Below are 83,234 nucleotides of genomic sequence, written 5' to 3'. Positions count from 1 at the left end.
AAAACCGCGGGGGCCCCGCCCCCGGGGGCGCCCACACACCGGGATTGCCGGCGGGGGGGGCGCCCGGCCTATCCCCCCGCGCCCGCGACCTTGCGTTGGCTATTGGAGTTGACCCTGACGTCGGGTGAGGGCTCAGGGTGAGGGCATGCCTGATTACTTCTCTGCGTTCGAGATGAGTCCTGTTCCGGTGCCCGCGGTCGATGCGGTGGCACCCGAGATCTATCGCGGCATCTACGGGATGCCGATGTTCGTCACGGTGCCGACTGCGGACCTGGCGGTGTCTGCCGATTTCTGGATCCGGGGGCTGGGGTTCATCGATCTGTTCTCCGTGCCGGGACGGCTGACGCATCTTCGCCGGTGGGCCTTTCAGGATGTGTTGCTGGTGGCGGGGGAGCAGGCGGTCGAGGTGCCGGCGCCGAGTGTCAGTTTCGCGTGCGTGCTGAGTCAGGTCGACGAGATCGTGGCTGCCTGTGAAGAACTGTTGCCGGGATGCGTTGAGGGTCCGAAGCAGACGCCTTGGAACACCGTGGACGCGGAGGTTGTCACGCCCGAGAAAGTGCGCGTCGTCCTGACGGCCGCTCGGCCCTTCGATCACAGCAGCCCGGAAGCGAAAGGGCTTGCTGCCCTGGGGATCGAGGCTCCGCAGGCGTGAGAGAGGCGGCTGGCAGACTGGAGTTCATGGCGGGTGGCGATGGACTGACTGTCGGGGCGGCGTCGTCGCTGGTCGGCGTGACTGTTCGCACGCTGCACCACTGGGATTCGATCGGGCTTGTCTGCCCGTCCGACCGCACCTTCGGCGGCTACCGGGTCTACTCGGCCGGCGATATCGCCCGCATCCACCGAGTGCTCGTCTATCGCGAACTCGGCCTGCCACTCGAGAGCATCGGCGAACTCCTCGATGCCCCGGCCACCGAACCGCTGCTCCGGCAACGCGAACAACTCGTCGAACGCATCTCCCGGCTGCAGAAGATGGTCACGGCCGTCGACCGTCTGATCGAAGCCAAGAACGCGGGTCTGTTGCTCTCCGCGGAAGAGCAGGTCAAGATCTTCGGCACCAACTGGCAGCCGTCGTGGGTCGCCGAGGCCCGCGAACGCTGGGGCGACACAGATCAATGGGCCCAGTACGCCGAACGCTCGGCAACGCGCACAGCTGACGACTGGTCCCGGATCTCCGAGCAGGTCTCGGCCCTCAACGACGACCTGGCTACGGCGAAGCGCGCAGGAGTAGTTGCCGGTAGCCCCGAAGGCAACGCACTGGCCGAGCGCCACCGCGAGTCGATGGCCGCGTACTTCGAATGCAGCCATTCCATGCACGTCTGCCTGGGCCGCAAATACGCTGCCGACCCCGGCTTCACCACCCACTACGACACCCTGGAGCCGGGCCTGGCCGCATGGCTCCGGGACCTCATCAACGCCAACGCCCAAGCCCACGGCACCAACCCCGAAACCGCCACCTGGTCATGACGCCTCGAAAGCTACCCAGCCCAGAGCTCGGGATCACTAGATGGCGGCGCCGAAGAGAAGGATGGAGGTGGTGAGGCCGACCAGGCCGAGAACCAGGGCGACGGTCGCATCGGAGTTGTCCCGCAGTACGCCGTACGGGATGTGGTCCTGGTCGGAGATGGTGACTCTCTCTGCTCGGGCCCAAGGGTGAGCCCGAGCAGAGAGGGTTTCAGCTCAGCTCGATGATGTCGCCCATGTCCAGGTCGGTGAGCTGGGCGCGGACGTCCTTGGCTTCGCCTACGACGATGACGAGGAGGCCGTTGTTTCCGACGTAGCGGTTGTAGGCCTCGGTCGCGACCTCCGCGGTGGTGGCGGCGATCTGGGCGAGGTAGGTGTCGGCGAAGTCGAGCGGTACGCCGACGGCGATGTTGCTGCCGACCTGCTGGGCGATCGAGTCGGCCTGCTCGTAACGCAGCGGAGCGGTGCGGATCAGGCTGTCCTGCGCCTCCTGGACCTCGCGGTCGGTGAGGCCGTCGCGGGCCTCGCGGAGGATCCGGAGCGCGTCGGTGATCGCCGCGCCGGTCACCTCGGTCCGGACCGAGCCGCCGAGCGTGAACGTGCCGCCCTTGCTGGGCGCGTTGAAGCTGGTACGCGTGCCGTACGTGTACCCCTTCTCCTCACGCAGCACGGTGTCCACGCGCGAGGTGATGGTCCCGCCGACCACGTGGTTCGCGACGGCGGCAGCACCCCAGATGTCCTCGCGACGATCCGGACCGGGGCAGCCGATCAGCAACTGGCTCTGCACCGACCCAGGCCGGTTCACCAGTACGACGCGGTCGCCGAGCACGTACTGCGGCTCCGGGACCTCCAATGCCGGCCCCGCCGAAGAAGTCCAGTCCCCAAAGGCGTCGTCGACGATCGAAGCGACATCGACCCCGGTCGCGTCACCCGCGAACAGGATCTGCGCCCGGGCGGGACCGATGTTCTCCCGGTAGAAAGAAGCCACCTGAACGTTGGTCAGCGGCCGGATCGTGTCCGGCGTCCCCGCGGTCGGCCGCGAACGGCGTACGGAGGAATCGAAGAGCTGCGCCGCGAACGCCTCGCGCGCCCGGTAGCCCGCGTTCGCGCGTTCCTGGTTGATCTCGCCGAGCCGGATCGTCACGTGCCGGCCGACATCGGCGGCGTTGAAGGCCGGCCGGGTGATGGCTTCGGCGAGCAGCTTCACGGCCGGGGCCAGCTGCGAGGTCGGCACCGAGATCTCGACGTGCAGCGCGTCGGAGCTGACATCCACCCCGTACGCCGCGCCGTGCCGCTCCAGTGCGGCAGCGAACTCGTTCGCCGACCGCAGCTCGGTGCCCTCGTCGAGCGTGCGCGACATGATCGTCGCCACACCTTCCAGCTCACGCGGCTCGGCGAACAGCGGCAGCGCGATCGTGACCCGCACGGTCGCGACGTACTGACCGGGCCGGTCGAACACGTGCACCGGTGTCCCTGCGCGGGTCGTCGTGGTGGTCGACAGCGGGAACTTCCAAGGCCGCGGCGGCGCGACGGAGGGCGGTGTGGTCAGGGCCTGGCTCGTCATTCCTGCTCTCCCGTGGTGCTGCGGCGGTAGGTCACCTGGGCGCGGCCGGCGGCGCGGATCCACTGCGCGGCGACCTCCTGCACCTGCTCGGCGGTGACTGCGCGGATCTGGTCGATCCGGGTGTTGATGCGGTTCGGGTCGCCGAACAGCAAGGCGTGGTGCGAGATCTCGTCGGCGCGGCCGGAGCAGGTCGCGAGCTGCTCGAGCCAGTCGCGCTCGTTCTGCGCCTGGACGGTCGCCAGCTCTTCGGAGGTGACACCATCCGAGGCGAGCTTCTCGATCTCCTCGACCAGCGCGTCCTCGACCTTCTGCAGGTCGACGCCGTCCGAGGCGATCCCGGTCAGCGTGCCGAACGAGACCCCGCCGATCAGCGGCAGCGCGCCGCCCGAGACCGACTGGGCGATCTGCTCGTCGCGGACCAGCCGGCGGTTGAGCCGGCCGCTCTGCCCGGCGGCCAGGACGTCGAGCGCGAGCGCGGCGGCGTCCAGCTCGGGCGTCCCGTCGACCGGGAGCCGGAACATCATCGTGATCAGGTCGGAGGGGACGTCCTCGACGACGTCGTCCCGCAGGATCTCGGTCAGCGGGCCGATCGTGCCGTCCGGAGCCGGTGGCGGCGTCGGGATCGCCGGCAGGTGGCCGAAGTAGCGCTTGGCGGCGTCGAACGCGTCCGACTCGGAGACGTCGCCGACGATCGTCAGTACTGCGTTGTTGGGGCCGTAGTACTTGCGGAAGAACGCGTGGACGTCCTCGACGGATGCCGCGTCCAGGTCCTCCATCGAGCCGATCGTCATGTGCGCGTACGGGTGGCCGGCCGGGAACAGCAGACGGACGAGTCGCTCGTACGAGTCGCCGTACGGGCGGTTGTCGTAGCTCTGCCGCTTCTCTTCCTTCACGACGTCGCGCTGGTTGTCCAGGTTCTCCTGGTTGACTGCGTCGAGCAGGTAGCCCATCCGGTCGGCCTCGAGCCAGAGCGCCAGGTCGAGGCCGCCGCTGGGCAGCGACTCGAAGTAGTTGGTGCGGTCGAAGAAGGTGCTCGCGTTCAGGCTCGCGCCGGCGGTCTCCAGCAGGCTGAAGTGCTGGCCCGACTCGACGTTGCGCGAACCCTGGAACATCAGGTGCTCGAAGAGGTGCGCGAACCCGGTCAGGCCGGGTGGCTCGTGCCGCGACCCCACGTCGTACCAGAGGTTCACGGCGACGATCGGCACGGCCTTGTCGGAGCTGACGATCACGCGCAGACCGTTGTCCAGCGTCTGCTCGGCAAGGGGATAGTTCAGCGGCATGTCGCCACCCTACGTGCTGCCACGAGCCCACCCCATGCCCGTTCGCCGCGGGCTGAGCGTTTAGGTATTTGAACGCTCAAGAGCCCCGTTGTCCCTGGTCGGCGGAGCCGTTGTTACCTAGCGTTACCGCCATCGGATGCACGCGGAGGGGTGTGCATCAGAAGGGGGGCAGGACATGCAGGACAGGGCGCAGTTCGTGCCATGGCGGATGGCGGTAGCAGCCGCGGTCGCCATGGCCGGCGCACTCACCTTCGCCGGCATCGCGCACGCGCACGAGGTCGCCGACCCGTTCGACGGCACCGGTTCGGTCGCGATGGCGCCGGGAGCTCCCGGCTGCAGTCCTGACTGCCTGGGCCTGGCAGGTCACCAGGCCGGATCGTAGCTCTGCCGAACGGGGCGGGGGAGCTCTGCCGAACGGGGGGCGGTGCTACGGGGGAAACGACTGAACGTGAGGGCGGCGAACAGGGGGACCGCCCTCACGAACGGTCGTCACGCAGGAGATCGATCGCTGCCTGGCGATCCTTCACCCGGAGCTTGCGCAGCACCGACGAGATGTGCACCCGCACGGTGGTCGGTGACAGGAACAAGCGCTTCGCGACGTCGTCGGTGCTGAGGCCCTCGCCGAGCAGTTCCATCACTTCCCACTCGCGCGACGTCAACCGGGCGGCGATCTTCGTCTTCCGGCCGAGCCGCGACCGGCCCGGCGCCCGGAACTCGTCGAGGATGCGGGCGACCAACGTCCGCGGAATCGCCGCTTCCCCGGAAAGTACGCCGTGCAGGGCCGCCGGCAACCGCGCCGGATCCGTGTCCTTCAGCAGATAGCCCGATGCGCCGGCCTGCAGGGACGCGAACAGGTCCGCGTCCTCCCGCGACACGGTGAGCATCACCACCGCGATCTCCGGCAGCAGCCTGGTGATCTCACCGGCCGCACGGATCCCGCTGCCCGGCATGTGAATGTCGAGCAGAACGATGTCCGGTCGGTGTTCCTGCGCCAGCCGCACGGCCGCCGTACCGGTGGCGGCTTCGGCGCAGACCTCGAAACCGCCTGCCTCCAAGGCCTCCCGGATCCGCGCCCGGAGCTGGGGGTGGTCGTCGGCGATGACGATCCGGCTCACCATCTGACCGTCACCGTGGTTCCGTGGCCCGGCTGCGAGTCCAGGTCGAATGTGCCGGGCAACCCTTCGGCGCGTTCACGCATGCTGACCAGTCCGAAGCCGCGCCCGGGCGTCCGTAGTACGGGATCGAAGCCCTGGCCGTCGTCCGCCACCGTCAGGGAGTTCCGGCCGAGCTGCACCTTCACCCGTTCGGCCCGGCCGTGCTGTGCGCCGTTCAGGACAGCCTCCCGCGCTATCCGTACCAGCGCGTGGCTCTGGGCCGGACCGACGGCGACCGTGTCGTCCAGGTCGAGTTCCAGGATCACGTCGTGCCGTTCGGCGATCGGCTCGACGGCGCGGCGCAGTACCGACCCGAGCCGCTCGTCGCCCGGCCGGCTGAGGGTTTCGACCAACTCTCTCGCCTCGTCCATCGCCCGCTCGCTGGCGGCCTGGATCCGGTTCACCCGCAGCTCGTCGACCGTCGAGAAGGCCGCGGCCTCCGACCGGATGTAGGCCAGCTCCTGCAGTACGCCGTCGTGCAGCTCGCGCGCCATCCTGCGCCGATCCTCCGTCACGGCGGTCCGGGTCCGGGACGACCAGTACTTGCTGATCTCGCGCCCCGCTCCGATCAGCAGCAAGAAATAGCAGCCGGTTCTCAGGACGTCACCGGTGTACAACCAGTCGGGTTGTCTGGAGGGAAACAGCAGATAGTTCAAGCGGGCAAGGGCCCCGAGTGCAAAGGCAGGCCCGAGCCAGCGCAGCAGCACATCGTCGCGTCGACGAGCCTGTACTGCGAACGCCGCCGCCGCGAGGCTGAAGCAGGCCAGCGTCAGCAGCTGGGCGGCGAGCAGTCCGGGATGACCGTTAGTCGACGACGGCATCCCCTCGCCGGGGACCTCGAGCTCGCCCGGCCGGGGCAGGTGATCCGCCTGAGAATCCAGGCCGATCGTCAGCAGCGTCACTGCTGCGACGACGGGCGCGAAGGCCCACAGCTGCCAGCCGGCCCAGCCTGCCACGCGATCCGGTAGCAACGCCGCCGCGGCGAACACCACCGTTCCCAGCACTCGCAAGGCGGCCGGCAGCCAGATGTCCAGCACTCCGGACCTACCTCCCTGGATCAGGGACAGCAGGAGCAGGATGTTCGCGGTGCCGAGCAGCACGAGCCCCTGCAGCAACAGCAGGTCCTGCCAGCGACTCGCGCGCCGGAACCGGCCGTAGACGAGGTAGGCGAGCAGGAGCGCGATACAGGCGTCGACGGTCTCCAGCACCAGGTGCCAGGCCGCACTCTGATAGCCGAGAAGGTGCTCCGGGCCGACTACCAGGATGGTCGTGGCAACGGCCCCCAGCACAGCCACGGCCAGCGTGATCGTCCCTGGATCCAGCTTTCGGACCAGCACGACCGCACGTCCTCGCACAGCCAGCTCGCTCATAGTCACCGACCGTACGCCCAACGCGCCCGAGCCGGACAGGCCCGGTTCGAGAGCAGTTGTTTGATTGAGATTTCTGACAACGTCGGCGGCCTTCTGGCGGGTGCAAGCGAGGTTTAGCGTGTGCCGCGTCAGGCTCACTCCAGGGAGGGGATCCGCTCGTGAGAGACATCCGCAGATCGTTGTATGCGGCATCAGGTGCGCTGGCGCTCGTTGCCACCGCACTCGCCGTTCCGGTGCAGGCCGGGGCCGGTGCGACCACCGTGGCCGGGGGAAACACGGAGTACTTGGTACTGGTGAAGGCCGGCGCTGATCATGCGCAGGCGCTGGCCGCGGTACGGGCGGCCGGTGGCCAGGTGGTGAAGGAGAACCGCAACCTCGGCACGATGACCGTGCGGGCCGCGGGCACCGGGTTCAGTCTCCGGGTCTCGCAGGCCGCGTCCATCGAGGGCGCGGCGCGCAGCCAGGTGATCGGGAAGATCCCGCAGACCAAGCCGAACGTGGTCGAGCAGGAGCATCTCGGCGCAACTGCCGTCACCCCGAAGGCCGCCACGTCCGTTGCCACCGGCATGGATCCGCTCGACGCCCAGCTCTGGGGGCTGCGGATGGTGCGCTCCGATCTGGCCCGGACGGTGCAGCCGGGCAAGAAGGCGGTCAAGGTCGGGATCCTCGACTCCGGCGTCGACGCCCGCAACCCGGACATCGCGCCGAACTTCGACTGGAGCCTGTCGCGCAACTTCGCACCCGACCTGCCCGAGATCGACGGCGCGTGTGAGTTCCGCGGGTGTGTCGACCCGGTCGGCTGGGACGACAGCGGGCACGGGACGCACGTGGCCGGCACGATCGGCGCGGCCGCGAACGGGCTCGGTGTCTCCGGGGTCGCTCCGGGCGTCACGCTGGTCGAGATCCGGGGTGGGCAGGACAGCGGGTTCGTGTTCCTCGGCCCGGTGGCTGACGCGCTTACCTACGCGGGTGATGTCGGCCTGGACGTGGTGAACATGTCCTTCTACGTCGACCCGTGGCTCTACAACTGCACGAACAACCCGGCCGATACTCCGGAAGCGCAGCTGGAGCAGCGGACCACCATCGACACGATGCGTCGTGCCCTGAACTACGCGTACAGCAAGGGCGTCACCATGGTCGCTGCTCTCGGCAACAACCACGAGGACCTGGGCAAGCCGAGGCCGGACATCAGCAGTCCTGACTTCCCTGCCGGTACGGCGTACCCGCGGACGATCGACAACTCGAGCTGCCTGGACCTGCCGGTCGAGGGCCCGCACGTCATCGGCGTCTCCGCGCTCGGTCCGTCCGGCAAGAAGTCCGACTACTCCAACTACGGTCTCGAGCAGACCGAGGTGTCGGCACCGGGTGGCTACTTCCGCGACTACTTCGGTACGCCGCAGTTCCGGACCGTCCAGAACGAGATCCTCTCGACCTACCCGGTGAACGCCCTGCAGGTGCAGGGATTGGTGGACGCGGCTGGTGAGATCACACCGGCCGGCGTTGCGGGCGGCGTACAGAAGCAGTGTCCTGCCGGGGTGACCGACTACACCGGCTGTGGCTACTACAACTGGCTGCAGGGGACGTCGATGGCGTCACCGCACGCAACAGGTGTTGCTGCACTGATTGTCAGCGAGTACGGGAAGAAGGGGCCGCACGGCTCGTTCGGGTTGTCGCCTGACCGGGTGCAGCAGATCCTACTGGGTTCTGCGCAACACCGTGCTTGTCCTGTGCCGCCGCTGGTGAGCTACCTGAACGAGGGCAGGACAGCAGAATTCGACGCGCTCTGTGAAGGTAGCCGGAACTTCAACGGCTTCTACGGCCACGGCATAGTCGACGCCTGGGCCGCGGTCACGCGGTACTGATAGTCCGTACTACGTACGCGAGGCCCGGCGCTTGGTGCGCCGGGCCTCGCGCCGTCAGCGGGGTGCGAGGAAGCAGACGACGCCGCGGTCGCCGAGAGCCCAGCTCGACTCGATCGGGTGGAAGTAAAAGACGTCCGACGGAGTATCGGCCTGCTGTTGAGAGGCTACGAAGCGGTCTGTGCAGCCCTTCTCGGCAGCGGCCTGCACGGCGGGCAGGCCCGGCCACTTGCCTTTCGGCATCTCGTAGGTCGCGAACACCTTGCCGCCGTTCGGCCCGGTGCAAGGGACGATCTTGACGTTCTTGACCGAGCCTTCCTTCAGGCTGGAGACGCAGTCGCCGACCCGGAGCTCGTCCGGGCGGGTGGTCGCGGTGGTGGTCACCTGGCCCGAGGCGTCGCGCTTCGAATCGGTGGTGTCATCGCCTAGTGCGGCGAGCACTACGGCACCGGCCAGCCAGAGCCCGCAGATCACCAGGCCGGCGATCGCCAGGCCCTTGCCTTTCTGGTGGTTCTTCGGGATCTGGACCAGCGCGATGATCGACAGCGTGACGGAGACCGGGATGAGCAGGACCAGGCTGAAGATGAAGCCGAGGACGGCGAGCGTGCTCATCTTGCGCGGGCCGCTGGGCTCGTTGCTGTTGTAACCGCCGGGGTAGGGCTGATAGCCGCCCGGACCGGACGGATACGGCGGATAGCCGCCACTCTGCTGCGGGTATCCGCCCTGCGGGTGACCCTGGGCAGGCTGGTAGCCCGGGCCTGGCTGTGGCCCGGGCTGTCCGACCGGTCCGGTCGGTGGCTGTGTCGGCTCCATGCACGGAATGTAGACCCCGGCCGGGAGCTAAACCTTGATCTAGCCCGAGATGTAGTTGGAAAGTTGCTCGCGCTCGAACTCCAGCTCGCCGATCCGGGTCTTGACCACGTCGCCGATGCTGACGATGCCGGCCAGCGCACCGTCCACGACGACCGGGACGTGCCGGATCCGGCGGTCCGTCATCAGCCGCATCAGGTTGTCGATCAGGTCGTCCGGCGTACAGGTGTGCACCTCGGCCGTCATGATCGTGCTGACCCGGACGTCGCCGGCGTCCGGCGTGCGATTGAACAGCCGGACCACGTCCCGCTCGGAGACGATGCCCGAAACGGCCGACCCGTCGGCGCTCACCACGACCGCGCCGACGTTGTGCTCCGCCAGCAGAGCGAGTAGTTCGGTGACCGAGGCTTGCGGGGAGATGGTGACGACCTGGTTGCCCTTGCCACGCAGTACGTCGTTGATCTTCATGGAGCCTCCTGAGGATCGAACCAATACCCAAAGGTAGCGAAAACCGGGCCGCAGCGGCAGGTCTGGCAGAATGCGGATGGTGACCGCCGCTTGTCCCGCCCGCCGGAGCCGTGGCCTCAGCCCGTCACGCCCGGTCACCGGGTGAGCTGGCGCGCGGACCTCGCCGTACTGCGCCATCGCGACGTCCGCATCTTCCTCTCGGCCCGCTTCGTCTCGCTGCTCGGCTCCTCGATCGCACCGATCGCCCTGGTCTTCGCGGTCCTCGATGTCTCGGACAAGGCGAGCGCGGTCGGCCTCGTACTGGCCGCCCGGAGCATCCCGAACGTGATCTTCCTGCTGATCGGTGGGGTGATCTCAGACCGGCTGCCGCGGCACCTGGTGCTGGTGGTCGCGAACACGGTCAGCGGGCTGACCCAGGGGCTCGCGGCGGCGCTGGTGCTGTCGGGGCATGCGCGGTTGTGGCAGCTGGCGGTGATCGAGGCGGTGAACGGGGTCGCGGCGGCGTTCGTGATGCCCGCGATGACCGGGATCCTGCCGTCCATCCTCGACCGGGACGAGCTGCCGCAGGCGAACGCGGTCTCCGGGTTCGCGCGGTCGGTCGCGCTGATCGGCGGGGGAGCGGTGGCCGGCGTGATCGTCGGGTTCACCGGACCCGGGGTCGGGCTGGCGGTCGACGGGGTGACGTTCTGCCTGGCCGCTGCATTGCTCAGCCGGTTGCGGATTCCGCGGATCCCGCGGGATCGCACGTCGGTGCTGCACGATCTGCGGGTCGGCTGGACGGAGTTCGTCTCGCGGCAGTGGGTCTGGGTGATCGTGGTCGCGTTCGGGCTGCTGAACATGATCTTCAGCGCCTGCTACAACACGCTCGGGCCGGTGATCGCCAACGACACCTTCGGCCGGGCCGGCTGGGGTGTCGTCAGCGCCTGCTTCGGGGCCGGGCTGATCGCCGGCGGGATCGTGATGATCCGGGTGAAGCCGCGGTACCCGCTCCGGATCGGGATGCTCGGCGTCTTCCTGTCCGCGCCGGTCTTCCTCTGCCTGGCGCTGGCGCCGAACACGATCGCGGTGGCCGCGATGGCCTTCGTGGTCGGGATCGGCTTCGAGATGTTCGGGATCGGCTGGGAGACCGCGCTCGGTCAGCACATCCCGCTCGACAAGCTGTCCCGCGTATCGTCGTACGACATGCTCGGCTCGTTCATCGCGAGCCCGGCCGGCCAGCTCAGCGTCGGCTACGTCGCCGCGGTCGTCAGCATCAAAGCAGTCGAACTGTACGGCGCGGCGCTGCACATCCTCATCGTCTTCGCCACCCTCCTCGTCCCCTCCGTCTGGCGCCTCCAACGCACCACGGACACCTGACTTCAGGAGTGGCCGGAAGCTGCTATTGGTTCCCGGAAGCGGATGAGTCGGGTTTGATCGGGAGTATGGGGATTTTCTCGCGGAAGAAGCACGGGCAGGTGGCCAGGTCGGCGGACTTCGATCTCGGAGCGTTGAGGTTGCCGCGGAACGGAACGGGTGTGCCGGACATCAACGTGACGTCCGGGACGATGACCGTGGAGACCTACTACAGCTGCGACGACATGGCGCGGACGCTGGTGCCGATGACGCCTTTCCTGCTGTCGGTGCAGGGCGAGCCGACGATTCTGGTGAAGCTCGAGGGGACGTCGCCTGCGGAGGCGGTGGCGCTGGCCAGGGCGGTCGAGGCAGGCGAGTGCCTGGCGGTACCGGCGTACCGGTCCTATCCGCTGTACCCGGTGTTCATCGTGTCGTTGATGGTTTACGACGTACCTGGTGATCCGATGCGGTTCGAGGGATATCGCGATGTGGCGACTGCCGACGTACAGGACTTCGTGATGGCGCTCGGGCGCAGCGACGGGTCGGGACAGGTGCGCCTGTACGACGATGCGGCGGAACTGCTGGCGGTGGGGAGATTCGGTCTGCGGATTCCTCCGTTCCAGGCGCCAGGCTTCCCCTATCGCGCCAAGCCTGCGGAGCTGGGCCAACTGTGGGAGATCTTCGACCTGGCGGCGGGCTGGTACCACCAGGTGCCGCCGGAGCGTCGTGACTTCTCGGCAGCGGTTCGCCAGCACATCTCGACCGAACCGGTGCTCTAGGCGAGGCGGCTGAGGACTTCGTCGTGGAGGCGGCCGTTGGTGGCGACGGCGTTGGGGCCGTTGGGGCCCGGCGTACCTTCGACCGAGGTGAAGCGGCCGCCGGCCTCGTCGACGATGATCGACAGGGCCGCCATGTCGTAGAGGTTGAGCTCCGGCTCGGCGGCGATGTCGACCGCCCCTTCGGCGACGAGCATGTAGGACCAGAAGTCGCCGTACGCGCGAGTGCGCCAGCAGGAGTCCATCAGGTCGGCGAACTGCTCCTTCTTGCCGAGCTTGTCCCAGCCCTTGAGCGACGCGTAGGACAGTGACGCGTCCTCCAGGGAGGAGACGTCACTCACCCGGCACGGCTGGGCGGACATCAGAGCGCGACCGGTCCACGCGCCATCGCCGTACGAGGCCCACCAGCGCTTGCCGAGCGCGGGCGCCGAGACGACACCGACGACGACCTGGTCCTCGATCATCAGGCTGATCAGCGTGGCCCAGACCGGTACGCCGCGGATGTAGTTCTTGGTGCCGTCGATCGGGTCGACCACCCAGCGGCGCACACCCCAGCCGGTGGTGCCCTCCTCCTCGCCGACGAAGGCGTCCCGCGGCCGGGCCCGGGACAGCGTCTTGCGCATCACGTCCTCGACCTTGCGGTCGGACTCGCTCACCGGGGTGAGGTCCGGCTTGGTGGCGACGTGCAGGTCGAGCGCCTTGTAGCGGTCCATCGTGGTGGAGTCGGCGTCGTCGGCAAGAATGTGGGCGAGCCGCAAGTCGTCGGTGTGCGAGGGCATGGCGGAAGGCTAGCCTGACCACGGAGCGTGTGACCGAGGTGTCCGGCAACGTTGCGGGATGGTTGCGACGCGGATTGAACCTTCTGGGGTAGTTGAACGTGCAGTTAGTGTCAGGCTCAACCTAGCTGCAGGAGTCTTCATGTTCGAGCGCTTCGGGGACCTTCCACTCCACGTCCTGGTGATCCACGTGACCGTCCTGGTGCTGCCGGTCGGCGCCCTCACCGCGATCGTGTTCGCGCTGGTGCCGAAGTGGCGCTGGCTGCTCCGCTGGCCGACGCTGCTGCTCGGACTCGCTTCCCTGGTCTGCGCATTCGTCGCCAAGGAGAGCGGCGAGGCGTTCGTCAAGGCAGTGCCGCAGCTGGACCCGCTGGTCAAGGTGCACCAGGATCGCGGGGACCTGCTCTTCATCTTCTGCATCGTCTTCGCGGTGGTCGCCGTCGCTGCGTTCCTCCTACTCAGCGGCCCCACCGCCCTGGCAAGCGGCAAGGGCGCCAAAGAAACGAAGAGCCGCCCCCTCGAACTCCTGGTGAGCGCCGCTGTCATCGTGATCGGCGTCGCAGTCATCTACCAAACAATCCGCACCGGCGACGCCGGCGCCAAAGCAGTCTGGACCGGCCAACTCCCAGCAAAATAGCTCTTGAGGGGAAGAAGCAGAAAAACCAGAGAAAAGGCAAAAAGTTTAAAGTTATTCTAGAGAAAAGGCAGGGAAAAGAAGAAAGATAGAAGGGGAGCGGGGTGCCTGGCTGAGGCCGGCGTGCCGGTGGCGGTTGGCGCGCGAGGACAGGCATCGACCTACCACGGTAGAAGAATTGGGCGTTACACACTTCAAAGACTTCACACAGGTGGGTCGATGCGGTGTCGCTGTATCTGCGACAGAACGTCAGCGGACGCGGCCCGCAGACGCGTACGGCATCAGTCAGCCGACCGTGTCGCGGATCATGATGCAACACGGCGCTTGATGAGGGCGATCGCCTCGTCGCGGCTGTCGTCGCTGTTGGCGACCAACTGATGCGGCCAGTTGGTTCTGAAGAGCCAGTCATGGACATGGCGATCCACAAGGTGACGGTATCGGAGGTCGTGGTCGTGTGTGGTGGGCGCCGGCTCAGCTAGGTCGAGTTCGGTGGCAAGCAGGAGCTCGTAGCGCGGGGATTGACTCGCGACGAGCTGTTCGAGTCGCTGGATTGTTGTCGGCTCGCTGACCTCGCCGCGAAATTCAAGGGCCGCCGTGTAGTAGGCGAGAGCGTTGATCGGCGCGCTATCGGAGAGGATCACGTCAGAGTCAGCAATGTGGGCCAATTCCTCTGCGATACCCGTCGCAATGATCCACTCGGTCGAGGCGGCGGTATGGCGTTGCATTTTGGGGAGACCGATCGCTGCAGCGCGTTTGCCGAGTCCGTGAACGCGAGCTACCCGTAGCCCGATGGCGCGAAGTTCCATCTCGGCGCGGCGCATGAGTACCGTTTTGCCGGTGGAATGAGTTCCGGTCACTGCGATATGGACGGGCGTGGTCACCATAAGGTTTCCTCAGGTTCTGGTTCTGGCGCGCCCGGCAGGCCTGGTGGGATCGCGGCAGCGATCAGCGCTTCCCACGTCGGATAGTGCTCGGCGAGCGCGAGGAAGAGGTAGCTGGTGGCGTAGGCGTCGAAGGTGGCGCGGTGCCGTTGTGCGGGGGCCCGGGTGAGGTCGAGTTCGGCGTGGGCGATGAGCGTGTCGAGCTTGTACGACGGCAGGCCTTTCCAGGTCGCTCTGGCTAACCGCAGGGTGTCGATGACCCCTGCCGGGCGCCAGTTCGGCAGGTGCCGTGACAAGACGCCATAGTCGACGTGGGCGTTGTGGGCGCAGATCCACGATTCCCCGAGGTGCTTGGCAACGTCCGAGGCGACGGTGTCCCAGGTGGGCTCGTTGGCGAGCACGGCGTTGGTGAGGCCGTGGATCCGGGCCACGAATGGCGATACCCCGATCGGTGGACGTATGAGCCAGGCTCCGGCTGTGCTGGTATCGGGCCGGCCGTTCCGGATTGGCAGAGCGGCGACTTCGACGAGGTCGGGCGGGTTGGCTCCGTTGCCTTCCACGTCGATGACCAGCAGTTCGGGCCAGGTGCTCGTGTTCACTGTTCCTCTTTCGCCTTGCGCCAGCCGATGTCGGCTCGCCCATGGCGCCGATGATGATGAGGCTTTGCCACATCGTGGACCTGATAACCGTGGGTATGTTGGAGCCAGTACCGCGGTGGTTCGTTCAGTCCTTCGACGATGACGGCTCGGTCTGTGATGACCGGGTCGCTGGTCGCACCAAGCAGCCGGGCTTGTGAGGTCACGGTATCGAGGTCGGGCTTCTTCCAGGCATTCGCGCAGATGGCGAGTTGCGACATCGGGCAGATGTCGCAGAGTTCGCGGATGCCGTAGTGACCGTTGTAGTCGGCCTCCCCGTGGGCGTAAGTGACGGCGCAACTTGTCTTGCGGAACAGGGCTCCGTATGGCGCTTTGCTGTCGGTCGGGCGGTGAAAGCGGTCAAGGATTCGCTGTTCGGAGATCTCCGGCATGATCTTTCGCCGCGCAGTCTCGTCGTACGGCAGCGGGATGCCGTGGCCGGCGTAGTAGGCCGCGATCTCGTCGCGGAAGAACAGTCCGGTGAATACGGTGGCGTGTGCATGCTCGGACAGCTCCAGTGCGCGATCGATGTCGTCATCACTGTCGTTGAGGCCCGGAACGATCGGGCGCCAGTACAGGACAGTCCGGTACCGCTCGGCGTTGTCGTAAAGGGTGTGGAGACTGCTGGCAGCAATGCGGGAGTCGACCGGCTCGATCCGCGGGTCGCTGATTCCTGAATGTGTCACAAGTACGGTGAGCTTGATGTTGGTGAAGCTGTTCAGGATCGCGCAGTCGTCGGCGTCGACGCGCCATCGGGTGATGACAAGAACGTGGTTGGTGAGGCCGCGTTCGTCGAGCAGGCGCAGCACGTTGAACGTATGCGGCTTCACCACCGGCAGCATCGGGTCGGTGGCGCGATTGAAGATCTGGATCGGGGTGATGTGCGGCTGGAAGTAGGAGTGAGTGGTAAGCCGGTCGACCGCGGCCTGATCTGACATGAGAGCCCGTGGGGTCTTGAGTTCGAAGTTGTCGAACAGGTGCCGTACGCAGTAGCCACAGTCCAACGGGCAGCCGATGATGTGGTTCAGCGAGAGCCCGGACTTGCGATACTCAATGGTGTCCGCGAGTTCCTTTTTCAGGCCAGCGATTTGCTCAGTGGTGAGCAGCGGCAGAGTTCGCCGAGCGACGGTTGGCGTCACGATTCCTTACCTCCTAGGTCGAGCAGGGACCAGGCGTTCGCGCCGTACCAGGTGCCGAAGTCGCGGCATGCAGCCGCGGCGTCGTCAGATGCGTGGATCAGGTTGTCGATCAGTCGTCCCTGCGAACTGGCAAGGCGTAGCGAGTCCACGCCAAGATCAGCGCGGATCGTGCCTGGAACGGCCCGGCTCGGGTCGAAGTGACCGAGCAGCGAGCGCACCAGAGCGGGTGTGTCAGTGCCTTCTGGGCCATGGGCGAGCGCGACGACGACCTCTTGACCGACATAGTTGTTGCGTAGGCAGGTGACGATGTCGCGATCGGGGAACCAGTCCTTGTTCACCAACATGTCCCAGTAGTGAACAAAGATCTGCCAGTCCTCCACCGTGACCCAACGTCGGCTCAAGACCGGAACCTCATAATTGATCCGCTCCAGCACTGCATCGGTCAGGTCTCGGCGCACGCAGTCCGGCTTGACTAAGATGACGCTCCAGCGGGTCCAGTCCACGCCACCCAGCACGAACTCGCCTGGTCCAGGTGGCTGTTTCACGGCGCCGCCTCGAATGGTGCGATGCGGCGCGGCCATCGCCGCGCCATCAGCCAGCGCAATCCCGGATCGAGCGCGTTCATCAGCTCGTCGTCGACCATGTCGGCCGGGCAGTGGACGAGTTGGCGTTTCGCCTCGAACATCAGCAGGACTTGCTGCCAGTAGGGATCGAACCCCATCTCCACGATCTCGTCTGCCGGGTACTGCCGGACGTTGGTGCGCAGCGCAGCCTCGTGCCTGAGAATCTCCGCGATCGTGTCGGTCGTGGTGTCCTTCGGCATTGCCCGCACCTCAAACGCCGGACGCTGGGCACGTTCGCTGGCCTCGTGCAAGGTTCGCTGCGCGCGGGCGAAGTCGCGTTCTCCGATGTGTGCCGAGCCGATGTGGTGGGTGTAGGTGCCGACCTCCAGTCCCAGCTGTATCGCGGCGAATTCCTGGATCATGGTGAACGAGAAGACGTCGGCCACCAGCCCGCGGTCAACATCGTTGGCGCGCATGTAGCAGACCATGTGCAAGTGCCCTTCGCGCTCCAACAGGTGCAGCGCGACTACACACGAAACGTCGGAGTTGTCCTCGACCGCGAGCTCGTCACGGCCGAAGATCTGCAACACGCCACGCTTCGAGTTGGGTTCAGTCCGCAAGAGGTTGAGCACCCGGTCGAACGGACTCACTATGTCGCCGCCGAGCGGGTTGAAGATCCGCGATCCGTAGGCTGAACCGACGATCGAGACACCGTCGCGGGAATGACTCCGATTGCTGGGCGCGTAGTAGGCGATCATGTCGAGGTCATTGCGGCCGGCCAGGTACCACAGCGCTTCGGCGTAGTGGAATATCGGATTGACCCGCCTGGCCGCCAGATAGGCCAAACGGTCCCGCGGATCGGCGACCTGGAAACTCAGCCCTAGGCACTCGCGACTCTCGTTGCCCCGCGGTGCATTGCGGAACTCGAATTGATTGGTGACGTGATCAAGTACTGCCACATAGGCCTGCTCGAAGGCTGGAAAGACAACAGGACCAAGCACAACGGCCTCCTTGATAAGTGAGGATTGGGAGACGCCTCAGGCGTCCTAGGTGAGCCGGATGTGGCTTCGAGTACCAGCGCGGTTGTAGCACCGCGCCCGCGCTCCGGCCAGGCTGCCCTTTACGGGGCGCCGCACCCGCCTCACCGCTTCGGGAAACTGGCCCGCACCGCCCTCGTCCAGGCGCACCTGAAGACGACGAGAGCAGCGGAGCCGACCGAGAACCGCGCATCAGGGCCTCGGAGTGGAACGGCGAACGAGGAGCAGCCCAATCGCTGCGCGCCCGCTCGCCGGCTCTAGAGAGGAACCCGGTACGTCGCCAAGAACCGGTCAGCGACGTACCGGACCTCCGGGAAGGGACCGGCTCCGCGATGATTCTTCGCAGGTTGTCGATCGCGCCGGTCCTTGGTCAAAAGGCAAGGGGACAGTCACCAAGGTTCGGAGACTCGTGTTCAACGTGGGCTCCAATACTGAATCCACTGCAGCCGTCCTCCCTTGCCAAGTTGCCTGCGTTCGCTCTATCGAAGAGCGAAAGTGGGCGGCCGGGAAGTCCTAGCCCTTACCCAGCGTCGTCACTTGGGTACCAGGGGTCTCACTGGGGTCTCACTTGCGGCGCTAGGGTGCGGGCTGTGCAAGGGTGGGGAAGAATCAACTACCGTGGGCGATCTGTCGAACACGGAGCTGCGATCGAGATGACGAGCACGGGGAATACATCGCTTCGGTCTTTGTTGGATGACGCCGGCTTGAGCAATGCGGCCTTGAGCAGGGACGTAATCCGCCTGGGCGCCAAGGAGGGCGTCCATCTCGGGACGACGCCTACGTCTGTTCAGCGGATGTTGACTGGGGCTCAGCCGCGTTGGCCGGTTCCTCGACTAGTCGCCAAAGCCTTGACCCACCATCTTGGACGCGACGTCACAGTGAGCGAGTGCGGATTCGTCGATCAAGGCCCGATCGAGAGAGATCCATACGACGGGCTCCAGAGTGCTGATTCGATGCACGAGACAGTCCGTTCCGTTGTCTCGCTTTCGGATAGGGACATGAATCGTCGAAATTTCCTACTCGGCACCACTTTCAGTGCGGCAGCGTTCGCGGAACCAGCGCTATTCGCAATGACGGTGCCTCCTGCCCAGATCACTGAGCAGGCCCACGGTCGGCGAATCGGCCAATCCGACGTCGAGATTCTTCAAGAGCATTTCGATCATCTATGGCGCCTGGATCACCGCTATGGCTCCGGACGAGTCCGCGAGCAGGGAGTCCGGCTGCTCAACTCCGAAGCCACGAATCTTCTCAAGGGCTCCTACTCGGCAAAGGTCGGGAGTGCCCTACTGCGGGTGGTCGCCCAAACCTCATGGCTGGCCGGGTCGATGTCCGCCGACGTCGGGCGCCACGCTCTCGCACAGCGTTACTACATCCAGACTCTGAATCTCGCGCTCTCCGCGGGCGACACTCAGTACGCCGCCAACATCCTCGGATACATGAGCCGGATGACGATCCATATCGGCCACAGCGCGACAAGCGAGGTCGAGCGGATATCCAACGGTCGCCATGCAATAGCCCTGGCCCGCGCGGCACAATCTCTTGCCAACGATCGCCTAACACCCGTCCTCTCAGGACTCCTCTGTGCCATTGAGGCGCGAGGCCACGCATTGCTAGGCGACGCTCGTCAGACCCGGATGACCGTTCACAAGGCGGAGAAGGCCTTCGAGCGCTCAGTACCGGATAACGAGCCATCATGGCTCGCCTTCTACACCGAGGCAGAGTTGCTTGCTGATCTGGGCCGATGCCTGCGAGACACAGGCGAGAGCACGAACGCGGAGCGGTTGATCAACCACGCACTCGAAAGCTACGAGCCGTGGCGCGCTCGGAGCCGCTGCTTCGTCCAAACCGACCTTGCAACTACGCACCTCGTCGCCCATGACTACGATCGCGCGACCTCGATGGGATTAGACGCTGTTCGTACTGCGGCCCGGATCAGCTCCAGTCGCGCTGTCGACCGGATCCGAACGTTGCATCGCCAAGTGCAGCCGATCAAGATGAAGTCCATACATCTCGTTACTCTGGACGCCGAGATCACCGCCTACCTGGCGCACCAGCAACCAGGAAATGAGGACGCTCACGCATGACCTCCATCGATGTCGACCTCCAGAACGCAGTGGTCTACTCGATTCCCATGCGATCCAGATTCCGTGGGATCGCCGCACGCGAGGGTGTCCTTATCGAGGGATCACACGGCTGGGGAGAGTTCTGCCCGTTCGTCGAGTACGACGACATCGAGTCGATTCCCTGGCTCCAGGCAGCACTCGAACAAGCCAACACCGACTGGCCGGCTTCAGTGCGAAGCCGTATTCCAGTCAACTGCACCGTGCCAGCTGTCGAGGCTGAGAAGGCGCGGCAGATCGTCCTTGCGTCCGGATGCAACACGGCCAAAGTCAAGGTCGCCGATCATCCCGATTCGCTGAGCGAAGACATCGCTCGCGTCGAGGCAGTTCGAGATGCTCTCGGCTCCGGCGGAGCGATCCGGATTGATGCCAACTGTCTCTGGGACGTCGACACAGCAGTGCGGAACATCAAACAGATCGACGCCGCGGCCGGCGGTTTGGAGTACGTCGAGCAACCCTGCACAACTGTCGAGGAACTTGCGGCCGTTCGTCGCCAGGTCGACGTGATGATCGCCGCCGACGAGTCCATTCGGAGGGCAGACGACCCACTGAAGGTCGCACTAGCGGGCGCAGCAGACATTGCGATCATCAAGCCTGGACCCTTGGGCGGCGTGCGACGCTCCCTCGAGGTCGCTGAGGCGGCCGGCCTGCCATGCGTCGTCACGTCAACGCTCGGTACCAGCGTTGACGTGGCCGCCGGCGTGGCGCTTGCATCGTCCCTACCCGAAATGGACTACGCCTGTGGACTCCACACTCTCGCCCTGCTTACAGGCGACGTAGTCGAGGAGGCAACCTCCCTCCGTCCGTCGAATGGATTCATCGAGGTACCTACAACGAAGCCCGTTCCAGCCCCGCGCCTCCTGGAAGAGTTCCGGCAGAACGATTCTGCACGGACCAAATGGTGGCTGGATCGACTCCGTCGCGTCTCCGACGCGACGCGCGTCTGAATGGCCCGCAGCCAGCCGGCGCCCGCCAGGAACCCTTCTACTCTTTATTGGGGTTATTCAGAGCTTCTGAATAACCCTCGCTATTTCTTGTCTTTTCTGTTGTTCTATTCCCTTAGAGCTGTCCGTACTACGAAGTCTCGACGTCTCGGCCTTCTCGGCTGGCTAGGAGTCTTCGGAAGGAGGCGACGCGTTCGGGGTCTACCCGGGCTTCGGTGACGGCTTCGTCCAGGGCGCAGTTCGGTTCGGACTCGGAGTGGGTGCAGCCGCGGGGGCAGTCTCTGGTTTCGGCTGCGAGGTCGGGGAACGCGTTGATCAGCTGGTCCGGCTGGACGTGCGCCAGGCCGAAGGACCGGATGCCGGGGGTGTCGACGATCCAGCCGCCTTCGGGCAGCCGGAGGAGCAGGGCGCTGACCGAGGTGTGGCGGCCGCGGCCGGTGTTGTCGTTGACCACGCCGATCGCCCGGTTGGTTCCCGGCACGAGCCCGTTCACCAGCGTCGACTTGCCGACGCCGGAGTGTCCGACCAGCACACTCGTCCGGTCGAGGAGCTGTTCGCGGAGCTCGCTGTAGTCCCCGTCGCGCTGGGTGGCGACCGACTCGACGCCGAGCGGCCGGTAGATCGACAGCAGGTGATCCGGGTCCGCGAGATCGGTCTTCGTCAGGCAGAGCAGCGGTCGCATGCCGGCGTCGTAGGCCGCGACGAGGAACCGGTCGATCAGCCTGGTCCGCGGCTCCGGGTTCGCCACCGAGACCACGATCACCAGCTGATCCGCGTTCGCCACCAGCGGGCGCTCGACCGGGTCGTCGTCGTCCGCGCTGCGTCGCAGCAGGGTCTGGCGGGGGAGCACCTCGACGATCCGGGCCAGCGTGCCCTCGTCGCCGCTGGCGTCGCCGTCGAGCTTCACCAGGTCGCCGACGATCACGCCCTTGCGGCCGAGCTGGCGCGCCTTCATCGCCGTCACGACCCGGTCGCTCTCACCGACCCAGCAGGTGTACCGGCCCCGGTCGCGGGTGATCACGAAGCCGGTGACGGCGTCGTCGTACGCCGGGCGGTCCTTCGTCCTCGGCCTGGTCCGGCGCTTCGGCCGGTCGTACTTGGCTTCCTCGTCGTACCGCGACATCAGCTCACCAGCGCCGACCAGAGATCCGGGAACTCGGGCATCGTCTTGGCCGTGGTACCGATGTTCTCGATCGCCACGCCGTCGACGGCGAGCCCGACCACCGCGGCCGCATGCGCCATCCGATGATCGTGGTAAGTGCCGAAAAGCCCACCGTGCAAGGGTTTCGGCCGGATCTCCAGCCCGTCGGCGGTTTGGTTGACGTCGCCGCCGAGCGCGTTGAACTCGGTCTCCAGTGCCGCCAGCCGGTCCGTCTCGTGGTTGCGCAGGTGGGCGATCCCCCGCAGGTACGACGGTCCGTCGGCGAGCACCGCGATGGCCGCGAGCACCGGCGTGAGCTCGCCGACCTCGCTCAGGTCGAGGTCGACACCGGCGATCCGGCCGGTCCCGCGCACCGTCAGGCCGTCCGCGCCGAGCGACACCTCGGCACCGAAGCGGGAGAAGATCTCCGGCAGTTGCCCACCCGGTTGCGTGGTTGAGACAGGCCACCCGGTCACGGTCACCGATCCACCGGTGACGACGGCAGCGGCCAGGAACGGCGCCGCGTTCGACAGGTCCGGCTCGATCGCCGTGTCCAGTGCCCGAATGGGGCCGGGGGCAACGACCCAACGGTTCGGTTCGCTGTCGTCGACCTGGACGCCGCGTTCGCGCAGCATCGCGACCGACATGTCGAGGTGCGGCTGGGACGGGACGGGTTTGCCGTCGTGGCGCAGATCCACGCCCTCGTCGTACCGGGCGCCGGCGAGCAGCAACGCGGAGACGAACTGGCTGGAGCCGGAGGCATCCAGCGTCACCTTGCCGCCGCGCACCGAGCCCGACCCGTTGACGGCGTACGGCATCCGTCCGGTGCCTTGGTCGTCGATCTGTACGCCGAGGGTGCGCAATGCGCCGAGGATGACGTCCATCGGGCGCTCGCGGGCGTAGAGGTCACCGTCGAAGGAGACGACGCCGTCGGCCAGCGCGGCCACCGGTGGCACGAACCGCATCACGGTGCCGGCCAGGCCGCAGTCGACCGAGGCGGGCCCTTTCAGCGAGCCTGGTGTCACCGTGACGAGGCCATCGCGCTCGCTGATGCCGACGCCGAGGGCTACCAGGGCGGAGCGCATCAGCGAGGTGTCGCGGGCAGCCAGCAGTCCGGAGAGCGTCGACGGGCCGTCAGAGATCGCAGCGAGGATCAGAGCCCGATTGCTGATCGACTTCGACCCAGGCACGGTGACCTGTCCGTTGACCGCTCCGTGCGGGCGCGGCGCCGGCCACCCCTCGGTGTTCCCCATCTGACTCCTTAGGCTCAGGTATTAGCACCCTGAGCCTATCGTCAGTCAGCCGAAGGGGAGTTCGGCTTTGGCTGCGTGGGCGGCCAGGTTGGCCTCGCGACGGGCAGTGCGGGCGAACTGCTTGGTCTCGCGCTTGGCGAGCCTGCCCGCGCGCTTCGTCTCCCGCTTGGCCGCCTTCGCGCCGTGCGAGGCCCGCCAGGCGACGCCCGGCTTGCCCTCGGTGTCGACGGCGGCGAGCAGCAGCCCACCCATCAGCCCCAGGTTCTTCATGAACTGGATCTTCTGGGCACCCTTGGCGGTCTTGTCGGTCTCCTGCCAGAAGCTGTGCCCGGCGAGCGTCGTCGGCACCAGCGACGCGGCGAGCACCACGGCACCCAGCCGCCGGCCCCGGCCGGTCGCCAGCGCGAGGCCGCCCAGCACCTGGGCCGCACCGTTCAGCCGGATGAGGTTCTCCGTGCTGTCCGGGAGCCGGTCGCCGATCTGGGCCGGTGTGGCCCGCTTGATCAGCGGCACGAAGCGATCGGTCACCGGCTGCGCCTTCGCCACGAACGGCTCGGGAGAGCGGACCGACTTCGCGCCCTGCACGATGAAGATGGTCGACAGCAACGGCCTGGCCAGCGCACGCACGACAGTCATGGCTCCTTCTTACCTCGTCCGGCAACCTGAACGGCACACCAGGGTGTCCCGGTGTGTCTTGTACCCACTCTTAAATCGGGCAGCCGTCCGGTCCGCACGCCTCCGCGTCGGCCCCACCGGGAGCCGTGATCAGCGTCACCGGCTGCCGGTCCGCCCGGGCGCGCCGGAGCCCCTCGCGGAACACCTCGACCGGCTGTGCCCCGCTCACGCCGTACTTCTGGTCGATCACGAAGAACGGCACGCCGTTGGCGCCGTAGGCGAGCGCCTGGGCCTGATCGGCTTCAACATCATCCGCGTACGCCGTACCGGCAAGCACTTCGGACACCCGTACTCCGGGGAGGCCGACCTCGACGGCGAGGCGGGTCAGCGTCGCGTGGTCGCCCATCGGCAGCCCCTCGGTGAAGTAGCCGCGCAGGTACCGCTCCTTGAGCCGGCCCTGCGTGTCGGCCGGGACCTCGCCGGCCTCGGCCAGTTCGCGGGCCAGGTGCAGCACCCGGTGTGCGTCGACAGTGTTCACCGCCTTCGCCTGGTCCAGGTGGAACTCGATTCCGGCCTCGGCGGCGACGCCGGTCACGTGGGCGTTCGCCTTCAGCCCGAACTCCCGGCCACCGCCGTACTTGGCACCCAGCCGGGTCGGCAGATCACGCTCGTCGTCGTTACGCGACGACGGGTCGAGCTGGAAACTGTGCCAGACGATCTCCGCCTGCTCGCCGGACTCGGCCAGGGCCTCTTCGAGCCGCCGCTTCCCGATGTAGCACCACGGACAGACGACGTCGGACCACACATCAATACGCATGACCAATGCCAACTGGCCGCTCCGGGGAGGTATTCCCCGGAGCGGCCAGTTCCGCCCGACTTAGCGCGCTGCCTTCTCGATCAGCTTGGTGACGGTGCCCGGCTCGGAGAGCGCCACCAGGTGGGAGGCTCCCTTCACCTTGACGATGTGGGCTCCGGCACGCTCGGCCATGAACTGCTCGGCGGCCGGCGCGATCGCCTTGTCACCGGTCGGGATCAGCGCGTACTTCGGCAGGTCGGCCGGCGCCGACTTCAGGACCGTCTCACCGAAGACCGAGGCCGCGACCGGACGCTGCGAGGCACCCAGGACGGCGGACTGCCGGTTGGAGAGGTCCGCGTCGAAGACCGCGTGGAACGACTCCGGCTTGACCACCAGGTCGGCGCCACCGGCGTACGGGATGACGTTCGTGGTGTCCGGACCGAGCTCGCTGCCCGGGAACTGGGCGTTGAGAGCGCCGATCGTCTCACCGGCCTGCGGGATGAAGGCCGCGACGTACACGAGCGACTTCACCCCGGCCGTCCCGGCAAGTTCGGTGATGACCGCGCCGCCGTACGAGTGACCGACGAGCACCTTGGGACCGGGGATGCCGGCCAGGACGCCGGTCAGATATTCGGTGTCGCTGGCGACGCCGCGCAGCGGGTTGGCCGGTACGACGACCTTGTACCCGTCCCGCTGGAGCCGCTCGGTGACCTCGGCCCAGCTGGCGCCGTCGGCGAAGGCGCCGTGCACGAGCACGATGGTCGGCTTCGGGTCGTTGTCATGGGCAACGGCTGCGGTGGTGGCACCGGTGGCGAGCAAGGCCGCGCCGGCGGCGACGGCGAGGAGACGGCGGATCATGACTGAACTCCTTCTACTGCGGTGGCGATGAAGGCCGCGACGGCCTGGGGCTGGGAGACGGCGACGGCGTGCGAACCGTCGACCTCGATCGTGGTCGAGTTGCTGCGGGCGGCCATCTTGCGCTGGCCGTCGGGGTGGATCGCCTCGTCGCCGGTGGCGACCAGGGTGTAGGACGGCAGCCGCTTCCAGCTGGCCGGGCCGGCCTTCTCCTCGAACGCGGCAGCGGCGATCGGGCGCTGGGTGCGGGCACCGATCTCGTTGCCTTCGACATCGGCGGCGAACAGCTTCGGGTAGGCGTCGAGGGCGATGCTGAGCCACGGCTCCTCGCCACCGTCACCGGTCGGCAGCATGTGCGGGACCAGGCCGGAAGCGAAGTCGTTGGCCGGGAAGGAGCCGAGCAGGTCCTGCAGGCTCTCGCCCTCGTCCGGCGAGAAGGCGGCGACGAAGACCAGCCCGACCACGTTGTCGGCCTGGTTCGCGGCCGTGGTGATCACCGCGCCGCCGTAGGAGTGGCCGACCAGGACGACCGGGCCGTCGATCTCGCGGACCTGGGCGGCGATCCGGCTGCCGTCGAGCCCGGGGCCGCGCAGCTCGTTGGCCAGGGCGAGGGCCGAGATGCCCCGGCTCTTGAGTTCGCTGACCACGCCGGCCCAGCTGGTCGCATCGGCGAAGGCGCCGTGCACCAGGACGACGGTGGGGGTGTTCTCGGTCATTGTCTGTTCCTCGATCTCGTGTGCGGGGGTTTCTCGGTGGCATAAGAAAACCCCGGAACCAGGAGTCGGCGGATCGACCGAACAGCGGAACTCGTCAGGCGCCCTGGCGAGTCAGGGACCGGCAGGTGCACCCGAATCTCATGCGTTTGGGGGAGAGGCGAACCGTTCGAGCACCAAGCGGGTGAGCTGGACCCGCGAATTGACCCCCAGCTTGCCGAATGCGGACCGGAGATGAGTCCCGACCGTACTGGCCGACAGCACCAGCTCGTCAGCCGCCGACCGGTTGGTGTGCCCCTCTGCGACCAGCAGTGCGACCCGGCGCTCCATGGGGGTCAGCGCCTCCCACCCGGTATCAGGCCGGTGCTGTACCGCCGCCCAGCGCCGCCTGCGTACGCCGGCCGCCTGGAGCACCGCCTGGACCCTCGCAGCCGGACTAGTCGCTCCCTGTGCGGTGTATGAGTCCAGTGCCCGCTCCAGCGTCGCCACCCCGGTACTACGCTCGCCGTGCTCCAGCTCAGCCTTGCCGTAGAGCTCCTCGGCCCTTGCCAGCAGCAACGGCCTGTTGATCTCCCGCAAGACCTCGACCGCCTTCGTCAGCCCGTCCCGGTCGCCCTGGTTGTAGGCGGCAACCAGCTGAGCCGCGCCGCGGAAGCCCGCAGCCGGAGTCGCCTCGGCCTGTTCGGCGAGAAGCTCGTGGGCCGGCTCGGCACTGGCCGGATCTGTGACTGCCGCATGGACCAGTAGTTCCGTGCGCTCAGGAAAGTCCAGCGGTACTACGAGGAGCCGGGCAGCCGCGCTCGTATCGCCGTCCGCGATCGCCAGCAGCGCCCTGATCCCGTCGTCGGAGCCGCCCTGCTCACGGGCATCCGAGAGCTGGCCTCTGTACAGCGCTGCGAGTGCGAGAACCTGACGGGCAACCGCCTCGGCAGCACTGTCACGGAACTGGATGGCCCAACGGAGCGCGGTCATGGCCGCATCGGTGGCGTCGAGCAGGTGACCTGCGGCCAAGTGGAGCCGCGCTCGGAGTACGGATGCGCGTGGGGCGAGCCACGGTTCGCCATCGGTCAGTACTTCGTCCAGGCGCTTGAGTGCGCCGTCGAGATCGTCGAGCTGGGCCCGGCAGAACAGCTCGACCAGCTCGATGCGGAAGAACGGCGGGCTGCCGACCTCGGCAGTCTGCGTCACCCGCGCTTGGGCGTAGTGGTCGCGGGCGACGCCGTAGCGACCGTCGGCTTGTGCGTTCACGCCTGCGGCCAGCAGCTGTACTGCGCGAGCCACCGGATCCTCTGTCTGGAAGGGATGCTCCACACCAGCCAGGACTCGATACGCCGCCAGCCGCTCGGTCAGGTGAGTCGCAGCGCCTTCGATAGCGAGCTCCGCTGGGTCCAGCTGAGCAGTAGCCCACTGCTGAGGGGCTAGCCGCAGTCGGACCGAGGCCTTGAGATCAGGTGTCACCGGGCCGCGCAGGAGCACGCTCCCGCTCAGCAGGTCGTCCGCAAAAGCCTTGGCGTCGTCGTACCGGCCGCCTGCCAGCAGGACGGCGACAACGTCCTCACCGACCTCGCTGCGTAGCGGATGGTCGACAGGAGTGAGCTCGAACGTCTGCTGGATCACCTTGATCGCAGTGATCGACATGGTGGCCAGTAGCTCTTGCGCGGCAGCCCGAAGCGTTTGAATCGCCTCCACATCGCCAGGTGCTGCTGTGGCGAGCAGATGTGGTGCGGCTGCGGCCGCCCCTCGACCGGTGGCCAGTAGCAGGTTGGCGATTGCCCGATGCAGTGCCCGCTGAGCAGAAGGCGGCACATCAGCCAGTACTGCGGCCCGCAGCAACTCGTGCCGGAAGACGAGCGTGGCGCCGCCGTCGGTGAGCAGGCCAGCCCGGATCGCCTCGTCGAGAGCACCGGCCAGCTTGGCGATCGGCTCCTTCATCAGGTCGGCAACGTCCTCCAGCCGGAACTCACTGCCGAAGACAGCCGCAGTACGCAACAGGTCGCGGCACAACTCCGAAGTACTGGCTGTTCTGCGCCGGACGCCTTCGACAAGGCCGTCCGGAAGCGCGTCGTCGTACAGGCCGGCAATGAGCTGCTCGGCGAGGAACGGAACGCCCTGTACTCCGCTCAGGCGCACCGACAGGCTCGGGTCGACCGGGGCATTCAGCCGGTCGGCTGCTAGTTGCAGGACCGCTTCGGTGCTGAGCGGAGCGAGCTGGATGACATGCACGGGGAGCTGGTCGCGTACTGCGTCGACTAGCTGGTCAGTCATGCCACCTGGGGTGGGCCTGGTCGCCAGCAACCACATCACGTTGCACTCGGAGAGGCGGGCGATGACAACGCGCAGTACGAAACTGGTGAGAGGGTCGGCCCATTGGGCGTCGTCCAGGACTACTAGAGCGGTGACGCCGTCCAGGCGGCGGTTGATGAGGTCAGCTAGTCGCTCTGCCAGCCACAGGGGCTGGCCGTTGAGAGCAGCGAGCTCCAGGAAGTGCTCTGTGCTGATCAGCGGCTCTGGGCCGACACGCAACGCTGGGGCGAGGGATGCGAGCGGGCTGATGTCGTCTGTCTGGTGCGCGGCCGCAGTAGCGACCAGTACGCCTTGCCGCTCCGCCTGCTCGACCGCTGCCCGAAGCAGGGCTGACTTGCCGATGCCTGGCTCGCCTGTGACGACGGTGAGCGACGCCTTGCCGGTCTGGGCGGTCCGCAACGCATCGAGCAAACGCCCAAGCTCGGTCGAGCGCCCACGCAGCGGGTCCATGGGAGCTGTTCTATCAGGTCAGGCGCAACGCCGGAGAGCAAGCAGAGCGTAGGCGCGGGCGCAGTGCAGTACCTCGGCCAGCGGGACGTGTTCATCCACAGCGTGGGCAAAACGCACATCACCTGGGCCGTACTGCAGCGTCGGGATGCCTGCCGCGGCGTACTGCCTGAGGTCTGACCCGTAGGGACCGCCTATGACGTCTGGAGTCTGGGCTCCGGCATCGACGGCTGCCCGGAGGATGTCGTCCAGCAGCGGGTCGCCTTCAGGGAGCAGGCCGGAGGCGAAGATCCCACCCGGCCAGGTGACCTTGACCGGGTGATCGCGGAGCCACTCGTCCTTGCCGCACGCGTCCGCGACGGCTTGCTCGAAGGCTTCGCGCGCTTCGGCGACAGGCTCGCCCAGCCGTACGCCGTACCGGCCTTCCGCGGTGAGCAGGTCGGGCACCGTGCTGGCCCAGTCTCCGGCCTGGAGGGTGCCGACCGAGAGTGGGTTCGCCAGATCGAGGTGCTTGAGGAGTGGATGCGGGTCGAGGTTGCGCTCGGCCTCGAGCGCCTGCAGGGCGTGGTGGATCGGCTCGAACTTCTCGATCGCGCTGACGCCGCGGGTCCTCGTCGAGCCGTGCGTGGCGAGGCCGGTGAGTTCGAGCCGGAAGGTCAGCGAGCCTGCGTTCGCCGGGATCACGCCGCCGGCGGTCGGCTCGGCGATCAGGCAGGCCTCGCCGGTGTGACCGCGCCGCAGTGTCGCGAAGGCGCCGACGCCGCCGTCCTCCTCACCGACCACGGTGTGCACGGCCAGCGGTTTCCGCAGACTGACCCCGGCCGTGGCGATCGCGGCGACGGCGCCGATGATCGCTGCCAGGCCGGCCTTCATGTCGCAGGTCCCGCGGCCCCACATGATCCCGTCGGCGATCCGCGCCGAGAACGGATCGCCGTCCGGCCAGAGGTCCGGATCACCGGTCGGCACCACATCCGTGTGGCCGTTCAGGATCAGCCCAGGCGTCGCGTCACCGCCCAGCGTGGCCACACAGCCCCAGGCCTCGGTCCGCTCGACCTCCATGCCGGGAAAATCTGGCTCCGCAGTGATGGCAGGCAGATCGATCTCCCAGTGGTCGACGGTCAGCCCGAGACCGCGCAGCCGGTCCGCACACCAGGCCTGGACGTCGACCTCGGGTGCGGTCCCGTCCACGCTCGGAATCCGCACCAGTTCCTGCAGGTCGTCGAGGATCCGCTGGTCGTCGACCGCTGACAGGACGGCTTGCTCGAGCTCAGAGGGCACTGCTGAACCCTACTCGCGCCCTCCCCGCCTTCGGTACCACCGATCGCCCGTCAGGAGAACAACCCGATCGGCGGACAAATCCACCCGATCAGCCGACAGGCACGTGGCGTGATCACTGTCACTCTTCGTGAGGACGGTCCGGCCCGGACCGCAGATCGGATCCCCTCACGGGGAGAGGAGAACCACAATGCGTAACAAGAAGAAGATCATGGTGGCGGCTGCCGCAGTAGTAGTCATCGGCGCCGGCTCAGCCTTCGCCTACTGGAGCACCACGGGTTCCGGCTCCGGTACCGGTACCACGTCCGCCGGCGCTAGCAACCTGGCAATCGCGCAGACCACCGTGTTCGACGCCTTCTACCCGGGCGACTCCGCGCAGACCATCAGCGGCACCGTCACGAACAACGCAACCAACAGCGCGTACGTCAACAACGTCACGGTGAGCATCAGCAGCGTGACCGGCGGCGCCGGCTCCTGTGACGCGACCGACTACACGCTGGCCTCGCCGGTGATGGCCATTGGATCCGACATCGTCGCCGGTGGCAGCTCGACCTTCACCGGTGCGACGTTGAAGTTCAACAACAAGGCCAGCAACCAGGACGGCTGCAAGGGCGCGACGGTCCACCTCGCCTACGCCAGCAACTAGTTCGAATCGCCTGTTCCCGGGGCCGGGTGGGGGGAGCTCGCCCGGCCCGTGAACGCGGTTGTCCGTCGTCCGCCCACGTGTCATGTCAGCCGAAAGGAGTGAGGTGCAGATGTCGCCCTGGCGAGTGTTTCCCGCCCTTCGGTCTGCCAATACCGTCACGAAGCTCGTCCTCGCCGGGCTGCTGTTGCTGTTGACCGCCGCAGGCATCGCGTACGCCGCACAGCCTGCCAAGCCCGGCATCACCCTCGGGATCTCACCCGCCAGCCAGTCCATCACGCGCGGCCAAGCCGCCGCCTACACCGTGGCGATCACCTCGACCAGCGGCTTCACCGGCAAGGTCACGCTGACCGCTACCGGGTTGCCCAGCGGAGCTTCGGCAGCCTTCAGTCCGACGTCGGTCACGTTGACTTCCGGCAGTACCGGAACGTCGACCCTGACTATCAGCACGACATCGAGTACGCCGGTCGCCTCGAGCACGATCACGGTCAAGGGCGTCAGCGGCACCGTGAACGGCACGGTCACCGCCGGCCTCACGGTGAATCAGCCCCTGTCGAGCTCCTTGACGATGAGCGCGACACCGGCGTCGGTCACGATGGCACCAGGCGCCACCGCTGTGTTCACGGTCCAGTTGGCGCGCACGAACTTCCCCGGCTCGGTGACATTCGCAGTACTGGGCGGCCTGCCTTCTGGAGCGCGGGCCACGTTCGCACCGAATCCGACGACCGGGAATTCTTCGGCACTGCAGATCACCACACCCGCCACCGCGTCCGACGGCAGCTTCACCCTGTACCTGGTGAGCTCCGGCAAGGACCCGGGTGGCACCACGCGGTACGCCTATGCGAGCGTCGGTTTGGTCATCGCCAAGGCCGGCAACCCGTTCACCATCTCGGGCAACCTGCCTGGCGCCCTGGCGCCCGGACTGTCCCGCCCGCTGGATCTCACGCTCGCCAACCCGAACAAGAAGCCGCTGTCCGTCACCAACCTGACTGTGACGGTGAAGACGGTGACGCGGACGGCGTACGCGATCGCACACAACCAGCCGTGTACGACGGCGGACTACGCGGTCACGCAGTACAGCGGTCCTTATCCACTCACAGTGCCGGCCAACGGCAGTGCTTCGCTGTCCAGCCTTGGCGTCAGCACGTCCGCCCGCCCACAGGTGTCAATGCTCAATACAGCGCTGAACCAGGACGGCTGCAAGGGCGCCACCCTCGCTCTCGCCTACTCCGGCTCAGGTCAGGGGAGCTGAACCATGATCCGCAGACGCCTACTCCTCCTGCTCGCCACCACCGTTGTCCTGCTGACAGCGACCGGAGTAGCCCTAGCCTTCTGGACCACATCCGGCGCCGGCACAGGCAGCGCACTGACCGGCACGCTGGCAGCACCGACAAATGTCACAGCCGTGGCAACACCGGGCAGCGGAACGGTCTCCATCACCTGGACCGCTTCCACCCAAGCGACCGGGTACTACGTCAGTCGCGTCGGCACCAACTCAACTTCCGCGGCCTGCGGCACGTCGCCTGCCCAACCGGTGACTGCTACGTCCTGCAACGACCTCGCTGTAGCAGACGGGACCTACCACTACACAGTTACAGCAGTACGCGTCAGCTGGACTGCCACCAGCACCCCGAGCGGGAACGTCACCGTCAACAACACCAGGCCCGCAGTCACGGTCAACCAAGCAGCATCACAAGCCGACCCGACCAAGACCGCACCGATCAACTTCACCGCAGTCTTCAACGCCGCGGTCACGGACTTCACGAGCTCGGACGTGACCGTCACCCCCGGTACTGCGACAGCAGTCGTCACCGGCAGCGGTACGACGTACAACATTGCGGTCAGCGGCCTGACAGCCACCGGCACCGTGAGTGTGTCAATCGCGGCGAACACCGCACACGACGCAGCAGGCGCAGGCAACACCGCCTCCACCAGCACCGACAACACAGTCACGTACGACGTCACTGCACCAACCGCCGTCGCACCAGGCGCCACTGCGGCCACCACCTCCGGCACCAACCCCATCTTCGTCAACAACGGGGCAGTGACCCTCACCGACGCCGCAACCGACACCAACTCCGGCGTCGCCTCTGTCAGCTATTACTACTGCGCCGGCTCCACCGGCACCTGCACCAGCGCGAACGGAACCCTGATCGGATCATCCTCGGCCGCCAACTTCCCCGTCACCAGCAACGGACCACTCGCAGCAGACGGCCCGTACCGCGTGATCGCAGTCGCCACCGACGCGGCAGGCAACACCAGCACCCCCAGCGCCGCCACCCTGATCACCGTGGACACCACCCCACCGACAGTCACCCGGCCCACAGTGAACGGACACTCCTGATGAGATCCTCGAAGAACAAGGCGGTCTGGCTGATCGGCGCCATCCTCACGACGCTGATCGGTGTCACCCTCAGCATCATCGGCAGTTCGGTCGCGTCCGCGGCGACCAGCGGCGTCACCTTTGCCGGCACGCCGCAGACGGGCGGTGCCACGGCCAGCTGGCAGATCGGGTTCGCCACCGCCAACGGCAGCGCGGGCATTCTCGCCGGCGGCAACACCGTTACGGTGACCTTCGATCCGGCGTTCGCCGTACCGAGCACTCCGGCGGTGACGCTCAACACCGGGTTCGCGAACTGTTCGGCAACGGCCTCGGCGACCGGGAGCGTCGTCACTATCCTGCTGGCGGGCGGCACCTGTGACCATCCGAAGAACAGCGCGGCCACGCTCTCGATCGCAGGGATCACCAATGCGCCCGTGGGCTCGTACCCGGCGAGCAGTTTCAGTGTTGCGACCTCCAAGGACGCAGCTGCCGGCTCACCGTCGGCGCCCGTCATCCTGGCCGTCGGGGCGGCGGCCAAGCTGGCGTACATCACTGCTCCGCCGACGACCGGCACCGCCGGCTCCCCGCTGGCTCCTGCGATCAGCGTTCAGGTGCAGGATTCGAGCGGCAACGCTGTCTCCACTGCTGGAATCACCGTCACTCTGGCGGTGTCTGCGGGCGTGATCGACTCCGGTGCGTCGGCGACCACCAATAGCTCCGGGCGCGCCACCTTCAGCGGAGTCATCATCAACACAGCAGCCACTGGTCTCACGATGACCGCGTCGGCGAGTGGACTGACTGCGACGCCGGCTTCCGCGCCGTTCAACATCACTGTTGCCGTGAGCAACGGAGCTGCGCTGACGGACAGTGTGAACGACGGTGCTGGGTCTGGTGTGAAGTCAGTCTCGTACTACTACTGCGTGGGTTATAGCGGCGGGTGCACGAGCGCCAACTGGACGTTGATCGGCTCCTCGAGCACAGCTGCGGGAAGCTATCTCGTGACCTGGAACGGTCAACCTGCCAACGGGGCGTACCGACTGGTGGTTGTCGGGACCGACAAGGTCAACAACGTCAGTCAGGCGAGTGCGTCGATTCCGGTGACCGTTGCCAACTAGCTGTTCCTCCCTTTGCGAGGAGGAACAGCTAGTCAGTGCCTACGGTGTCAGGCGGTGGAGGTCTCGGGGGAAGAGGGTTACCTCGCGGACGTTTTCGGCGCCGGTTAGGCGGGCTACGAAGCGTTCTAGGCCGATGGCGAAGCCGCCGTGTGGGGGCATGCCGTGTTTGAACGCTTGTAGATATGAGCTGTACGCCGGTGCTTCGGGTGACTCGCCGCCTGCTTCTAGGGCGGCCGCGTAGTCGCTGTAGCGGTGGAGGCGTTGGCCGCCGGTGACCAGTTCGACGCCGCGGAACAGGAGATCGAACGAGTTGGACCAGCGCGGGTCGGATGGCTGCGGATGGGTGTAGAACGGCCGCTTCACCATCGGATAGCCCTCGACCGCGACGAACGCGCTGCCATGTTCCTTCCGCGCCCACTCGCCGATCGCGCGCTCGTCGGCCGGAGACAGGTCGGATTCGTCCGGGTCGGCTCCGGCGAGTTTGAGGGCCTCGGCGAAATGCAGGACCGGTACTTCGGTGGGGATCTCGGGCAGCTCGACGTCGAGTCGCTCGAGCGCGGCGGCGGCCCGGGTCCCGACCGAGGCGAGCATCTCGGCGATGACGTTGCGCAGTACGGAAAGCACGTCGCGGTGGTTCTCGATGAAGCCGAACTCGGCGTCGAGCGAGACGTACTCGGCCAGGTGCCGGACCGTGTCGTGCGGCTCGGCACGGAAGACCGGGCCGACCTCGTAGACGCGCTCGAAGACACCGACCATCGTCTGCTTGTAGAACTGCGGCGACTGGGCCAGGTACGCCGGGCCACCGAAGTAGTCCAGGGCGAAGACGTTCGCGCCCGACTCGGTCGCCGTACCGACGATCTTCGGGGTCTGGATCTCGGTGAACCCCTGCTTGTCGAGTGCACCGCGGAACCCGTGCAGCGCGGCGGCCGCGATCTCCCAGCCGGCCCGGATCGCCGGGTGCCGCAGTGCGACAGGGGCGTTGTCCAGTACGACGGGGAGTCCCGCGCCGACCGTTGGCCGCCACAGCTCGATCGGCGGCGTCTCGGCCGGTTCGGTCAGCGGCGTGATGGTCGGGTCGACGATCTCGGCACCACCCGGCGCCTGCGGGTTGGCGGCCACCGTACCGGTCACCTGGACGACGGTCTCCTCGCCGAGTTCGTCCAGCTGTGCCTGGGCTTCCGGACCCTTGACGACGATCTGGCTGAGGCCGGACCGGTCGCGCAGGATCAGGAACCCGACGGCTGCGAGCCGTCGTCTTCGGTGCACCCAGCCGGCCACCGTGACGGTCTGGCCTACTGCTGAGGGGATCTCGTGGTTGAGAATGCGCATCGCTGTTTCACCTCCGTTGGTCTACTCGAACCCCGGAGGTGTGGGCGAAGGGGAATCTCGCGGTGCCACCACACCTTCACCGCCCTGCGTTGATGCAGGCCGGCCTCTTGCGTCGCATTCGCTCAGGAGTGTCTTCAGACCGGCCCGTGCATCGCCTTCCCAGCTACCGGCGACTCTCTCTGGCACAGGTAAACGGCCCTACTCGGTTCCGTCACCACGAACAGGCTCCAGGGTAGGGCGCGGAATCTCGAACGGCAAAACAATTGACCGCGCCTTCGCTCGAGGCTCACCTTCCTGCCGGCTGGAACCGGTGAGACCTCGGGAGTCGAGGCGGTCTCGGTGCACGTTGCCGATGTCAGGCGGTTGTTGAGCGTTTGATGTACCGACGGACAGGTAGAGCACCTCGAGACGGTGTATACGCGTAGTCGTTTGACGCTCAGGTGCACTAGTTGCCCTCGGCTACCTCCTGTCCGTCGGCACACCCACCACACCGTCGGCACACCCACCACACCGTCGGCACACCCACCACACCGTCGGCACACCCACCACACCGTCGGCGAACCTCGCACAACTCGGCGGGGGTTCGGACACCATCTCGCGGGTGCGGACACCACGTCGGGAGTGGTGGACAAGTTATTGCGTGACCCCGCCCCCGAGTTGGTGTCCGAACCCCCGCCGACGTGACCGCGGTGCCGGGGGAGGTGCCTGAGGTCCCCGCATGGTGTCCGAGGCTCCGGAAGGTGTCTGGGCACTTGGGAGGTGTCCGCACTGCCGGGGTGTTCGCGGGGCCCAGGTGGTGGCTGAGGTGCCGGGGTGGTGGCTGAGGTGCCGGGGTGGTGGCTGAGGTGCCCGGTGGTGGCTGAGGTGCCCGGGTGGTGGCTGAGGTGCCCGGTGGTGGCTGAGCTGCCCGGGTGGTGGCTGAGGTGCCCCGGGTGGTGGCTGAGGTTCTGGCAGGGTGGGCGAGGGGTGGCAGCTAGCGCTTGCTTGAGGATGGGGGGATGGGGGCGGTGTCGGTGTCGTAGCGGCCGCCGGTGGTGGCGGTGACGGTGAGTTGGTTGGCGGGGCCGGAGCCTGGCCAGGCGGCCCATTCGGAGTTGAAGGGCTTGGTGTAGTGGTCGGTCCAGCAGGTCGCCCGGCGGATGTCGCTCGAGCGGGAGCAGGTCCAGCCGCGGTCCACGTTCGACAGGAAGCTGAGGTTGCGGCCCCAGGAGATCTCCAGCGTGACCCGGCCGGTGGTGCCCTGGATCTGCAGGAAGCGGTTGTAGACGAACGGGTTCGGGTCCTGGCGCGGATCGGTTGTGACGATCCGCAGCAGCGACTCGTCCAGCTTGATCGGTGCGAGCGTCTCCGAATCGGTGTCGGAGACCAGCCCGGCGGTCGCGCTCACCGTGTACGTCCGGGCGGCCGGCGAACTGTTCTCCGGCACGGCGAACGCGGCTGGTAGCGGAGCGGGTTTCGCGGGGTTGGTCGCAGTACAGGTCTTGGTGGCCTGGCTGCACTTCCAGCCGGCCGGGTTCGCCGCGATCGGCCAGGCCAGCGACGCGCCGTACGTGATCTTCAGCGTCACCTGGGAGCGATCGGTGCCGGGGGCAACGGTCAGGACGCGGAAGTGGGTGTCCGGGTCGGCCTTGCCGGCGGCGATCCGGAGCAGGTTCTCGTCGGTGCGCGGTGGTGCGACCAGGGTCTCGGAGTCGTCGTCGTAGAGCCGGCCGGACTTCGCCGAGATGGTGAAGGTTCGGTCGGCGGCCGATCCGCCCAGCGGGTTCGCGAAGCTGATCGGCAGCACCTGCGGGGCGCCTGGGTTGTTCGCCGTACAGGCTCCGCTCTTGCTGTCAGCGGCCTTCGTGCAGGTCCAGCCGGCCGGCTGGCCGCTGATCGGCCAGGCGAGCGACTTGCCGTAGTTGACCCCGATGGTCACCGGTTTGGTGTTCTTCGCCGGGACCTTGATGGTGATCAGCCACTGACTGCCTGCCGCGGCCTGATCCTCTACCGCCGCGGCGCGGGCGGCCGGTCCGTAGATGCTCGGCACGCCACCCCCGGAACGCGGTGCGCTGATGGTCAGCAGCCCCTCGTCGAAGATCGGCGTGGTCGGCTCCGGCGGAGTCGGCGTGACCGGGGGAGGTGAGGTCGTGGTCTGGGTCGGCTCCGGCTGGGTCGGCTTGACCTGCGGCGGCTTGACCGTGGGCGGCTTCACCGTCGGGGGTTTCACGGTCGGCGGCTTGACCGGCGGCTGCTGGGTCGGCTTGGCGGCGGGCGGCTTGCTGATCGCGGCCGGCGGGGTGTCGTTGCCGGTGAGGGCCATCGCCGCGAGGACGGCGGCCACGGCGACCACGACGACGGCGCCGCCGGTGACCGCCGTACGGGTGCTGTTCTCGGTGACCTTGCGCCAGCCGGTGACGAAGAAACCGACCAGGCCGACCTTGGCTCCGGTGCCGGCGGCGGCCAGGTAGCCGATGCCTGCGGTGCCCAGCAGGGCCGGGGCGAGCAGTGCCGGCAGCGCACTGTTGACCTCGACAAGCTCGAGGTAGACCGCGGTGCACTTGGCGCAGTCGTCCAGGTGCTCGCGGACGTTGTGGTTCTCCCGCTTGGTCAGGCCGCCGCGGACGTATGCGCCGAGCCGCTCGGTGGTCCAGCGGCAACGATCCCCGGCCACGTCGGCGAGGTGCTGCTGCAGATACGCCTGGCGAAGGCCTTCGCGGGCCCGGTAGGCGAGGGCGGAGACGCCGTTCGCGGTCAGGCCGAGCAGCGGAGCGATGGTGGCGGGTTTCTCGCCCTCCACCTCGGTGTGCCACAGGACGGCCTGCCAGCGCTCGGGCAGGCTTGCGAACGCCTTCGCGGCGGCGCCCGACTCGAACCCGGTGACCGTCGGATCCTCGAAACCTTGCGGATCCCGCTCGTACGCCGCGATGTCGTCGGTACTGGTGACCTTGCGGCCGGAGCGGATCCGGTCGACATGCACCCGGCGTACGGTCGTCAGCAGGTAGGCCCGGAAGGAGATGTCCGGGCCACCGCCGGCCCGGAGCGCGTCGAGCACCTTGGCGAAGGCATCGCTGGCCAGGTCGTCGGCATCGTTGGCCGGGACCAGCTGGCGCGCCATCCGGACCGCGGCGTGGTGATGGCGGCCGAACAGCTCGCCGTACGCGTCGAGATCGCCCGCGCGCACGCGGGCGATCAGCTCCGCATCGCTAGGCGCTTCGAGCGCATCCACGTCGGGTCCCCCTGGGTATGTCACGACATCGTCACCGTCTGTCACTTGGTTGCCGGACACAAGGCTCCCACGAGGGACGGGTCCGTGCATCTTTCATGACGACCGCGGCCCTTCGCAGGTTACGCGAAAAAAGTTCTCAGAATCCGCGTCATGAACTGATTGCGGCTCTGTCTCACTCCCAGAACGACGCCTCCGGCCGACCGGCCGGGAGACGAAGGGACCGAGGAGGGCCATGTCGCTGTTCGCGGATTTCCGCAGGCGGTTCGAGTTGCGCCCACCCCGGGACCTGAACCTGGCGGGGTCGCCCGCCCGGATCCGGCCGGAGGCGTCGTCGGTTGAGCAACCGTGCGGAAGGAGGGAGCCGCACGGCACAGCTGGCATCGACCGCAGCGCCTATCTCGCGATAGCCGAGGCGTTGCAGGACGGTGCCGACGTTGTGCCTGCCAGTGACGAGGTCGGCCGCCAGTTGGCGGCCGACGGAGTCTCGTTGCTGGAGGCACTGGATGGGCTGGGTGCGCTGTACCGCGCGATCGGCGGGGGCGAGCCCGCTTTCGAGGCGGTACGCGCACTCAGTTCCAGCTGGGCCGAAGCGTCACTCATCTATCTGCACTCGCTGTCCTGCGAGGACCCGCTGACCGGGCTGTCCAGCCTGGCGCACCTGCGGTCCCGGCTCGGCGAGATCTACCGGGAGGCCGATCTCCGTGGAACATCCGTCCCTGCGACCCACGCACTGGTCGTGGTCGAACCGCTCAACCCGCCCGGCCTCACGACGCTCGACCGCGAGCTCCGGCTCATCGACATCGCGGAATGCCTGCGGATCGTGTTCGCCGGCGGTGACGTACTCGGCCGCCTCGGCGCACGGCGCGCGGCGGCGCTCGTCGGTCGCGAGCCGAACCTGCCGGACCAGGTCGAGACGGCTCGAGCGCTGATCACCCAGTGGCGGATGGACACCGACGAACCTCAACTCGCCCGGCTCTGGATCGAGGGGCTGCCCGCCTCGGCATCGATGGGCGGCGCCTTGCTGGACGAGTTGGCAAGACCGTCATAGGACCTGCGTCCGGTCGCCTACAGGGGGGCGCCCGGGCGCATCGAACCGGCGGCGGATCGCCTATCACGGGGTAGGCGATCCGCCGTCGCCTGTCCTTTCTTATCTCTACTACGCACGCGGCCGCACCGGCTTTTGTCGGACGCCCTGGCTAGGCTGACTCTCATGTGTGGTCGTTATGCATCCAGTCGCGATCCGGCCGATCTGGTGGTCGAGTTCGAGATCGACGCGGGGAATGTCCGGGAGTCCGTGCAGGAGCTGCCGGACAACTACAACGTGGCCCCGACCGACCCGGTGATCGCCGTGGTCGAGCGGAAGAACCGCGAGCAGCCCGACGAGGTGGTCCGCAAGCTGACCACGGTGAAGTGGGGGCTGGTGCCGTCCTGGGCGAAGGACACCTCGATCGGCAGCCGGCTGATCAACGCCCGGATGGAGACGGTCACCGAGAAGCCCGCGTTCAAGAAGGCCTTCGCGACCCGGCGCTGCATCCTGCCCGCCGACGGGTACTACGAGTGGTACGAGACCGAGCAGAAGCTGAACGGCAAGCCGGTCAAACAGCCGTACTTCATCCGCCCGGCCGACGGTTCGGTGCTGGCGATGGCCGGGCTCTACGAGATCTGGCGGGACAAGTCCGTCGCGGACGCCGAGTCCGACGCGGCCTGGCTGTGGACCTGCACGGTGCTGACCACCACGGCCACCGACGACCTCGGCCGGATCCACGACCGGATGCCGCTCCTGGTCGAGAAGGAGCGGTACGACGCGTGGCTCGACCCATTGAGCTCCGACCCCGACGAGTTGCGCGAACTGCTGATCCCGGCCGCCCCCGGCCGGCTGGAGGCGTACGCCGTGTCGAAGGCGGTCAGTTCGGTGAAGAACAACGGGCCGCAGCTGGTGGTGCCGTTGCCACCCGACGGTGTCGACCCGATCGACAAGCCCGAGGAGCCGGAGGAGATCACCCTGTTCTGAACCAGTGTGGTGGTCCGGCGCGCGGCGGTCCGTAGTACGGGCCGGAAATGACAGGATGGGGCCGTGACCGACGAACGGATTGTGGCGACGCCGCACGGTGAGGCCCGGATCGTGGCGCACCGGGCCCGGCGACCGGTGGCGACCCTCGCCCTCGGTCACGGTGCCGGGGGTGGCATCGAGGCCGGTGACCTGGCCGCGCTGGCCGCGCGCCTGCCGAAACTCGACATGAACGTGTTCCTGATCGAACAGCCCTGGCGGCGGGCCGGCAAGAAGCTCGCGCCGGCCCCGAAGGTGCTCGACGAGGCCTGGATCGCGACCATCGGCCAGCTCCGGATCAGGACCCCACTGGTGATCGGCGGGCGCAGCGCGGGGGCGCGGGTGGCCTGCCGGACGGCGGCCGGTCTGGGAGCTTCCGGCGTACTGGCGTTGTCGTTCCCGCTGCATCCGCCGGGTAAGCCGGACAAGTCGCGGGTGGACGAGTTGCAGAGCTCGCGGCTGCCGACGCTGGTCGTGCAGGGGGAGAAGGACCCGTTCGGGACGCCGCAGGAGTTCCCGCCGATGACCGAGATGGCGGTGGTGCCGGACGGGGACCATTCGTTCAAGGTGCCGAAGCGGGCGGAGCTGACCCAGGCGGAGAGTTACGAGCTGCTGGTCGAAGCTGTGTTCGAATGGGTGACCCGGGAAGTCTCGGGCTGAAAAGTCTTCATTCGGGCGGGAATGGGCCGCTGGGCGGCGGCGTTGTGACGAACATGATGGCAACGAGCCTGGCTCCGGCGCGGAAGACTGGGAAGACACCGGTATTCTCGATCACGATGCCGACTCCCACGACCACCGAGACACCCGAGCAGCGGACCGAGCGCTTCGAGCGCGAGGCGCTGCCCTTCCTCGACCAGATGTACGCCGCGGCGATGCGGATGACGCGTAACCCGTCCGACGCCGAGGACCTGGTCCAGGACACCTTCGCCAAGGCGTACAGCTCGTTCCACCAGTTCACGCCCGGGACCAACCTGAAGGCGTGGCTGTACCGGATCCTGACGAATACCTTCATCAACGGCTACCGCAAGCGGCAGCGTCAACCGACGCAGTCGCCGACCGAGGAGATCGAGGACTGGCAGCTGACCGCCGCCGAGTCGCACACTCCCGGTGGGCTGAAGTCGGCCGAGGCGGTCGCACTGGAGCACCTGCCCGACTCCGATGTGAAGTCGGCGCTGCAGTCGATCCCGGAGGATTTCCGGCTGGCCGTGTATCTGGCCGATGTCGAGGGGTTTGCCTACAAGGAGATCGCCGACATCATGGGTACGCCGGTCGGCACCGTGATGTCACGACTGCACCGTGGCCGCCGCCAGCTGCGCGAGTTGCTGGCCGACTACGCCCGGGACCGGGGCCTGATCCCCGCTGAGAGTTCATCGGAGGAGGAGTCGTGAGCTGCGGCGAGCACCACGATGTGGACTGCAGCGAGATCCTGCAGCGGGTGTACGTCTTCATCGACAACGAGTTGGAAGACGCCAGCACCGACGAGATCCGCCAGCACCTGGAAGAGTGCGCACCCTGCCTCGACCAGTACGATCTGGAGCGGAGCGTGAAGAAGCTCGTCGGTCGCTGCTGCGGCGACGAACATGCACCCGAGGCCTTGCGCCAGCGGATCCTGCTCCGGCTCACGGAGCTCCGGGTGGAGATCACCACCACGGACTGAAAGCACCGGCCACGGTTGTGGCCGGTTCTTTTTTAGTCCCGGTTCTCGGTGAGCAGCTTGAGGGCGTCGGCCTGGTCGTTGGGGGAGATCGAGGCGAGCAGAGCTGCGGCTTGCTGCCAGAAGGTGCGGGCCTTGCTGAGTTCGTTGCGGGCGGCGTGGATCTTGCCGAGCTCGATCAGCAGCTGGCCTTCGCGCTGGCGGTTGGTGTAGGTGCGGGCCAGTCCCAGTCCGGCTTCGGCCTGGACGATGGCCTCCGGATAGTTGCCTGACTTCCGGTAGACCGTGGCCAGGCGCAGCAACGTCTCGGCCTGGGAGGTCGGGTCACCACCGCGTTCGAAAATCTCCAGGCTGGTCAGCAGCGGCTGGACGGCCCGCTCGTACTGGCCCACGGTCAGGTAGTTCTCGCCAGCGGTCTGGTAGCGCTTGCCGAGCGAGCGGAGGCTGCCGGACTTCCTGGCCAGGTCGATGCTGAGATCCCAGGAGCGCTGGGCCTCGTCGAGCTCACCTCGCAAGGCATATCCGCGCCCCAGGGCCAGGTGGCTGATGCCTTCCAGTGGCACGTCACCGATCTGCCGACTGAGGGCAAGTCCCTCCTGAGCCCAGTGCAGGGCCTCGTCCGCGTTCTCCAGCAGGGCGTAGACGAAGCTGAGCGACGTACAGACCCGGGCCTGTCCGGCCAGGTCGCCGAGTGTCTGGAACATCTCCAGACTCCGGAGCATGTGGATGCTTCCCTGCTCGAGCTCGCCTTGCTCGACGTCCGGGATCGCGAGGTCGTGTTCGAGCCAGGCCGCCAGCCGGTCGAAGCCGAACTCACCGGCCAGCTGACGGGCCACCGCGTCGCAGGTGCGCATTTCGGACCAGCGGTCGCGCGCCTCGTAGTACCCGAAAAGGGCTAGGCCGAGCTCGGGCACCAGGTGCCGGAGCGCGGGGGTCTGGCTGGCCTGGGTGAAGGCTTCGTCCAGGTTGAAGCGCTCGTGGTCAAGCCAGGCCAGGGCCGCCCGGGTGTCGGCGAGCTCAGGCAACTCTCGGGGGAGGGTGCTGGCCAGAGCCAATCGGTGGCTCGCCGGGTGAGTCAGTTGCTGGCAGCGCCAGGCCACGCCTGTGTACAGCTGGATGAGCCGGGTCATGGCGTCGGTGCGGGCGCCTTCGGACAGCACCTGGAGGCTGCGCTCGCGGGCGTAGGCGAGGATCAGGTCGTGGAAGCGGTAGTGGTGCGGGCCGATCGAGCCGAGCAGGTTCAGGTCGACGAGTCGCTCGAGCATCTGCTCGGTGTGCTCGACGGTGTCGCCTAGCAGGTGTGCGGCGGTGACCGTGATCAGCTCCGACGCGTTCGGTAAGCCGAGGATGTCGAGGGCGGCGGCGGCTTCCTGATCCAGCTTGTCGTTGCTGTTGGCAAGGAATTCGACAGAGCCGGCGATGTTGGCCCGGACGCCGGACTCGCCGGTGCCGAGTTCGTCGAGACGACGGTGTTCGTCCTCGAGTTGGTCGACGACGTACTCGACCGGCCAGGACGGCCTGGCCGCCAGCCGGGCTCCGATCAGCCGTACTGCGAGGGGCAGGTGGCCGGTCAGCTTGGCGATCGAGTGGGCGGCGGCACTGTCCGGGGAGACCTGCGAACCGGCCGCGATGCTGGACAGGAGCTGAACCGCGTCGGCCTCGTCCAGCGGGGTGAGGTTGATCTGCCGGAAGCCGGGCAGGGTGGTGAGTGCCCGGCGGCTGGTCACGATGACGGCCGAGCCCGGCGAGCCGGGCAGCAAGGCGGTCACGTGCCCCGCGCTGTTGGCGTTGTCGAGCAGGATCAGCATCCGGAGCTCGGCCAGCCGTGACCGATACAGGGCCGCGGCCTCGTTCACCCCTTCCGGAATCGTCCGGTCGTCGACTCCGAGCGATCGCAGCAGCTGACCGACGGCTTCGAGCGGAGTGATCACGTCGCCCGGGCCGTAGCCGCGCAGGTCGATATAGAGGTGCCCATCAGGAAAGTTGTCCGCAGCTAGATGCGCGGCGTGGATCGCCAGCGCGGTCTTGCCGACCCCACCCATCCCGGTCACCGCGGCCATCCGCACAGTCCCCGGCGCGCCGTCCGCCCGGGTGAGCGTCTGCAGCAGAATCTCCAGCTCAGCAGCCCGCCCCGTGAAGTCCGACAAGGCCGGCGGCAGTTGCCTGGGCACCTCGACGGCAGTCGGTGCCGGAGCGCTCGCGCCGCCGGCTCGCCGAGTACGCCGGGCAGCCAGCGCAAGCCGCTCGATCGACTCCTCGTCCAGCCCGAGCGCCGTCCCCAGCGCCCGGATCGTCTCGATCCTCGGCCGCCGCCGCGTCCCACGCTCCAGCAGGCTGACCCCCTGCTCGCTCAACCCGGCCTTCTCCGCCAGCGCAGCCTGAGTCAACCCAGCCGCCGTCCGATACTCCCGCAACAGCGAACTCAAATCCTCCTCACTCAGCCAACCCACCTCCCCACTAGCCCCGCATCAAACACCCGTTCGACCCCAACTCTAGGAGCTTCCACCCCCAACCGCCCCACCTGTCCACAGCACCAACGGACTAGCCCCAACGGACCAGCCTCAACTGTCGGCGGGCTCGTCACCCGGAGGTGGGTTCTCAGCGAGAAGCCGCAGCGCTACGGCCTCCTCCTGGGGAAGGATGGGATGGAGGAGGACAGCCGCCTGAGACCAGAGCGACCGGGCAGTGGTGAGGTCCTGCTGGGCGGCGTGCACCCGGCCCAGCTCGATGAGGACCTGACCTTCCCGTTGCTTGTCACCGAAGGCGCGAGCCAGCCGGAGGCCTGCCTGGGCCTGGGTCGCCGCCTCGGCAAGGCGCCCCTCCCTGAGATAGATGCTGGTCAGGAGCTGGTGACCTTCGGCCTGCGGGTTGCCGACGCCGATCTCGTCGAAGAGGGCCAGGCCGGTGAGGATTGCCGGTATCGCCAGGTCGTCACGGCCGGCCATCATGTACGACTGGCCGGCGGACAACTGCCGTTTGGCCTGGGACCGCAGATTTCCGGACTGTTCGGCCAGCGAGATGGCCAGATCGAAATGCTTCTTGGCAGGGCCGATCTCGCTCCGGAGCGCATGGAACCTGCCCAGTGCGAGGTGGCTGATCCCTTCCAGCAGATGGTCTCCGATCCGGCGGCTGTGGCCGAGCGACTGTTCGGCCCAGGTCAGTGCCTCGTCGAGCCGGCCCATCAGCGCATGAACGAAGCTGAGCGATGACAGGCAGCGGCCTTCTCCGGCAGAGTCCGCGCTCGCCCGGAACATCTCCAGGCTGTTCAGCATGTATGTGCGGGCCAGTTCGAAGTTGCCTCGCTCTAGCGCGGGAATGGCTTGGTCATGCTCCAGCCAGGCGGCGATGCGGTGGTAACCCAGCTCGCCGGCGATCTCGCGGCCGATGGCATCGACTGCACGCATCTCCGACCAGCGATACAGGGCCTCGAAGTAGCCGAACATGGCGAGGGCGAGTTCCGGAACAATGCTCCGGAGAGCAGCAGAGCTGTTCGCCTGGCGAATGAGTTCAACGAGGTTGGGCAATTCCCTGTCGATCCAGTTCAGGGCAGCCCGGGCATCCGGGAAGTCAGGCAACGAAGCTGGCGGCGGACTGGCGAGGGCAAGCCGGTGGCTGTCGGAATGCGTCAGCTGCTGGCATTTCCAGGCGATGGCGGTGTAGAGCTGGAGGAGGCGGGTGAGGGCATCGGTGCGGGCGCCTTCGGACAGGACCAGTTGGGCGCGTTCGCGGGCGTAGGCCAGGATCAGGTCGTGGAAGCGGTAGCGACCGGGGCCGGTGGATTCGAGGAGGTTCAGGTCGACGAGGCGTTCGAGCATCTGCTCGGTGTGCTCGACGGGCTCACCCAAGAGGTGTGCGGCCGTGACGGTGATCAGGTCTGAGGTGTTCGGGAGGCCGAGCAGGTCGAGGGCGGCGGCGGCCTGTTGGTCCAGCTTGTCGTTGCTGGTGGCAAGGAACTCGACGGAGCCGGCGATGTTGGCGCGGACGCCGGATTCGCCGGTGCCGAGTTCGTCGAGGCGGCGGTGCTCGTCCTCGAGTTGCTCCACGACGTACTCGACCGGCCAGGACGGCCTGGCCGCCAGCCGGGCCCCGATCAGCCGTACTGCGAGGGGTAGGTGACCCGTCAACCGAGCGATTGACTGGGCGGCTGCGGTGTCGGGTGCGACCTGAGGTCCGGCGATCCTGGACAGGAGCTGGACCGAGTCGGTCTCGGCCAGTGGGGTGAGGTTGATCTGCCGGAAGCCGGGCAGGGTGGTGAGCGCTCGTCGACTGGTAACGATGACAGCCGAGCCTGCTGCGCCGGGGAGCAGGGGAGTCACCTGTGCCGCGCTGTTGGCGTTGTCGAGCAGGACCAGTACTCGTAGGTCGGCCAACCAGGAGCGGTAGAGGCCCGCGGCTTCGCTCACACCAGCGGGGATCGTCCGGTCATCAACCCCGAGCGCCCGGAGCAGTTGGCCGAGCGCCTCCAGCGGATCGATAGCATCACCCGGGCCGTAGCCGCGCAGGTCGACGTACAGGTGACCGTCGGGGAAGTTGTCGGCCGCGAGGTGTGCGGCGTGGATGGCCAGGGCGGTCTTGCCGACGCCGCCCATGCCGGTGACGGCGGCCATCCGGACTGTCCCGGGCGGGCCGTCTGCCTTGGTGAGGGTCTGCAGGAGCAGGTCCAACTCGGTAGCGCGGCCGGTGAAGTCGGAGAGCGTCGGCGGTAGTTGCTTGGGCACTCTGGCTACGAGTTCATCCGGCGGGGCAACTGGCGCAGCCGGCGCGAGGCGGGGGACCCGAGCGGCCTGGGCGAGGACCTCGATCCCCGCATCGTCCAGGCCGAGTGCCGTGCCCAGTGCCTGGATCGTCTCGATCCTGGGGCGTCGGCGGGAGCCGCGCTCCAGCATGCTGACTGCTTGCTCGCTGAGTCCGGCCTTCCCGGCCAGGGCAGCCTGGGTCAGGCCGGCGGCGGCCCGGTACTTGCGCAGGAGGGTGCTCAGGTCCTCGCTCAGCTGACCCACCTCCCCGCTCGATCCCGGCGGACGAAACGCTCGTCCGGGGGCCAACTCTAGGAGCTTTCGCGCCGACCCGGGTTCGGTTGTCCACAGCCCCGATCGCGGAATGCCATCAGTTCAGCACTTTCCGCGGTCGCGGCACTTTGGTGACGGCGGCACTTCGGTGTCTTCTGACGCGGTTCAGTGACAAATGTTAAACCACTGTTTGAAAATAGCAGTGGGTATCCAATTGCAAACGCTCCGGATACGAAACCTCTGTGCCCAGTGGTCTTGTGGTGACATGTGACCAAATTGCAAAGGACCCCGGTTTCACCGGGGTCCTCGCTGTGCGTAGCCGCCTGGTTCAGGCGTTCGGGCGCTTACCGTGGTTAGCGCCCTTCTTCTTGCGTGCACGGCGCTTGCGGCCGGTCTTGCCCATAAGAAAGCCTCCTTGTAACAACTGCAAAGAGTCACAGTCTCTCATACCACGACGGTGTGCTCAGCACGGTGCGGCGGGTCACGGTCTGGCTTACAGTGTTTCGGCGCAGGTCGGATGAGCAAAATCTACTAAAGAGTCAGCGATGCGCTGTCTAGCCCCCCTGATCCCGCTACGGCGGGTTCAAGACTACGCCGCTGGTCGGAGGTGACTATCATGGCGAGCGACAGCTGGGACTGGTGAACTTTGCCGTAGCGGGAGACTGAGGTGACGCCCCGGTGAGAGCTTCGCTGCTTCGGGCAGCGGTCGCTGTTTGTGCCGTCGCCGCAGCGGCCGTGCTTGTGGTCTCACTGACCAAGATCACCTTTGGTCCTACAGTTCTTGCGCTCTGCGTGCTGATGCTTCTCGGCGGAGCGTTGCGGTTCAAGGTTCTTCCCAACCATCCGGCAGCTCTGGATTCTGTCGCCTTGGTTGCGGTCTTTGTCATCGCCGGTCCTTGGACCGCGATAGCCGTCGCGGTCTTCGGGTATCTGCCGCAGCTGAGACAGCCGTCGCCGATGGTGAAGCGGATTTTCAATCCTTCGTACCGGGTTCTCGCAGCGGCTGGTGGCGGCTTGGCCTATGCCGCGGCGGGGGGAGTGGTCGGCAGGGACGTCTTCGACCACATCCCGATGACCTTTGTCGCGGCGGTGGCCGGAACGATCGGTCACCAACTGACCAACGCGGTCCTGGTCAGCATCATCTTGTGGCTCGAAGGCCAGGTTGCTGTCGGTGCCTTCCTCCGCGAGGTCATCGCGCCGACCTTCATGCCGATGCTCGGATACAGCGCGCTGGGGGTCTTGCTGGCTGTCCTCTGGACAGGTGGGCTGGGCATCGTCGCGTGCCTGCTGGTGGTGGGGCCATTGATCGTCGTGCGATGGGCGCTGTCTCAGTATCAGGCTGAGAGAGCTGCCCAGGCCGCCACGATGAGGGCTTTCATTCAGATCATCGAGACCAAGGACCTCTACACCAGAGGCCATTCGGAGCGGGTCAGTGCTGGAGTCGGCATGCTCGGGCGTCATCTCCGGCTGACGGAGGATCGCCAGAACGCACTGGAGCATGCGGGACTGCTTCATGACGTCGGCAAGGTAGGGGTTCCCACCAGCATCATTCAGAAGCCGGGAAGGCTGGACGACTCCGAGATGGATGCGATCCGGCTGCATCCGGCACGGGGGGTCGAACTGATCGGCAACATCCCCTTTCTCGAAGAGGTCAAGTCGGCAGTGTTGCACCACCATGAGAAGTACGACGGGACCGGCTACCCGGCCGGCCTGAGTGGCGCGAGTATTCCCTACTTTGCCCGGATCATCGGAATCGTGGATGCCTTCGACTGCCTCACCTCGACGCGCTCCTACCGGCCGGCTCGCAGCGTCGACGAGACGCTGGGCATCCTGGTCCAGGATCGGTTCACCCACTTTGATCCGGCGCTGGTCGATGCGTTCGTCGATGTCATCAAGCACCGGGGCTGGACCGCCGCCGCGGTCGATCAGCCCCAGCCGGACGGCAATGTCCAGGTCAGCATCGACCACGACGATCTGAGCCTCGGTAGTGGTGGCGGAGCCTCCGGATCCGCGGCCGGGCCAGCATGATCCTGGCCGGTGAAACAGATGGTTTGGAGTCGCGGCGACTGAGTAGTGGCGTCGTGATTGCCTTCGCCGGTGGTGTGCTGGGACTCGTCTCCCTGATTCTCGTTAGTCGCCGAGGTCTGACCGAATGGCCGTTCGCGCTCGTGTTCGGACTCTTGATCGCGGTCGGCGAGATGGTGCAGTTCCGGGTGGACCGGAGTCGCAACAGGGCGCCGATCGCGACCAGCGCCGCGCTGGGATATCTGATGCTTCGCGGTCCGGCGGTCCACCTCCCTCCTGACCTGGCGCAGATCGTCGCGGTCACCGGCTTGGCAACGTTGGCGGGTATTCTGCCGAGGGCTGTCGCCGGCCTCGGATGGGATCTGGTGATCTCCAGTCGGCGTGTGCTGTCGGTGGCATTCGCCGCTGTTGTTTTCGATGCTGTGACTGCGGACAGGTTCTACTGGAACGGCTCCTGGACGCATGCAATGCTGCTGACCGGCACGATGCTGCTGGCGGTGTTGTCGGCCGGAACGATCGATGCGCTGGTCGGTGCTGGGCAGGCGACCGAAAGGTACAACCGCCCTTTTCCAGCGGCTCTTCGGGATGAGCTGGTGGTCATGGGCCGCATCGGAATGGCCATGGGGATCAGTGGGGTGCTCCTGGCGGCAGGTACGTCGCTGCTGGGCTTGTGGGCGCCGCCGTTGGTGGTTGTGCCGTTGTTGTTGACCCAGTTTGCGTTCAGGCGGTTCGCTTCGGCGCAGCGGACCTATCGGGCGACTGTGCGGTCGATGGCCCGGAGTACGGAGATCGCCGGATTCAGCAGTCCTGGTCAGAACGCCAGGACGGCGAGTCTGGCGGTGGCCATCGGGAATGATCTCGGGTTGACGCCGACGCGGATGGAGGCCTTGGAGTACGCCGCCTTGTTGTCCGGGGTGGGGCAGTTGGCGTTGGCCGATCCGAGTCCGGGTGGGGCGTCGCTGCTACGGACCAGGGAAGAGCGGCAGCGGGCAGCCGAGATCGGCGCTTCGGTGATCGAGCGGTCGGGCGTACTCGGCCATGTGGCGGAGATCGTGCGGCATTCGAATGATCCTTATCGGCAGGGGCGGGCCAGTAATTCGGATATTCCGTTGGAGAGCGGGATTGTGAATGTGGCGCTGGCTTATGAGCAGTTGGTGGGGGAGGGGACGGGGCAGAGTCCCGACAAGGCGATGGAGAGCATCGGGCTGGGGATCGGCGCGGAGTACGACCCGGTGGTGGTGGAGTCACTCCGGCGGGTGGTGGGGCGCGGCTTTCGGTTCTAGGTCGGCCCAGGAGGGGACCACAGCGGCTGGGACTCGGCCGGTGGCGCCCATGCCGGCGTACAGGAGGAGGCCTGCGCCTGCGGCGATGAGGACGTCGCCAGGGCTTACTGCTTGACCTAGGCCTGGAAGGGCGACTGGTACTACGTCGCCGAGCCAGGGGAGGGTCGTAGAAGGATCGGCGAGCTCGTGGCGTGGGTCCGCGACGAAGTGGTCGAGTCCGGCGCGTAGGAGAGCTGTGGCAGACACCGGCATCGCTCCGTTGAGGGCGACGACCAGGGCATTGCCGAAGAAGCCCAGGGCAAGCAGTGCTACGCCGGGGCGGAACAGGTTGAGCCGGAGGAACACGGCGATGCACGCGGCCGAGCCGATCAGGCCGACCGGGTAGGCGATGCCCCCGGTCAGGGCACCCAGGAGCTGGCCGATGCAGGCGGCCGCTAGCCAGTGCAGCCCGGCCAACGTGTTGTCGGCCAGGTTGCTGAAGCGGCCGCCTGTCAGCCGGGCCGCCCCCGCGGCGAGCACCATGACGAGCAGAACCAGTAACACCTTCGCGATTCTGCCCGCCATGGCTCGCTAATCCTGCTTAGCTCGCTTCCGTGCGTGTCGTGCTGATCACTATGCGTTGATGCGGATCACTGTCCGGGCGAAGGTCGAAGTACCGTCGCCGTAGGACAAGGTGCCCAGGTAGCGGGTCCCGGCAGTGAGCCCGGACCAGGACGCGGTCTGCGAGAACTCCTGTCCGACAGTGGTCACCTTGCTGGCCGGACTGGCCGTCAGGTTGCCCGCTGCGGTGCTCCCGAGCTGCCAGTCGAACTCACTGATCTCCTGCTGGGTAGAGCCCTTGGCCAGCGCGAACAGATCGACATACACGTCGTAGCTGCCCGCTGCCGGGTTGGTCAGGTCCACCTGCTCCTGAGCCGTGCCGCCCGTACTGGAGCCGACCAGACTCGCAGTACCGGCCGAGTAGACGAACATGTCGAGGTCGGTCCCCGCGGGCACGTCGGCGTCGAACGTGCCGAACCGAGCCAGCGTCGTACCGGCCGGCACTGTCACCGTGTACTTCGCGGTGTGCTCCGAGGCCGTCGGGCTCCCGGTCGGGAAGCCGGCACCACTGGGGTTCGTCAGGGTGCTGGTCCGCTTCGTCGCCGGAACCAGACCGGCTACGGACGTCGTCAGCGTTCCCGCGATGCCGGACTTCACCGGGATCTTCCTGGTTCCCGAGACGCCCGTTCCGGCGACCTCGAGCGGCGAGCGGACGCCGACCGGCCGGAGTACGAGCTGGCTGCGGACCGAGTGGGTGCCGTCGGACCAGATCAGGTTGCCGTTGACATAGGTCCCGTACGCCGCCGTCGTGCGGGCGAACGTGACCTTGTACGACGCCTTCTGGCCAGGCGACAACGTGAGCTTCTTGGGCGACACCGTCGCGGTCACGCCCTCGGGTGCGGTCACGGTGGCCTTGTACGTCGTACGCCGGGTGCCCACGTTCGTCACCGTCCGGGTCACCGTCTGGGTGCCGGCCAGGTCGCCGATCGCGATGTTCGGCTGGTTCAGGTCGCTCGGGTCCCGGCTGCCGAAGATCCGGCAGAAGTTGTTCGAGGCCGGCAGCTCACCGGTCCCGCAGAGGAACCTGGTCCAGTCGATCGGACCGGAGTCGTAGACCAGGCCCGGATCGGCGGCCGAGTTCGGCGTGACGTGACCGGAGCCGTAGTCGAACGGGCCGGCCGGTGCGCCGGTGTCACCGGTGATCGGGTTGCCCTTGTTGTCGAGCACCGAGGCACTCGTCATCAGGGCCGACTTGATCGCCATCGGGCTCCAGCGTGGGTGCAGCTGCTTGAGCAGGGCAGCGATCCCGGTGATGTGCGGCGCGGCCATCGACGTACCGGACTCGAAGTCGAAGCTGAGGCCGTTGTGGTTGACCGGGGAGACCGCGGCGAGCACGTCAACGCCGGGCGCCATGATGTCAGGCTTCAGGATGTCGCCCTGGCCGGCGATCGCCGGGCCGCGGGACGAGAAGGATGCTACCCGCGGTGCCTCCGCACCGGTCACCTTGTGGCCCGCGCCCAGGGACGCGGTCGCGCCGGGGTTGGCGCTGACGTACGCCTTGATGGCGGCCCCGTCGGTGTCGCTGACGTGCACGGTCGGCACGGTGTGCAGATCGGCGTTGAGGGAGTTCGGGCTGACGTTGGTCAGCACGACGCCGACGCCGCCGGCCTCCCGAACGGCCTGGCTCTTGTCGGTCCGGGCGTTGCTGCCCCGGTCGCAGACGACGATCTTGCCGGCCACCTTGGCCGGATCGAGGAAGCCTTCCGGATGCGCAGGATCGGCCACCTTGGAGAAGCAGAGCCGGGCGGAGGTCGCGTTCGCGCCCGGCAGCGCAGCGTCGGCCGCCAGGATGAGTGGACTGCTCGGTACGGCGGCGCCGAGGCCGGCGCCGGTGTAGGTGGCACCGTTGCCGAGGGTGACCGAGGCCTGGAAGGCGCGGTCATGGGTGCCGGCGGCAACCGACATCAGCCAGGGCGAGTTGTGCGCCACGGTGGCCGCGCCCGGCCCCGAGTTGCCGGCCGAGGTGGAGACGAAGATGCCGGCGGTCGCGGCGTACAGGAACTCGATCTCGACCGGGTCGACGTCGCTGGTCGAGCTGCCGGAGACCGAGTAGTTGATCACGTCGACGCCGTCGAGGATCGCGTCCTCGATCGCCTGGACCAGGTCGGCGGTGCTGCCGGACGCGCTGGCGCCGGTGTTCCACAACGCCTTGTAGACGGCGATCCTGGCGGCCGGGGCCATCCCGCTGCCCTTGCCGAGCGAGTTGCCGTTCACCACCATGTCGGTGTCGTAGTTGCCGCCCGCGGTCGACGCGGTGTGCGAACCGTGGCCGTTGATGTCACGCGGCGAGTTGACCTCGTTCACGTACGGCGCGGCGTGCACGGCCGCGTCGCCGCCGATGCCGGTGTTGTAGTACCGCGCGCTGACGATCTTGTTGCTGCAGTTCGCGGTCGTCCATTGCTCGGCGGCCAGGCAGCTACCCCGGAAACCGGTCAGCGGGCCGGGATTCGCCAGCGGCGCGAAGGACGGATTCTCCGGCCAGACCCCGCTGTCGATGTCACCGATGACGAGGTTCCTGCCGCCGCCGGCCTTGGCCGGTCCACCGAGCTGGTCCCAGAGACCGCCCGGCTTGTCGAGGCCGAGGAAGCCCGGCGTACTGACCGTGTCGGCCTGCCGGATCTCGTTCTTGCTCACGCTCAGCACGCCGGGCGTCCGGGCGAGCTGGGCCGCCTTCGAGGCGGTCATCTTCGCAGCGAAGCCGTTGAAGCCGATCGAGTAGTCGTACAGCTTGCTGACGCCGGCCTGCTTGGCGAGCGCGTCGTGCCGGCTGGTCAACAGGCCGCGGTACTTGGTGGCGTCCGCGGACCGGCCGTTGAGTTTCGCGCCGGCCGCGGGTTTGGTCGACTTGTAGCCGGCGATGGTGCCGGTGTAGCCGGCCAGTGGCAGGTCGGCCAGCTGGACGATGTACGTCGCGGTCGGGCCGGCCGCGGCCGGTGCGGCGGCGGCCGGATAGGCAGCGACCCCGGTGGCCAGAACGACAGTGGAGACGGTGGCGATGCTCACCGCCCGCCGTCGGGACGTGTTCAGGTAGCGCATGGGCGGAGTTCCCCCTACGGCTCAGGCGACGGCCCCGATGGCCGGCGCTGACTTCCCCAGGGGGAACTCTGCTCCTGCTATGCGCCTCTCAGCAAGCGGTCGGTGCCATTTAGTTGCCGGTGGCCCGTGCTGTGCCCTCGCCGTCCAGAACCTCGGGAAGGTCTTTCACACCAGGGTCTCCGGCGTCCGCGAGGTAGTCGGTCGGGTGCGTCGAGTCGACCCCTTCGGCCACCTTCAGAGCCCGGAAAATCGCCGTCAGGACAACAGCAATCACCAGGTTGATAACGAACGCCGTCAGGCCGATGTAGGCCTGCTTCTCGGTGAACGGGATGTTCGCCAGCGAGCCGCCGAAATGCTTCTTGGTGGCCGGATTGATCACCCGGTACGCCGAGATCGTGCCGAACACCATTGCGACCGCCCAGCCGGCCAGCAGCGCCCAGCGGTGCAGCCACCGGGTGAACAGACCGACCACGATGGCCGGGAACGTCTGCAGGATCCAGATCCCACCGAGCAGTTGCAGGTTCAGCGAGATGGTCTTGTCCATCCCGAGCACGAAGATCAGCGCCCCGAACTTCACCAGCAACGACGCCAGCTTCGAGACCTTCGCCTCCTGCGCCGGGGTGGCGTCCTTCTTGATGAAGTCGCGGTAGATGTTGCGGGTGAACAGGTTCGCCGCCGCGATCGACATAATGGCCGCCGGTACCAGCGCACCGACCGCGATCGCCGCGAAGGCGATGCCCGCGAACCAGGCCGGGAACTCCTGGTCGAACAGCCGCGGGATCGCCAGCTGCGGGTTCGCCAGGCCGTCCAGGCCCTTCACGTTGACCTGCGCCTTGGTGGCCATGAAGCCGAGCAACGCGAGCAGCCCGAGCAGCAGCGAATACGCGGGCAGGATCGCCGCGTTCCGGCGTACGACGTTGCGGTTCTTCGTCGACAGCACCGCGGTCACCGAGTGCGGATACATGAACAGCGCCATCGCCGAACCGAGCGCCAGTGTCCAGTACGCCGAGTAGCCGGTCATCCCGGGGATGAAGGCGCCGGCCGGTTTGCCGGTGGCCGGGTTCGTCGTCGCCAGCTTCGTCTTGGCCGCACCGAAGATCGCGTCCCAGCCGCCCAGGACGTGCGGCAGGTAGATGATCGCGACCCCGATCACCAGGTAGATCAGACCGTCCTTGACGAACGCGATCATCGCCGGGGCGCGCAGACCGGAGGAATACGTGTACGCCGCCAGGACGGCGAACGCGATCAGCAGCGGCAGGTCCTTGGCCAGCGTGTTGTTGCCGCCCAGGCCCATCGTCTCGAAGACCGCCTGCATACCGACCAGCTGCAGCGCGATGTACGGCATCGTGGCCAGGATGCCGGTGACCGCGACGGCCAGCGACAGCCCGCGGCTGCCGTACCGGCCACCGACGAAGTCCGCCGGAGTGACGTAACCGTTGCGGTGCGCGACCGACCACAGTCGCGACATGAAGATGAAGATGATCGGGTAGACCACGATCGTGTACGGGACGGCGAAGAACCCGCTGATCGCACCGGTGGCATACATCGCGGCCGGCACGGCCACGAACGTGTACGCCGTGTAGAGGTCGCCGCCGAGCAGGAACCAGGTGATGAAGGTGCCGAACCCGCGACCACCCAGACCCCACTCGTCCAGGCTCTCCAACGCACCGGTACGCCGCCAGCGCGCGGCCATGAACCCCATCACCGTCACCGCGGCGAAGATGATGATGACGATGGTCAGCTGGACCCAGTCGACCTTGGTGTTCATCGGTCGCCTTCCTTCCGGCTGGACCCGGCGTCGAGTCCTGCCGACGCTCGTCGTCTGCGTTCCTCGTGCATCACTAACCGGTAGGAGACGCTCACTGTGATCGCAGAGACGAACACCCAGGCCAGCTGGTACCAATAGAAGAAGGGGAATCCCCAGAGCCGGGGTTCCTCTTTGGCATAGGTGGAGACTAGAAGCGGTACTACTACTGACAACGCCAGCAAGACGCCGGCGATCCAGTAAGCGGGTCTGACCGCGGCCAGTTTGGACACAGCTACCTCCTCGGAACGACAGGCGCAACGCTGGACGCTACCGTTCGGCGCTACAGGGTGACTAGACCTTCAGGGTGGGCCATGGACACTGAAACGGGATGGAAGCTGCGGCGGGTCGTACTCTCTGTGCTGTTTCTGTTGTTCGTTGCCGTGCCGCTCTATCCCGAGCTGTACGGGCTGGAGGCGGTCAGCCCGTTCGCCCAGTTGGTCGCCTTCCGGCCGCAGGCGCTCGCGCTGGTGCTGCTGGCCGGTCTGCTGATGCTACTGCGCCGCGGCTGGCGGCTGGCCGCAGTACTGGTGACCGCGTTGTCGGTGGTCGGGATGGCGCTGGTCGCGCCGCGGGTGTTCTCCGGACCGACGCCACCGCCACCCGGGTCCAGGGCACTGACCATCATGGTGGCGAACGTGCTCGGCGGCGGGGCGGACGCCGGCGAGGTGGCCGACCTGATCCGGGAGCAGCGGCCCGATCTGGTGTCGTTGCCGGAGGCACGCGCCGACGTACGGCAGGAGATCCAGGACCACCTGCAGGGCCTGTCCTACCGCGGCTACACCCAGCAGGCCAACGCCGCGGTGGAGAGTGCGACGAGTGTGCTGGTGGCGTCGTCGCTGGGTGAGGTGCAGTTCGACTCCGAGAAGCTCTACACCGGCAAGATGAACTCGACCCAGCCGAAGCAGGCTCCGGGCGAGCCTGGTGCCGGCACGATCGGGCCGGTCCAGCAGACCACCACCCAGTTCGGCCACATCATCGTGACCGGTGGCTCACTGGGCAAGCTGCGGCTGATCGTCTACCACGGCTACCCGCCGCTGCCGTCCGAGGTGACCGCCTGGAAGCGGGATCTCGAGGTGGTGAAGGGCTGGTGCAGTCAGGACCAGCCGACGATCCTGGCCGGCGACTTCAACGCGACCAGCGATCACTACGACTTCCGGCAGGCGCTCGGCGACCACTGCCGCAGCGTCGCGCCGTCGGTCGGCGAGGGCCTGGTCGGGACCTGGCCGGCGGACCGGATCGGCCTGGCCCGGACGCAGATCGACCACGTCGTGATCACCGACGGGATCAAGCCGGGCAAGTTCACGACCTACAAGATCGCGGGCACGGATCATCGCGCGGTGATCGCGCACGTCGCCGTACCGAAGCCCTAGGAGTCCTAGGAGTCCTAGGCCTGGTTCGCCGCGGGCCGGTAGATGTAGGGCTGGGACGAGCGGACGGCTTCGGTGAGCATCAGCAGCATGTCGGCGCGGGCCTCGATCGACCGGCCGAACAGGTCGTCGTCACCGGGGATCGGGAAGCCCTTGACGCCGATCGCCAGCTGGCTGAGCAGCACGTGCAGCACGCCGCGGGCATTGAACACGTTCGGCGTCGGCCACTCCGGCAGCGTCTCGTGCATCAGCGGCTGCTGGGCCGCGGTCGCCGCGATCGGCTTCAGCCAGCGCTCGAGCTCGTCGGTGGTCAGCATGTTGCGGTGCAGGATCGTCATCACCGCGTGCGCGACCCGGTCGTGCTCCTCGTGGACCCAGCGGTACGGCGTGTCCTTCACGATCCGGTCGGCCAGCACGTCGAGGAGGGCCCGCAGTACGCCGGCGTCGCAGTGCCGCGACCTGGCCAGCGCACCGATCGCGTCCGCACCGTGTGCCACCGCGTGAGCCCAGCCGCAGTCGGTCACGTACCCGCGCAGGTCGCGCTCGCGCAGCAGCCAGGTGGCCAGCCGGTCGCCCCAGCGCATCACCACCTCGTCGTGCACCAGGAACTCGGCGTTGTCGCGGTGGATCACCTCCGCCAGCGTCAGCGCGGTGAACGAGCGCCGGAACACCGTGTCGGTGCCGTCCTCGCCGAGACCGTAGGCGAGCCCGGCGCACAGACCGTCACCGAAGCCGGGCAGCAGGTCGTCGTAGATCCCGCGCTCGAGCCAGGTGGCCAGCGTCGGGTACGCCAGCGCGTCCCGGATCTGCGGGTTGGTACTGGCCAGCCCGCGCACCAGCTCCTCGGTGAGGTCGGTCAGCGCCCGGTCGCGCGGTACCGCGTAGTCCGCGGCCATCACGTCCTGCCAGTACGTCGACTCCACCGAAGCATCCTTTCACTTGGATCCGAACAATCAACACCCATCCGCCGGATCTGTCGAGCCGGCGCCCGGCGGCCAGCGCCGCGACGTCTCGCCCGACCCGAGGCGCTAGGGTCAGGATCGTGCCGTCTTTGACCGATGTGGCGCGGAACCACACGACGCTGGACTCCGCCGACCTGGACCGGCTGCAGCTGCTGGTCTCCGACTGGCAGATGCTGGCCGACCTGTCCTTCGCCGACCTGGTGCTCTGGCTGCCGGACACCGAGGGGCTCGGGTTCTGGGCCGGTGCGCAGATGCGGCCGACCACCGGACCCACGGCGTACCTGGACGACATCGTCGGCAGCTTCATCCCGCGCGACCGCCGGCCGCTGCTCGACCAGGCCTACGACGGCGGCCGGATCTGCCGGGAGGGCGATCCGGAGTGGCGCGACGACGTCCCGGTCCGGGTGGAGACCATCCCGGTCCGCCGGGGCAGCCGGGTGATCGCGGTGATCGCGCGCAACACCAACCTGCTCGGCGTACGGACCCCGTCGCGGCTGGAGATCGCCTACCTGCAGAGCGCCACCGACCTGGCCCGGATGATCACCGACGGCATCTTCCCGTACGGCGGGGAGCGGCTGCTCTCGACCACCCCACGCGTCGGGGACGGCTGTATCCGGGTCGATCGGCACGGCATGGTGACGTTCGCCAGCCCCAATGCGTTGTCCGCCTACCGCCGGATGGGTCTGGTCACCGATCTGGTCGGCAGCCGGCTCAAGGACATCACCGCGGACCTGATCAACAGCGGCCGCAAGGTGGACGACGTCCTCGCGTCCGTCGTCACCGGCCGGGCCGCCCAGGAGATCGAGATCGAGAACCCGGAGGCGACGCTGTTCCTGCGGGCGATCCCGCTGCGCGCCGAGGGCGAGCACGTGGGCGCGCTGATCCTGCTCCGGGACGTGACGGAGCTGCGCAGCCGGGAGCGGGAGCTGGTCACCAAGGAGGCGACCATCCGGGAGATTCATCATCGCGTCAAGAACAACTTGCAGACCGTCGCCGCGTTACTCCGGATGCAGGCAAGGCGCATCACTGTGCCAGAGGCGCAAGCGGCCTTGTCCGAAGCGGTCCGCAGGGTGGGATCGATCGCGATCGTGCACGAGACCTTGTCCGAATCCTTCGACGAGCACGTGGACTTCGACGACGTGGCCGACCGGGTCGGCGCGATGGTGGCCGACGTGTCGACCGTGGCGACGCAGGTGACCACCCGGCGTACGGGCAGTTTCGGGGTGCTGGACTCCGAGGTGGCCACGCCGCTGGCGATGGTGCTGACCGAGCTGATGCAGAACTCCGTGGAGCACGCGTTCGGCGGCCGGGAAGGGGATGCGGCCGGGGAGATCCTGCTGGATGCCCGGCGATCGGTCGGCCGGCTGCGGGTGGTGGTGACCGACGACGGGCTGGGGCTGCCCGCCGGCTTCGATTCCGAGACGTCCGGAAATCTGGGCCTGTCGATCGTTCGCACACTGGTGATCGGGGAACTCGACGGAGTGCTGGAGTTCGGTCCGCGGCATGACGGGGGTCAGGGGACCACGGTCGTGCTGGACATCCCGGTCAAGGACTGAAAAACCCTGTGTTTACGGGAGAATAAGCGGTTTTGCCTGGAAGACACTGCGCCTGGAAATTTGAAAGGCCCCGCGGATCCCGCGGGGCCAGCCTCTTTGAAGAGGGCTCAGCGTGAAGCTCTGTCAGGCGGTGCGGATGCGAGCGCGGGCGTTGCGGCGCTTGAGTGCGCGTCGCTCGTCCTCACTCAGGCCACCCCAGACACCGTGATCCTGACCTGCTTCCAGCGCCCAGGCAAGGCACTGCTCACGCACGTCGCAGCGACGGCACACCTGCTTGGCCTCCTCGATCTGCATGATCGCGGGCCCGGTGTTACCGATGGGGAAGAACAGTTCCGGGTCCTCATCGAGGCAAACGGCCCGGTGGCGCCAATCCATGGCGGATCCCATCTCTCTCAGTAGTTTGTCTACGCTGACGGCTGGTCATGTGCCCGATCAGCGTGCCTGTAATCGCACGGGGGGTTGGTGCGAAGAGTTGTGAACGTTTTCACGAACGACTCCATGTTCCCAATCTCGCGTTAACGAAACAAGGGTTCTGGAGTTGTCGATCCGATCACAACACTTCCTTAACACTCCGAACCGGTGCACAGCGGTTCACCACGTCCGTATAGCGGACGAGGAAGCCTTCGTGCGATCACCCGTTCACTGCAAGTAACCGATCCGGACGCCCTGGGGTTACGCAAAACCTCGAAACCCTGTGGGGCTGAAGTTCTCCGGACACCGGTTGCCGGGGGAAAGAGGGTCATCATCCCGCTCGGCACTACGCTGGAACGCGTGCCGACCGAAACGACGCCGTCCACCGCACCACGTCCGCTCAAGCTAGCCGCGGCCGTGGTCGCAGCGGAAGGCCTTGTGGTCGCCGTCCTGGGAATTGCCGAAGTATTGACGATCGACCGCGACCGGCTGACCCTCGGCGTCACCACCGCAGCGTTCCTGCTCGTGTACGGCGTGGCACTGGTGCTCGTCGCTCGCGGGCTCTACCGGACCTCCACCTGGAGCCGCGGGCCGGCCGTGTTCGCCCAGCTGATCCAGCTCTGCATGGCGTGGAGCTTCTGGGGCGGGGCGACCTCGGCCGTGTCGGTGGTGCTCGCGCTCGCGGCGGTCGGCGTACTGGCCGGGCTGTTCCAGAAGGTGTCGATGGACGCCTTGGCCGACGACCCGACCAAGGACAATCCAGTCCTCTGACAGCGGGGCCGGCTTCCCCCACCCCGCTTTTGCCGCTTTTACTCCTTGAGCAAACCAGCGCGGAGTTCGGTGAGCGTCCGCGCCAGCAGGCGGGAGACGTGCATCTGGGAGATGCCGATCTCCTCGGCGATCTGGGACTGCGTCATCCCGCGGAAGAACCGCAGTGTCAGGATCCGCTTCTCCCGGGTCTCCAGCTGGGCCAGCAGCGGTTTGAGCGACTCGCGGTACTCGACGCTCTCCAGCGCCTCGTCCTCGCCGCCCAAGCCGTCCAGGACGGTGGTGGCATCCGCCTCGTTCTGGTCCGGGGCATCCAGCGAGAGGGTGTTGTAGGCGTTCGCCGACTCCAGCCCATCGATCACCAGGTCCGGTGCCAGCCCGAGCCGATCGGACAGCTCCGCGACGGTCGGGGCCCGGCCCAGCTCCTGGGTCAGCTCAGCGGTCGCCGCCGTCAGCGACAGCCGCAGCTCCTGGAGTCGCCGGGGGACCCGGATCGCCCAGCCCTTGTCCCGGAAGTACCGCTTGATCTCACCGAGGATGGTCGGCGTGGCATAGGTCGAGAACTCCACGCCGCGGTCGGAGTCGAACCGGTCGACCGCCTTGATCAGGCCGATGGTGGCGACCTGGACCAGGTCGTCGTACGGCTCGCCGCGGTTGCGGAACCGCCGGGCCAGGTGCTCGACCAGCGGCATGTGCAGGGCGACCAGGCCGTCCCGGGCCAGGATGTGCGCCGGATCGCCGCTCTTGGACGACCCCATCGCGGCGAACAGCTCGGCCGTCCGGGTACGTAGCTCGGTTGGCTCCCGGGCCTCGCCCGGGGTGCGTTCCTCGGTCACGCCTTCTCAGCCGCCGTCGCCGACGAGGTGACGGTGATCGTCAGCCGGCCGTCGACCGTCTCGGCCGCGACCGACTCGACCAGTGCGGTCAGCACGGTCCAGCCGAACGAGCCGGTGTCCGGCTTCCAGCCGTTCGGGACCGCGGCCGACGTACTGACCCGCATCAGCGGCGGGTCGATCTCGAAGACGCAGTCCAGTACGCCGTCGGAGGCCTGCGGGAGCAGCAGCGCACAGGCCTCGTCGACGGCGATCCGCAGATCGTCGATCTCGTCCACGGTGAAGTTGTTGCGGGCCGCCAGGTTGCCGACCACCGACCGCGGTACGGCGATGTAGGCGCCGTCGGCGGGGATGCTGAGGCGGACCTCGGCGGGTCGTCCGGTGCTGCTCACTGTCTTGTGCCTCCTGGCGGGAACTACGAGTTGTGCTGCTCCGACCGTAGCCTGGTCAGGAACGTCTTGGTGCGCTGGTGCTGCGGGTCGCCGATCACCTGTTCCGGCGGACCGGACTCGACCACCACACCGCCGTCCATGAAGACCACCGTGTCGGCGACCTCGCGGGCGAACGACATCTCGTGCGTCACCACGATCATCGTCATCCCCTCGCCGGCCAGTTCCTTCATCACGGCCAGCACCTCGCCGACCAGTTCGGGGTCGAGCGCGGACGTCGGCTCGTCGAACAGCATCAGCTTGGGCTGCATCGCCAGCGCCCGGGCGATCGCCACCCGCTGCTGCTGACCACCGGACAACTGCGCCGGGTACGCCGCGCCGCGGTCGCCCAGGCCGACCCGGTCGAGCAGCTGCTGTGCCCGGTCCCGCGCGGACTTCTTCGACTCACCCTTGACCTGCACCGGCGCCTCGGTGACGTTCTCCAGCGCGGTCATGTGCGGGAACAGGTTGAACCGCTGGAAGACCATCCCGATCTCGCGCCGCTGGGCCGCGATCTGCTTGTCGTTCAGCCGGTACAGCTTGCCGCCGCGTTCGGCGTACCCGGCCAGGTCGCCGTCGACCCAGATCCGGCCGCCGTCGATGTCCTCGAGCTGGTTGACACAGCGCAGGAAGGTGGTCTTGCCGGAACCGGACGGGCCGAGCAGGCAGACCACCTGGCCGGTGTCCACCTCCAGGTCGATGCCCTTCAGCACCTGGTTGTGATGGAACGACTTGGTCACGTTCACCGCGCGGACCAGCGGTCCGGCCACTACGTCTTGGCTCATCAGATCGTGTCCACTCCCGCCGGCTTCGGCGCCCGTCGTCCAGCCCCACCGAAGCCGCGACCGAAGCGGCGTTCGAGGAAGTACTGGCCCACCATCAGCACACTCGTCGCGGCCAGGTAGTACAAGGTCGCGGCGACCATGATCGGGAACGTCTTGTAGTACTGCGAACCGATCGACTGCAGCTGGTAGAAGAGCTCGGTGATCACCGGCAGCCCGATCAGCAGCGAGGTGTCCTTCAGCATCGCGATCGTCTCGTTGCCGGTCGGCGGCACGATCACCCGCATCGCCTGCGGCAGCACCACCCGGCGCATCACCTTGCCGCGGCCCATCCCGAGTGCCTGCGCGGCCTCGGCCTGGCCGGGATCCACGCTGAGGATGCCGGCCCGGGCGATCTCGGCCATGTAGGCCGCCTCGGACAGGCCGAGGCCGATCACGCCACCGACAATGCCGGAGAAGACCGTGTTCGCGTCGACGGTGGCGAACCGCAGGTCACCGTTGAGGCCGAGCCAGTCCATGATCTTCCAGTCGAACGGTACGCCGAACGACAGACCCTTCTGGAACAGGATTCCCAGCGCACCCATCGTGGTCAGCAGGACCAGCCGCGGCACGCTGCGGAAGAACCAGGTGAACAGCCAGGCGACCCCGGACAGCACCGGGTTGGGCGACAGCCGCATCACCGCGAACAGCACGCCGCCGCTGACGCCGACGATCATCGCCAGCGCGGTGACCAGCAGGGTGCCCTTCAGGAAACCGTTGATCACCGGCTGCTGGTTCATCGCCTCGAAGACGAAGTGCCACTCGAACGCCTTGTTCGTCACCAGCAGGTGGACGAACATCCCGGCGAGCACGACTACGACGGCGATCCCCAGCCAGCGACCCCGGTGCCGGACCGGCACAGCCTTGATCAGGCCGGGCCGGTCGTCTTCGGTTGCCATCTCAGGGATTGACCGCGAAGGTGCTGATCGCGCCGGACTCGTTGCCCCACTTGGCCAGCGCGGTCTTGTAGCCGCCCTCGGCGTTCAGCGCGGTCAGGGCCTTGGCGATCGCCTGCGCGAACGCGGTCTCGGCCTTCGGTACGACGTACCCGTACGGCGCGGCGTCGTAGATGTCACCCAGCGCCACGACCTTGCCCTGCGACTGCTTGGCGGCGTACAGGACGACCGGGGAGTCGGCCAGCATCGCGTCCGCCTTGCCGGTCGCGACGTCGGCGGTCGCCTGGTCCTGCTTCTCGCGGACCAGCAGGTTGATCTTCGGCTTGCCCGCGTCGGTGCACGCCTTCTGCTTGACCGGGATGTCGTCCTCGAGCTGGGTGGTGCCCTTCTGGACGGCGATGTTCTTGCCGCAGGCGTTGTTCGGGTCGACGCCCTTCGGGTTGCCGGCCGCGGTCGCCCACTGGGTGCCGGCGTTGAAGTAGCTGACCATGTTGACCTGCTGCTTGCGCTTGTCGTTGATCGTGAACGACGAGATCCCCATGTCGTACTTGCCACCCTGGACACCGGTGATGATCGAGTCGAAGGCGGACGGCTGCCAGTCGACCGTGACGCCGAACTTGGCGGCGACCGCGTTGAACACGTCGACGTCCATCCCGGCGACGGTCTTGCCGCCCTGGAGGAACTCGTTCGGCGGGTACGTCGCGTCCACGCCGACCACGATCTTCCCGGCGGTCTTGATCTTGGCCGGCAGTGCCGCGGCCAGCTCGGGGTCGATCGACGCCGAAGCGGTCGGCGTCGTGGCCGGAGCCGTGGTCGACGGCGAGCTGCCGGACAGGGTGTCCGAACCGCAGCCGGCGGCCGAGAGAGCCACAACGCCGCAGATCGCGAGCGCCGTACGAAGCGAATACATCTTGGTCCTCCAACTCAGGGGATCTCTGGTTCCGCATCTAAACACAGCCGTACCGGTCAGGTCGGCTCCACGTGAGTGGGATCGAGCACACGTTTCAGGAAGACGCGGGTGCGTTCCTGGGCCGGGTTGCCGATCACCTCGGCCGGTGGTCCCTGTTCGACGATCACGCCGCCGTCCATGAACACCACCCGGTCCGCCACCTCGCGGGCGAAGGCCATCTCGTGGGTCACCACGAGCATCGTCATCCCGTCCAGGGCAAGCTTGCGCATCACGGTCAGCACGTCGCCGACCAGTTCGGGGTCGAGCGCCGAGGTGGGTTCGTCGAACAGCATCACGGCCGGATCCATCGACAGCGCCCGGGCGATCGCCACCCGCTGTTGCTGGCCGCCGGACAGCTGGGCCGGGTACGCCGTGACCTTGTCGTTCAGGCCGACCCGGTCGAGGTTCGCCCGGGCGACCTGCTCGGCCTCGGCCGCACTGCGCCGCAGCACGGTCGTCTGGGCGATCGTGCAGTTCGCCAGCACGTTCAGGTGCGGAAACAGGTTGAACTGCTGGAAGACCATCCCGATGTGCTTGCGGGCGTCGTCCAGGTGGCAGTCGGGATCGGTGATGTCCTCGCCGCGGACGAACACCTGTCCTTCCTGCGGCTCGTCCAACAGGTTCACGCAGCGCAGCAAGGTGGATTTGCCCGAGCCCGACGGCCCGATCACGCAGACGACCTCGCCCTCGCTGACGGTGAAATCGATCCCGCGCAGGACGTGGTTGGAGCCGAACGACTTGTGCAGGTTCTTGATCTCGATGAGTTCGGTCATCAGCGTGCCCTCGCAGCCTTGGCCTCCAGCCGGCGGACCAGCAGGCCCAGCGGCAGCGTGATGATCAGGTAGCAGAAGCCCGCGGTCACCAGCGGGGTCAGGTTCGACTCGGTGTTGGCCAGGTCCCGGCCGAACCCGGTGAGCTCGAAATCGCCTGCCGACGTACCGATGATGAACACTAGCGACGAGTCCTTGACCAGCAGGATCAGGTCGTTGGCCAGCGGTGGCAGGACGATTCGGAACGCCTGCGGCAGCACGATCTTGCGGGTCGCGAGACCGAGCGGCATGCCGAGCGAGCGGGCCGCTTCGAGCTGGCCCTTGGGGACCGCCTGGATGCCGGCCCGGATCACTTCGGCCATGTACGCCGCGGAAACGATCCCGAGCGCGAGCCAGACCGTTCCGTACGGGTCGAACGGGATCACCAGGTTCTCGAACGCGATCGGCAGCAGGGTGAACGCGACGAACACCACGATCGCCGGCAGACCACGGAAGAACTCGATGTAGGCGGTGGCGAACCACCGGTACGGCCCGACCGAACTCAGCCGCATCAAGGCGAGCAGGGTGCCACCGAGCAGACCGATGACGAAGGCACCGATCGTGTACTCGATCGTCTTCAGGAAGGCGGTCGGCAGCCCGTGCTCGAACGCCGACTTGATCAGCGCCGGCTTGAAGAAGACGGTTGCGATCTGGCCCCAGTCCGCCGTGAAGGCGGCGACCAGCACGATCACGACCAGGATCGCGTACTGGATCGCCCGCGACCGCCGGGCCCGTTGCCGCGGGCTCAGCCGGGTGCGTGGTTCAACGTCGGTGCTGCTCACTTCTTCGGCTCAATCCCGAACCACTTCTTGTAGATCGTGTTGTAGGTCCCGTCGCTCTTGGCCTTCGCCAGCAGGTCGTTGAACTTGCTGACCAGCTTGTCGCCGCTCGGGTCACCCTTCTTCGCCGCGAAGCCGTACTTCTCGCCGGTGTCGAACTCGGTCGCCACCTCGGTGTCCGGGTTCGCGGTGACGAAGTTGTACAGCGCGCCGTTGTCGTTGATCGCGGCATCGACCTTGCCGGACTTCACGCTGTTCGTCTGCAGGGCCAGGTCGTTGAAGACGATGACCTCGAAGCCGTCCTTCTTGGCCGCCGCGTCGGCGTAGTCCTTGCCGGTGGTGTCGGCCTGGACGCCGATCTTCTTGCCCTTCAGGTCTTCCAGCGACTTGTACGGCGCGCCCTTCTTCACCAGCAGCACCTGGGAGGCATCCATGTAGGGCGAGGTGATGCCGATCGCGGCCTGCCGGGTCGGGGTGATCGTCATCGCACCCATGCCCATGTCGCACTTCTTGGCCTGGAACGCCGCGCCGGAGGTGATCTGCGCCCACTCGATGCTGATCACTTCCTGCTCCACGCCGAGGTCCTTGGCGAGCAGGTCCATCAGATCGACGTCGAAGCCGACGACCTTGCTGCCGTCCTTGTACTCGAACGGCTTGTACGACAGGTGCGTGCAGGTGGTCAGTTTGCCGGACTTCACCAGCTTGATGCCGTCGAGCTTGGCCGTGTCCCCGCCGGAGCCGGAGTCCTTCCCGCAGGCCGACACGCTGAGCGCAAGGAGCGCGACCGCGACGGTGGCGAGCTTGGCTCGGCTCGGGCGGACAGATTTTTGGCTGATCATGCTGGGCTCCTCGACAGTCGTTCCGGAACGCCGTCCCGATCAGTGCCGGGCCGGTTGCCCGCATCCTGACACAGCAGGCAGGCGCCTGTCGGCGACCTTTCCCGGAAGAGACTCGATCGTCACCCGGCCGACGGGGTGTGGGCACCCTCACAGATAGGACCAGTGAGTCCTGTGGTTTACTCGTAACGACGGGTGACCCCCTGGCAACGGCGCCGTTCGACGCACCCTGAATCGAACGCCCACTCCTTGTAAACGCTTGCTCACAGATGATGTGAAGGGTCCCCCCAATGGTCGCCGAACTGTTTCCGTCTGATCCCAACCCGTACGCCGGGGATCCTGTCTTCGAGCTGCACCGCGGCGGCAAGATCGAGGTGACGTCGTCGGTGCGCGTCGCGGATGCCGACGATCTGTCGATGGCGTACACCCCTGGTGTCGCCCGGGTCTGTACTGCGATCGCGGAGGACCCGTCGCTGGTCCGGCAATACACCTGGAAGTCGAACGTCGTCGCGGTGGTGACCGATGGCACCGCAGTGCTAGGGCTGGGGGACATCGGGCCGGATGCGTCGTTGCCGGTGATGGAGGGCAAAGCCCTGCTGTTCAAGGAGTTCGGCGGCGTCGACTCGGTGCCGATCGCGCTGGACTGCACCGACGTCGACGAGTTCGTGGAGACCGTCGTACGGATGGCGCCGTCGTTCGGTGGCATCAACCTGGAGGACATCTCCGCGCCGCGCTGCTTCGAGATCGAGCGCCGGCTGAAGGAGCGGCTGGACATCCCGGTCTTCCATGACGATCAGCACGGTACGGCGGTCGTCGTCCTCGCTGCTCTGCGCAACGCGTTGCGCGTCACCGGGAAGTCGATCTCGGACATCCGCGTGGTGATCTCGGGTGCCGGGGCTGCTGGGGTCGCCTGTGCGCGGATCCTGCTGCAGGCGGGCGTCGGCGACCTGACCGTGGTGGACAGCAAGGGCGTGTTGCACGAGGACCGCTCCGACCTGAACCCGGTCAAGCTGTCGCTGGCTCAGGACACCAACACCGGCGGCCTCTCCGGTCGCCTCGTCGACGCACTCGACGGCGCCGATGTCTTCCTCGGCGTCTCCGGCGGCACCGTCCCCGAGGACGCCGTCGCCCGGATGGCGCCGGGCGCGATGATCTTCGCCCTGGCGAATCCGAACCCCGAGGTCCACCCCGACATCGCCCACCGGTACGCCGCGGTGGTCGCCACCGGCCGCTCCGACTTCCCCAACCAGATCAACAACGTCCTGGCCTTCCCAGGCATCTTCCGCGGCGCCTTCGACGTCAACGCCTCCCGAATCACCGAAGCCATGAAACTAGCCGCCGCCCAAGCCCTCGCCGACCTCATCTCTCCCACCGACCTCCGCCCCGACTACGTGATCCCGTCCCCCTTCGACCCCCGCGTAGCTCCCGCCGTCGCCGCCGCAGTCTCCGCCGCCGCCCACACCGACGGCGTAGCCCGCCCCTGATTCACCTCCGCCGAACACTGTTTTTTCGTTCGCTGGCACGTTTATAGCCCGTCAGCGGAGGAAAGAACGGTGTTCGGCGTGACTTAGGGTGGGGACATGCTTGCTGCTTATGCTGCCAGGGCTCGTGCTGAGGATCCGCTGTCCGCGTTGGAGGTGGGGGATCGGCCGGAGCCGGTGGAGCAGGACGGGTGGGTGACGGTCGAGGTGAAGGCGTCGGCCTTGAACCATCACGATCTTTGGTCGCTCAAGGGTGTGGGGCTGGCGGAGAACCATCTGCCGATGATTCTGGGGTGTGACGCGGCCGGGATCGATCCAGATGGCAACGAGGTGGTGGTGCATGCGGTCATCTCGGACCCGTCGTGGCAGGGGGACGAGACGCTCGACCCGAAGCGTTCGTTGCTGAGCGAGCGGTACCAGGGCACGCTCGCCGAGAGAGTCTCGGTGCCGGCGCGCAACGTCGTACCGAAGCCGGCCGGGTTGAGTTTCGAGCAGGCGGCTTGTCTGCCGACGGCATGGCTCACGGCGTACCGGATGCTCTTCACGCAGTCCAACCTGAAGCCCGGCGACACCGTGCTCGTGCAAGGCGCCGGCGGTGGAGTCGCCTCGTCACTGATCACGCTGGCGCGCGCCGCCGGGATCCGGGTCTGGGCGACCAGCCGGGACGAGGGCAAGCGGGCGAAGGCGCTGGAGATCGGGGCGCACCACGTGTTCGAGTCCGGCGCGCGGCTGCCCGAACGCGTCGACGCGGTGATGGAGACCGTCGGCGAGGCCACCTGGTCGCATTCGCTGAAGGCGCTGAAGCCGGGAGGCACGGTGGTGATCTCGGGCGCGACCAGCGGCCAGGCGCCGAAGTCGGCCGAGCTCAACCGGATCTTCTTCCTGCAACTACGGGTCCAGGGCTCCACGATGGGCACCCGGACGGAGTTGGCCGAGCTGGTGCAGTTCATGGCGAACGCGGGGATCTCGCCGCACATCGACAGCACCTTCGCGCTGGCCGACGCCCGGCAGGGGTTCGCGAAGCTGCACGAGGGCGACGTCTTCGGCAAGATCGTCTTCACCGCCTGATGGAGCGGAACGGCGCGGCGGAGATCCTGCCGCTGATCCGCCGGGCGACGGTTGCCGATGCCGAGGCGGCCGCGCGGTGTCACGTGCTTTGCTGGCGCGAGGCGTACGCCGGGTTGGCCGACCCTGAGCTGTTGCTGGCGCGCACGAGCGACCTCGTACGGCGTACCGAACGGTGGGCCTCCCAGATCGAGGCCGGACTGGTGCGCTGGATCGCGGTGAATCCCGATCCGGCGGCCTCGATCGACGACCGGGTGATCGGGTTCGCGTCGCCCGGTGAAGCACGGGACGAGGACGCACCGGTCCCGCTGGAGCTGTATGCGATCTACGCCCGGCAGGCCTGGTGGGGGACCGGGCTCGCCGGGCGGTTGCTAGATGTTGCTATCGGCAAGGAACCGGCCAGCCTGTGGGTGTTCGAGGGGAATGCCCGGGCACTGGCTTTCTACGCCAAGCACGGCTTCGCGCCCGACGGCGCCCGCCTGTACGACGAAGCCTTCGGCCTCCACGAGATCCGCCTCGTCCGCGGGGAGCGCTGAGGCCGGCGGTTCGCGTGACGCCGTACGCCTTCGGCCTGGTCCGCCGGGATCTGTGTGACGCTGTTTGTTGATGACGTTTCATGGCTGAAACATTGCCGTCGCACCGGGGCAACGAGGCTGGCGCAGGCTGGGCTCACCGCGGGAAACCCCCGCGGGTTCGATCCGCCCGATCGATGATGCGAGCAGGAGTGCCCATGAGGCCGACCTTGACGGTGATCGCCGACCCCGCCGACCGCTGGATGACCAAGGCTGCGTGTGTCGGCCAGGCGCCGGCGTACGACGAGAGCGCGAGCCAGTGGGAGCAGCGCAAGGCCCAGGCGGTCTGCCTCACCGCGTGCCCGGTGCTCGAGGAGTGCCGTGAGTGGGCCCGCCGGACCAAGTTCACCGGCACCGCGGCCGGCGAGAAGTTCCTGTACGGCCGCCGCCGTGGACGTCCCGGTCCCGCCGAGCGCCGCCGTACGGTCGTCGTCGAGGAAGCCCAGCAGGCGAGCTAGACGCCGACCAGCTCGTCGATGCGTTCCTCGGCGGGCTTCTCGGTACGCCGGAAGGGGGCCGTGATGGTCGGGAGCAGCTCATGCCGGTTCCGGACCATCACGAAAATCGTCAGCGCCAGGTAGACGCCACTGATCACGTACCGACCGGACTGACCCGGTACTGCGAACTGCACGGCGAACAGGGCCAGCAGCGTCCAGGCAGCCCAGCGGGGGAAGCGCAGCGTCAACAGGATCGCGATGCCGAGCAGCGTCTGTGTCGCGGTCAGCAGGAACTCCTCTACCTGGCGACCGTCCAGGGCTAGAGCCGCACCTCCGCCACCGATGCCGTAGGCGATCGGGAGACTGCCGATGAGCAGCGTCCACTGGTTCACCTTGGCCGAGATCAGCAGGCCGAGTGCTGCACCGCCCTTTCCGCGCCAGGCGAACAGCAGCGCCACGATGAACTCCGGAGCCTCTGAAGCCAGCGGAGCCAACCACTGCACCAGCAGGAACTGGTCGATCCCCAGTGCCTGGCCGCCCTCGACCAGAGAGTTGGCGAACGGCTCTGCCGCCAGCAGGATCACTACGGCTGCCGTGGCGAACATGGCGATCACAGTGATCCGGCGTTGCGTGGTTGGCAAAGCACCGATGCGCTTGGCCGGCCCTACTAGGTCGGGTTCCTCGTCGTGGCCAGATGAGGCTGCCCTGTAGAGGTAGTAGGCGAAGAAGGCGAGTAGTGCGATGCCCAGCACCAGGTGGATCTCGCCGGTCACCGGGATGACGAAGGCGATCACACCGGCGACAGCGAGGAAGCCCAGCTCGCGCCGGTAACCCGAGTCGAGCACTAGGGCTTTGACAGAACGCCCGCTTCGGCGACTGGCGACGTACAGGCTGAGCAGGACGACGCTGGACCAGCCGAGGCCGAGCAGAAGCCGGTTGGAGCCGGTCATGTTGGCTGCCGCGTACTGCACGAACTCGGGCTTGCTGCCGGCCGTATGGGCGAAGTACAGATCGACCGCGTATTCAGGGAGGACGGCGATCACGGCCAGCAAGGCGATGGCCAGACCGCCGGAGATGTCCATCTCGGCGGCTTCGGCGGCCCAGGCCAGCACGAACGACGCCGCGACCACGCCGAGGCCGAACACCACGATCGCCAGCGGTGCCCACGGATGCACGCCGGTGACCCGGAGTGCGACCGCCGGAACCGCTGCGATCAGCAGGAGCAGCACGGGGCGAAGTGCTCTGAACATGCCTCCAGCCTGCCACCGTTTCGATACTTTCGCAATTGCGAAAGTGTGAGACCGTCCTCACCACCGGCCTGCCGTACTGCGAACGGCCCGCGCGGGGGCGACAATGACTCAGCCATGACCACCACGCCGCCCGAGCCGCCCGCGCAGTCGCCGCCGGAGTCGCCTCCGAAGCCGCCTGTGGGGCCTCCCGCGCAGTCGCCGCCCGAGCCGACGAAGGCGCAGCTCGAATCCGCCGCCGGGACCTTCGCGATGCTCTCCGCCCCGGTCCGCCTGCACCTGGTGTCGCTGGCCGCGCAGGGCGAGTACGACGTGGGCACCCTCGCCGAACGTGCCGGGGTCAGCATCGCCACCGCGAGCCAGCACCTCGCCAAACTCCGCCTGGCCGGCATCATCACCGCCCGCCGCGACGGCCGCAGGCACATCTACACGGTCGACGACCCGCACGTCCTCAACCTGGTGGACCAGATCTTCGAACACATCGCCCCCGACGGCACCCTCGCCCCCGACCCACCCCTCCGCCGCCGCCCACCCCACACGGACTAGCCAGCCTGTCCCGATCGACAGGATCAATCCGCCAGATTCTCCTGAAGCCCACCCCTGCCCGAGCGTGAACCACGGCACCCGGCACCAATTGATCCTGTCGATCGGGACAGCCCAACCAGGCTTAAGGCTGTCTGAAGGTGGCTGGGCAGGGTTGGGGCTGTCGGTAGCTGATCAGTCTGGGGGAGTCAGATGGGTGTGGCGTTCGGTGCGGGACGTGTTGATGCGTTCGGCGGCGAGGTTGGTGGCCTGGGTGGGGTCGCCGTCGGTCAGGCGTTGGAGGATGTCGGCGAGGTGGGTGATGCGGCCGCGGCCGCCCCAGTAGCCGTCGGGGATCTCGGTGGGGAAGACCCAGACGCGGCTCGGGTCGCGCGGCCAGGTGCCGGCTTCGGCGTCGAGGACCGCTTCGGTCACCTCGGCCACGACCCGATCGCGGGCTGCTCGGTCGAGTTGGCCCTCGGGGATGGTCGGGATGACCTTGTAGCGCGGGGCTTCCGCCACCTCGCCGCCTACGTAGACGGCGGTGGGCCGATGCACGAACGCCCACGAAACCTCCCGCGTCACCGGGTCCGCCGGGTCGAAGCCTTCGTTCGTGATCAGCAGATCGGTGAGCCGCCGGAGCAACCGGGCCTCGGCCTCCGAGGTCAGGGCGCCGACGGGGATGTGGATATCCAGCATGGGCATTGGCCGACAGTAGAAGTGCTGGGTTTAAAAAGTCAACTTATCTCGGATAGGGTGAGTTCATGAGGATCAGCTCGGAGAACTGTTCGGTGGGCCGCGCGCTGGCGGTCGTCGGCGAGCGCTGGTCACTCCTGATCGTCCGGGAAGCCTTCGACGGCGTACGACGCTTCCAGGACTTCCGCAACCGCCTCGGCATCGCCAGCAACCTGCTGTCGACCCGGCTGGACACTCTGGTGAGTGCAGGCGTCTTGGAGCGAGTCCCCTACCAGGACCCAGGAGGCCGCCGCCGTGACGAGTACCAGCTCACAGAGCGCGGCGCTGATCTCCGCCCAGTTCTCCTGGCTCTCCTGCAATGGGGCGACAAGTACCTGGCCGATCCCGCAGGCCCCTCGATCATCCCCCGCCACCTGACCTGCGACGAGCCAGTCCGGGTAGTCCTCGAATGCACAGCCGGCCATCGTCCACTAACCGCCGACGCAGTACGCCGTACGCCGGGGCCCGGCGCGCTCATCAGCTAAAGGATGTGTCGCAGGTAGCGCTCAGGAGTGTCCAGGTAGGCGCGCCAGTTCTGGACGATCTCCAGCTCTCGCCAGTTGGCCTCGCGAATGCCCCAGTCGCCGACTTCGAGGATGGTGGCGCCTGGCAAGGAGCAGACAATGGGGGAGTGGGTGGCGCAGATGACCTGGGCACCGCCGGTACCTAGTTCATTCAGTACGCCGACCAGAGCGAGGCTGGAGGAGAAGGACAGAGCTGACTCCGGCTCGTCCAGGCAGTAGAGACCGGGACTGTCGAAACGGCTCCGCAGTACTTCGAGGAAGCCTTCGCCGTGACTCAGTTCGTGGAACCGAGGATCGTCGCGGGCACCAGGGTTCTGCTCCAGGTAGGTGTAGTAGCCGTGCATAGTCTCCGCGCGGAGAAAGAACCCCCAGCGTGCGGAACCAGCGCCGCGGGTCAACTGCAGATCGCCGGCCAGCGACGACTCCGACGCACGCGTCGTCAGCCGGGCACCGGTGGAACCGCCCTCGGGTGACATCCCGAACGCGATCGCGATCGCCTCGACCAGCGTGGACTTCCCGGCCCCGTTCTCCCCGACCAGAAACGTGACGCCGGGATTGAACTCGAGCCCGTCGGTGAGGATCTGCCGGACGGCCGGGATGGTGTGCGGCCAGGCCCCGGAAACACGAACGTCCTTCGCCGCGGCAACCCGGCGTACGGGATGAGCGGCGAAGGACATTCAGAAAGGCTAGAACAACAGGGGTCGAGAACGGTGCTAGGAGGTCTAGTCGTCTTCGTCGTCGAGGCGGGCGAGCCAGGTCGCGAAGCGTTCGATCGGGGTCTCGAATTCGGGGTTCAGATCGACGAACTCGCGGAGCCGCTCGGCGACCCAGGCCAGCGTGACGTCTTCCTCGCCACGCCGGCCCTCGAGTTCTTCGATCCCTCGGTCGGTGAAGTACACGTCAGGCGAAGGCCTGCTTCATCAGCGTCGCCGCCTCGGCGACGTGGACGCCGTGCGAGCCGACGGAGGTCGCCGACATGGCCGGCCGGGACACCCGGTAGAACGGCTTGCCGCCCAGGTGCTCGGTCAGGTTCAGTGCCATGAACGGCCACGGACCCTGGTTGGCCGGCTCGTCCTGGACCCAGCGGATCTCCTGCAGGTTCGGGTACTTCGCCAGCTCGGCCTTGATCTCCTCGGCCGGCAGCGGGTAGAGCTGCTCGACCCGCAGGATCGCGGTCTCGATCGTGTCCGGCTCGGCCTTCTTGCGCTCGGTCTGGAGGTCGTAGTAGATCCGGCCCGAGGTCAGGATGACGCGCTTGACTGCACCGAGGTTCTGCGCGGCCTCGGTGTCGCCCAGCACCGGCTTGAACGTGCCGCTGGTGAGTTCCTCCGGCTGCGACACCGCTGCCTTCAACCGAAGCAACTGCTTCGGCGTGAAGACGATCAGCGGGTTGTGCTCCTCCTGCAGCGTGTGCCGCCGCAGCAGGTGGAAGTACGACGCCGGCGTGGACGGCTGTGCCACCGTCATCGCGTTCTCCGCGCACAGTGCCATGAAGCGCTCGATCCGGGCCGACGAGTGGTCCGGCCCCTGGCCCTCGTAGCCGTGCGGCAGCAGCAGTACGACGCCCGACTTCTGGCCCCACTTCGCTTCACCGGCCGAGATGTACTCGTCGATGATCGACTGGGCACCGTTGACGAAGTCGCCGAACTGCGCCTCCCACAACACCAGTGCGTCCGGCCGCGCCACGGAGTACCCGTACTCGAATCCGAGTGCCGCGTACTCGCTCAGCAGCGAGTCGTAGACGTAGAAGTTGGCCTGCTGCTCGTCCAGGTGCTGCAGCGGAACGTAGTCCTGCCCGTTGACTCGGTCGATGATCGCGGCGAACCGCTGCACGAAGGTCCCGCGCCGGCTGTCCTGTCCCGCGAGCCGAACCGGACGGCCGGCCAGCAGCAGCGATCCGAAAGCGGTGATCTCGGCGCTCGCCCAGTCGACCGGTCCCTGCGTGATCGCGGCCGCACGACGCTGCAGCTGCGGCATCACCTTCGGGTGAGCGGTGAAGCCCTCCGGCAGCGTGGTGTACGCGTCGGCGATCTTCTTCAGTACTTCGGGCGTGGTGGCCGTCGCGTCCGGCCCCTCCGGCTTGTCCGGGTAGACCGGGACCGTCACGTACGGCGCTGGCGTGTCCGGCTGCGACTTCGCCTCGCGCACCTCGGTGAACACCCGCTCCAGCCGCTGCTGGAAGTCGCGCATCGCCTGCTCGGCCTCTTCGACCGTGATGTCGCCACGGCCGATCAGGGCCTCGGTGTAGAGCTTGCGGACGGACCGCTTCTGCTCGATCAGGTCGTACATCAGCGGCTGGGTGAACGACGGGTCGTCGCCCTCGTTGTGACCGCGGCGGCGGTAGCAGACCAGGTCGATGACGACGTCCTTGTTGAACGCCTGGCGGTACTCGAAGGCCAGGTCCGCGACCCGGATGCAGGCCTCGGGGTCGTCGCCGTTCACGTGGAAGATCGGTGCCTGGACCATCCGCGCGACGTCGGTGCAGTACATCGACGAGCGCGACGAGGCCGGCGAGGTGGTGAAGCCGACCTGGTTGTTGACGATCACGTGGATCGTGCCACCGGTGCGGTACCCGCGCAGCTGCGACAGGTTCAGCGTCTCGGCGACCACACCCTGACCGGCGAAGGCCGCGTCACCGTGCACCAGCAGCGGCAGCACCGGGAAGGCGGCGCCCTGGTCGAGGATGTCCTGCTTGGCCCGGACGATGCCCTCGAGCACCGGGTCGACGGTCTCCAGGTGGGACGGGTTCGCCGCCACCGACACCTTGATCTTGTCGCCGAACTCGGAGACGAACTCGCCCTCGGCGCCCAGGTGGTACTTCACGTCACCCGAGCCCTGGACCGTCCGCGGGTCGATGTTGCCGTCGAACTCGCGGAAGATCTGGCTGTACGACTTGCCGACGATGTTCGCCAGCACGTTCAGCCGGCCGCGGTGCGCCATCCCGATGGTGACCTCGTCCAGCCCCGCTCCGGCGGCCTCTTCGCAGAGCTCGTCGAGCAGCGGGATGGTGGTCTCGCCACCCTCCAGCGAGAACCGCTTCTGGCCGACGTACTTGGTCTGCAGGAAGGTCTCGAACGCCTCGGCCTCGTTCAGCTTGGCCAGGATCCGGAGCTGCTCCTCGCGCGGCGGCTTGGTGTGCGGCCGCTCGATCCGCTCCTGCAGCCACTTGCGCTGCTCGGGGTCCTGGATGTGCATGTACTCGATGCCGACGGTCCGGCAGTACGAGTCGCGCAGGATGCCGAGGATGTCGCGCAGCTTCATGAACCGGCGGTCGCTCTGCGCCCCGAAGGAGCCCGTGGCGAACTCGCGGTCCAGGTCCCACAGGGTCAGCCCGTGGGTGGCGACGTCCAGGTCCGGGTGGCTGCGCTGCTTGTACTCCAGCGGGTCGGTGTCGGCCATGATGTGGCCGCGCACCCGGTAGGCGTGGATCAGCTCGAGGATGCGGGCCTGCTTGCTGATGTCCTCCTCATGGCTGTGCGGGAGGTCGGCGGCCCAGCGGATCGGCTCGTACGGGATCCGCAGGCTCTGGAAGATCTCGTCGTAGAAACCCTCCTCGCCGAGCAGCAGCTTGTGCAACCGGCGCAGGAACTCACCCGACTGGGCGCCCTGGATGATCCGGTGGTCGTACGTCGAGGTCAGCGTCATCACCTTGCTGACCGCGAGCTTGGCCATCGTCTCCTCGGCCGCCCCCTGGTACGCCGACGGGTAGTCCATCGCGCCGACACCGATGATGCAGCCCTGGCCGCTCATCAGCCGCGGCACCGAGTGCTGGGTACCGATCGTGCCGGGGTTGGTCAGGCTGATCGTGGTGCCCTGGAAGTCGGGCAGCGCGAGCTTGTTGTCCCGGGCCCGCCGGACGATGTCCTCGTAGGCCATCCAGAACTCGGCGAACGTCATCGACTCGGCGGCCTTGATCGACGGCACCAGCAGCTGCCGGGTGCCGTCGGGCTTCTGCATGTCGATGGCCAGACCGAGGTTGATGTGCTGCGGCTGCACCAGGGTCGGCTTGCCGTCGGTCTCGTCGTACGACGCGTTCATCTCCGGCAGCGTCTTGAGCGCCTTCACCAGCGCCCAGCCGACCAGGTGGGTGAACGAGATCTTGCCACCGCGGGCGCGCCGCAGGTGGTTGTTGATCACGATCCGATTGTCGATCAGCAGCTTGACCGGCACCTCGCGGACGCTGGTCGCGGTCGGGACGTGGAGGCTGGCCTCCATGTTCTGCGCCGTCCGCGCGGGCGCGCCGCGCAGGATCCTGCGGTCGGAATCCGTGCTGGTCTCGGGTGCGGGCTTGGGCTGCGCGCTGGGCGGCTGGTTCACCGTGCCTCCGGTCGGAGCTCCGCTCGCGGCGGGGGCGGCTTTGGCTGTCGATGCGGCCGGCTGTACTGCGGACGCCGGCTGCGCGGCGGGTGCCGGCGGCTTGGCGGTCGCGGGGGCCGGCGCGGCCGGAGCCGGAGCAGTGGCGGCTGCCTGGGCGGCCGGCTGGCTGGAGGAGGGCGCGGCGGGGGCGGTACCCCGGCTGGGCGCCTCCGGCGTCTTGTTGTCCGATACGGCGTCGGGACGGGGAGCGTCGGCCGGGCCGGTCTTCACCGGCTTCGCGTCACCCGTGCTGTCCCCCTTGAAGCTGTCGCTCTCGAAGTAGCTCGACCACGCCTGGTCCACCGACTTCGGATCCTGGAGGTACTTCTCGTACATCTCGTCGACCAGCCATTCGTTCGCTCCGAAGGCTGCAAGGGGGTTCGTCTCTGATGGCTCGGTGGCCACTTGGCAGTTCGCCTCTTCCGATCGGGTCAGATACCACTGTTATGACTGCTGGTGTTATGGGGTGCTTCGGAGCCAAGGCTAATAGCTGCCGCAACTGTTGCGCAGCCCGGGATCACCGGACCAGTCGACCAACTGGTTGGCGCGAGCCGAGTTGATCGATCGACCGCTGGAACACCTTCTGCCGTGGTGTTTCAGGAGGCCGCGGACAATCCCGTTTGACAGCCACCCGATCGGACCTCTGCCGGACTGCCGGACGCGTTGCAGTACGGGCCTTCCGGCGCCCTGGGCGATGGTTTGGCGGTAGTCGGTTGAGCGTGCTTGGCCACTGTATGCAGCTGCCTCATCGCGCCCTGTCATGCACAGCTGTGCACAAAGGTGTGGTCAACGTCACTCAGTGGATCAGTCCAGTTCTCAGCGATTGGCTAGCCGGCGGACCAGCTTCAGGCCGGACCAGGTGGCATCGATCGCACACACCTTCACATCCACCACACCGAGCGGCAGGGCCAGCTCCCGCACCCCGTTCTCGTCCAGATCGGTCGGTACGCCGGACGCCCGCTTCGGCCAGGCGACCCAGATCATCCCGGCCGTAGTGGTCCGCGGCAACAACACCCCCAACCGCTTCACCAACCGAGCCCGATCCGCACAAAACACCAGAACCACGTCGTACGGCGTACTTCCGCGCCCGAGCCTTCTCGCCGGCACCACCTCGTCCGGCAGCCCGTCGATCACAAACCCGTCCGGTGCTCCATCCAGCAATACGGCGTACCCAGGCTTGATCCCGAGCTTCGCGCCCAGCGGCTTCCCGGAGTACCCAACCGTCGTCATACCCCACATTCTCACCACACCCACGCCCACACCCACGCCCCAGCAGCCCCCGTCCTCCCCACACCGACCAGCTCCCGTCCTCCCCACGGCGACCGGCTCGCGTTCTCTCCACGACGACCGGCTCGCGTTCTCTCCACGGCGACCGGCTCGCGTTCTCTCCACGGCGACCGGCTCGCGTTCTCTCCACGGCGACCGGTTCCCGTTCTCTCCACGGCGACCGGTTCCCGTTCTCTCCACGGCGACCGGTTCCCGTTCTCTCCACGGCGACCGGTTCCCGTTCTCTCCACGCCGACCAGTTCCCGTTCTCTCCACGCCGACCAGCTCCCGTCCTCCCCACACCTGCCGGCTCGTCCCGCCGAGCACCGCCCGACCTACCGGCTCGACTTACCGCCCCCACTCGACCTACCGGCTCGACTCGCGGTATTTCCGCCAAGAAATCCGTGAGTCGAGCCGGTATGTGGCGGCGATGCCGCGAGCCGAGCCGGTAGGTGAGAGCACTGGCGGCGAGTCGAGCCGGGTAGTGGGCATCAGCATCGGTGTGGGTGGGTTTCCCTGGGCGGTTCTGGGGACGGAGGCAAGGTCGGTGGGTCGGCTGGCCGACGGGGCTGAATTTTGGTCGCCGAGCAACCCCTCCTCGTACACCATCCCGCCGGACGCGACTGCCGACGCTATCCTTCCCTCGCCGCGACCTCCCGCTTTCCTTCGCGCTCTGCCAGACCCACGCTTTCCTTCGCGCGCTGCCAGACCCACGCTTTCTTTCCTTCCTTCCCTCACCCCGGCCGCCCTCCAACGCTTTCCTTCGTCCGTCACCGCGCCTTTCCTTCGTTCCTTTCCTTGTTTTTGGCTCAGCCGCCGTTTCCAGCGGCATACCTCCCTCCAACGCCTCCTTTTCGTTTTTGGGCTCTTGCCGGCTCGGCCAGCGGCATACTGTGCGGATGGCGTTGACTGACGAGGCGATCGTCAAGATCAAAGAGATGATCACCTCGGGGGAGCTGGGGCCGGGAGACCGCTTGCCCAAGGAGGCCGACCTGGCCGCCCGGCTCGGGTTGTCCCGCAACTCGCTCCGGGAAGCGGTGAAAGCGCTCACCCTCGTCAACGTGCTCGACGTCCGGCACGGCGACGGGACGTTCGTCACCAGCCTCGACTCCGCGCACCTGCTCGACGCGCTGAGCTTCATGGTCGACCTGCACCGCGACGACTCTGTCCTGCAGTTCTTCGAGGTACGCCGGTTGCTGGAACCGGGCGTCGCCGCACTCGCCGCGGGCCGGATCAGCAAGGAGCAGCTCGAGGAGCTCCGGACCCTGACCGAGGGCCTCACCTCGTCGCCGGGCGTGGACGAGCTCGTCAGCAACGACCTCAGGTTCCATCGCGGCATCGCCGAGGCGACCGGGAACGCGGTCGTCTGTTCGCTTCTCGACGGTATCTCCGGCGCCACCCAGCGGGCCCGGATCTGGCGCGGCGTCACCCAGGCCGGCGCGGTCGAACGCACCCTGGCTGAACACACCGCCATCCTCGACGCGATCGAACTCGGCGACGCCGAGGCCGCCCGCGCTTGGATGACTGCTCACATCGCCGGCATCGAGACCTGGCTCCGCAAAGCCCCCTGATTCAGACCAGACCGCGAAGTACCTGATCGTCAGCACTTCCGGGCGCAGGGAAATAGACGTACATGACGTGCCCCTCCGGACCCGCGAGCGCAAAGGTCTCGAAGCTGAGGCGGAGGATGCCGACGCCCTCGACCTGGAGGCGCTTCTCACCCATCACGCGCTCGTATACATCGTGGGAGTCCCACAGCGCCCGGAATCTCTCGCTGCGCTCCCGCAGGCTCGTCACGAACTCATCCAGCTCCGGCCGGCGCGTAGCGACCGTGGCACGCAGACCGGTAACAGCCTGCAGAGCGATCTCGTCCCAGTCGGGGTAGACGGTCTTCGCGCGCGGATCGAGGAAGGTGAACTCGATCAGGTTCTCGCCCGCGCGCCACGCCGGATTGACGCGAGCCGCGAGCGGGGTCGCGGCCAGCACCTCCCGAGTCGGCCCGACGACGAAGGCAGGCAGGTCGCTCCAGCGTTCCAGCAGGTGCAGCACACCCGGTCGCACTCCCTGGGCAGATACTGCGTCAGCCGGTCCCAGCGAAGGCATCGCGAGGGACGAGAGATAGGCCCGCTCGGTGTCGTCCAACCGCAGTACGTCGGCCAGTGCAGCAAGGATCTCCCGTGACGGATGCCGATCGCGGCCTTGCTCTATGCGTGCGTAGTACGAGGGACTGACGCCGGCCAGGACAGCCAGTTCCTCGCGGCGCAGGCCTTTGACCCGCCGCCGGGTGTTGTCGACGACTCCGGCGGAGGTGGCATCGATCTTCTCCCGGCGACTGCGCAGAAAGGCTCCGAGTTCGTTGGTTGCCATCGACTACGACAGTACCGAAACAGACCCTCCGAGGGCCTGCCTCAAGGGGGAGTGGTCCGTCCGTGAACTTGCTGGTCGGATAGAGACATGTCTCAAGAAACGAAGAAATCGCCGGTCTGGTTGATCACTGGATGCTCCAGCGGATTGGGCCGCGCGCTTGCCGAACACGCCCTCGAGCGCGGTGATCGGGTGGCCGTCACGGCCCGCGACGTGTCCAGCGTTGCCGCTCTTGCTGCCGCATATGGAGATCGCGCGCTGGCTCTGCAACTGGATGTCACCGACGGCGCATCAGTAGAGAACGCGGTCCAGGCTTGCGAGGCGGCCTTCGGGCGTATCGACGTACTGGTCAACAACGCTGGGTATGGCTACCTGGCGGCTATCGAGGAAGGCGAGGAGGACGCCGTACGGGATTTGTATGACACCAACGTGCATGGGGTGGTGACGGTCCTCAAGGCTGTACTTCCTGGGATGCGGGCTCGTCGTTCGGGTCGCATCGTCAACGTCTCGTCGTTCGGTGGGCTCGCTGCTTTTGCGGCGACCGGCTACTACCACGCGACCAAGTTCGCGCTGGAAGGTTTGTCGGAATCGCTGGCCGCCGAGGTAGCGCCGCTGGGGATCTCGGTGACGATCGCGGAACCGGGTGGGCTGCGGACCCAATGGGCCGGGGCATCGATGCAGCAGTCGCCGGTCCGGTTCGACGACTACGAGCAGACTGCCGGCAAACGCCGCGAGTCGACCTTGGCCGTCTCCGGCAACCAACCCGGCGACCCGGCCCGAGCCGCCGTCGCCATCGCCACGGTCGTAGACACCGACACCCCACCGCTCCGCCTACTCCTCGGCTCCGATGCATTGGCTGGAGCCAGAGCCCGCCTGGACCGGCTGCGCGGCGAGATCGATGCCAATGAAGAACTGACGAGAAGCGCGGACCTGCCCACCGCGGCCGCGCGCGGCTGACCCCGCGCCCCG

Annotated in this window: 76 protein-coding genes; 31 read left to right on the top strand and 45 right to left on the bottom strand. The window is 67.3% G+C overall.

What is annotated here, in order from left to right; all coding sequences use genetic code 11:
• Positions 1-145: 145 nt before the first annotated feature.
• On the top strand, positions 146-652 hold the full coding sequence (locus ABZ004_RS34250) for a VOC family protein (protein WP_355685539.1): 507 nt from the start codon (positions 146-148) through the stop codon (positions 650-652).
• 26 nt (positions 653-678) lie between these two features.
• The gene (locus ABZ004_RS34245; protein WP_355685538.1) at positions 679-1,464 is read left to right on the top strand and encodes a MerR family transcriptional regulator; all 786 of its coding nucleotides are present in this window, start codon (positions 679-681) and stop codon (positions 1,462-1,464) included.
• Positions 1,465-1,672: 208 nt separating this feature from the next.
• On the opposite strand, the gene ABZ004_RS34240 is transcribed toward ABZ004_RS34245, so the two are convergent.
• Positions 1,673-3,025, bottom strand: coding sequence for a pitrilysin family protein (locus ABZ004_RS34240; protein ID WP_355685536.1), 1,353 nt, complete (start codon positions 3,023-3,025; stop codon positions 1,673-1,675).
• Positions 3,022-4,305: a pitrilysin family protein gene (locus tag ABZ004_RS34235; RefSeq protein ID WP_355685535.1), complete on the bottom strand. Its 1,284-nt coding sequence runs from the start codon at positions 4,303-4,305 to the stop codon at positions 3,022-3,024. The genes ABZ004_RS34240 and ABZ004_RS34235 overlap by 4 nt, the downstream gene beginning before the upstream one ends.
• 175 nt (positions 4,306-4,480) lie before the next feature.
• On the opposite strand from ABZ004_RS34235, the gene ABZ004_RS34230 reads away from it, so the two are divergent.
• Positions 4,481-4,687, top strand: coding sequence for a hypothetical protein (locus ABZ004_RS34230; protein WP_355685533.1), 207 nt, complete (start codon positions 4,481-4,483; stop codon positions 4,685-4,687).
• A 94-nt stretch (positions 4,688-4,781) separates the two neighbouring features.
• On the opposite strand, the gene ABZ004_RS34225 is transcribed toward ABZ004_RS34230, so the two are convergent.
• Together ABZ004_RS34225 and ABZ004_RS34220 are read right to left on the bottom strand one after the other, a co-directional pair.
• Complete coding sequence (locus ABZ004_RS34225) at positions 4,782-5,420, bottom strand: response regulator transcription factor (protein WP_355685531.1); 639 nt, start codon at positions 5,418-5,420, stop codon at positions 4,782-4,784.
• Positions 5,417-6,829: a sensor histidine kinase gene (locus tag ABZ004_RS34220; RefSeq protein ID WP_355685530.1), complete on the bottom strand. Its 1,413-nt coding sequence runs from the start codon at positions 6,827-6,829 to the stop codon at positions 5,417-5,419. The genes ABZ004_RS34225 and ABZ004_RS34220 overlap by 4 nt, the downstream gene beginning before the upstream one ends.
• Before the next feature lie 158 nt (positions 6,830-6,987).
• Between ABZ004_RS34220 and ABZ004_RS34215 the strand changes: the two genes are divergently transcribed.
• Positions 6,988-8,691, top strand: coding sequence for a S8 family serine peptidase (locus ABZ004_RS34215; protein ID WP_355685528.1), 1,704 nt, complete (start codon positions 6,988-6,990; stop codon positions 8,689-8,691).
• Between the two features lie 54 nt (positions 8,692-8,745).
• On the opposite strand, the gene ABZ004_RS34210 is transcribed toward ABZ004_RS34215, so the two are convergent.
• Both ABZ004_RS34210 and ABZ004_RS34205 read right to left on the bottom strand, forming a co-directional pair.
• On the bottom strand, positions 8,746-9,501 hold the full coding sequence (locus tag ABZ004_RS34210) for a septum formation family protein (RefSeq protein WP_355685526.1): 756 nt from the start codon (positions 9,499-9,501) through the stop codon (positions 8,746-8,748).
• A 39-nt stretch (positions 9,502-9,540) separates the two neighbouring features.
• Positions 9,541-9,966 carry a CBS domain-containing protein gene (locus ABZ004_RS34205; RefSeq protein WP_355685525.1) on the bottom strand — a complete coding sequence of 142 codons (426 nt, stop codon included), beginning with the start codon at positions 9,964-9,966 and terminating at the stop codon, positions 9,541-9,543.
• A 141-nt stretch (positions 9,967-10,107) separates the two neighbouring features.
• Between ABZ004_RS34205 and ABZ004_RS34200 the strand changes: the two genes are divergently transcribed.
• Both ABZ004_RS34200 and ABZ004_RS34195 read left to right on the top strand, forming a co-directional pair.
• Entirely contained in the window at positions 10,108-11,322 is a 1,215-nt protein-coding gene (locus tag ABZ004_RS34200; protein ID WP_355685523.1) for an MFS transporter, read from the top strand.
• Between the two features lie 65 nt (positions 11,323-11,387).
• Positions 11,388-12,077: a hypothetical protein gene (locus ABZ004_RS34195; RefSeq protein ID WP_355685521.1), complete on the top strand. Its 690-nt coding sequence runs from the start codon at positions 11,388-11,390 to the stop codon at positions 12,075-12,077.
• Here ABZ004_RS34195 and hisN read toward each other — a convergent pair.
• Complete coding sequence (gene hisN / locus ABZ004_RS34190) at positions 12,074-12,853, bottom strand: histidinol-phosphatase (RefSeq protein ID WP_355685519.1); 780 nt, start codon at positions 12,851-12,853, stop codon at positions 12,074-12,076. The two genes, ABZ004_RS34195 and hisN, sit on opposite strands and share 4 nt — an antisense overlap.
• Positions 12,854-12,992: 139 nt before the next feature.
• On the opposite strand from hisN, the gene ABZ004_RS34185 reads away from it, so the two are divergent.
• Positions 12,993-13,487 carry a DUF2231 domain-containing protein gene (locus ABZ004_RS34185; protein ID WP_355685517.1) on the top strand — a complete coding sequence of 165 codons (495 nt, stop codon included), beginning with the start codon at positions 12,993-12,995 and terminating at the stop codon, positions 13,485-13,487.
• Positions 13,488-13,789: 302 nt separating this feature from the next.
• Here ABZ004_RS34185 and ABZ004_RS34180 read toward each other — a convergent pair whose 3' ends face one another.
• Genes ABZ004_RS34180 through ABZ004_RS34160 form a run of 5 tightly spaced genes read right to left on the bottom strand, consistent with a single transcriptional unit; the run spans position 13,790 to position 17,703 of the window.
• Entirely contained in the window at positions 13,790-14,368 is a 579-nt protein-coding gene (locus ABZ004_RS34180; protein WP_355685515.1) for an AAA family ATPase, read from the bottom strand.
• Positions 14,362-14,964, bottom strand: a complete 603-nt coding sequence (locus ABZ004_RS34175) for a 3'-5' exonuclease (RefSeq protein WP_355685513.1) — start codon at positions 14,962-14,964, stop codon at positions 14,362-14,364. Before ABZ004_RS34175 ends, ABZ004_RS34180 begins: the two co-directional genes overlap by 7 nt.
• Complete coding sequence (locus ABZ004_RS34170) at positions 14,961-16,139, bottom strand: hypothetical protein (protein WP_355685512.1); 1,179 nt, start codon at positions 16,137-16,139, stop codon at positions 14,961-14,963. The genes ABZ004_RS34175 and ABZ004_RS34170 overlap by 4 nt, the downstream gene beginning before the upstream one ends.
• Positions 16,136-16,720, bottom strand: a complete 585-nt coding sequence (locus ABZ004_RS34165) for a nucleoside-diphosphate kinase (protein ID WP_355685510.1) — start codon at positions 16,718-16,720, stop codon at positions 16,136-16,138. The genes ABZ004_RS34170 and ABZ004_RS34165 overlap by 4 nt, the downstream gene beginning before the upstream one ends.
• Positions 16,681-17,703 (bottom strand): thymidylate synthase, encoded by a 1,023-nt coding sequence (locus ABZ004_RS34160; protein WP_355685508.1) that lies wholly within the window; start codon positions 17,701-17,703, stop codon positions 16,681-16,683. Before ABZ004_RS34160 ends, ABZ004_RS34165 begins: the two co-directional genes overlap by 40 nt.
• A 1,034-nt stretch (positions 17,704-18,737) precedes the next feature.
• Here ABZ004_RS34160 and ABZ004_RS34155 point away from each other — a divergent pair.
• Positions 18,738-19,823, top strand: a complete 1,086-nt coding sequence (locus ABZ004_RS34155) for a hypothetical protein (protein WP_355685506.1) — start codon at positions 18,738-18,740, stop codon at positions 19,821-19,823.
• Entirely contained in the window at positions 19,820-20,806 is a 987-nt protein-coding gene (locus tag ABZ004_RS34150) for an o-succinylbenzoate synthase (RefSeq protein ID WP_355685505.1), read from the top strand. Before ABZ004_RS34155 ends, ABZ004_RS34150 begins: the two co-directional genes overlap by 4 nt.
• 127 nt (positions 20,807-20,933) lie before the next feature.
• On the opposite strand, the gene rsgA is transcribed toward ABZ004_RS34150, so the two are convergent.
• The 8 genes from rsgA to ABZ004_RS34110 form a co-directional block, all read right to left on the bottom strand.
• Positions 20,934-21,926 carry a ribosome small subunit-dependent GTPase A gene (gene rsgA / locus ABZ004_RS34145; RefSeq protein WP_355685503.1) on the bottom strand — a complete coding sequence of 331 codons (993 nt, stop codon included), beginning with the start codon at positions 21,924-21,926 and terminating at the stop codon, positions 20,934-20,936.
• Positions 21,926-23,197: a 3-phosphoshikimate 1-carboxyvinyltransferase gene (gene aroA, locus ABZ004_RS34140; protein WP_355685502.1), complete on the bottom strand. Its 1,272-nt coding sequence runs from the start codon at positions 23,195-23,197 to the stop codon at positions 21,926-21,928. Before aroA ends, rsgA begins: the two co-directional genes overlap by 1 nt.
• 45 nt (positions 23,198-23,242) lie before the next feature.
• Positions 23,243-23,833 carry a DoxX family protein gene (locus ABZ004_RS34135; protein WP_355685500.1) on the bottom strand — a complete coding sequence of 197 codons (591 nt, stop codon included), beginning with the start codon at positions 23,831-23,833 and terminating at the stop codon, positions 23,243-23,245.
• A 70-nt stretch (positions 23,834-23,903) separates the two neighbouring features.
• Complete coding sequence (locus ABZ004_RS34130) at positions 23,904-24,629, bottom strand: DsbA family oxidoreductase (protein ID WP_355685498.1); 726 nt, start codon at positions 24,627-24,629, stop codon at positions 23,904-23,906.
• Between the two features lie 60 nt (positions 24,630-24,689).
• Positions 24,690-25,466 carry an alpha/beta hydrolase gene (locus ABZ004_RS34125; RefSeq protein WP_355685496.1) on the bottom strand — a complete coding sequence of 259 codons (777 nt, stop codon included), beginning with the start codon at positions 25,464-25,466 and terminating at the stop codon, positions 24,690-24,692.
• Positions 25,463-26,179, bottom strand: coding sequence for an alpha/beta hydrolase (locus tag ABZ004_RS34120; protein ID WP_355685495.1), 717 nt, complete (start codon positions 26,177-26,179; stop codon positions 25,463-25,465). Before ABZ004_RS34120 ends, ABZ004_RS34125 begins: the two co-directional genes overlap by 4 nt.
• 138 nt (positions 26,180-26,317) lie before the next feature.
• Complete coding sequence (locus ABZ004_RS34115) at positions 26,318-28,930, bottom strand: AAA family ATPase (RefSeq protein WP_355685493.1); 2,613 nt, start codon at positions 28,928-28,930, stop codon at positions 26,318-26,320.
• An 18-nt stretch (positions 28,931-28,948) separates the two neighbouring features.
• On the bottom strand, positions 28,949-30,205 hold the full coding sequence (locus ABZ004_RS34110; RefSeq protein ID WP_355685491.1) for an ArgE/DapE family deacylase: 1,257 nt from the start codon (positions 30,203-30,205) through the stop codon (positions 28,949-28,951).
• Between the two features lie 187 nt (positions 30,206-30,392).
• On the opposite strand from ABZ004_RS34110, the gene ABZ004_RS34105 reads away from it, so the two are divergent.
• The 4 genes from ABZ004_RS34105 (at position 30,393) to ABZ004_RS34090 (ending at position 34,283) form a co-directional block, all read left to right on the top strand.
• The gene (locus ABZ004_RS34105) at positions 30,393-30,848 is read left to right on the top strand and encodes a hypothetical protein (RefSeq protein ID WP_355685489.1); all 456 of its coding nucleotides are present in this window, start codon (positions 30,393-30,395) and stop codon (positions 30,846-30,848) included.
• Positions 30,849-30,957: 109 nt separating this feature from the next.
• A complete protein-coding gene (locus tag ABZ004_RS34100) occupies positions 30,958-32,097 on the top strand; it encodes a hypothetical protein (RefSeq protein ID WP_355685487.1) in 1,140 nt (379 codons plus the stop codon).
• Between the two features lie 3 nt (positions 32,098-32,100).
• Entirely contained in the window at positions 32,101-33,189 is a 1,089-nt protein-coding gene (locus ABZ004_RS34095) for an Ig-like domain-containing protein (RefSeq protein ID WP_355685485.1), read from the top strand.
• Positions 33,189-34,283 (top strand): hypothetical protein, encoded by a 1,095-nt coding sequence (locus ABZ004_RS34090; RefSeq protein ID WP_355685483.1) that lies wholly within the window; start codon positions 33,189-33,191, stop codon positions 34,281-34,283. The genes ABZ004_RS34095 and ABZ004_RS34090 overlap by 1 nt, the downstream gene beginning before the upstream one ends.
• Positions 34,284-34,322: 39 nt before the next feature.
• Here the strand turns inward: ABZ004_RS34090 and aspS are convergent, their stop codons facing one another.
• Positions 34,323-35,612, bottom strand: coding sequence for an aspartate--tRNA(Asn) ligase (gene aspS / locus ABZ004_RS34085; protein ID WP_355685481.1), 1,290 nt, complete (start codon positions 35,610-35,612; stop codon positions 34,323-34,325).
• A 973-nt stretch (positions 35,613-36,585) separates the two neighbouring features.
• Entirely contained in the window at positions 36,586-38,844 is a 2,259-nt protein-coding gene (locus ABZ004_RS34080) for a sigma-70 family RNA polymerase sigma factor (RefSeq protein WP_355685479.1), read from the bottom strand.
• 208 nt (positions 38,845-39,052) lie between these two features.
• On the opposite strand from ABZ004_RS34080, the gene ABZ004_RS34075 reads away from it, so the two are divergent.
• The 5 genes from ABZ004_RS34075 to rsrA all read left to right on the top strand — a co-directional run bounded on the left by ABZ004_RS34075 (position 39,053) and on the right by rsrA (position 42,524).
• On the top strand, positions 39,053-39,868 hold the full coding sequence (locus tag ABZ004_RS34075; RefSeq protein ID WP_355685478.1) for a hypothetical protein: 816 nt from the start codon (positions 39,053-39,055) through the stop codon (positions 39,866-39,868).
• Positions 39,869-40,030: 162 nt separating this feature from the next.
• Positions 40,031-40,831: an SOS response-associated peptidase gene (locus ABZ004_RS34070; protein ID WP_355685476.1), complete on the top strand. Its 801-nt coding sequence runs from the start codon at positions 40,031-40,033 to the stop codon at positions 40,829-40,831.
• Positions 40,832-40,894: 63 nt separating this feature from the next.
• Positions 40,895-41,527 carry an alpha/beta family hydrolase gene (locus ABZ004_RS34065; RefSeq protein WP_355685474.1) on the top strand — a complete coding sequence of 211 codons (633 nt, stop codon included), beginning with the start codon at positions 40,895-40,897 and terminating at the stop codon, positions 41,525-41,527.
• A 116-nt stretch (positions 41,528-41,643) separates the two neighbouring features.
• Positions 41,644-42,255, top strand: a complete 612-nt coding sequence (locus ABZ004_RS34060; RefSeq protein WP_355685472.1) for a sigma-70 family RNA polymerase sigma factor — start codon at positions 41,644-41,646, stop codon at positions 42,253-42,255.
• The gene (gene rsrA, locus ABZ004_RS34055; RefSeq protein ID WP_355685471.1) at positions 42,252-42,524 is read left to right on the top strand and encodes a mycothiol system anti-sigma-R factor; all 273 of its coding nucleotides are present in this window, start codon (positions 42,252-42,254) and stop codon (positions 42,522-42,524) included. Before ABZ004_RS34060 ends, rsrA begins: the two co-directional genes overlap by 4 nt.
• Before the next feature lie 32 nt (positions 42,525-42,556).
• Here rsrA and ABZ004_RS34050 read toward each other — a convergent pair whose 3' ends face one another.
• Positions 42,557-44,935, bottom strand: a complete 2,379-nt coding sequence (locus ABZ004_RS34050; protein ID WP_355685469.1) for a helix-turn-helix domain-containing protein — start codon at positions 44,933-44,935, stop codon at positions 42,557-42,559.
• A gap of 147 nt (positions 44,936-45,082) precedes the next feature.
• The gene (locus tag ABZ004_RS34045; protein ID WP_355685467.1) at positions 45,083-47,521 is read right to left on the bottom strand and encodes a tetratricopeptide repeat protein; all 2,439 of its coding nucleotides are present in this window, start codon (positions 47,519-47,521) and stop codon (positions 45,083-45,085) included.
• Positions 47,522-48,208: 687 nt separating this feature from the next.
• Between ABZ004_RS34045 and ABZ004_RS34040 the strand changes: the two genes are divergently transcribed.
• Positions 48,209-49,558: an HD-GYP domain-containing protein gene (locus tag ABZ004_RS34040; RefSeq protein WP_355685466.1), complete on the top strand. Its 1,350-nt coding sequence runs from the start codon at positions 48,209-48,211 to the stop codon at positions 49,556-49,558.
• A gap of 53 nt (positions 49,559-49,611) precedes the next feature.
• Positions 49,612-50,838 (top strand): HD domain-containing phosphohydrolase, encoded by a 1,227-nt coding sequence (locus tag ABZ004_RS34035; protein ID WP_355685464.1) that lies wholly within the window; start codon positions 49,612-49,614, stop codon positions 50,836-50,838.
• On the opposite strand, the gene ABZ004_RS34030 is transcribed toward ABZ004_RS34035, so the two are convergent.
• The 4 genes from ABZ004_RS34030 to ABZ004_RS34015 form a co-directional block, all read right to left on the bottom strand.
• Complete coding sequence (locus ABZ004_RS34030; RefSeq protein ID WP_355685462.1) at positions 50,800-51,402, bottom strand: DUF5317 domain-containing protein; 603 nt, start codon at positions 51,400-51,402, stop codon at positions 50,800-50,802. The two genes, ABZ004_RS34035 and ABZ004_RS34030, sit on opposite strands and share 39 nt — an antisense overlap.
• A 48-nt stretch (positions 51,403-51,450) precedes the next feature.
• Positions 51,451-54,474 carry a S8 family serine peptidase gene (locus ABZ004_RS34025; protein ID WP_355685461.1) on the bottom strand — a complete coding sequence of 1,008 codons (3,024 nt, stop codon included), beginning with the start codon at positions 54,472-54,474 and terminating at the stop codon, positions 51,451-51,453.
• 109 nt (positions 54,475-54,583) lie between these two features.
• Positions 54,584-56,242 carry a monocarboxylate uptake permease MctP gene (gene mctP, locus ABZ004_RS34020; protein WP_355685459.1) on the bottom strand — a complete coding sequence of 553 codons (1,659 nt, stop codon included), beginning with the start codon at positions 56,240-56,242 and terminating at the stop codon, positions 54,584-54,586.
• The gene (locus tag ABZ004_RS34015) at positions 56,239-56,511 is read right to left on the bottom strand and encodes a DUF3311 domain-containing protein (RefSeq protein ID WP_355685457.1); all 273 of its coding nucleotides are present in this window, start codon (positions 56,509-56,511) and stop codon (positions 56,239-56,241) included. Before ABZ004_RS34015 ends, mctP begins: the two co-directional genes overlap by 4 nt.
• 81 nt (positions 56,512-56,592) lie before the next feature.
• Between ABZ004_RS34015 and ABZ004_RS34010 the strand changes: the two genes are divergently transcribed.
• Entirely contained in the window at positions 56,593-57,651 is a 1,059-nt protein-coding gene (locus ABZ004_RS34010) for an endonuclease/exonuclease/phosphatase family protein (protein ID WP_355685455.1), read from the top strand.
• Between the two features lie 14 nt (positions 57,652-57,665).
• Here ABZ004_RS34010 and ABZ004_RS34005 read toward each other — a convergent pair whose 3' ends face one another.
• A complete protein-coding gene (locus ABZ004_RS34005) occupies positions 57,666-58,571 on the bottom strand; it encodes a DUF2785 domain-containing protein (protein WP_355685453.1) in 906 nt (301 codons plus the stop codon).
• Between the two features lie 119 nt (positions 58,572-58,690).
• Between ABZ004_RS34005 and ABZ004_RS34000 the strand changes: the two genes are divergently transcribed.
• Positions 58,691-60,166, top strand: coding sequence for a histidine kinase N-terminal domain-containing protein (locus ABZ004_RS34000; RefSeq protein WP_355685451.1), 1,476 nt, complete (start codon positions 58,691-58,693; stop codon positions 60,164-60,166).
• A gap of 123 nt (positions 60,167-60,289) precedes the next feature.
• Here the strand turns inward: ABZ004_RS34000 and ABZ004_RS33995 are convergent, their stop codons facing one another.
• A complete protein-coding gene (locus tag ABZ004_RS33995; protein ID WP_012922773.1) occupies positions 60,290-60,541 on the bottom strand; it encodes a WhiB family transcriptional regulator in 252 nt (83 codons plus the stop codon).
• Positions 60,542-60,937: 396 nt separating this feature from the next.
• Between ABZ004_RS33995 and ABZ004_RS33990 the strand changes: the two genes are divergently transcribed.
• Positions 60,938-61,348: a hypothetical protein gene (locus ABZ004_RS33990; RefSeq protein ID WP_355685449.1), complete on the top strand. Its 411-nt coding sequence runs from the start codon at positions 60,938-60,940 to the stop codon at positions 61,346-61,348.
• A gap of 38 nt (positions 61,349-61,386) precedes the next feature.
• On the opposite strand, the gene ABZ004_RS33985 is transcribed toward ABZ004_RS33990, so the two are convergent.
• From ABZ004_RS33985 to ABZ004_RS33950, 8 genes are read right to left on the bottom strand one after another with little or no spacing between them, the layout of a single operon-like run.
• The gene (locus tag ABZ004_RS33985) at positions 61,387-62,181 is read right to left on the bottom strand and encodes an RNA polymerase sigma factor SigF (protein WP_355685448.1); all 795 of its coding nucleotides are present in this window, start codon (positions 62,179-62,181) and stop codon (positions 61,387-61,389) included.
• Positions 62,178-62,570, bottom strand: a complete 393-nt coding sequence (locus ABZ004_RS33980) for an anti-sigma regulatory factor (protein ID WP_355685446.1) — start codon at positions 62,568-62,570, stop codon at positions 62,178-62,180. Before ABZ004_RS33980 ends, ABZ004_RS33985 begins: the two co-directional genes overlap by 4 nt.
• 23 nt (positions 62,571-62,593) lie before the next feature.
• Positions 62,594-63,391 (bottom strand): amino acid ABC transporter ATP-binding protein, encoded by a 798-nt coding sequence (locus ABZ004_RS33975; protein WP_355685445.1) that lies wholly within the window; start codon positions 63,389-63,391, stop codon positions 62,594-62,596.
• Positions 63,391-64,326, bottom strand: coding sequence for an amino acid ABC transporter permease (locus tag ABZ004_RS33970; protein WP_355685443.1), 936 nt, complete (start codon positions 64,324-64,326; stop codon positions 63,391-63,393). The genes ABZ004_RS33975 and ABZ004_RS33970 overlap by 1 nt, the downstream gene beginning before the upstream one ends.
• A 1-nt stretch (position 64,327) precedes the next feature.
• Complete coding sequence (locus ABZ004_RS33965; protein WP_355685441.1) at positions 64,328-65,233, bottom strand: ABC transporter substrate-binding protein; 906 nt, start codon at positions 65,231-65,233, stop codon at positions 64,328-64,330.
• A gap of 56 nt (positions 65,234-65,289) precedes the next feature.
• Positions 65,290-66,045, bottom strand: a complete 756-nt coding sequence (locus tag ABZ004_RS33960) for an amino acid ABC transporter ATP-binding protein (protein ID WP_355685439.1) — start codon at positions 66,043-66,045, stop codon at positions 65,290-65,292.
• Positions 66,045-66,863 carry an amino acid ABC transporter permease gene (locus tag ABZ004_RS33955; RefSeq protein ID WP_355685437.1) on the bottom strand — a complete coding sequence of 273 codons (819 nt, stop codon included), beginning with the start codon at positions 66,861-66,863 and terminating at the stop codon, positions 66,045-66,047. Before ABZ004_RS33955 ends, ABZ004_RS33960 begins: the two co-directional genes overlap by 1 nt.
• Positions 66,860-67,699, bottom strand: a complete 840-nt coding sequence (locus tag ABZ004_RS33950) for an ABC transporter substrate-binding protein (RefSeq protein ID WP_355685436.1) — start codon at positions 67,697-67,699, stop codon at positions 66,860-66,862. Before ABZ004_RS33950 ends, ABZ004_RS33955 begins: the two co-directional genes overlap by 4 nt.
• Positions 67,700-67,986: 287 nt before the next feature.
• Between ABZ004_RS33950 and ABZ004_RS33945 the strand changes: the two genes are divergently transcribed.
• The 4 genes from ABZ004_RS33945 (at position 67,987) to ABZ004_RS33930 (ending at position 71,272) form a co-directional block, all read left to right on the top strand.
• On the top strand, positions 67,987-69,180 hold the full coding sequence (locus ABZ004_RS33945) for an NADP-dependent malic enzyme (protein WP_355685435.1): 1,194 nt from the start codon (positions 67,987-67,989) through the stop codon (positions 69,178-69,180).
• A gap of 96 nt (positions 69,181-69,276) precedes the next feature.
• The gene (locus tag ABZ004_RS33940) at positions 69,277-70,245 is read left to right on the top strand and encodes a zinc-binding dehydrogenase (RefSeq protein ID WP_355685434.1); all 969 of its coding nucleotides are present in this window, start codon (positions 69,277-69,279) and stop codon (positions 70,243-70,245) included.
• Positions 70,245-70,778 carry a GNAT family N-acetyltransferase gene (locus tag ABZ004_RS33935; protein ID WP_355685432.1) on the top strand — a complete coding sequence of 178 codons (534 nt, stop codon included), beginning with the start codon at positions 70,245-70,247 and terminating at the stop codon, positions 70,776-70,778. Before ABZ004_RS33940 ends, ABZ004_RS33935 begins: the two co-directional genes overlap by 1 nt.
• Positions 70,779-70,972: 194 nt before the next feature.
• Positions 70,973-71,272 (top strand): WhiB family transcriptional regulator, encoded by a 300-nt coding sequence (locus ABZ004_RS33930; protein WP_355685431.1) that lies wholly within the window; start codon positions 70,973-70,975, stop codon positions 71,270-71,272.
• On the opposite strand, the gene ABZ004_RS33925 is transcribed toward ABZ004_RS33930, so the two are convergent.
• A complete protein-coding gene (locus ABZ004_RS33925) occupies positions 71,269-72,501 on the bottom strand; it encodes a sodium:proton exchanger (protein WP_355685429.1) in 1,233 nt (410 codons plus the stop codon). The two genes, ABZ004_RS33930 and ABZ004_RS33925, sit on opposite strands and share 4 nt — an antisense overlap.
• 114 nt (positions 72,502-72,615) lie before the next feature.
• Here ABZ004_RS33925 and ABZ004_RS33920 point away from each other — a divergent pair, with 114 nt between their 5' ends.
• On the top strand, positions 72,616-73,044 hold the full coding sequence (locus ABZ004_RS33920) for a metalloregulator ArsR/SmtB family transcription factor (RefSeq protein ID WP_355685427.1): 429 nt from the start codon (positions 72,616-72,618) through the stop codon (positions 73,042-73,044).
• A 171-nt stretch (positions 73,045-73,215) separates the two neighbouring features.
• Here ABZ004_RS33920 and ABZ004_RS33915 read toward each other — a convergent pair whose 3' ends face one another.
• Positions 73,216-73,725: a hypothetical protein gene (locus tag ABZ004_RS33915; RefSeq protein ID WP_355685426.1), complete on the bottom strand. Its 510-nt coding sequence runs from the start codon at positions 73,723-73,725 to the stop codon at positions 73,216-73,218.
• 59 nt (positions 73,726-73,784) lie between these two features.
• Between ABZ004_RS33915 and ABZ004_RS33910 the strand changes: the two genes are divergently transcribed.
• Entirely contained in the window at positions 73,785-74,240 is a 456-nt protein-coding gene (locus ABZ004_RS33910; RefSeq protein WP_355685424.1) for a helix-turn-helix domain-containing protein, read from the top strand.
• Here the strand turns inward: ABZ004_RS33910 and ABZ004_RS33905 are convergent.
• From ABZ004_RS33905 to ABZ004_RS33890, 4 genes are all read right to left on the bottom strand, one after another.
• On the bottom strand, positions 74,237-74,956 hold the full coding sequence (locus tag ABZ004_RS33905; protein WP_355685422.1) for an AAA family ATPase: 720 nt from the start codon (positions 74,954-74,956) through the stop codon (positions 74,237-74,239). The two genes, ABZ004_RS33910 and ABZ004_RS33905, sit on opposite strands and share 4 nt — an antisense overlap.
• A gap of 45 nt (positions 74,957-75,001) precedes the next feature.
• Positions 75,002-75,178, bottom strand: coding sequence for a DUF6104 family protein (locus tag ABZ004_RS33900; RefSeq protein WP_165554028.1), 177 nt, complete (start codon positions 75,176-75,178; stop codon positions 75,002-75,004).
• Position 75,179: 1 nt separating this feature from the next.
• Positions 75,180-79,040 carry a multifunctional oxoglutarate decarboxylase/oxoglutarate dehydrogenase thiamine pyrophosphate-binding subunit/dihydrolipoyllysine-residue succinyltransferase subunit gene (locus ABZ004_RS33895; RefSeq protein WP_355685420.1) on the bottom strand — a complete coding sequence of 1,287 codons (3,861 nt, stop codon included), beginning with the start codon at positions 79,038-79,040 and terminating at the stop codon, positions 75,180-75,182.
• Between the two features lie 411 nt (positions 79,041-79,451).
• Positions 79,452-79,865: a DUF3052 domain-containing protein gene (locus ABZ004_RS33890; protein WP_355685418.1), complete on the bottom strand. Its 414-nt coding sequence runs from the start codon at positions 79,863-79,865 to the stop codon at positions 79,452-79,454.
• 935 nt (positions 79,866-80,800) lie between these two features.
• Between ABZ004_RS33890 and ABZ004_RS33885 the strand changes: the two genes are divergently transcribed.
• Complete coding sequence (locus ABZ004_RS33885) at positions 80,801-81,472, top strand: FadR/GntR family transcriptional regulator (RefSeq protein ID WP_355685416.1); 672 nt, start codon at positions 80,801-80,803, stop codon at positions 81,470-81,472.
• 1 nt (position 81,473) lies between these two features.
• Here the strand turns inward: ABZ004_RS33885 and ABZ004_RS33880 are convergent, their stop codons facing one another.
• Positions 81,474-82,268: a helix-turn-helix transcriptional regulator gene (locus ABZ004_RS33880; RefSeq protein WP_355685414.1), complete on the bottom strand. Its 795-nt coding sequence runs from the start codon at positions 82,266-82,268 to the stop codon at positions 81,474-81,476.
• Between the two features lie 87 nt (positions 82,269-82,355).
• Between ABZ004_RS33880 and ABZ004_RS33875 the strand changes: the two genes are divergently transcribed.
• On the top strand, positions 82,356-83,222 hold the full coding sequence (locus tag ABZ004_RS33875) for an oxidoreductase (protein ID WP_355685413.1): 867 nt from the start codon (positions 82,356-82,358) through the stop codon (positions 83,220-83,222).
• Positions 83,223-83,234 lie beyond the last annotated feature (12 nt).

Source organism: Kribbella sp. NPDC006257 (genome assembly GCF_040613535.1).
Lineage (GTDB): Bacteria > Actinomycetota > Actinomycetes > Propionibacteriales > Kribbellaceae > Kribbella.
Note: the sequence above shows the minus strand (reverse complement) of the source record. Positions and strands in the feature narration are given on the sequence as shown.

What these genes read in the sequence shown, in the direction of transcription:
- ABZ004_RS34030 (WP_355685462.1), bottom strand. Translation starts at nt 51,402, where the DNA reads ATGGCGGGCAGAATCGCGAAGGTGTTACTGGTTCTGCTCGTCATGGTG.
- ABZ004_RS34125 (WP_355685496.1), bottom strand. Translation starts at nt 25,466, where the DNA reads ATGATCCGCCGTCTCCTCGCCGTCGCCGCCGGCGCGGCCTTGCTCGCC.
- ABZ004_RS33970 (WP_355685443.1), bottom strand. Translation starts at nt 64,326, where the DNA reads ATGGCAACCGAAGACGACCGGCCCGGCCTGATCAAGGCTGTGCCGGTC.
- ABZ004_RS33940 (WP_355685434.1), top strand. Translation starts at nt 69,277, where the DNA reads ATGCTTGCTGCTTATGCTGCCAGGGCTCGTGCTGAGGATCCGCTGTCC.
- ABZ004_RS34010 (WP_355685455.1), top strand. Translation starts at nt 56,593, where the DNA reads ATGGACACTGAAACGGGATGGAAGCTGCGGCGGGTCGTACTCTCTGTG.
- ABZ004_RS33925 (WP_355685429.1), bottom strand. Translation starts at nt 72,501, where the DNA reads ATGTTCAGAGCACTTCGCCCCGTGCTGCTCCTGCTGATCGCAGCGGTT.
- ABZ004_RS33935 (WP_355685432.1), top strand. Translation starts at nt 70,245, where the DNA reads ATGGAGCGGAACGGCGCGGCGGAGATCCTGCCGCTGATCCGCCGGGCG.
- hisN (WP_355685519.1), bottom strand. Translation starts at nt 12,853, where the DNA reads ATGCCCTCGCACACCGACGACTTGCGGCTCGCCCACATTCTTGCCGAC.
- ABZ004_RS33905 (WP_355685422.1), bottom strand. Translation starts at nt 74,956, where the DNA reads ATGTCCTTCGCCGCTCATCCCGTACGCCGGGTTGCCGCGGCGAAGGAC.
- ABZ004_RS33890 (WP_355685418.1), bottom strand. Translation starts at nt 79,865, where the DNA reads ATGACGACGGTTGGGTACTCCGGGAAGCCGCTGGGCGCGAAGCTCGGG.
- ABZ004_RS34075 (WP_355685478.1), top strand. Translation starts at nt 39,053, where the DNA reads ATGTCGCTGTTCGCGGATTTCCGCAGGCGGTTCGAGTTGCGCCCACCC.
- ABZ004_RS34250 (WP_355685539.1), top strand. Translation starts at nt 146, where the DNA reads ATGCCTGATTACTTCTCTGCGTTCGAGATGAGTCCTGTTCCGGTGCCC.
- ABZ004_RS33880 (WP_355685414.1), bottom strand. Translation starts at nt 82,268, where the DNA reads ATGGCAACCAACGAACTCGGAGCCTTTCTGCGCAGTCGCCGGGAGAAG.
- ABZ004_RS33950 (WP_355685436.1), bottom strand. Translation starts at nt 67,699, where the DNA reads ATGATCAGCCAAAAATCTGTCCGCCCGAGCCGAGCCAAGCTCGCCACC.
- ABZ004_RS34155 (WP_355685506.1), top strand. Translation starts at nt 18,738, where the DNA reads ATGAATCGTCGAAATTTCCTACTCGGCACCACTTTCAGTGCGGCAGCG.
- ABZ004_RS34025 (WP_355685461.1), bottom strand. Translation starts at nt 54,474, where the DNA reads ATGCGCTACCTGAACACGTCCCGACGGCGGGCGGTGAGCATCGCCACC.
- ABZ004_RS33930 (WP_355685431.1), top strand. Translation starts at nt 70,973, where the DNA reads ATGAGGCCGACCTTGACGGTGATCGCCGACCCCGCCGACCGCTGGATG.
- ABZ004_RS34185 (WP_355685517.1), top strand. Translation starts at nt 12,993, where the DNA reads ATGTTCGAGCGCTTCGGGGACCTTCCACTCCACGTCCTGGTGATCCAC.
- ABZ004_RS34060 (WP_355685472.1), top strand. Translation starts at nt 41,644, where the DNA reads ATGCCGACTCCCACGACCACCGAGACACCCGAGCAGCGGACCGAGCGC.
- aspS (WP_355685481.1), bottom strand. Translation starts at nt 35,612, where the DNA reads ATGCGCATTCTCAACCACGAGATCCCCTCAGCAGTAGGCCAGACCGTC.
- ABZ004_RS34070 (WP_355685476.1), top strand. Translation starts at nt 40,031, where the DNA reads ATGTGTGGTCGTTATGCATCCAGTCGCGATCCGGCCGATCTGGTGGTC.
- ABZ004_RS34220 (WP_355685530.1), bottom strand. Translation starts at nt 6,829, where the DNA reads ATGAGCGAGCTGGCTGTGCGAGGACGTGCGGTCGTGCTGGTCCGAAAG.
- ABZ004_RS34230 (WP_355685533.1), top strand. Translation starts at nt 4,481, where the DNA reads ATGCAGGACAGGGCGCAGTTCGTGCCATGGCGGATGGCGGTAGCAGCC.
- ABZ004_RS34130 (WP_355685498.1), bottom strand. Translation starts at nt 24,629, where the DNA reads ATGCGTATTGATGTGTGGTCCGACGTCGTCTGTCCGTGGTGCTACATC.
- ABZ004_RS33965 (WP_355685441.1), bottom strand. Translation starts at nt 65,233, where the DNA reads ATGTATTCGCTTCGTACGGCGCTCGCGATCTGCGGCGTTGTGGCTCTC.
- ABZ004_RS33975 (WP_355685445.1), bottom strand. Translation starts at nt 63,391, where the DNA reads ATGAGCCAAGACGTAGTGGCCGGACCGCTGGTCCGCGCGGTGAACGTG.
- ABZ004_RS34180 (WP_355685515.1), bottom strand. Translation starts at nt 14,368, where the DNA reads ATGGTGACCACGCCCGTCCATATCGCAGTGACCGGAACTCATTCCACC.
- ABZ004_RS33960 (WP_355685439.1), bottom strand. Translation starts at nt 66,045, where the DNA reads ATGACCGAACTCATCGAGATCAAGAACCTGCACAAGTCGTTCGGCTCC.
- ABZ004_RS33910 (WP_355685424.1), top strand. Translation starts at nt 73,785, where the DNA reads ATGAGGATCAGCTCGGAGAACTGTTCGGTGGGCCGCGCGCTGGCGGTC.
- ABZ004_RS34245 (WP_355685538.1), top strand. Translation starts at nt 679, where the DNA reads ATGGCGGGTGGCGATGGACTGACTGTCGGGGCGGCGTCGTCGCTGGTC.
- ABZ004_RS33875 (WP_355685413.1), top strand. Translation starts at nt 82,356, where the DNA reads ATGTCTCAAGAAACGAAGAAATCGCCGGTCTGGTTGATCACTGGATGC.
- ABZ004_RS34100 (WP_355685487.1), top strand. Translation starts at nt 30,958, where the DNA reads ATGTCGCCCTGGCGAGTGTTTCCCGCCCTTCGGTCTGCCAATACCGTC.
- ABZ004_RS34240 (WP_355685536.1), bottom strand. Translation starts at nt 3,025, where the DNA reads ATGACGAGCCAGGCCCTGACCACACCGCCCTCCGTCGCGCCGCCGCGG.
- ABZ004_RS34105 (WP_355685489.1), top strand. Translation starts at nt 30,393, where the DNA reads ATGCGTAACAAGAAGAAGATCATGGTGGCGGCTGCCGCAGTAGTAGTC.
- ABZ004_RS34095 (WP_355685485.1), top strand. Translation starts at nt 32,101, where the DNA reads ATGATCCGCAGACGCCTACTCCTCCTGCTCGCCACCACCGTTGTCCTG.
- rsgA (WP_355685503.1), bottom strand. Translation starts at nt 21,926, where the DNA reads ATGTCGCGGTACGACGAGGAAGCCAAGTACGACCGGCCGAAGCGCCGG.
- ABZ004_RS34235 (WP_355685535.1), bottom strand. Translation starts at nt 4,305, where the DNA reads ATGCCGCTGAACTATCCCCTTGCCGAGCAGACGCTGGACAACGGTCTG.
- ABZ004_RS33945 (WP_355685435.1), top strand. Translation starts at nt 67,987, where the DNA reads ATGGTCGCCGAACTGTTTCCGTCTGATCCCAACCCGTACGCCGGGGAT.
- ABZ004_RS34120 (WP_355685495.1), bottom strand. Translation starts at nt 26,179, where the DNA reads ATGACCGAGAACACCCCCACCGTCGTCCTGGTGCACGGCGCCTTCGCC.
- ABZ004_RS34115 (WP_355685493.1), bottom strand. Translation starts at nt 28,930, where the DNA reads ATGGACCCGCTGCGTGGGCGCTCGACCGAGCTTGGGCGTTTGCTCGAT.
- ABZ004_RS33915 (WP_355685426.1), bottom strand. Translation starts at nt 73,725, where the DNA reads ATGCCCATGCTGGATATCCACATCCCCGTCGGCGCCCTGACCTCGGAG.
- ABZ004_RS33995 (WP_012922773.1), bottom strand. Translation starts at nt 60,541, where the DNA reads ATGGATTGGCGCCACCGGGCCGTTTGCCTCGATGAGGACCCGGAACTG.
- ABZ004_RS34150 (WP_355685505.1), top strand. Translation starts at nt 19,820, where the DNA reads ATGACCTCCATCGATGTCGACCTCCAGAACGCAGTGGTCTACTCGATT.
- mctP (WP_355685459.1), bottom strand. Translation starts at nt 56,242, where the DNA reads ATGAACACCAAGGTCGACTGGGTCCAGCTGACCATCGTCATCATCATC.
- aroA (WP_355685502.1), bottom strand. Translation starts at nt 23,197, where the DNA reads ATGGGGAACACCGAGGGGTGGCCGGCGCCGCGCCCGCACGGAGCGGTC.
- ABZ004_RS33885 (WP_355685416.1), top strand. Translation starts at nt 80,801, where the DNA reads ATGGCGTTGACTGACGAGGCGATCGTCAAGATCAAAGAGATGATCACC.
- ABZ004_RS33920 (WP_355685427.1), top strand. Translation starts at nt 72,616, where the DNA reads ATGACCACCACGCCGCCCGAGCCGCCCGCGCAGTCGCCGCCGGAGTCG.
- ABZ004_RS34135 (WP_355685500.1), bottom strand. Translation starts at nt 23,833, where the DNA reads ATGACTGTCGTGCGTGCGCTGGCCAGGCCGTTGCTGTCGACCATCTTC.
- ABZ004_RS34205 (WP_355685525.1), bottom strand. Translation starts at nt 9,966, where the DNA reads ATGAAGATCAACGACGTACTGCGTGGCAAGGGCAACCAGGTCGTCACC.
- ABZ004_RS34195 (WP_355685521.1), top strand. Translation starts at nt 11,388, where the DNA reads ATGGGGATTTTCTCGCGGAAGAAGCACGGGCAGGTGGCCAGGTCGGCG.
- ABZ004_RS34090 (WP_355685483.1), top strand. Translation starts at nt 33,189, where the DNA reads ATGAGATCCTCGAAGAACAAGGCGGTCTGGCTGATCGGCGCCATCCTC.
- ABZ004_RS34210 (WP_355685526.1), bottom strand. Translation starts at nt 9,501, where the DNA reads ATGGAGCCGACACAGCCACCGACCGGACCGGTCGGACAGCCCGGGCCA.
- ABZ004_RS34165 (WP_355685510.1), bottom strand. Translation starts at nt 16,720, where the DNA reads ATGGCCGCGCCGCATCGCACCATTCGAGGCGGCGCCGTGAAACAGCCA.